Genomic DNA, 115,343 nt, shown 5'->3' on the forward strand with positions numbered 1-115,343 from the left:
AGGAGGTTTCCATGTCTTATGACTTTACGCCGTAAGCCGCCAGAAACAGCCCATGCCCCACATGGTGGGTCATGCCAAGCCAGATGGCCGCGGGTATCCAGATCAGAGGCGCGCCAATGGGAAAGACCGCAACAAACGCTGCAATACCCGCCAGAAGAACCGGGGAAGGAACGCCTGCAATCATGAGGCCAATCCCTGTCAGAACGCCCTGAATTATTGCCGTACCCAGTACCCCGTATACCGTTCCCCGAATTGTCCGACCGATGACATTGATGAGACGCGGGGTGGCACGAGGCCCAGCGATCCGGGCGATCAGCGTGGTAATGGTGAGACCCAGCGAATCGCCGTTCAGCCAGAGGAAAAATGCCACGAACAAAGCCATGACAAGCTCCACCAGACCACTGGCCAGCTTCATCAGGATGGCAAGCGTGTAGTGAGCGATCTGGCCAAAATAGGGACGCAGCATTTCCGTGGCCGCGCCAACATCATGGGTCAGATGGTGCCACCATTCGACCAGATGGGACCCTGCCAGCGGGATATGAGCCATCCAGGCTGGAGGTGGTCCGGCCGAGCCTGCCCTGAGAAGGAGCGTATCCAGAGTGCCAATCGTTTCCGGGATGTCACTGATTCCAGCAGATGTGAGAACCGACAGAGGAACGATAATGGTCACGGCACTGAGAAACATCATGCCCAATGCGGCAAGCGACGGCCGGATATGGCGTCTCAGCCATCGGTAGATGGGCCAACTGGAAAAAGTGAGGATAGCCGCCCAGAGGATGGCCGAAAGGAACGGCCAGAGGATGACGCCGCATCCATAGGCTATGCCAACAAGGACGAAGCCCAGAATGATCCGCTCTGTTGTCATGGCGCAGACTTCCGGGGGGGCAATGGCTTCAAGGCAGGGACCTGCATATTCATGGCTGAACAGTCTGCCATGCTCTGGCGTCCTGCGCATCCCTCGACCTATGGTAGAGGAATGACGAATTCACCGCTTCTTGCCGCACAGGACCTCCTTGCAGGGACAACGGCTTACGTTCCGCTGGATGCCAGCGTTCTCCTGCCCGGTCAGAACGGGAATCCGGACGCTGCGTTCCGTGAGGCCCATATTCCGGGTGCACGTCGATTCGACATTGATGTCTTTGCCGATCCGGAGAGCCGCCTTCCGCATACCGTTCCGGGTGCTGCCCGGTTTACGCGCCTGATGGGTGAGCTTGGTCTGACCGAAGACACGCCGATCGTCTTTTATGATGGAAAGGGATGTGTCGGAGCCTGTCGAGGCTGGTGGCTGGCGCGCCTGTTCGGGCACCGAAATGTCAGGATTCTGGATGGTGGTCTGGCTGGGTGGCGGGAAGCCGGTGGGGCTGTTGAGCAGGGGGACGCTGTGAGTGTTCAGCCTGCCCAATACAGAGCCCGCCCACGTTATGGACTGCTGGCAGGAAGCGGCGACATTTTGGAAGCATCCTCTCAGACGGTTGTTCTGGATGCTCGCAGTCATGGGCGTTTTACGGCGTCTGTTCCTGAGCCGAGACCGGGCGGGCGCGGCGGCCATATGGCGGGCGCTCTCAGCATGGACTGGACACGGCTTATCGACGAGCATGGTTACTTCCTGCCGCCGGAAACGCTTCGCTCCCTGTTCGCACCGGTTGCCGGGCGCCGGGTGATTACAAGCTGCGGGTCAGGACTGACAGCCGCAACACTTCTGGCTGGACTGGCAATCGCCGGGCTGCCGGATGGCGCACTTTATGATGGGTCGTGGGCAGAATGGGGAAGTGATCCGGATGCGCCGATTGTGACGGGAGAACAGGCATGAGCGATCTCGAAACACGCGTTAGCGCGGGCTGGAACCGCTTGGCATCAACTCTTGTACAGGGGGGGCGTGCAGAGGCCAGCGAGAGCGGAACGCTGGTGAACCTGCCTGTCTCGCGCGGTTCGACGGTCTTGTTTCCCACGCTTGAATCCATGAACCGGATGGATGGCCGCAGCCATGCCCACAAGGCGGTTTATGGCGCAATGGGAACACCGATTCAGCATGAACTTGAAGTGCTTCTGTCGGCGATTGAAGGTGGTACGCACACACAGGTTGTCAATTCCGGTCTGAGTGCCTGCACGACGCCGTTGCTGGCGTTTCTCGGGCAGGGCGACCATCTGCTTCTGCCCGATTCGGTCTATGGGCCAACGCGCCGCTTTGCTGACACCATGCTCAAACGTCTGGGCGTCAGCACAACGTACTATGCTCCGATGGCGACACGCGCAGAAATTGAAGCCCTGACCCGGCCTGAAACGCGCATCATTTTTGCTGAAAGCCCCGGCAGCCACACATTCGAAGTGCAGGACGTGCCAATGCTGGCGGATGTGGCCCATCAGGCAGGGGCGTTGCTATTCCTCGATAACACATGGGGAATCGGTGTTTTCCAGCCGTTCGAGCATGGGGTCGATGTGTCGATTCAGGCCCTGACGAAATATCCCGGGGGCCATTCGGACGTTATTATCGGCTCCATCACGGTCAATGATGAGGCGCATTGGAAGACCTTGCGGGATGCCTCCATCCAGCTTGGCCAGTGTGCCAGCCCGGATGACTGCTGGCTGACCCTGCGTGGTCTGCGAACCATGGGTGTGCGCCTCGCTCATCAGTCCCGTTCAGCACTTGAAATTGCTCAATGGCTAAAAACACGTCCGGAAGTGGCGCGCGTGCTGCATCCGGCTCTGGAAGACTGTCCGGGGCACGACATCTGGAAGCGTGATTTTACCGGTGCGTGCGGGCTGTTTGGCGTTGAGCTTCAGCCGAATATCAGTGTCGAGGGCGCGGAACGCATGATCGATAATCTGAGCATGTTCGGGATCGGGGCCTCCTGGGGAGGCTATGAAAGCCTTGTGCTGCCCACGACCGGACATGTTCGCCGCGTGACGGGAGAGGGTGGGCCAAAAGCGGCGACCTTCCGCCTGCATATCGGTCTGGAAAGCGTGGAGGATCTCAAGGCAGATCTGGCGCGCGGACTGGATGGTCTGGCAGGGGTGGATCAGTAATGCCAAGCAAGGAATGGATTATCTGGTGGGTCATGCTGGTGGGTTATACCGTCATGACTGCAACCCTGCTGTACGGTTTCTGGCTGTACGGAACGGCGATGTTCCATCAGATCAATTTCTGGATCACGCTGTTTATCATGGTCGCCATGATCCCGTCTTTTCGGGATCTGGGTCGACGGAAGAGTGGATCAACGCCGCCGAAACCCTAAGGCTTCGGCAACGTGATGGCGTTGAATCTGCTGCGTGCCTTCCAGATCCGCAATGGTTCGGGAAACACGCATCAGGCGTGTCAGTCCCCGATTGGAGAGGCGCATTTTCTCGGCGGCCTGTTCGGCCATGGAGCGAGCATCATTATCCATGACGAACAGGTCTGGTGAGACCTGAGCATTGCAAGCACCCTGCCGTTCGATCTGTCGTGCCCGCGCTTTTTCAACGCGGGCCCGAACCGTCGCACTGTCTTCACCACGTGGTGCCCGGCTGATTTCGACAGGCAAAAGCGGGTCAATCTGTACGCAGATATCCATGCGATCGAGCATGGGGCCTGAGATTTTGGCACTGTAATCCTCACCGCAGCGTGGCGCTTTGCGACAACTGCGTTCCGGGTCTCCCAGATAGCCGCACCGGCAGGGATTCATCGCGGCAATAAACTGGAAACGGGCCGGATAAGTCGTGTGCTGGGCCGCACGCGCAATGGAGATGGACCCCGTCTCAATAGGCTGACGCAGCGATTCCAGGCAGGAGCGGGAGAATTCGGGTAGTTCATCAAGAAACAGCACCCCGTTATGCGCCAAACTGACTTCACCGGGTCTCGCTTTCGCACCCCCACCAACCATGGCCGGGAGGCTCGCACTGTGATGCGGAGCACGATAAGGCGGCCGAACCGTCAGGCGTCCCTCTTTCAAAAGACCGGAGACACTATGAATACGGCTGGTTTCCAGCATTTCTTCCGTTGTGAGGTCCGGCAGAATACTTGGCAAACGACATGCCAGCATGGATTTTCCTGCGCCGGGCGGTCCACTCATGAGAACGGAATGTCCACCGGCGGCGGCAATCTCCAGAGCGCGTCGACCCAATGCCATACCTTTGACGTCTGCAAGGTCTGGCCCGTAATCGGGCGTGTAGCCCTGCGCCGGTGGAACAGGCGTCAGAACCTGTTCGCCTCGAAAATGGGAAACAAGCGCAAGCAATGTTTCTGGAGCCAGAATGTCATGATCGGGATTGCCCCAACGTGCTTCCGTACCCTGAAGCGAAGGACAGATCAGGCCTAGCCCCTCTGTCGCGGCACCCAGAGCGGCTGACAGAACACCGTTGATTGGATTAACACGCCCATCCAGAGACAATTCACCAACGGCGGCATAAGCAGACACGGCTTCGAACGGCAAAAGTCCCATCGCCACCAGCAGACCCAGGGCAATGGGAAGGTCAAAATGTGCGCCTTCCTTGATGAGGTCGGCGGGCACCAGATTGACCAGAATACGTTTGGGTGGAAGCGCGAGGCCCATCGCTGTCAGAGCGGCGCGAACGCGTTCGCGCGCTTCTCCAACAGATTTATCCGCCATGCCGACGACCAGAAACGCAGGCAAACCGGTAGAAACCTGAACTTCGACCGTGACCGGAACAGCTTCGATGCCTGAGAAGGCGTAGCTCTGGATACGGGCGAGAGTGGGGGTGGTCTTGGGAGGTGTGTTCTGGCCGGATGTCGTCATGGGACGAGATCGTAGCCAGAACATATTACTAGATGGTTAACGCTGGTAAATCAGGCGTGCACGGAGCGTACCATCCATAGCGCGCAGACCGTCCAGAAGCTGCTGATCCATGTCAGGGCCAGTCGATTCGGCCTCAACGACGACGTATCCGACTTCACCATCCGTTTGCAGATACTGTGCCGTCACATTGCAGTTCTCGGCTGCGAATAGCTCGTTGATCTGCCGCATGATGCCGGGACGGTTGGCATGAACGTGCATGAAACGCGTGCCACGTGGCCGCTCCGGAAGCTGTACGCTCGGAAAATTTACGGCACCAATGGTGGAGCCAACATCCGAATAGTCCACCAGCTTACGAGCGACTTCAACGCCAATCCGCTCCTGCGCTTCCATGGTGGAGCCGCCGATATGCGGGGTGAGAAGCACGTTTTCCAGACCCTGAAGCGGGGAAACAAAACGCTCGCCAGCAATCTTCGGCTCGACCGGGAAAACGTCCACACCTGCGCCCATGAGGTGGCCGTCCTTGAGAGCAGCAGCCAGCGCCTCCAGGTCCACGACATTACCGCGCGCGTTGTTGAGCAGGATGGAGTTGGGCTTCATTGCCCGGATTTCAGCTTCGCCAATCAGCAGATCCGTGTCCGGTGTTTGCGGAACATGGAGCGTCACGACATCCGACTGAGCCAGAAGATCTTTCAGCGTGGCAACAGCAACTGCATTGCCATGGGGAAGGCGTGGCATGATATCGTAGTACAGGACGCGCATACCGAAGGCTTCGGCCAGAACGGAAAGCTGCGAGCCGATTGAGCCGTAACCGACAATACCCAGCGTCTTGCCACGAACTTCCCATGCATTGATGGCGGATTTGTCCCAGCCGCCCTGATGGCACTGTTCAGAACGGGACGGAATACGGCGCATCAGCATGACCACTTCGCCCATCACCAGCTCGGCGACAGAACGTGTGTTGCTGTACGGGGCATTGAAGACGGGAATACCCGCCATCCGTGCTGCCGTCAGATCGACCTGATTTGTTCCGATACAGAAGCAGCCAATTGCCATCAGGCGGTCAGCGGACTCGATGACCTCCTGTGTGAGCTGCGTCCGGCTGCGGATCCCCACCATGTGCACGCCTTGAAGCGCTTCCTTGAGAGCATCGCCTTCAAGGGCGCCTTTCAGGCGTGTGACCTCTGCATAACCCTGCACATTGAAATGCTCGACAGCACTCTCATGGATGCCTTCAAGCAGGAGAATGCGGATCTTGTTTTTGGGGAGAGAGAATTGCGCGTCCATATTTCCATCCCGGTCCTGAACCGGAAGGCTCCGGCTCTCATTCCAACCTGTCCCGGCCCATGATCACCGGGGCGTCATGCCTAACGCATCGTTCACAAATGGGAAAGGTGGCTCACGATCTCTGGAAGCAGGGCAGGGTTGCCGCAGGCCAGAACCGTTCCATCGCTATCAAGGCTGAGGGGCTGGCCCTGCCAGTCGGTGATGCTACCGCCCGCGCCCTCGATAACGGGCACCAGAGCGCCCCAGTCCCAAGGGTTCATCGTGCATTCTGCAATCACGTCAATCTGGCCGAGTGCCAGCAGTCCATAGGCGTAGCAATCCCCTCCCCATGAGGTTCGCCGAACATGTTTTTGAAGGTTGGCAAAACGGGGTGTATGGGCAGGCGTCATGATTTCCGGCGAGGTGCAGGATAACTCGGATTCTTTCAAGCTTGGGCAAAGACGTGTTCCGATCGTGCCGGGCAAGCGGTCCGAAACGAAGCGTGTTTTCTGCCCCACAGCACCAATCCATCGTTCCCCGGTCAGTGGCTGGTCAATCAGACCCAACACCGGACGGCCTTGATGAAAAAGAGAAATCAGGGTGCCGAAGGTTGGGCGCCCCGTCAGAAATGCGCGTGTTCCGTCGATGGGGTCCAGAACCCAGAGCCAGTCGCTTTCATGCCCGCTCATGCCGCTTTCTTCGCCAAGAATGGCATGGTCCGGAAGAGCGTCTTCCAGAATAGCGCGCATGACTTTTTCGGCAGTACGATCGGCCACGGTGACAGGGCTGTCATCGGATTTCGCATCCGCCTGCAAGGAGGTGCGGAAATGAGGGATGACCGTCCTGCGGGTGGCATTGGCACAGGCTTCGGCGACGGCAAACGCCTTGTTCAGAACTGTTTCGATCATATTTTCCTTCAATTTCCGTCAGAAAGCCGTGTGTGAGATTGACGCCCGATCAGGCGGGCGGCATCAGAAGGACCATGCGCCCGATCATTATCATTCCTTCCAGACTTGCCTCGACCCGTCTTCCGCGCAAGCCCCTTGCGGATATTGGCGGTCTTCCCATGATTGTCCGTGTTGCGAAACGGGCTCTTGAAGCAAAAATCGGAACAGTGGTGGTCGCAGCCGGGGATCAGGACATTCTTGATGCGATCAGTGGGCTGGAAGGCGTGCAAGGCGTTTTGACCGACTCGTCGCTGGCCAGTGGTTCGGACCGTGTTCATGCTGCCCTTCAGCAGGTTGATCCCGCTGGCGAACATGATGTGGTTATCAACCTTCAGGGCGACTTGCCGCTTATTGAGCCTGCCAGTCTGGCAGCAGTTCTTGAGCCTCTGAAACAAGACAGCTTCGACATCGGAACGCTTGCAGCTCCTGTCCAAAGCGAATGGGAGCGAAATGCCGAACAGGTGGTAAAGATCGCCTGTGACTTCGGGGAGCGTTCTGTCGCGCGAGCGCTTTATTTTTCACGCCTGCCGATCCCATGGGGCGCTGGTCCGCACTGGCATCATGTTGGAGTCTACGCATGGCGTCGGGAGGCACTTGAGCGCTTTGTTTCCCTACAGCCTTCTGCACTTGAACGCCGGGAGAGCCTGGAGCAGCTTCGGGCGCTGGAAGCCGGGATGACCATTGGATGTGCACGTATTGAACACGCGCCTCAGGGTGTTGATACGCCTGAAGATCTGGAACGAGTGAGGAAGTTGGTCTGATGCCGGTCATTGCTTTTCAGGGGCGGCCTGGCGCCTATTCGGATCTCACATGCCGTCAGGCCCGTCCGGGCTGGACAACTCTGCCATGCGCAAGTTTTGCAGCTGCGATTGAGGCTGTTCATGATGGCCGCGCGGATGAAGCACTTCTGGCCTGTGAAAATTCCCTTGCAGGGCGCGTACCGGATATTCATTCCCTTTTGCCGGAGGCGGGCCTGCACATCGTAGGGGAGCATTTTCAGCGTGTTGAGCATTGCCTTCTGGGGGTGCCAGGCACTGAAATCTCCGATATCAGGCGTCTGCATACCCATCCGGTAGCCTTGGGGCAGGTTCGCAAGCTCATTCGTGAGTTGAACCTTGAAGCCGTGCCGGAGTTCGACACCGCCGGAGCTGCGGAACTGGTGGCAAAATGGGGGCGTAAAGAGGATGCTGCCATCGCGTCTTCTCTTGCTGGCGAACTGAATGGCCTGACGGTTCTGCGGCGGAATGTGGAAGATGCCGCCCATAATACGACGCGGTTTTACCGTGTAGCACCTGCACCGGACTTTCCTGATGTCAGCCGGAGCGATACGTTGACCACGCTCCTGATGCGAGTTGGAAACACGGCTGGTTCGCTTTACGCGGCATTGGGTGGATTTTCGCGGCATGGTATAAACATGACCCGGATTGAGAGCTACATGCTGAACGGTTCTTTCACGGCGACGCAGTTCCTGATGGATGTCGAAGGGCATCCGGAGCAGCCTGCGCTTGCAGCCGCTTTGAAAGAACTGGAGCAGGTCAGTGATAACTTGAAGATTTTGGGTGCATACCCACGCAGTCTTGCCCGTTCCGGCATATGACGTTGACGGATCGGATGAGCAGGATGGAACGCATGATGAGCAGAGGCGAGACGATGGTGGAGACGGGCATGTATCGGGGGTCGCTGACGGCTCTGGTTACTCCGATGGATACGGATGGACGTATCGATTTCGGTGTGGCGACAAAGCTTATCGAGCGCCAGATCAAAGCCGGTACCAGTGGTCTCGTTCCGGCTGGCACTACCGGAGAAAGTCCGACCCTGTCTCATGAAGAGCATGGCAGGATTATTGCGCACTGTGTCGAGACATCGAATGGGCGTGTACCTGTCATGGCAGGGGCAGGTTCAAACAGCACATCTGAAGCTGTTCAGATGGCGAAGCATGCTCATTCTGTCGGTGCAGACAGCCTGCTGGTCGTTGTGCCGTATTATAATAAGCCGACACAGGAAGGTCTCTATCGTCATTTCATGACGATAGCGGACGCGACGCCGCTGCCGATGTATCTATATTGCATTCCAGGCCGTTCAGTTGTGGATATTACCCCTGAAACGTTGGGGCGTCTGGGTCAGCATCCGAATATCGTGGGTGTGAAAGATGCCACCGCCAATATGGCGCGCCCGATTGCTGTGCGGCGTCATGTGAAGAAGCCGCTGAATCAGCTTTCCGGTGATGACAATACGGTTGTTTCGTTCCTTGCTGCTGGTGGTGATGGCTGCATCGGCGTGACGTCCAATGTCGTGCCGGATCTGTGCGCACAGATGCATGCGGCCTGGAATGAGGGGCGCGTGCAGGACGCGATCGCTCTTCAGGATCAGCTGTCTCCGTTGCATGACGCGATGTTCATGGAAAGCAACCCTGGGCCGGTCAAATACGCTATGTCCCGACTGGGTCTCTGTACTGCCACTCTGCGTCTGCCGCTGGTTGAGCCTCAGGATGCAACGCGTAAGGCGATTGATGCGGCCTTGCGTTCTCTCGATTTATTGGACTGATATTTCTAGATGGCCGGAAAAAAAGAGAAGAGCGGCATGATCTCTCATGGGATCGTCGCTCAGAACCGTAAAGGCCGGTTCGATTATACGATTCTTGAAACTACGGAAGCGGGTATCGTTCTGAAAGGTCCAGAGGTAAAAAGCCTCCGGCTGGGGCGTTCGACCATCACAGAAGCCTACGCGGCAGAGCGTGATGGAGAAATCTGGCTCTTCAATGCCTATATTCCTGAATATCAGGGCGGTGTTCTGTCTCGCTTTGAGCCTCGTGCGCCTCGTAAACTTCTGATGCACAAGAAGCAGATTGCTCATTATCTATCAGCTGTAACGCGTGCGGGCGCTTCTCTCGTGCCTCTGGATATTCATTTTAACGATCGTGGCGTCGCGAAAGTAACGATCGGATTAGGGCAGGGTCGCAAGAAAGAGGACAAGCGTCACGCGATTGCAGAGCGCGACTGGCAGCGTGACAAGGCGCGCCTGATCCGCAGCAAGGGCAGGGATTATTAAATTTTCGGCAGCGCCAGTTTTTTTGAAACGCTAGCCAAATTACTTCTCTGTCTCGCTAAACAGCATATCAGACAGAAACAAAAAAACCGCTGTGGACTAGGTCCACAGCGGTTTTTCTATTCGTTCAGCAAAGCGCTGAAGCGAGATCAGTCAGCGCTGATGACAGCAGCTTCCGGACCCTTCTGACCCTGAACAACCTTGACGTTGATCGTCTGGCCTTCATCGAGGGTCGCAAGCTGGGAACGCTCAAGAGCGGAAGCGTGAACGAAGATGTCCTTGCCGCCGGAATCAGGCGTAATGAAGCCGAAGCCCTTCGTGGAGTTGTACCACTTCACGGTGCCGCGGATGTCCTGTGCGTCGGACAGGTCAGGAGCCGGACGGCCCGGACGAGCGGACGGACCACCAAAGCGTGGCTGCTGCGGAGCTCCGAACTGAGCGCGCGGACGCGGTGCTTCAGCCGTGCTTTCGTCAACGGAAAGAACTTCCGCAACCTGGCGACCCTTCGGACCCTGACCGATGCGAACAACAACGGTTGCGCCCGGATTGACGCTGCTTACGCCAGCGTTGCCAAGAGCGTTGGCGTGCAGGAATACGTCGCCAGAGCCGTCAGCCAGTTCCACGAAGCCGAAGCCCTTCTCCGTGTTGAACCACTTAACGCGGGAGCTGATTTCTGGGCCGGATGCTGTGACGAAGCTGCTGCCTGCACCGCCACCGCGACGAGGGGCGCCAAAGCCGCCGCCACCGCCACCGAAGCCACCACGGTCACCATAGGACGGCTGGGACGAATAGTCCCCGTCAAACCCGCCGCGGCGAGGTGAGTTAAAGCTGCGGTCGGTTCTGTTGTTTCTCAACGGTCTAATCCCGAGACTGGGGCGCCACAGAGGGGGTCAATTCCCTGCCGTGACGTATTTCAAAAAAGGTGAGTTCAGCGCCAGCGCGTTCCTCTGAGAGAATCACTAGCATGGTTTTTTGCTCGGCTGCCACAACGAAAGTGAGAGAAGCGCCCAACTCGCGTGGATTTTAAGATTGTCACGAGCGCTGGAAGGCTTTGCTTCATAGCCCGGAGATGACATACAACGCATTATAAATGCCCCAGATCCTGATCGTTCGTGAGAACAGAGGTGCCTATGCAGACCCGACTGACTCTTTCCCTCGGGGCAACAGCCCTGCTTGCACTGGCCTCTTCGTCCGCCATGGCGACCCCCCTTCAGGACCCCTACGGGACCTGGACGATCCAGGGGGAAAACGATGCAGTTTCAACGCTTAAGGGAACGTCGGACCAGTATTACACATCGGGTCTGCGTATCAACTGGACGTCGGGTACGGACAATCTGCCGCTTCCGTTTGCGAATCTGAACCACTTCCTGATGGGCAATGGGCAGCAGCGGATCAGTATCGGATTGCAGCAGCTGATCATGACGCCTCGTGAAACCCAGATGGCCCAACCGCCGCAGGGTGATCGTCCGTATGCAGGTCTTCTGCTGGGAACCATTAATCTTATTAATGATACGGATCTGTCCCGTACGGTCATGGGAATCCAGTTTGGTGTCATGGGACCTGCAGGTCTGGGGCGCCAGGTTCAGAACGGCTTCCACAATTTGATCAGTGATACGCCTAACAAAGGCTGGAGCCATCAGTTGGCCAATCAGCCAATCATGCAGATTCAGGCAGGACGTATCTGGCGTCTGCCAATCGTGAACATCTATGGCGTTGGGATGGACGTTCTGCCTGCGGTTTCTGGCGCAGCCGGTGACTATCGTACTTATGCTGATGCAGCCGCGACCTTCCGTATTGGTCAGGGTTTGAACAGCGATTTTGGAAACTCGACAATTGGCCCGGGAACGGATGGAACAGATGCTTTCCGTGCTACTCGCCCGCTGGCATGGTATTTCTACGGTGGTGTCGAAGGACAGGCCGTAGGGTATGACTCCAGTCTTCAGGGCAGCACAGTCCGTGCAAATGCCCCTCATGTCGATAAGGTCTGGGATGTAGGTGAAATTCACGCCGGTGTGGCTGTGATGTGGCACGGTGTGCGACTGTCTTACAGCCAGAACTGGCAGACTGCCCAATTTAAGACCCAGAAGGCTGGATTGTTCAACTACGGATCATTGAAGCTGTCTGTAAAGTTCTGATCTGGGTTGAATTGTTTTGAAACCCCGGTTCTCCAAGGTTTTTTTATGCGGATCGGGAAAGGGGCTGGGTTTGGTCCAGAACGGGTGATCCTAACAGGTATCCCTGGACCTCCTCGCAACCGTAGGCGTCCAGGAACGCCATCTGGTACTCGGTTTCTACGCCCTTTGCGCAGGTCGTGATGTTCAGGGCGCGCGCCAAGGCCAGAACGGCAGACATAACTTCGTTGGCACGATCGTTTTCGCCCAGACCTTTTATGAAACCTCTATCCAGCTTGACCTGATCCAGCGGATAAAAACGCAGACGTTCCAGAGAAGAGTGTCCTGAACCAAAATCATCCAGAGCAAGGCGTACGCCTAACGCCCGAACGCGGGCCAGCTCACGGAATGTAATGTCTTCCGGACCAAAAAAGCGAGATTCTGACATTTCTATCTGAAGGCGGCTGGGAGCGAGGCCCGTTTCCTGCAGGATTTCTGCAACGAGTTTCGAGAGCCTTTCGCTTGCAAGCCAGACAGGAGAAATATTGACGCAGACCCGATAGGGCTTTTCCCATTGGGATGCCGCCTTGCACGCGTGCCGAAGGCTCCAGGTATCCAGGGCTTCAACCATGCCGGCTTCTTCAGCGCATCGAATGAAAAGCTCTGGCGAAACTTCACCATGTCTCGGCCTGTTCCACCGGAGCAGGGCTTCATGGGCGACTACTTTTTGGGAAGCCGTATCGACGATTGGCATCCACTTCAGAAAGAGGGCATTCTTTTCAGCAGCTTGTGCGAGATCCTGCTCAAGGCTGGAAGACAGGAGATGGAGTTCGGTCTTTTCTGTTGATGCGCGTCTTTCATGTCCGCCACCTGCTCTCTGCGCTTCAACCAATGCGGCTTTGGCGCCGGTTAGCAGATCGTCAACGGACTTTCCATTGTCCGGAAACATGCTCCAGCCGACGGAAAGAGAAAAAGGAAGTGACATTTCAGCAAGATAGATTGGGGTGTCGGATGTATGCAGGATTGACGTCATTAGGGATCTCGTCGTGACGACCGTGTGCCCCGGTGGTGTCAGAACGACAAAATTACCTCCTCCCATGCTGCCAAAAAAGCTTCTTGGAGGCAGAAGAATATCAACACGCCGGATAATCTCCTCCAGCATCTGATCCGCGATATCCCAGCCGTACCGTTCATTAATGAATGAGAGGTGATCGAGATTGAACCAGATCAGCCCGAAGTTTGCGCGCTTTGTAAGATTTTTTGTGCGATCAATATGGGACTGGATGGCTTCCAGAGTTTGGAGCCGATTAGGCATGGCGAAGGGCGAGTTCTCTACAGGACCTCTTATCAGTTCAGCCATGTCTTCAAGGGCAGTATCGTTGGACGCGTGGAATTTGGTCTCATCGTGCGCGAAGGCCAGAAGGACTGTGGCGGATGCCTGCTGCTGAGGCGCAGATTTGCCAATGACTATACCACGGAGGCTGTGACCACTTTCGGTTTTGAATTTTACGACTGAAGAAGACTGAAGCAGGTCGGAAATCGGGAGGTTCCGGATATGATCTGCAAAAGATGGACCTATATGCGAAATCTCGACAGACGACGCTGCAGTAGAAATACTATAGACGGCTGCTGCTGAAGCCCCAGTAATGGCAAGGGCAACTCTGAGAATGGGTTGATAACTGGCAGGTATGTTTCCTGTCGGGAGAGAGGCTGCATGCCGATCTGTGCCAGTTAACGTCATACTTAGTGCCCAGTATTCTTAAGTCGTTGTAACCATCTGAAGTAGAAAAAGTTCCTTCTTCAGATGTTCGAATTACACACTTATCTTTAACGATCTTCTAACCCGAGATCAAAAGTCGGTCTGGTTCATGGCGATTAAAAAGCATTAGGAGTGTACGAAGCGCTACTCCCCGCTTTCCTTCAAGGTGGGGGTTCCGGTCCAGTTCCCGTTCGGAATCCTGTTGCATGGCCGTCACCAGAAGGGACAGGCGCAGACCTTGAGCCAGGCGAAAGCCAGGCAGGCCGGACTGGCGATTTCCTGCGAGATCTCCACCGCCGCGAATCCGGTAATCTTCGTCAGCAATCATAAATCCATCGTTTGTGTCGCGTAAAAGGGTCAGGCGTTTGACGGCAGTTGGCGTGGCCATTCCATCATGGAGCAACAGGCAGAACGATTTTTTGGCCCCCCTTCCGACGCGCCCGCGCAACTGGTGAAGCTGAGCCAACCCAAATCGTTCGGCCTGTTCGATCACCATGACGGAGGCATTCGGGATGTCCACACCCACTTCGATTACAGTGGTTGCAACCAAAATACGGGTTTTTCCCAGGCGGAAAGCTTCAAGAGCGGCCTGGCGGATTGCGATATCCTGTTTGCCATGCGCTAGCCCGACGATACCGGGAAAGCGTTCGCTCAACATGGCCCAGCGCTCTTCGGCGGCAGCGGCGGATTGGGTTTCGCTGTTCTCAATCAACGGGCAGACCCAGAAAACCTGTACATTATCTGCAATCGCACGGGAGATGGCAGTGAGAATTTCCGGCATTGCTTCCATACTGTGCAGCGTTGTGCGGATTGGCTGACGTCCTGCTGGTTTTGAATCCAGACGACTGACGCTCATTTCGCCCCATTCCATCAACTGGAGTGTTCGGGGAATAGGCGTAGCCGTCATGACCAGAATGTCTGTGGCCTCGCCCTTGGCGCTGAGGTTCATCCGCTGTTCAACGCCAAACCGATGCTGCTCGTCGATGACTGCCAGCCCGAGATCCGCGAAAATGACGCCGTCCTGAAAAAGAGCGTGTGTCCCGATAACGATTTTGGCCGTTCCATCGGCGATTGCGCCCAGCGTTTCCCGGCGTGCTGCACCCTTGATGGTCCCGCTCAGATACACGCATTCGGTCGGACAAAGGCGGGAAAGCGTCTCGAAATGCTGTCGTGCCAGAATTTCCGTTGGAGCCATAAGCGCAGCCTGAGCGCCTGATTCCACGGCCTGAAGCATGGCATTCATGGCGACGAATGTCTTACCCGCTCCCACATCGCCTTGAAGAAGGCGCATCATGGGCGTGGGCGACGCCATGTCTTTCAGGATTTCCGCGATGGCACGTGATTGTGCCTCCGTGGGGGGGTAACCAAAGCGACGGCTGAGTTCGGCGCGGAGTGTGCCATCTCCCGGCATGCTTCGGCCCGACCGGCTACGGGCTTTGAGGCGTGCGAGGCCAAAACAGAGCTGGTCAGCTAGAAGTTCGTCGGCTGCAAGCCGGGTCAACGCTCTCTCACGCAGAGGTGCCCATTCCACCTCAGCAGGACTGTTTTCCGGCGCCTGTATGAGCCTGAGGGCCTGTGAAAAGGACAGCCAACGTCGTTTGTGAACAAGAGCCGGGTCTTGCCATTCGGTAAAATCGGGCAGGAGGGCAAGAGCAGCCTTCATGGCCTTGCGCACCGTGTAGGGAAACAGGCCAGCCGTCAGGGGCCAGACGGGCTCAAGTCGAGGAAAACTATCCCGCTTACTCCAGCTTGTAACGTGATCCGGCTGCGGCATGGTCAGTTCGCCCTGAAACCGGCTGGTTTTGCCGGACACAAGAAGTTCCGCACCGACAGTCGGAGCTGGCATATTCTTCTGCTGGAAGAAGACCAGATCCAGCCGTCCCGTATCGTCTTCCGTGCGGATGACGGAGGGCTGTCCGGGGCGTGCAGCTTTGCGCATCGAAACGACACGGACACGTGTTGTCAGGATTTCTCCGGGCGCGAGATTGTGTCCGGCGGCAACTGTGCGCAGAATACGACGATCAACGATCCGCTCGGGAAGAGTGAACAGCAGGTCCAGGACGCGCCGTCCGCCTGCGATCTTTTCCAGCAGACTGGCGTGTCGCGGCCCGATACCGGGCAGGGACGTCAGGGGTGCAAAGAGCGGGGCAAGAAGATCTGGAGACGGCTGTTCGGACTGCATTGCAACGGGCGCTCCCCGGCTCCTCTTGATGTGTCAGGCTATGAAACGGCAGGTATAGGGCAAGAGCAGGATGGAACAAAACGAAACCATGACCCGTGAAATCCCACTTGCATCCTTTGGTCCAACCGTCTGGGGTGTACCTGATGGAAGCGTAGCCCTCCTGCTGCGCCAGAGACTGTCTGAACATGACGGGCCGCTTTTACATGTTGCTCGGGATGATGCTGCAGTAGCCTCCCTTGCGGACATGCTGGCCTATCTGATGCCCGAAGTCGAAGTCCTGCGTCTGCCTGCGTGGGACTGCCTGCCTTATGACCGCGTCTCTCCGAACTCCGTCATTGTGGCCGAGCGCGTTGGAACACTCTGTCGTCTTCTGGAGCCGACCAAGGCGCGCCGGATTGTTCTGACGACAGTTCACAGCCTTTTGCAGCGGGTGCCGCCGCGTTCCGCCTTCAAAGGGCAGTCCATCAGCGTGGCCACCGGCGAAATGCTGGACCAGTCCATGCTAATCGAAGTTCTGGTCGCCAATGGCTACACCCGGACGGATACCGTCATGGAAGCTGGCGAATTCGCAACGCGTGGCGGGATTTTCGACCTGTTCCCGTCTGGCGCGCCGGACCCGATCCGCCTCGATCTGTTTGGCGATGAAGTCGAGAACATCCGCGCCTTTGACGTCGGGACGCAGCGTTCAACTGAGAAGCTGGCCCGGTTCGAATTGCGTCCCGTTTCTGAATTCTCGCTGGGCCCGGATAGCATCAGCCGCTTCCGGACGGGCTGGCGTGACACGTTCGGCCCGGCTGCCGCATCGGACACGATTTACGAGAATGTCTCGGACGGGCGCCGCTATCCGGGGCTGGAACACTATCTGCCGCTTTTCCACGATGGCGATGGCCATCAGATGGAAACGCTTTTGGATTATCTTCCGGAGGCAGCCGTCAGCTTTGACAGCCACGCACCGGATATTCTGAAAGCCCGGTTGGACATGATTGCGGACCATTATGAGGCCCGCCGCGTGCCGGTGCGGGAAGGGGAAATGCCCTATCGCGCGCTTCCGCCACATCGCTTGTATCTGGATCGGCACGGCTGGGACGCGATGCTTTCCCGCACACCTTCTGTGCTGCTGAATGCTTTCGCCAAGCCAGACCTCGGGGAAGGCATTGATGCGGGCAATCGTCCTGGGCCAATCTTCGCACGCGCCAAGGACGGGTCGCGCGATGGCGTGTTCGAGGCGTTCGGCAAACAGGTGGAAGGCTGGGCAAAGTCTGGTCGCCGCACTTACGTCACAGCTTGGAGTCGCGGTTCGCGGGAGCGAATTGCCCATCTGCTTCAGGAACATGGCCTGACCACGGAAAGCCACGATGACTGGCCGTCCGCTGCGGGGATATCACGCGGAACGGTTGGACTGCTGGTGCTTGGAGTGGAGCGCGGGTTTGTCTCAGACCGGCTGTGTTTCGTTTCTGAGCAGGATCTGCTGGGTGAGCGTATCTCCCGTCCGCCCCGTCGCAAGAAGCGTGGCGAGCAGTTTATTTCCCAGGTTGGAGAGATTGCGGAAGGCGATCTGGTTGTCCATCAGGACTATGGCATCGGGCGCTATGTGGGCTTGCAGACCATCCGCGAAGGTCTGGTGGCGCATGATTACCTCTCCATTTTCTATGATGGAGAGCAGCGGCTTCTTCTTCCGGTTGAGAATATTGAACTTCTAAGCCGATTCGGCTCTGAGCAGGCCAGTGTTCAGCTTGATAAATTGGGCGGTACGGCGTGGCAGGCCCGCAAGGCCAAGATGAAGTCGCGCATCCGCGTCATGGCGGGTGAACTGATTCGAACCGCTGCCGCCCGTGCGATGCGTGAAGCACCGACGCTGGCACCTGCTGAAGGTCTGTGGGACGAATTTTGTGCGCGCTTTGCATTTGTGGAGACTGAAGATCAGTCCCGCGCCATTGCGGATGTTCTGGAAGATATGAGTTCCGGACGTCCGATGGATCGTCTGATTTGTGGCGACGTCGGGTTCGGAAAGACGGAAGTGGCACTGCGGGCAGCCTTCGTGGCCGCTTTGTCTGGCATGCAGGTGGCTGTTGTCGTCCCGACGACGTTGCTGGCGCGTCAGCATTATCGGGGGTTCGTCGCCCGCTTCGAAGGGCTGCCCGTCCGTATTGCCCAGTTGTCGCGCATGGTGACCCCAAAGGAGGCGACGAAAGTTCGCGAAGAGATGGCTGATGGCCGTCTTGATATTGTCATTGGAACGCATGCGTTGCTTGCCAAGACTGTGTCCTTCAATCGCCTTGGCCTTCTAATTATCGATGAAGAACAGCATTTCGGTGTGGCTCATAAGGAAAAGCTCAAGGCTCTGCGTGAAGATGTGCACGTCCTGACGCTGTCCGCCACGCCATTGCCGCGCACGCTTCAGCTATCCCTGTCTGGCGTGCGTGAAATGAGCCTGATCGCCACGCCCCCGACGGACCGTCTGGCTGTCCGCACGTTCATTACGCCGTTTGATAGCGTGATGATCCGTGAGGCCATTCAGCGCGAGCGCTTCCGGGGCGGGCAGGTCTTCTGCGTCCTGCCGCGTCTGGCGGATCTGGATCGGATGGCGGACCGTTTGGCCGAGATCGTACCGGACGCCAAGGTCGTGCAGGCCCATGGCCGTCTAACGCCTACGGAACTCGAACGGGTCATGACCGAGTTTGCGGATGGGAAGTACGATATCCTTCTCTCCACTAATATCGTGGAAAGCGGGTTGGATATGCCCAGCGTGAACACGATTATCATCCATCGGGCGGATATGTTCGGGCTAGGGCAGCTTTACCAGCTTCGTGGGCGCGTGGGGCGTGGCAAGCAGCGTGGTTATGCCTACCTGACCTGGCCGCAGACGAACCCGCTTTCGGCGGCTTCCGAGAAGCGTCTGGAAATCATGCAGACGCTGGATTCTCTGGGAGCAGGGTTTACGCTGGCGTCTCATGATCTGGATCTGCGTGGTGCTGGCAATCTGCTGGGTGATGAGCAGTCCGGTCACATCAAGGAGGTTGGTATCGAGCTGTACCAGCAGATGCTGGAAGACGCGGTTCTGGATCTGCGCCGTGAACGGGGTCGCAAAGCGGAAGAGGATGAGAACTGGACGCCCAATATCATTCTGGGTCTGCCGGTTCTGATCCCGGAAACTTATGTTGCTGACCTGCCTGTTCGACTGGGGCTTTATCGCCGCATCGCATCCCTGAACGGGGAGGCGGAAGTCGAGGCGATGCGTGCTGAACTGGTGGATCGTTTTGGGTCATTGCCTCAGGAAGTTGGCAATCTTCTGGACGTGGTGCTTATCAAGCGTCTGTGCCGTGAAGCAGGCGTGGAGCGTCTGGAAGCCGGGCCGAAGGGCATGGTGCTTCAGTTCCGCAAGAACCGGTTCCGCAACCCCGCCGGGCTGATCGACTGGGCGACACGAAAGAAGGACTCGGGTGTAAAGATTCGCCCGGACCACAAGCTGGCCGTGATCCGGGAAATGACGAACGCCACCCGGATTGGTTTTGCAAAGAAGGTGACGACCGTTCTGTGTAAACTGGTGCGGAAGGTGGAAGACGCGGACTGAGCGCGTCTTCCGGTTCTTTTTAAGGAACGGCGATTGGAAGCGGGATACGATTGACCGTCACAACGCCACCTTGAAGGGCAATGTCCCAACTGGTGGTGTTGCCATTCTGGCGGCCCATCAGGCGGGCGATCGTCAGGGCAGTCACGACCTTGGTGGGTGCCGTCTGGTGAATTTTCTCGATCAGGTCAGCGATGTTGGTGATGCTGACATGAGTGTCGGCAGTTGATGTCGCTGCGGAAGATCCGATCTGGATGGTTCCGGTTCCATCGACCGTGCTGGTGCCGGAGATAGCGTGCAGGGCGTTGATGGTGATCTGCTGTGACGCGCCGGAAAGTCCGTGGATGGTTAGATCAGCCGAGAGTGCGGACGGGATAAGGGGTTGTTTCGAATCGTGGATGCCAGTTCCATTGACCTTCATGCGGAGATCAGGATTGGTCTCAACGGCATTGATGGTCGCGTGCTGAATCGTCATCGTATGGCCGGGGCGAGACAGCTTCACGTTACTCCAGGACGCTTCCGGTGTGCCCTCGTGGATATTATGAACCGTAATGGTCGCATCCTGCCCCTGACACGCCGGGCTCAGGCCGCCGCGGAAGGCGCTGAGGGCTGCATAGGCCGCAGTCGCGTTGAACTGTTCGAGTTTCGATTCTTCAACGGCACCTTTCGGGTCTTTCAGACTGATAGGGCCGATATCCAGTCCGATGCCGGTGCCCGTCAGGGTTGCGTGCATTCCTGAGGCGGAGAACGCATGTGATGCAGCCTGGTGGCCGCTGAGCGAATACGTGAAGCACGAGGCGGGGATATTGGGCAGTGTGTCTGCGAAAGCGGAGGATGCGAAGGCTGGAAGAGCCGTCGCGATGGCCGTCAGAAGAAGGGTGCGGAAAGACATCATGCCCTCGGTGCTGGTGGTGTCCGATCTCTTGGACAGCGTGTTGCTTTAAGATCGTTAAGAGTCTCTTAGGATTATGGAGAGACAATGGTTCCCCAATATCCTTTCTTGCGGGTGAGTGTGCATGTCTTCGTCCATTTCCGCCATGCCAGCGGTGCCGCAGTACCTCTCCATCGTCAAAGATGAGCAGACGGCCGTCACCAAATGGGAGAAGACAAGCACCGACTCCCAACAGGCTTTGACCGCCTTCAAGAGCGAAGCCTCTTCAATCACAACACCGGATCAGCTTCTGAAGAACTACAAGGCACTGAAAGTTGTTCTTGGCGCCTACAACATGTCGTCCAACATTGATCAGACGGCTGTTCTGAAGCAGCTTATGACGCAGGATCCCACGTCCTCTACCTCTCTGGCCCAAAGAAGTGGCAATGCGTCCTGGAAGGCATTTGCCACAGCGTTTTCGGACTGGTCTACGTCGCCTCTGGCGTCAGCCGATACAGTATCCACCATTACGCAGAAGTACCTGACGAACGGATACGAAAGCAGCGTTCAGGAAGAAACGCCGGGTCTGGGCGATGCACTCTATTTCACCCGGACCGTCACGTCTGACACGAAGCTTACAAATATCATGTCGGATTCAAAGCTGCTGAAGGTTGCAGAGAAAGTCGCTGGGTTTGATTCTACCCAATTCGGTGCGCTCGATTATGATCAGCAGGTGCGGTTGCTGGGCGACAAGCTGGATCTAACGCGGCTTAGCACGCCAAAAGGTGTTCAGCGCTTTGCAGAGCAGTATCTGGCGCTTCTGCAGATTAACCCGGACAAGACGACTACTCCCTCCAGTATGTTGACACTCTACGGTAGCAGTGGGTCTTCTGATGGTGTTCTGTCCCTGTTCACGGGCGGCAGCTCTTCAACGTCATCAAACCTTTATTCAGCGCTTTTCTGAGCCTGCTGCGTGACATCGCGGCGGGAGGTCTGTATCGCGGCTAGAGACATCTGGTAGCGAAAAAGGATCTCTTCATGGCGGGACTGGACCCTGAAGACTGGAGCGGCATCCGTGCGATGGGGCACCAGATGCTGGATGCCCTGTTTGATCGTATGGAACATGTCGGGGAAGGGCCAGTCTGGCAGCCTATGCCACAGGACGCTCGTGACGCTCTGAAAACCGGTTTCCCCGAACAAGGTCAGTCGCTCGAAGAGCTGCATGGTCGCTTCACGGATCTTATTGTTCCCTATGGTAATGGGAATACCCATCCGGGTTTCATGGGGTGGGTGCACGGGGCAGGCACGCCCGTAGGGATGCTGGCGGAAATGCTTGCTGGCGGCATGAACGCCAATTGCGGTGGGCGCAGTCATGCTGCCAATGAAGTCGAGCGCGAAGTTATTCGCTGGTCTCTCTCCATGGTGGGTATGCCGGAAGACGGCTCCGGTTGTCTGGTAACCGGGTCGTCCATGGCTAATTTCATCAGCATCATTACGGCTAGTCGTGTGCAGGATATCGCTCTGCGCTCTCAGGGCGTTGGGGGCCGTAAAATGGTTGGCTATGCCGCGACGACCGCGCATGGTTGCCTTCCGAGAGCGTTCGATCTGGCGGGTTTTGGCAGCAATGCCCTCAGGCGGGTCCCGGTTCTGGCAGATCACAGGATGGATCTGGTCGCATTGAAGCGCATGATCAGGGAAGATCGTGAAGCGGGCTACACCCCGTTCATGGTGGCCGGAACAGCCGGAACTGTGGATTGTGGCGCGATTGATGATCTTGCCGGGATCGAAGCGATTGCCCGTGACAACGGGCTCTGGTTTCACGTCGATGCAGCGTTTGGGGCTCTGGCCTGTCTGTCGTCCCGGTTTCAGAAGGCACTCTCCGGTATTGAGAAGGCGGATAGTCTGGCTTTCGATTTCCACAAATGGGCGCAGGTTCCCTATGACGCGGGATGCGTTCTCGTGCGTGATCGAAAAGCGCATGCGGCTGCTTTCGCTCAGTCTCTTGACTATCTGACCCGTGAACCTCGTGGCCTTGCGAGTGGTGCGCCATGGTTCTGTGATTTCGGGCCCGATCTGTCTCGCGGATTTCGTGCGCTCAAGGTCTGGATGACGCTGGGCCATTATGGTTCCCAGCGGATGGGGCAAATGGTTGAAGAGTGCTGCGACGTGGCGGCGAACTTGGCGCATCGTGTTCAGACGGCACCGGGGCTGGTTCTTCTGGCGCCAGTGACTCTGAACATCGTCTGTTTTGGGATTGAGGACCTGTCAGATCAAAGCGTGTCCGAACTGGTGCAGGACCTGCACGAAAGCGGTGTAGCAGCGCCTTCTACGACGCGGATCAATGGTCGGTTGGCGGTGAGGGCGGCGATCGTCAATCACCGCACCACGACCCTCGATACCGACCGTATGCTGGATGCTGTTATCGCGCTCGCCGCTGCCCGACGGGCGTAAAAAGCTCGCTCAACTGAGCCATCATGGTACCGCCCAGGTCTTCGGCGGAGCTGATGGTTACACTGTGTCGATAGTACCGCGTTACGTCATGGCCGATGCCAATGGCCAGAAGCTCGGTGTTGCGATCACTTTCGATCCGCTTGATGACCTCGCGCAGATGGTTCTCAAGATAGTTGTGCGGATTGGCAGAGAAGGTGCTGTCATCCACCGGCGCACCATCTGAAATGACCATCAGAATATGCCGGTGTTCAGGGCGCCGTTTCAGGCGTTTCCAGGCCCAGAGCAGCGACTCTCCGTCAATGTTTTCCTTGAGAAGCCCATCACGCAGCATCAGGCCCAGATTTTTCCGGGCCCGACGCCAAGGGGTGTCTGCGTCCTTATAGATGATGTGACGCAGATCGTTCAGGCGGCCTGGTTCAGGCGGTCGCCCGTTTTTGACCCACTGTTCCCGGCTCTGACCACCTTTCCATTGGCGGGTGGTAAAGCCCAGAACCTCGACCTTGACGCCACAGCGTTCCAGCGTGCGCGCCAGAATATCGCCGCAGATGGCCGCTGTACCAATCGGGCGCCCGCGCATGGAGCCCGAATTGTCGATCAGGAGTGTCACGACCGTATCGCGGAACTCCATTTCGGTTTCATACTTGTAGGACAGCGGCAGGGTCGGATTGGTCACGACACGGGAGAGACGTCCGGCGTCGATAATGCCTTCTTCCTGCTCAAACTCCCAGCGGCGCTGCTGCTGCGCCATGAGGCGGCGTTGCAGACGATGTGCCAGACGCGACACGAGTCCCTGAAGCTGAACAAGCTGCTGGTCAAGTTGCTGCCGGAGACGGTCCAGTTCATCCGGATCGCACAGATCAGCCGCCCCGACTTCCTCGTCAAACTTCGTCGTGTAGGCTTTGTAGGACGACGCTATGCCCGCACCCGTGCCATCGCCCGTCTGATCGGAAGGGCCGGCGGCTTCTTCCGAACCTGTTTCAGGGGAATCGAGCGCGTCGGAAGACATTTCCGTCTCACCTGTGACGCCGCTTTCGCCGCTCTCGGGTTGATACCCGTCTTCCTGATCCGGCTCTTCGCCTGCGGGCGTCTGTTCGTCTTCCTGTGGGACGGCTGCATCGTCTTCAGACTGCTGCTCGTCTTCTGAAAAATCATCAGACGGAGCCTGCTGCTCAATCTCTTCCGGCAGTTCGGTCAGTTGGCACGCACCAAGAAGATGCGTGATCGCTTTGGCGAACGCTGTTTGGTCGCCCTGTGTTTCGGCCATTTCAGCCAGAGCATTCCGCGCAGATGGCGAAAGGGAGGAGCGCCATGCGTCCAGAGCCGGGCCTGCCTGTGAGGGCGCATGTTCGCCGGACATGGCTTCGCGGGCCAGAAAGCCAAGTGCCATGGCGGCGGGCATGTCGTCCTTGGTCGCCATACGATTGCAACCGGCCTCGGCGCATTGCTGGATGACGCGTTGATCCAGATTGGCCCGGACACCTGCCATATGCCGGGAGCCGTAGACTTCACAGCGGGCCTGCTCAAGCGCGGTATAGGCTTCCTGAGCCTGTGGCTCGGGGAAGTGTGCGTCCAGTCCATCTTTGTGGTGACGCAGTTTCAGGGCCGCGGCATCGGCTGCCCCACGGACTTTCTGGATCTCGCGGTCGTGCATACTGCGCGACATGTAAGGCAGCTGAATCGAGTCTGGTGCCGGAGGGGCTGGCAGTCGGTTGCCCACGACCACGCCCTGAAAGTCCACGTTCTGGTCGGGCGTACCGCCGAGAGCGCGAAGGGTCGCGATGGTGGCGCGGCGGAAGCCCTCCTGACGGTTCTCGTCAGGAGGGGAGTTCTTGGGCGCGGACAAGGCTTTTTACTCCACCGGGGAGGCGTTGAAGCAGCGCTGATAGTACTCGGCCACAATCCCGCGCTCTGCTTCGTCACACTTGTTCAGGAAAGTGAGGCGGAAGGCGAAAGCCACGTCATTGAAGATCTGAACGTTTTCTGCCCAGGCGATGACGGAGCGGGGAGACATGACTGTAGAAATGTCTCCAGCCATGAAGCCTGCCCGTGTCAGGTTGGCGAGAGCCACCATCCGCTCGACCATCTTTGTCCGGTCCTTGTCGTCCGCGCCAATTTTCAGCTTGGATGTGACGATGGCGACTTCCTGCTCCAGCGGCAGGTAGTTCAGGGTTGTAACGATGTTCCAGCGGTCCATCTGGCCCTGATTGATCTGCTGGGTGCCGTGATACAGACCCGTCGTGTCTCCAAGTCCGACCGTGTTGGCCGTGGAGAACAAACGGAACGCCGGGTTCGGGCGGATCACGCGGTTCTGGTCGAGAAGGGTCAGGTGACCTTCGGCTTCCAGAACGCGCTGGATCACGAACATCACGTCCGGGCGGCCGGCATCGTACTCGTCAAAGATCAGCGCGCAGGGATGCTGGAGGCACCATGGCAGCAGACCTTCACGGAATTCCGTTACCTGCTTGCCGTCCCGCAGGACGATGGCGTCCTTACCGATCAGGTCAATACGCGACACATGGCTGTCGAGGTTGATGCGGACGCAGGGCCAGTTCAGGCGTGCTGCAATCTGCTCAATGTGTGATGACTTGCCGGTACCGTGAAAGCCCTGAACCATAACGCGGCGGTTATATGCGAAGCCTGCAAGAATGGCGCGGGTCGTGTCTTCGTCGAACTTGTAGGAGTCGTCGATATCGGGAACGTGCTCGGTCCGTACCGAGTAGGCCGGTACCTGAATATCCGTTTTGATGCCGAAGACCTCACGCGAAGACACCATGAGGTCAGGCGCACCGAGAACGCTGGTTGGCACTGTTGAACTTTCAGCGGTGGTGACGGTTTCCGGGGCGTCGATCGTCGCGAAATCACTCATGGGTCTGACGGACTTTCATTGAATTCAGGAATGTTCTGAAAAGATGGGCCTTTGGACCGTATTCTTCCAGAGAGAAAATCAGGAAACGAACTCTGATTCGCGACTGAAATGCGTTTTCAAAACCGAATAGGCGGCTCCGATAGCTTTGAAACGCTCTTCAGCTTTCTGATCACCGATATTCGCATCCGGATGATGACGACGTGCCAAGGCGCGATAGCGGGTTTTTACGTCATCCAGAGAGACAGGCCAGGAGAGGTCCAGTGTCGCCAGCGGTTGGCGGAGTGGCTCTGGTGGCCCACTGGCAGCGGCACGCTGTCGCGCGCTTTCCTTTGCCCGCTCAGCACGATTCCGACGGCTGGCGCCGAGAATATCCAACGGGTCGAGAATATCCTCTTCGTTGAACTCAGCCTTGTTGGCCGTGCCGGTACCGAGTTTCCATGAAGGGCGTTGCCAGGACGTATCGGCCCGCAGATGGGCCTCGATCTGGCCGGGTGTCATGCCACGGTAGAAATCCCAGCGGGAATTATATTCGCGCACATGATCAAGGCAGAACCAGAAGTAGGATCGCAGGGCATCCCGCCCGCGGGGTGCGCGATAGCCGGCACGTTCCGCGCAGCCCGGATGGTCGCAGGTCTGGTCCGGTGCCTCTGGATCGGGGTCAAAAGCCCGATGTCTGGTAGATTTACGCTGCATGGTGTCTGATATGGGCAATGTGAGCCGCCTGATGCAAGCGGACAAACCAAGTCGGATTTAATTGACCATGACACAGCCCCTTACAAGACGGGACAGAATTGCCGAAATTCTCACGCAGGAACTGGCGCCCTCCGTGCTGGAAATCCAGGACGACAGCGCCCGTCACGCTCATCATGCCGGGGCCAAAGCTCTTGGTAATCCGGGGGAAACGCATTTCAATATTGCTATCACCAGTGCGAAGTTTGATGGTCTGAACCGGATTGCCCGGCATCGTCTGGTGAACGGATTGCTCGCCGGGGAGTTTGAAACGGGACTACATGCCCTGTCTCTTGTTCTCCACGGAGAAACCACTCCATGAAGCGTGCCCTTCTGGCTCTTCTGTTTCTGTCTGGCTGCGCCACGAGCGGCTATGGCCATCTTCCTGCTGACCAACAGGCAGATGTACATCGCATTGAAACCTATATGAACGGTGTGACCGGGATGCGGGCGTCATTCAACCAGATTGGCCCGGATGAGGGGCATAGTTCTGGACGATTCGTTTACATGCCTGGGCATCTGCGCCTCGACTATGTAACTCCACACATCATGGAGCTTGTCGCGGGTGACGGTCATCTTGTGCTGGATGATATGGACAGTGGGGCCGTGACGCATCTGTCTCTGAAGCGGAATCCGCTGGGCCTGCTTCTGCATCATCCGATCCGCTTTGATCGGGATATTCAGGTTACGGATGTCAGGAGAGGGCAGGGATCGCTTCAGATTTCCGTGGCTGAGGCAAACAACCCCTCTCAGGGTCTTCTGACACTTCAGTTCTCTGACATGGACGGTAAGTTGTCCCTGATGGGTCTTCAGGGCGTGGATGCCCGTCAGAACCGTTTCAGCGTGTCATTGAACAGCGTGGAAGAGGGTGTGGCGTTCACACCCACGGTTTTCACTCCTCCTGGGGGATAGATCCGAAATGCGCTGGCCATGCTGCGGCCAGCGCCTCGTCCAGATCCTGCATGGTCAGGGCTGGATTGAAGCGGCGAAGACTCGTGACGCCAAATTCCCGGATGCCGCAGGGAACAATTCCATCGAAATCGTCCAGAGCCGGGTCAAGATTAATCGAGACACCGTGCCAGCTGACCCAGCGGCTGACGCGGATGCCAAGGGCGGCGATTTTTGCTTCCTGACCGCTCAAAGGATCAACGGTCCAGACGCCGATGCGCCCATCACGGGTGAACGCTTCCACACCGAGGCGTGCCAGCGTCTCGATGATCCAGTGTTCCAGCCCTTTCACGAACGCTCTTAGATCGCGCGGAGGGATGGTACCGTTCTGCTGGCCAAGATTTAGCATGACATAGGCTAATCGTTGACCGGGACCATGATAGGTCCACTGTCCGCCACGTCCTGCGCTGTAGGTCGGGTATCCATGAGGGTTGTAGAGATCTTCCGGGCGGGCAGATGTTCCCGCAGTAAAGATCGGAGGATGTTCTACCAACCAGACGAGAGGGTAGGCAGTGCCCTCATGGATTTGGCGGGAACGCGTTGCCATGAAATCCAGGGCTTCAGGATAAGGTGTCAGTCCGTCTGATTTTTTCCACAAAATTTCTTCACAAATATCGTTTCTGGTCATTGCTCTCGCTTCAGGCTTCGGCTATATCGCCCCTCACCGGACGGTCTTGCACTACACAAGACGGTTTGTCACGGGGCGGCCGTGGCGGAATGGTAGACGCGCAAGCTTGAGGTGCTTGTGGGGGCAACCCCGTGGAAGTTCGAGTCTTCTCGGCCGCACCATTTCCCTTTTGAGGGGAATGGAAAAATTCTCGAAAAAATCATAAAAACAGAACTCCCCCTGAATGCCAGAGTTAAGGCATCCAGAGTGGTGTTTTGCGTCTGTGCCATTTTATTGCCAGACTGCTAATCCACCGTTATGCCTTTCTATGTTTTCATCAGAACGTTGTGAGCTTCGGCTCGGCGGTCGGATGATTGTTCTGGCTGATGTGTGAGGTTTCGTGATCAAGCCCCTGAAGAAAGCAGTCCTTCCCGTTGCAGGACTTGGAACGCGGTTCCTTCCGGCGACCAAGGCGATGCCAAAGGAAATGCTTCCTGTCGTCGACAAGCCGCTGATCCAGTACGCCATCGATGAAGCGCGCGAAGCTGGCATCGAAGAATTCTGCCTCGTCACTGGACGCGGTAAAGACAGCTTGATCGATTATTTCGATATCGCTTACGAGCTTGAGGCAACGCTGAAAGAGCGTGGCAAGAAGAGCGCGCTTGAAGCCCTGCAGCCCAGCAGCGTGCAGGCTGGCTCACTTGTGGCTGTCCGTCAGCAGGAGCCGCTGGGCCTTGGTCATGCTATCTGGTGCGCCCGGTCCTTTATCGGTAACGACCCGTTTGCCATTCTTCTTCCGGATGACATCGTAAAGAGCGGCCGCAGCTGCGTTGCTCAGCTTGTGGATGCCTACAATCAGACGGGCGGTAACGTCGTTGCCGTAACGGAAGTACCGCGCGAGCATACCAATCGTTACGGTATTCTGGATGTCGGTGCGGACGACGGTCGCCTCGTGGAAGTGAAGGGGCTGGTTGAGAAGCCAAATCCTGAAGATGCTCCGTCCAATCTGTCGATCATTGGTCGTTACGTGCTGACGGCTGATGTGATGAAGCATCTTTCCAAGCTGGAGCGTGGCGCTGGTAACGAAGTGCAGCTGACGGATGCAATGGCCAAGATGATCGGGCATGTCCCGTTCCATGGTCTGCGCTATGAGGGTACGCGCTATGACTGTGGTGACAAGGCTGGCTTCCTGGAAGCACAGATTGCCTTCTCGATTGATCGCCCTGACCTGGGTGATGCGGTGAAGGCGTTCCTCAAGAAGTATGTCGACGCTGTTTGATGTCTTTCAGGCACGATTTTGATCCAACCAGTCTCCGCGAATACGATATTCGCGGAATTGTTGGAAAAACGCTTCACCCCGAAGACGCTTTTGCGATTGGTCGTACTTTTGCGAGCATGGTCATTCGGCAGGGTGGGCGTAGCGTTGTCGTTGGTTTTGACGGAAGGTTGTCTTCTCCCGCTCTTGAAGATGCCCTTGTCAAAGGCGCCGTAGAATCTGGTGCGGATGTTATCCGCATCGGCTGCGGCCCGACGCCCATGCTCTATTTTGCGTCCGTTGCCCTGAAGGCTGACGGCGCAATCATGGTTACGGGAAGTCATAATCCGCCGGATTATAACGGCTTCAAGATGATGAGTGCTGGTAAGCCGTTTTACGGAGACCAGATTCGTGAGCTGGGGCATCTGGCTGCAGCAGGAAATGTTGTTCCCGCGACTGAGGGAACGTCGCGAAGTGAAGAGATTTCCGGCGCTTATATTACCCGCCTCCTTCAGGATTATGATGGGTCACGCCCGCTCAAGGTCGTGTGGGATAATGGTAACTCGGCTGCGGGCGACGTTCTGTGTCGGCTGGTTGAAAAATTGCCAGGTGAACATACGGTCTTGTTTCCGGAAATTGACGGTCATTTCCCGAATCATCACCCCGATCCTACCGTTCCCAAAAACCTTCAGGATCTGATTCTTAAGGTTAAGGACACAGGTGCGGATCTTGGCATCGCCTTTGATGGTGACGCAGATCGGATCGGTGTGGTGGATGATCAGGGGCAAATTCTCTGGGGGGACCAGATTCTGGTACTTCTGGCCCGTCATGTTCTCCGGGAGTATCCCGGCGCAACGATCATTGCAGATGTGAAGGCCAGCAAGGTTTTCTTTGATGAGGTCGAGAAAGCAGGCGGTCAGCCGCTGATGTGGAAGACCGGCCATTCTTTGGTAAAAACCAAAATGGCTGAGACAAAGGCCCCTTTGGCTGGCGAAATGTCGGGGCATATTTTCTTTGCCGATAAATGGTATGGCTTCGATGATGCACTTTATGCGGCGGTGCGGTTTATAGGGATTGTCTCTCGACTGGGGCAGCCGCTTTCACAGGTTCGACGTGCATTGCCAGAAACAGTCAGTACGCCTGAGCTGCGTTTTGATTGCGCCGATACGCGAAAATTTGACGTGATAGCTGAGGTTGCAAAGCGCCTTCGGAGTGAAGGCGCTGACGTCTCTGAAATCGATGGTGTGCGCGTCAATACAGAGGACGGATGGTGGCTCTTGCGTGCGTCCAATACCCAGGCGGTTCTGGTGGCTCGGGCAGAAGCCCTGACCTCTGCAGGACTTGACCGTCTGAAGCAGGCTCTGGCGCTTCAGCTTGACGCTTCAGGCCTCATGGCACCGGATTTTTCTGGTGAAAACGCTGGGCACTGAGGGTCTTTTCATGGCATGGACAACGAGATGTCCATGCCATTTCAGTCTTTTCTAGAGCCCGGCCAGATCGTGCAGCATCCTGACTATCCGGAATGGGGTTGGGGTCAGGTTCAGTCTGCAATTGCGGAGCGCGTGACCGTCAATTTTCAGAACGAGGGTAAGGTTCTGATTGACGCTTCGCGGGTGACGCTAAAGCTGGTGCAGTCCTGATTGCTAAGCATACTGCCGCCGTTTTTTTCTCGCTGTTGCCGGACACTTCTTGATTTGGCGCTTCCGCCAGTCTGTTCCGGGTGTGGGGCCGATGTCCTGACAGAGGGAGCATTCTGCTCTGACTGTTTCTCCTCCGCCCGGCGCATTATTTCCCCCTGCTGTGACCGGTGCGGGACACCACTGATCAATGAAACTTATGGGGGTGCCAGAAGAATCTGCGTTTCCTGTCAATTGAAGCCTCCCGTCTGGCGTCAGGCGCGCGCGGCCTTTGTTTATGATGATTGGTCGCGGCGGATGATCCTTCCTCTGAAATATTCTGACAGAACGGAAAATGCAGCCGTTCTTTCCCAGGAAATGGGAAGGGCCGGAAAAGTCTTGCTGGAGCAGGCAACAGTATTGGTGCCTGTGCCGATGTACCGGGGGAAACTGTGGAGGCGTCGTTACAATCAGGCTGCGCTTCTCGCTCATGGATTGGCGCGTCGCAATAAGGTTCCTGCTTTGCTGGATGGGCTTGAGCGCAGGCGGGCAACCAGAGCGCTTGCTCGGCTTTCTCCAAAAGAACGTTATGCTGAAATTGCAGATACGATTGTTGTTCGGCCAGAGCGTGAAAAACGAATTGTAGGGCAGGCCGTTCTATTGGTGGACGATGTGTTGACAACAGGAGCGACGGCATCGGTCTGCGCGGATGCACTCTTGAAGGCGGGAGCATTATCGGTGGATATTCTCGTTGCAGCCCGGACCGGCAAGGGCGATGAACGGGATGTTCCGTATCCCGAGGAGTAAAAAACCATATGTCAAAAATTGAAATTTTCACGCAGCCGGGATGCCCATACTGTGTTCATGCTGTCGATCTCCTCAGATCGAAGGGTGTAGCTTTCCAGGAGATCAATGCGCCCCATGGGACGCCGGAGCGGGAGGAGGCTATTGCGCGGTCGGGACGCCGGACTGTTCCGCAGGTCTTCGTGAACGGAACGCCTCTCGGCGGGTGCGATGATATTGTGGCGCTGGATCGAGCAGGGCGGCTTGATTCCCTGCTTGGCGGTGTCTGAGTGCGGTGGGGATTGATCCTGTCGGGTCTGCTGGCGTGCCTGTCTCCTTCAATGGGGCGGGCCGCGGCTACCGCTGATGTTTCTTCGTCTGCCGGTCCTTCTGAACTGGGTCTTTGGTTGTCCGGGGGGAAGGATGGTGTCTTCTCGATCGAACGCTGTGGAAGCAACGGGAATGCCCTGTGTGGCAAGCTGGTCGGCATGGACTATGATGGGGAAATGCCGAAAGACACCTGGGGTCGAGCTGAGTGCGGCTTATGGATGTTGACAGACTTTGTACCAGTTGAAGACCACAAATGGGGTGGCCACATTCTTGATCCACGGAGCGGACGTGTTTATCAGGCCTACATCTGGCTTTCGGAGCCGAATGTCCTGAAGCTGCGGGGCTATGTTCTGGGAATGCCTCTGTTGGGGAAAACCGAGACCTGGACCCGGTATACCGGTGGCGCCTTTGGCGCGCAGTGCAAGATGCCTCCGCAGCCTCACTGAGAAACTATCATGGCAGACCGTATCCTTCTGATATGGTCTTTCAGAAATGCGCAGGTCCGATGTGGCCTTGGCATCTGCCAAACTGAAAGGACCGTGGAACCATTATGTCCCACCCCGTTTCCCGTCGCGATTTTGCGCTTGGACTTGCTGCTGGTGCCGTTGCAACCGGTGTTGCAGGAACGTCTCATGCGGCGGACGAGCCCACAGTCATTCCCGTTCCGCCACCGCCGCCGAAGCCTGTTTCCAAGACGGTCTGTTTCGTCGGCGGATACACCAAGCATGCTCCGCCTGGCGGAGCAGGAAACGGGCAGGGAATTGCTGTCTTCGAAATGGATCGTGAATCCGGCGTTCTGACGCCGATCACGACTTATACCGATATTGCCAGTCCTTCGTTCATCACGCTGTCTGCGGATAATCATTTCCTATACGCTCTCAGCGAGATTGATGATTATAACAAGGATGGGCATGGGTCTGTTACGGCATTTGCCGTGGATCAGAAGACTGGCTCCCTGCGCAAGCTGAACGTAGTCAGTTCCGGCGGGGCCGTTCCGGCGCATCTGAGTGTGCACCACTCAGGGCGTTATGTGCTGGTGGCGAATTATGTGGGAGGCTGTGTAGCCGTTCTGCCGATCCGGAGTGATGGTTCTCTGGGAGAGGCAACGGACGTCGTTCATAACACTGGTCCGCGTCAGCCAGAGCGTGCAGCCGACAATCCGCAGGGCAACTTCGCCGTTTCAGATCATTCCGGATCGCATCCGCATATGATCCGCTCTGATCCTAGTGGGCGATTTGTGATTGCGGATGATGCTGGGCTGGATCGGGTCTATGTCTGGACACTGAACCTGACGACCGGAAAGCTGATTCCGGCCAAGACGCCGTATTACGATATGGAGCCTGGTTCTGCGCCGCGTCACTTCGAGTTTAATCATTCGGGGCGCATCATGTACAATCTGTGTGAGCAAAACTCGAAGATCGTGGTCTCTAGCTTCGATCCGCTGACGGGTGTCATCACGAACATCCAGACCGTCAGCACGGTCACGCCGCATTTCCGTGGCTCAACGCTGGCTGCAGAAATTCTGATCTCGGCGAGCGGAAAGTATGTCTATGCCTCCAACCGTTTAGGCGATTCTCTGGCTGTGTTTGCGATTGCGGCGGATGGAACACTGTCCTTGCAGGATGAAGTCTGGATGCATGCCGATTATGGCCGTGCCATGATGTTTGATCCGTCTGGAACATTCCTGTTCTGCGCTAACCAGCGTTCGGATGCGGTGACGTCCTTCAAGGTGGACAAGAACACCGGACAGCTTGCGTTTACGGAGAACTTTACGCCTGTCGGTAGCCCGACGACGTTTGCGTTCATGAATACGCAGGTCTGACCTTCCATGAAAAAGGCGCTCTTCAGAGCGCCTTTTTTGTTTCAGCCCTTCGTGAACATTGCGATATAATTCACGCCAGTGTCGCGGGTCGTGCGCCAGCGCGGGGGCAGGTAGCTCATGCCGGCAATATCGGTCATGCGCAGACCGGCGTTACGGGCCATGGCTGCCAGCTCTTCCGGCTTGATGAATTTCTTCCAGTCATGTGTGCCGACGGGCAGCATCCGCAGAATGTATTCCGCGCCTAGCTTTGCCATGGCGAATGAACGCGGTGTGCGGCTCATCGTAGATACTGCAACCATGCCTCCCGGTCGGGTCAGGGTTGCAAGCATGTGCAGGAAGTCCTGCGGATCGTTGACGTGCTCGATGACTTCTAGGGCTGACACGACGTCGAATTTTACGCCTTCCTCGACCAGATCTTCCGCGCTGCCATTGCGATAAGTCAGGGGGGCGGCACTTGGTGGCAGTGGGTAGTTAGCCTGATGCGCGCGGGCTGCTTCGATCCCGTCTGGGCTTGCATCAAGACCGAGTGTCTCGAACCCTAGCTTTGCAAAGGCTTCGCTGGCGAGGCCTGCGCCGCAGCCGATATCGAGCAGGGAAAGGCGTTCTCCTTTGGACGGCTTGAGAGAAGTTGTCCGGGAAGCGACCCAGTCCGTACGCAAGGGGTTCATGGCGTGAAGAGGGGCCATCGGGCCGCGAGGGTTCCACCAGTCTTTGGCCAGTGCGCTGAAATGGGCAATTTCGGAATCGGAAACGGAAGAGCGATGTGAGGTGCTTCCGGAAACGGTTTCTGAGGCCATCAGAACTGTCCTTCTGTGTGCCCGCATGATGCCGTCGGCTGGACGCGGCGTGGCGAGACGAGTATGTGGACCGGCAGAGTCTGTTCAGAAGACCGGCCGGCAAATCTGTTTTGTGCCGTATCCGATGCCAGACCCGAGCGCGCAACGCCAGACACGTACTGGAGCCTTATCCGCGATGTCCATGTCCGATACTCCCGTTCACGACCAGGTTTCCGGTCGTGCCGATACTCTTTCCATGTCTGTGGATAGCGGGAAACGGAAAACGATCGTCATGAAATTCGGCGGAACATCCGTCGGAACAATTGAACGCATCCGGATCGTTGCGCAGCGGGTCAAAGCCGAGCATGCGCAGGGGCGTCGTGTGGCTGTTGTTGTGTCGGCCATGGCAGGTGTGACCAATCAGATGGTTGGATACTGTGCCGAACTGGACCCGCTGGCAGACCCGAAGGAATATGATGCCGTCGTAGCCTCTGGCGAGCAGGTCACGAGTGGTCTTGTGGCTATTGCGCTACAGGCTATCGGCGTTCCGTCACGCTCTTTTCAGGGCTGGCAGATCCCGCTTGTGACAGATGACGCGCACGGGAAAGCATCCATTGATGGCGTTGACGGTACTGAACTGCTGAAATGTCTTGATAATGGTGTTGTGCCGGTTATCGCTGGTTTCCAGGGTGTAGGTCCGGATAACCGGATTGCCACACTGGGGCGTGGCGGATCAGACACATCTGCGGTAGCGATTGCCGCTGCGATCCATGCGGATCAATGTGACATCTATACGGATGTTGATGGAATTTATACGACGGACCCGCGTATCGTGAAGCGTGCGCGGAAGCTGGATCGCATCACATATGAAGAGATGCTTGAGCTTGCTTCCGTAGGCGCCAAGGTTCTTCAGACCCGGAGTGTCGGGCTGGCGATGCGCGAGGGAGTTCGTGTGCGTGTGCTGTCGTCATTTTCCGAAACGGATGATGACAGTGGGTCGATTGTGGTGGATGAGGACGAGATCGTGGAGAAGGAACTGGTTGCGGGCATTGCCAGCTCGCATGATGAAGCAAAGCTCTCCGTCCGGCGTATTCCGGACCGCCCGGGCATCGCGGCGGCCATTTTCGGACCTCTGGCTGCGGCAAACATCAATGTGGACATGATCGTGCAGAGCACGGGCGTTGACCGCATGACGAACATGACCTTTACGGTCGGCAAGAGCGACGAGGCGGCAGCCCGCGCTGTTCTGGAAAAGGCTCATGCCGATATCCAGTATGGTGAGCTTGAGACATCTCACAACGTTGTGAAGATTAGTGTTGTTGGTGTTGGCATGCGCTCCAATGCCGGACTTGCGGCGACCATGTTCGGCACTCTGGCGGAGCGCGGAATCAACGTGCAGGTGATTTCCACGAGCGAAATCAAGATCTCCGTCCTGATTGATTCGGAATACAAAGAGCTTGCGATGCGTGCACTGCACACCGCGTACGGGCTGGACAAGAAAGAGGAACCCTCTACGTGAGTGCAATGACGGACGCCCGCGAAACCCTGAACCGCCTCTGGAAGCCAGGATGTGACTTCCTGGGCAGCGAAGTCGCCATTCTTGGCGGCGCGATGTCTTGGGTGAGCGAGCGCAATCTTGTCTCCGCCATTTCCAATGCTGGCGGCTTTGGTGTGATTGCGTGCGGCGCGATGACGCCGGAGCGCCTTGAGGAAGAAATCGTTGCCACGCAGGCTCTGACGAAGCGCCCGTTTGGTGTGAACCTTATCACCATGCATCCTGAACTGGATCGGCTGGTGGACGTATGTCTTGCACATAACGTCTCCCATGTTGTTCTGGCGGGTGGTGTGCCGACTAGTGCCACGATCAAGCGTGTCCGTGATGGCGGAGCGCGTGCGATTGGTTTCGCGCCTGCACTGGCTTTGGGCAAGCGTCTGGTGAAGCTGGGTATTGAAGCACTCATTATTGAAGGATCGGAAGCAGGTGGCCATGTTGGGCCGGTTTCCCTGACGGTCCTGGCGCAGGAAATCCTGCCGCACATCAAGGACGTTCCTGTCTTTGTGGCAGGTGGTCTGGGTCGTGGCGATGCCATCGTGTCCTATCTTGAGCAGGGCGCTTCCGGTGCACAGCTTGGAACGATCTTTGCGGCGTCCCAAGAAAGTATCGCACACGAGAACTTCAAGAAGGCGTTCCTGCGGGCCAATGCCCGTGATGCCGTGACATCCGTGCAGCTTGATGAGCAGTTCCCGGTCATTCCGGTACGTGGTCTTGCCAATGCGGGGAGCCGTGGCTTCCTGAAGCATCAGGCAGAAACGATCCGGAAGTTCCAGAATGGCGATGTGAGCAAAGAAGATGCTCAGCTTTCCATCGAGCATTTCTGGGCTGGTGCGCTGCGTCGCGCCGTGATGGATGGTGACGTCGATAACGGGTCTGTCATGGCTGGCCAGTCTGTCGGTATGGTCAAGGAGATCCGTCCGGTGTCCGAAATCATCGCTACGCTCGTGGAGCAGGCTGTGGAAGCCATTGCAAAGCGGGAAGACCGCGTTCACGCTCCCGCCTGATCAGGTTATTCAGCCATGTCACCTCCTTCCGATATCCGCACGATGCCGCTTCGCTCAGACCAGCCGAGTGTTGGAACGATCCTGCGTACGCGTCGGGAGGAGTTGGGGTGGCAGATTGAGGATGTGGCTCAGTGGCTGCGGATCCGTAGCCGTCTTCTGGTTGCACTGGAGGCGGATGATCTGTCGTCCCTGCCGGGTGTTGCCTATGCCGTAGGTTTCCTGCGGACATATGCTCATGCCATGCAACTGGATGCCGATGGTCTGGTTGCACGCTTCCGCCAGGAATATCGCGGTGTTGTTAACCGCAAGACGGATCTTGTTTTTCCTCAACCGGAGGGAGAGCGCGGCCTGCCAGTCGGGCTTCTGGTCGGGGCAGGGCTTGTTGTTGTCGTTGCCGCCTATGCGGGTTGGTATCGGTTTGCCTCGCATGAAAGCCCGGCTGATCGCCGGGTTCCGGCTGTTGCGGAGTTGATGCCAGGCGCTGCAACGCCCGCAACGACCTCTCCGCAGGTTGCATCGGTCATGCCGGGACGTGCGCCTACGCCGGAACCGCATGTTTCGCAGTCTGTAGCGCCCGCCATGACGCCACCTGTTGAGGCGCCGTCTGCACAGGCTTTGCCGCAGGCTGTTCCTCCGGCGTCTCAGGTCAAGCCCGCTCCTGCCGTTACGGCAGAAGCTGAGGCCGGTTCTGAAGATGCAGATCAGAACGCCGGAGACCAGTTCGGTCCTGCCACGAATGCGCCAGCAGAAACTCCCGCTCCGGCTGTGCCTGTCGGATCAGTTGTTGTGCGTCTGCTTGCTCCTGTCTGGATGCAGGTCAAGGATAAGGACGGCCATGTTCTTGTCTCGCGTGTTCTCAAAGCCGGAGAAAGCTGGCAGGGCGACGCGGCAGGTGCTCCTTTCCGAATGTCATTTGGCAATGCCGGAGGCGTGGTTCTTTCAACGGATGGTACGACCAGTGCGCCTCTCGGGCGTCAAGGTGAGGTTCGTCGGAACGTCGAGGTTACGGCAGAAGCCATCAAGTCTGGGGCATTTGGCAATGGCGTTGCCTTGCCTGCGCAACCTGCGTCTGAGCCGTCAAATCCGTCTGCTGTTCCTGAGGCGGTTGATGCATCGCAGGATAGTCCTGCACCTGTTGTGAAACCCGTGCCGCATCGGGCAAAAGCGCCTGCAAAGCCTCCCGCAGAACTTTCTGCTGACGATCTGAACGCCCGGCAACTGGATCAATCGTCTTCATCGCATTAAACAGGGGCCAAGCCCCTGACCCACAGGACCCGGTTTGTCCGGGCACGAAGAGGTAAATCATGAGCAGCTACCGCCCCTATCAGCACATCGAGCGTCGCAAGTCGCGCCAGATTCATGTCGGCAAGGTTGCGGTCGGTGGTGATGCGCCGATCTCCGTGCAGACCATGACCAACACCCTGACATCCGACGCGCAGGCGACGATCGACCAGATCCGTCTGGCCGAACTGGCAGGTGTAGATATTGTCCGCGTGTCGTGCCCGGATGAAGCTAGCACGGAAGCCCTGAAGGAGATCGTGCACGAAGTGAACGTGCCGATCGTTGCGGACATTCACTTCCACTACAAGCGCGCTATCGAAGCTGCGAAGGCCGGCGCGGCCTGTCTGCGTATCAATCCGGGTAATATCGGTAGTGCCGAGCGTGTTCGTGAAGTTGTGAACGCCGCCAAGGATTACGGCTGTTCCATCCGTATCGGCGTGAATGCCGGTTCGCTGGAAAAGCACCTTCTGGAAAAGTATGGTGAGCCTAACCCGGAAGCACTGGTTGAAAGTGCTCTGGAACACGCCAAGATCCTTCAGGACCATGATTTTCATGAGTTCAAGATCAGCGTGAAGGCGTCTGACGTGTTTATGGCGGTTGCAGCCTATCAGCAGCTTGCAGACTGCTGTGACCACCCACTGCACATCGGCATCACTGAAGCTGGTTCCAAGCGTGCCGGTACGGTGAAGTCTTCCATCGGTCTGGGCAATCTGCTCTGGGCGGGCGTGGGTGACACGATGCGTGTTTCGCTTTCGGCTCCTCCGGAAGAGGAGGTGCTGGTAGGCTGGGACATCCTCAAATCCTTGGGTCTGCGTCATCGCGGTGTGAAGATCATTTCCTGCCCGTCCTGTGCGCGTCAGGGTTTCAATGTGGTCGAGACAGTTCAGACGCTTGAAGATCGCCTCCAGCATATCAAGACACCGTTGACGCTCTCCATCATCGGATGCGTTGTGAATGGTCCGGGTGAAGCTCTCATGACCGATATCGGTGTGACCGGCGGCGGCTCTGGTCGCCACATGGTTTACTCCGCTGGTCGCCAGGATCATACGATGCCAGCCGAAGACATGATCGAGCACATTGTGGATCTGGTTGAAACCAAAGTTGCCGCTATCGAAGCGGACAAGGCTCAGACCGAAGCTGCTGCTGCCGCTGAAGCCGCCAAGCAGATGGATCCGGCGAGCCACTGATGTCAGGACTGCAACCGCCTCGCGGCACACACGACCTCATCGGCGACACCATGCGCCGTCACCACCATGTGGTGGAAACAGCGCGCTCGGTTCTGGAAACCTACGGGTTTGAGGAATGGAGCACGCCAATCTTCGAAGACACTCGGGTTTTCTCCCGTACGCTCGGTGAGACATCCGATGTCGTGTCCAAGGAGATGTACACGTTCGAGGATCGGGGCGGCGAGAGCATCACGCTGCGTCCAGAGAACACGGCCTCCATCTGCCGTGCGCTCGTGACGAATGGCCTGACCCAGTCGCTGCCTCAGAAGGCGTTCTATCAGGGGCCGATGTTCCGTTATGAACGTCCTCAGAAGGGGCGGTATCGCCAGTTCCACCAGATTGGTGCGGAACTGCTGGGTGCCGAAGGGCCGTTGCGGGATGCTGAAGTCATCACGATGGCTTACGACATCCTTAAGGCTCTTGGTCTGTCCGAACATGTTGTTCTGGAACTGAATACGCTGGGTGATATTGCGTCCCGTCAGGCATGGCGTGAGGCGCTGGTCGCTTATTTCCGCCAGCATGCTGATGCTCTTTCGGAAGAGAGCCGGGTGCGTCTTGAGGTAAATCCTCTGCGTATTCTGGATAGCAAATCCGAGCAGGATCGGGCGCTTCTGGCGGATGCCCCGGCGTTTGCAGACTATCTGAACGATGAGTCCCGCAAGTTCTGGGATGATCTGCGGTCTTACCTGACGGCCTTTGGCGTGGAGTTTGTTGAGAACCCGCGGATCGTACGTGGCCTTGATTACTACAGCCACACGGCTTTCGAGTTTGTGACAACCAAGCTGGGTGCGCAGGGTACTGTTCTGGCTGGCGGGCGTTATGAAGGTCTGGTCGAGCAGATGGGTGGCCCTGCCATTCCGGCGATTGGCTGGGCTGGCGGTATCGAACGTCTTGCGCTTCTGCTGGAAGAAACACCTTCCGTTGCGGCTGGTATTGCGATCGTTCCCATGGGCGATGAAGCGGTTCTTAAGGGGGCGGCCATTGCACGTGCTCTTCGTGAAGCCGGTTTACGTGCGGAGATCGAGACGCGTGGCAACATGAAGAAGCGTATGGAGCGCGTCGTAAAGTCTGGTGCGTCCCATGCGGTTGTTCTCGGCGATGAAGAACTTGCGCGTGGCGTTGTACAGCTTCGGGACCTTGGTGCCCGTGAGCAGGAGGAAGTGGCCATATCCGACCTCGTACAGGCTCTGAAAGGCGCCTGAGACGTGGCATTTGATGACAGGCTGGAGCGGATTGTTGCCCGCTCGGAAGAAATTCAGGCTCTGATGTCGTCTGGCGAAATGGGGGGAGAGGAGTTCACCCGTCTTTCGCGCGAATATGCGGAGCTTGAACCTGTCGTCGCGTCCATTCAGGCCTGGCAGGCTGCCGAGAGGCAGCGGGAAGGGGCCCAGGCTCTTCTTGCTGATCCCGAAATGAAGGAACTCGCTCAGGTCGAGCTTGAAGAGATAGAAGCGCGTATCCCTGAGTTGGAGCACAACCTGCGTATTGCGCTTCTGCCCAAGGATGCTGCTGATGAGCGCAGCGCCATTTTGGAAATCCGTCCGGCGGCGGGTGGTGACGAGGCCGGGCTTTTTGCCGCCCAGCTTTTCGACGCCTATCGCCGTTTCTCGGAACAGAACGGCTGGCGCTTTGAAGTCATGGAATATGCCGAGAGCGAAGTCGCTGGCCTGAAAGAAGGCATGGCGACGATTTCCGGCCGTTCCGTCTTTGCCCGTCTCAAGTATGAATCAGGCGTTCATCGTGTTCAGCGGGTACCGGCCACAGAAAGTCAGGGCCGTATCCATACATCGACGGTGACTGTTGCTGTTCTGCCAGAAGCGGAAGAAGTGGACGTGACGATCAATGACGACGATCTGCGGATCGACGTTTATCGCGCGTCTGGTGCGGGCGGACAGCACGTTAACAAGACCGAAAGTGCCGTTCGGATTACGCATATCCCGACTGGCGTTGTCGTGGCGATGCAGGAAGAAAAGAGCCAGCACAAGAACCGTGCCAAGGCCATGAAGATTCTTCGGGCACGCCTTTATGAGCGTCAACGATCCGCAGCGCATGAGTCGCGTGCCGCAGATCGTAAGTCTCAGGTCGGAACGGGTGATCGTTCAGAACGCATCCGGACCTACAATTTTCCGCAGGGACGTGTGACGGATCATCGGATCAACCTGACCCTCTACAAGATCGAGCGCATCATGGCGGGCGAGTTCGATGAGATTATTGATGCTCTGACGCGTGAGGAGCAGACAGAGCTTCTTGCGGCGGAAGGCTTTTAAAGAGTCAGGAACTTGGCGTAGCGCAGACAGCAGCGCGTCCATGTCGGTGGGTTGCAACAGAGGGGTCGTTGTAATCCACAAGGAAGAAATCAGTGAAGTTGTTACTTCCGACGGCATCCAGAGTATGGCCTTCTGGATGATGGAGTTGTCCTTCGCTGCTAACCTGATGCATTTCCTGATGACCGTTATGCATGATGGTGATTTCGCCGCAGAGCGCGTAATCAACGTCATATCGTCCAGCGGGTAGGGGAATAGTGCGTGTTTCGCGGGATTTGGACAGCCCCAGCCGGAAGGTCGCCACAAGGTTACCGTCAAGGTAAAGACGGGACACTTCGGATATTTCTTCTGAAGCGCGCTCATCTGTCACGGTGAAGGTACCGGGCAGTTCTGACTGGGCCTGAGCCGTATGCAAGGCGCATCCCAGAAGAAGGGCTGAGAATAAGAATGCACGTTTGGACTTCATGATGACAGGTATAGCAGGTTCTCGGGCAAGATGACTGCAAAAGATGTTCTTCTTCGACAGGCAACAGAGGTTCTGCAAAGGGCCGGGTTGGAAGATCCGCGCCGGGAAGCGCGGCTTTTATTGGGGTGGACGACGGGTCGTGATCCAGCGGGACTGTTTTCCCTGACAACTGTTTCGGAATCTGATGCGACTCGGTTTGAGGGGGCTGTTACGCGACGTGCGGCACGGGAGCCACTGGCATTTATTGTCGGGGAAACAGGGTTCTGGACGCTTGATTTCCATACGACACCTGACACGCTGATTCCGCGTGGGGATAGTGAAGCTCTGATTGAGGCGCTTCTGACTGTGCGGCCGGATCGTGCGGCGTCTCTCAGGATGCTTGATCTTGGAACTGGCACAGGCTGTCTGCTTCTTTCTGCGTTGTCGGAATATCCGCAGGCCTGGGGTGTGGGGGTGGATCTCTCCGCAGGAGCGGCAGCACTTGCTCGCAGGAATGCTAGCCGGAACGGATTGCAGGACCGAAGCTGTTTTTTGGCGGGAAACTGGGATTCCGCTTTGGCCGGAAAATTCGATGTGGTGATTTCCAACCCTCCTTATATTGAAACGGCAGATGTGCCCGATCTCATGCCGGAAGTTGCTCGCTATGAACCTTCTCGTGCGCTGGATGGTGGTCAGGACGGGTTAGATGCATATCGCCTGCTCTGTCAGGCGCTTCCGTCACTTCTGGTGCCGGGCGGTCACGCTATTCTGGAAATGGGTCTGGGCCAGATTGATTCTGTCTCAGAAATCGGTCGCGCTAACGGACTACGGGAGGTTGCGCGGCAGAACGATTTGGGTGGAATCGCACGGGCTCTTGTTCTTCAGTGGTCAGAAAACTCAGGAAAGACGTTGGCTTAGAGACTGAGAGTTGATATGAACAGGAAACTGCATTCTGTCGTAGAAGCCGCAATGGCGGTTTTTTCCTTATGCAGTTGCTCCTGTTGACCGTCTTTCAGTAGCCGGCAGCGGATGAGAGGCTGGCCAGTGTCCAGCCACAGCGAGATAGACAGACGTCTTTTCGGCAGCGGCGGACGCATCCTTCTGCACGGGCAGAAGTGGGGCACGCCATCAGGAAAGTGCATCACGGGTCGATGAATATGAAGCGTATAAGAGGCCGGCATCATCGTGCTGGCGGCGGGACACCACGCAGTAGCAATTCCCAGACCCCTCTGAACCGCAACCATGTGTTTGACAGCAATGGCCCGGACCTCAGAATTCGTGGAACTGCCCAGCAGCTCTTCGAAAAGTATCTCCAGCTTGGCCGGGATGCGACAGGAACGGGGGATCGCATCCTTGCGGAAGCCTACTTCCAGCATGCAGAGCATTATTTCCGTATTCTGAATGCCATGAACCAAGCTGCTCAGCAGAGCCAGCAGGAGCGCAATGAGCGTCAGATGCAGCGCCAGCGGGCTTATGAAGAGCGCCGTGAATCGCGTGGCGAACGTGGCGGTGACGAACACGGGCAGGATGAGGGCGATGATCAGCCTTCGATCGAGTCTTCCCGTTCGGAAGAAGCTCCGGCTGAAGCGGAGTAACAATTCTGAAACCGGCCCTGTGAAGGGCCGGTTTTTTTATATCCGGCCAATAAACCGTTCTGGTAGGCGCCAGAGTTCTGTTCCGTTCAGGTGCAAATCCAGTCTGTAGCGATCATGCGTTCGAGACGTGGCGCTGTTCTCGACAGCGTGTCGCCAGTTATGCAGACGCTGATCGTTCTGGTCGAAAGTGGCTTCTACTACGGGAAGAGCCGCCATGCCGCGGAGCATGTTTTCCCAGTCTTGATCGTTCACTCGCTGATGTTGCCCAACGTCGTTGGAGCACCAGGGCTGCCTTCGTGTCCGCTCCAGTCGGCGCAGACCAGAAGACAGATCTGCATAACGAAGATGGAAGAGAAAAAGCGGAGCGCCCATTTCGGGAGCAATTTCTGCACAGCAATGAAAACCAGGCGCCCATGTGATGGCGATACGGATCAGGACGGGTTTGCACATAGCGCTTGAAAATCGCACATGCTGGCGCTGGAAAGAGACGAGGCGCGTATAATCCAGCGAAGCCTCGCTCTCCGGCAGATGAATGATGTCCAGTCCTGTGGCTGTTACGACTGGCCGCGTATTCGCTTGGGCAAAATGTGTGAGGGACGGAAAGATGTCTGGGTCAGGGAGAAGGAGTTCATCAACATCGACGTAGATGACGGTATCGTACCACTCGAGCAAACTCTCGCAGAACTTCCCAATGGATCTTGTTCTGCGCTCATCATCCTGGGGAGAGCGGGGAATTCGGACCCGGTTGATCTGCCCGAGAGCGTCTGTCGATCCGTCATCTGAGCCGTGGTCGATAACGTAGCAGGACTGTTCACCAACCTGCGCGCCGTAATGTCTGCGCCAGATCAGAAGATGTTCTGGCTCATTGTAAACCATAGTGACGACGGCAAGAGGTTTCTTGATCATGTCGTCAGAATACAAAAATGCTTTCAGATCAGATACCTGAAAGATTTTTATAATTTTTTAGGAAAGAAGGATGGTAGCGGTGGACGGATTTGAACCGCCGACCAAGGGATTATGATTCCCCTGCTCTACCGCTGAGCTACACCGCCATCCCACCGGGATGCCCCGGCGTTGAGGCGGGTTTTTAAGGGGGATCTGATTGAGTGTCAATACGTTATCCAGAGGAAAATGCAGGATTTTGGTCACTGCATTTTTTACACTGGTCATATCTGTTATGGCTGGGCAGCTTTCCGCTTTTCTCCAGATCTCTTGTTAAGGAGTTTTCCGCCTAGTGACGCAGCATTTCGTCAGCACGCTGTTTGCCGTTCGATCCTACTTTACCTGGCTCCCGGCACCTGTCGTCTCCGTTCTGATGCTCGCGGTCGTGGGTATTCTCGCTTTCTATTGTGGAAACCTCGTCACGTCCTTGACGCTACGTATTCCTGGTTCCCGAAGTGCAGCGCTGATCCGGAAAATTGTTGCGGCTCTTCGTCGTCCAACACGGATCATGGTTGCGCTGCTTGCCATGCTGGGCGCACTCCCGGCTGCCACGGGATTTTCTTATGAGACGGAGCAGGATCTCAAGCTGTTTTTCCTGTTTCTGCTGGTTCTGACCTTTGGCTTTTCGGCCATTATCGTGTTCCGGATCATGACGGAGGCGTACCTCAATCGTCTGTCGTCACGAGAGCAGACTGACGACATCATGATCCGCACGCACCAGACGCAGATTCGTGTTTTAAGGCGCCTGACGGAAATTATGGTGGGTATCGTGACGGTGGCGTCCGCGCTGATGCTTTTTCCGTCCGTTAAGCAATACGGTGTTTCGCTTTTTGCCTCCGCTGGTGCCGCGTCCCTGATCGTTGGTCTGTCTGCACGTGGTCTGCTGACCAATCTGATTGCGGGCGTGCAGATTGCAGTGACCCAGCCAATTCGTATGGAAGATCTTGTCATTATCAATGGGGACTGGTGCTGGGTTGAGGAGATCAATGCGACCTATGTTGTCCTTCGGGTGTGGGACTGGCGCCGACATATCGTCCCGATTTCCTACTTTCTGGAAAACCAGTTCGAAAACTGGACGCATAATTCCGCGGCGATCATCGGCGTAGTGTTCCTCTGGCTGGATTATGAAGCGCCGATGGACAAGGTGCGGGAGATGTTGAACGAAATCATCCGCACATGCCCGCTTTGGAATGGTAAGGTTTTTGATGTGCAGGTGGCAGATTGCAATGCTCAGGTCATGTCTATCCGTATCATTGCCAGTGCTCGGAATGCGTTGCAGAGCTGGGATCTGCGCTGTGACATCCGGGAGAAGATCATTGCCCGTATTCGGGAAGAATGTCCTGAGGCATTGCCTCGTGCGCGTTTTGCGATGATGCCCCCGAGACCGGGAGAGGACGCATGGCCAAGCGAATTGCTCTCTCCCAAGATCGATCGACCTCCGCCAGGCAGTTATATGGGGCCCGGTACGCCCGGCGCGTAAAGGTAAAAGCCACTGGGACGCAGTGGCTTTTATTATTTGTCCCGCTTGTTGCGTTTAGCGTTATGGTGACGCGGATAAGGAAGTCAGTTTGTAACGTCTTTATCCGTCAGACAGGATTTACGGCGCCATCGTAGAGTTGTGGCGTCCGTAGAGAACATACGTCATGACACCCAGCACTACATATCCTGTAAGAAGGAGCAGAGGGACAGGGTTACCGCTGGCCACTGCATGGATCATGTCTGTGACGAGGGGAATGGTCATGAGCAGACAGAAAATAATGCCTAGAAGGGGCGTTATACCAACCCAGAAACCACGAATACGAAACCCGCCCAAGGGAACGCTGAAGGGTCTTTGAATGTCTGGCCGCGTGTTTCGCTGCCAGATGACTGTGAAGCAGACGATGCCGAAAGCGGCAGCTGTTCCGATGGAGACCAGATCGCTGATGATGTCGATGGGCAGGGTGGCAGTCATGAAAGCCACAACCAGGCCGAGAACGATGGTGCCAAGCCATGGGGTGCGAAACCGTGTGTGAACCTTGCCAAACAGGGCAGGGATGAGGCCATCACGGCTCATGGTCAGCAAGACGCGGGATTGGGCATACATAAGCCCCATCAGAACCGAGCAGAGACCTATTGTTGCACCGACATTGATGAAGATGGCCAGCCACGGCGTGTTCATGGCTTTCACGGCAATGGCCAGCGGGTCCGGTACGTCCAGTTCGTGATAAGGAACGATGCCAAGCAATACTGCGGCAACGATCATATACACGACGGTGCAGATCAGCAGGCTTCCAATAATCCCGACCGGGACGTCCCGGGTCGGGTTTTTGGCCTCGGCTGATGCTGTGGAGACGGCCTCAAAGCCGACATAGGCGAAAAAGATGACTGAGGCGGCCCGGAAAATACCTTTGACGCCGTAGTGGAAGCCCCCCTGATTGGCTGGGATGAAGGGATGCCAGTTTGCGGGATGAATGGCATGAATGCCAAATGCCACGAACAAAGCAAGAACACCCACTTTTAGAAAGACGATGATCGTGTTGACACGGGCGGATTCCTCAATGCCCCGAACGAGCAGACCCGTGACCAGGAAGACGGCAGTTAACCCGATCAGATCCAGCCTCCATCCTCCGCTGATGGAGGAGCCTTCCGATCCTGGAACCGGTTGAAGAGTGGCTTGGGTAAGGGCTTGGGGTAAATGGATACCAAAGACGGCCAGCAGGGACGACGCGTAACCGGACAGACCGGCTGCCACTGCAGCGCAGGAGATTCCATATTCCAGAAGCAGGAGCCATCCTACGATCCACGCCACTTTTTCGCCCATTGAAATATAGGCGTAGGAGTAGGCTGAGCCGGAGACAGGCAACGTGGAGGACAGTTCTCCATAAGAAAACGCTGTAAAGAGGCAGGCCAGAGCTGCGACAACGAACGAAATGAGAACGGATGGGCCAGCATACTCCGCAGCAGCAGTCCCCGTCATGACGTAAATGCCAGCGCCGATTGTTGATCCCACGCCCAGAAGGATGAGTTGTGTGGCTGTGAGGCTGCGCTTCAGTCCATGCGACTCATTCTCGGACATGATCTGTTCGAGACTCTTTCGACGGGCAGTTGTGGCGGCGGATGCGCTGGATTGTATCGGAAGTGGCATGATCCCTAATCTGCCGGGAAAAGCGGCGTCTGGAAAGGTTTATAGAACGATGAGAACGCCTGCCAGAAGACCGGCAACAATGCAGTAAATGCCGAAAGGCTTGAGAGCCCATTCGTCATGATTGCGGAAGAAGCGCAACATCAGGAGAGAACAGATCAGCGCGGTGATACCGGCTGCGAAGGCACCTACGACGCATTGGAACATGACGTCATGAGAGATTGTCATGTGCCGCATCTGCCACCCTTCCTTGACCGTCGCTGCCAGAACGACTGGCTGGGCCATGAGAAGGGAAAAGCGGGCAGCTGTGCCATGATCCAGCCCACGGAGAAGGCCGCCATTCATCGTGGCGCCTGAGCGTGACAGGCCCGGGAACAGGGCAAGGCACTGCCAGAACCCGATCACCAGGGCATCCTTGGGAGACAGGGAAGAGATCGGCCGGTGATCTGCCTGTCCACGTTGTTTGCGGAGCCATTCGGTAACCAGAAGCAGAAGGCCGTTCAGGACCAGAAACCCTGCGACGGCCAGAGGGGCTCCGAATATGCCTCGGAGGCGATGTTCGAAAAGGCCGCCGAAGATGACAGCCGGAATTGTCGCAATAACGAGAAGACCAAAGATCCGAATCGACTCAAGTTGGTTGTATCGACCGTGCAGACCAAGCATCCCGCGAAGAATGGCCATCCAGTCGCGCCAGAAAACACCCGCCAGGGCCACGAGGGTTCCGACATGGAGCATCGTCAGGAACGGCAGGAACATGTCTGAATGTTCGTCCACGTTCCAATGGAGGATACCGGGGAGCAGAACGGCGTGACCGAGGCTGCTGACAGGGAAGGGCTCGGTAATACCCTGAACGATGGCGAGGATGATGGCCTGGAAAAGCGTCATGGAGCCTGCACGGATGGGCGGAAAAGGAAGTCACTTGCCTGATGGGGCGAAGGGACGCAACCTTGACCGGGCTCTGGGGGCAGATTAACTCGCTTTTCTATTCGGTTTTCTGAAAGTTGAGGCGCGGCATGAAGTCAGGATACAGCGGGCGCGGCGGTGCCATTCTGGCAAGTGGCCTTGTTCTTGTCGTTGCCGGGGCGTTTCTTGTTTACGGCAAAGAGTTGCGCAAGGACCCGGTTCAGAACAGCATTGTCATGCATGCTCAGTTCAATTCGGCCAACGGTCTGAAGCCGGGTGCGGATGTTGATCTGGCGGGAGTGACCGTTGGGCGTGTTCAGTCCATCCGCCTGGATCCGCAGAGCCAGATGGCCGACGTAGCATTCTCGGTTGATGAACGTCTTCATCTGCCCGTTGATACGGCTGTTGGGATCGGTGCGCCCAGCATGACGTCTGATAACGCTCTTCAGATCGAGCCAGGCAAAGACCCGAAGACGCTGACTGCTGGCGGGGTTATCAAGGATACCCGCGATCAACTGTCTCTGGAGCAACAGGTCAGCAATTATATCTTCGGTGGTGGTAACCTCGGGAACTGATGTTCCCTCAGTCGTTCATCGGATAGGACGCGAGCAGGCGACGCTGCTTGCGCCAGGAATGTAGCATTCCGAACGCGCCAGAGGTCTTCCATCCGCGGGCCTTGTTGGCTGCACCGATCAGAAACGTCTGGCGATAGTGGGAAAACTGGGCGCGATAGGCTTCCCACAGTGTCGTACGGCGATCCCAGATGTGAATGGCTTCAGAGCCGACGCCATTGATCTCGATGATCCGCAGATCTTCCCCACGCTGAAGAGCTTCGATTGAAGGTACCTTCACATCGACCCGACCAAAATAGAAATCTGGAACGTCTTTCATGATGGCATCCAGGCGGGCGGTCAGTGCAGGTGTGGTGTCTGCGCGGCCATCTCGGAACACGGACCCTTTGCAATGGTTGCCAGCGAAAACCAATGGCAGTTGCTCACCCTCGGCCAGCACCGTTTTCTCTCGGCCTGCAAGGCGGGGCAGATACAGTTGGGGAACCTGACTCATGCGAGGATCGCGCATGATGAGTTCCTCAATGGTGGAACGTCCGTTACCCGTCAGAACCGGAGCTTCCTTGTAGGTCACGGACGTAATGCGGCCCTGTGTCTGATCCGGGTGGCGGATATAGAACAGGCCCGCTTCAACCGGGTAATCGATGAGTTCCTGCACCATGAGCGCCACGTTATCCGGGAACTGCGGAAGGACTTCTTCCATTTGCTCGCGAGTGTGGACGAGCTTCACGCCTGTTCCATTGCAACCGATATCTGGCTTGACCACGACGGGGAACGAGAGGCCGGACTGCTCCATGGCTGTCAGAGCGCGTTCCAGTGACCCAGGGCCGCTTTCAAAAACAGCGTAGGGTGCAATGGCGTCCTGTGCGACGGGACCAGCCATATCGAGGATCGAGGATTTGCTCTCACCGCAGAGTCCGCCTGTTTCAATGCGCGGATTGGCAGCCGTAGGAATACTGAGATCCCGGTATTTCAGGCCCATGGCGATCCAGTAGAGGACGATAGGCGTGTAGAAGATGGAACCTGGCCAGAACTCAAAAAGAGAAAGGGGATTTTGCTCGGTCTCTGTCTTAGACATTCAATTACTGGCTCACGGTCTGGATACGGGCAATCAGACGCCCGACAACAACGATACACAGAACAAATCCTGCCAGCCCGGCCCAGCGCCAGCCTCCCTGGTGCGCCAGAAGCCAGCCGCCGATCCGCATGGCCAGCAGGAACAACAGTGTTGTCCACACTAGCGTAGCGAGAACTGCTGTCAGGGCAAAGCGCACGAAAGGTGCGTGGAAGAAGCCACAGGCTGTGTAGAGCGGCAGGCGGGCGCCGGGCACGAAGCGTGAGATGGCCACGATGCGGATGACGTTCTTCGAGAACCAGTCCTGCGTGCGTTCCTGTTTGGGGAGGGTCAGGAAGCGACGAAGGTAAGGCCAGCGTGCTCCGGCAGCGCCGAGGCCGTACAGTCCGAGATCTCCGACAGCGACGCCGAACCAGAGCGCTCCAAGGGCCAATGCTATGCTGACATGTCCGGCGCGGGCTGCAACGCCTGACAGGACGGTCGCTACATCCTCGAGGATGAATGTCCCCACAATGATGCTGACGGCTTTCAGCCAGGCAGGCTGCGACGCCAGGGCGGGGCCAATGGCTATCATGCCGGGGGATGTTCCATGATCATGGAACGTTGATGTCGCATGTTGGCGTGCTGGCGACAATCTCACGGTTGTGGTTTCACCCTTCTGAATGTGGAAAGAAGGATGAGAGGCTGGCGGGGAGCATCACAGGTTGCTAGCGTGCGCTGCAAATGAACCACCCTCTGGGGGCTGATAGTCCAGTGCTTAAAAGACGTAACCTTCTTGCCGCCTTTTCCTCGGTCGCCGGAGCCGCGGCGATGGGAATACGTTCCGCTGAAGCACAGGATTACGGCGCGTTTCTTGAAGGGGTGAGGACGCAGGCGCTGGCTCAGGGGCTGTCTTCCGCTGTCGTAACGCGCGCGCTGTCGCTGACGAGGGAGCCGAACCCCAAGGTTCTGAAGCTTGATCGTCATCAGCCTGAGTTCACCCTGACCTGGGCGCAGTATCGTGATCGTGTTCTGCCAGAGTCGCGCTTTCAGAAAGGGCGCACTGTTTACGCTGGTGTGGGAAACATCATGGCTCCGATCAGTGCGCGGTTCGGGTGTGATGATCGTGCGGTCATGGGGATCTGGGCGCTCGAATCGGGTTTTGGCGCACACACCGGCACGTTCTCGGTTGTTGATGCGTTAGCGACACTGGCCTTTGATGGTCGCCGCTCCACGTTTTTCCGGGGAGAGCTGATGAAGGCGCTCCAGATTTTGAACGACGGGGATATCTCCCCTGAAGCTATGATGGGCAGCTATGCCGGAGCCATGGGGCAGGCCCAGTTTATGCCAAGTGCCTATCTGCGCTATGCGGCAGATGGAGACGGAGACGGAAAGCGCAATATCTGGACGTCCCAGCCAGATGTGTTTGCCTCCATTTCCAACTATATGGGCAAATGTGGTTGGCAGCCCTATGAGCCCTGGGGGCAGGAAGTCACGCTGGCAAATGTGCTGGACAAGAGCCAGATCGGACGGATCAATACGAAGTCTCTGGCGGAATGGATGTCTCTCGGTGTTCGCCGGGCAGATGGTGCGCGCTTCTCGCGGACTGACGTCAAAGGGGCGATTGTCCAGCCGGATGGTCCGGGCACGCAGGCCTTCATGGTTTACCATAATTTCAACGTGATCCGTCGTTACAATCCGTCTGATTATTACGCGCTGGGCGTAGGTCTTCTGGGAACCGGCATTGTTACTCCGTAATTGCGCGCCACTTTTGGCGTTTCTGCCTCTGTTTGGCGCCTGTCATCAGGATGACGCGCCTGTACCTGTCGCGCACCCTCATTACGAGTTGGGAAACGCGTGGCAGGGTCCGCAGGGGTGGTTTTATCCCTATGAGCAGTTTGATTACCGCGCGACCGGTCTTGCCACACGCGAAACGCCTCTGAAAGGGCACCTCGCGTCGGACGGAGAGGCCTGGTCCGCGGATGGCATGACGGGATCCCATCAGACTTTGCAGCTTCCTGCTGTTGTGACGGTTCGCAATCTGATCAACGGACGGGTTGTGCGTATCCGACTGACACGTCGTGGTCCGGAAAGCGCCGGGCGAATTATTGCGCTCTCTCCGAAAGCTGCGGATCTTCTTGGGATGACCGCCGATACACCTGTAGAGGTGACGGAAGAAGAAGCCGCCAGCCGGGCTCTGGTTGAAGGACTGACTGGCGCGCCTCATCTGGATGTTCAATCCGCCCCGGTTGGAGAGGTTCGTGCAGAGTCTCTCGATGGTGGTACGGCGAAGACCTATGGAAGCGACTCGTCGGAGGGACATCAGGCTGCATCAACGGTTGCCGCGATGCCTGTCACGTGGTCGCAGAGTAATCCGGGACCTACGGGGCTTTATGTCCTGTTAGGCAAGTTTTCCGGTCGCGGGGCTGCTGCCAGTATTACGGCGCGGTGCTCCGGCGAGGTTCAGCGCGTCCCTGATGGGGGAGGTCTGGACTGGCGTGTAAGGTCCGGACCCTATACCGATACCGCCCAGGCCGATGCGGCACTGGACCGGACCCATGCGTGCGGGGTAGAGGGCGCGCGGATCATTGTGGAATGACGGCCGTGATTAAGGCTGAAAGACTGGGGACGAACGTGCGGACTAGACGCTCTCTTTTCGGTGGTGTGGCAGGTTTTGCTGCCTGTGCTTCTTTTGGCGGGCCGCTGAGTGCACTGGCACGCCCGCATCATCATGCTGGCCACGCGAAGGCCGCAGCAGCTGCGACTTCTGCTGCTCCCGCAACACCAGTTGGAACACCTGCGAATACGCCGATCGGCCCGTTCGATACCGTGGCGCGCTGGGCCTATATCGTGGACTTCGACACGGGTGCAGTCCTGCTGGACAAGTCTGCTGACGAGCGTATGGCACCGTCGTCCCTGACGAAGATGATGACGGCCTATATCGTGTTCGGGATGCTGGCGACCGGACGACTTCGTCTGGAGCAGACTCTGCCTGTCAGCGAGAAAGCCTGGCGGACGCAGGGTTCCAAGATGTTCGTGCCGCTTGGTGAGAGTGTCGCGGTGCAGGATCTCATCCAGGGCATGGTGATCCAGTCCGGCAATGATGCCTGCGTTGTGCTGGCTGAAGGCATTGCCGGGTCTGAAGAACGCTTCGTTGCGATGATGAACGAGGAAGCGCCCAAGATCGGGCTGAACAACTCGCACTTCATGAATGTGACGGGTCTGCCAGCTGAGGGGCATTACATGTCCGCTCATGACGTAGCGACTGTCGCCATGCATCTGATTCGCGACTTTCCGCAGTACTATCATTTCTTCGGTGAAACCGAGTTCCTGTTTAACAAGATCAAGCAGGGCAACCGGAACGTTCTCGTGGATAAGGGCCTCGCTGACGGTCTGAAGACGGGTCATACCGATGCAGGTGGGTTTGGTCTGTGCGCCAGCTCCAACCGCAATGGTAATCGCGTCATTGTTGTCATCAACGGCACGGCGTCCAGCAATGAGCGTGCTCATGAAGGTGAGCGTCTGATGGCGTGGGCTTTCGCAAATTTCGAAAATGCGACTTTGTTCCGCAAGGGGCAGGTTGTCGATCATGCGCCTGTCTGGATGGGTGAGCGTAAAGCTGTTCCGCTCGTGGCTGGCGCTGACATCGTGATGACGATGCCGGTCGGCTGGCAGCAGCGCTCTCACATCGCAGTGGATTATGCGTCGCCGGTGATTGCGCCGGTTGTCGCCGGACAGTCCTGTGGGGCGATCGTAATTTCAGCGCCGGGCATGGCGGATATTCGTGTGGCGCTTCAGGCTGGAGCGTCCGTTGCGAAACTCGGACTGGTTGGACGTGCAATGGCGCGCCTTGGTCATGGCCCTGCAAATTAAGAACGGCCTGTTCATCACGCTGGAAGGTGGCGAAGGCGCGGGGAAATCCACGCAGGCGCGCCTTCTGGCGGATGCGCTTCGAGACCGGGGTTACGAGACGATCCTGACCCGTGAACCGGGCGGGACACCGGGCGCGGAAGCCATTCGTCATTTGCTTCTGTTCGGGGAAGAAGAATTTTCCTGGCGTGCGGAAGTGTTGGCGCATATGGCGGCGCGCTGTGATCATCTGGATAATCTGATTCTGCCCGCTCTTGAGCGTGGTGCGATTGTTGTCTGTGACCGCTTTCATGACTCGACGCTGGCTTATCAGGGCTACGGTGTTGGGAATGCCTCGGCAGAACGTCTGGAGTTCATCACGGGCGCCCGGCGTCTCGTGGCGCGTGAGCCGGATCTGACACTGTTGCTGGAGCTTCCACGGGAGCAGGCGCTTGAGCGTCTGGAAAGCCGGGGCGGACGGACGGATCGTTATGAAGGTCAGGCTGAGGCTTTTCATCAGCGTGTGTTGACGGGGTTCGATACGATTGCCCGTGCAGAGCCAGAACGTGTGAAGCGTATCAATGCTGGTCGCACGCCCGAAGCCGTCAGCCGTGCATTGCTTGAAGCTGTGCTGCAACGTCTGGATCAGACGGCGAGTGTTTCTGGCGCGTGACAGATCCTCGGCAAACGTTTGAACTCCGGGGTCATGAAGAGGCTGAAAATGTTTTTCGGACTGCCTTGGCCTCGGGACGTCTTCATCATGCCTGGCTGATTTCCGGCCCTGCAGGGATCGGGAAAGCGACGCTGGCGTTTCGTCTGGCGCGTCTTCTTCTGAACGGGGAAGATCCCGACTCACCTGCTGGTCGGCGTATTACAGCCGCCACACATGGTGATCTTCTGGAAATTTCCCGTGCGGTTGATGAGAAAAAAGGGCGTCTGCGCGGAGAAATTACGGCTGCGGATGTCCGGCCGGTCCAGTCTTTCCTGCATCACACGGCCACTGAAGGCGGCTGGCGTGTGGTTATCGTCGACGGGGCGGAGTTTCTGAACCGTTTCGCGGCCAACGCGCTTCTGAAAATCCTTGAAGAGCCACCGCCGCGGGCCATCCTGCTGCTGACCACAGCGTCTCCCGGTAAGCTTCTTCCGACGATCCGCAGCCGCTGTCGGGCATTGGCGCTGTCTCCCGTTTCAGATCGGGATATGAGAGCTATTTTGCCAGATGTACCCGAGGATGTGCTGGTAAGGGCACATGGTTCACCGGGACGGGCACTGTTTCTGGCGCAGGACCGGGACGGGGCCATTGCAGGTTTTGTGGCAGAAATCCTGGCTGGAAAGGCCCTGACTGCAGAGATGCTCCCTCTCATTGACCGGATCGCCCGGGAGACGGAAGGTTTCGCATTGCTCTGCGATTTGCTAGGCGAGGGGTTAGCAGAACGCGCACGCTCGGCTGCACGACGTGGCGATCTGCTTCTTGCTGATTCTTCTGCCCGTCAGTGTTCAGAACTTGATACACTGAAGCGGCAGACAGACGGTTTTAATCTGGACAAGGCTCAGGCCATCCGTCAGGCAGTGGAACGCGCTGCCGGGATGTGAATGGCTCGGGCATGACAAGACGAGTGGACATGACGCGGCGCTTCACCATTACAACTCCGATTTTCTACGTGAACGGCGCTCCGCATATCGGGCATGCCTATACGTCCATCGCGGCGGACGTTCTGGCCCGTTTCCATCGCCTGAATGGTGAAGACGTCCTGTTCGTCAGCGGGACGGATGAGCACGGCCAGAAGGTCGAGCAGACCGCGACCGCTCAGGGCATGGATACGCAGGCCTATGCCGACAAGATTTCTGCGTCTTTCCGCCAGATGCAGCAGGACATGGCTATCTCCACGGATGAGTTTATCCGCACGACGGATGAGCGCCATAAGATTGCTGCAACGGCTCTGTGGGAGAAGGTTGCGGCCAACGGCCATATCTATCTCGGTGCGTATGAAGGCTGGTACTCTACGCGGGATGAAGCGTTCATTGGCGAAGACGAGTTGGTCAAGAAGCCGAATGGCACGATGGTTGCTCCATCCGGTGCGCCGGTTGAGCGCGTCAAGGAGCCGTCTTACTTCTTCAAGCTGTCCGAGTTTCAGGACCGTTTGCTGAAGCTGTATGAAGATAACCCAGACTTCATTGGCCCACATGGTCCCCGTCGGGAAATCGAAAGCTTCGTGAAGCAGGGGCTGAAGGATCTCTCCGTCAGCCGAACCAGCTTCAAATGGGGTATTCCGGTTCCAAACGATCCGGATCACGTCATGTATGTCTGGTTCGATGCGCTCGCCAATTATCTGACGGCTGTGGGTTACCCGGACCTGAATGATCCGCGTGCGAAGTTCTGGCCGGCTGATTTGCATATTGTCGGTAAGGAAATCGCCCGGTTCCATTGCGTGTACTGGCCAGCTTTCCTGATGGCTGCGGGTATCGAACTGCCGAAAAGCGTGTTTGCCCATGGCTGGTGGACGGTCGAAGGCGAGAAGATGAGCAAGTCTCTCGGCAATGTGTTGGACCCGAAGGCACTGGCTGATGAGTTCGGTCTGGATGCGCTGCGGTTCTTCCTGATGCGGGAAGTGCCGTTTGGTGGCGATTCAAATTTCAGCCGCCGCTCCATGATTACGCGCACGAATGTCGAACTGGCGAATGATCTTGGCAATCTGTGCCAGCGGACGCTGAGTTTGGTTGCACGCAATCTTGGTGGCGTCGTACCGGAGCGTGGTCCGCTGACAGAAGATGATCAGACCATTCTGGCGTCTGTTCAGTTACTCCCGACGCTTATGAGCGAACAGATTGAGCGCAAGGCGATCACGGATGCGCTTGAAGAAGTCTGGAAGATCATTCGTGCAGCCAACTCGTACATCGACCGTCAGGCTCCCTGGGCGCTGAAGAAGACCGATCCGGAGCGGATGGCGCATGTGCTGCGTGTGCTGCTGGATGTGATCCGCGGTATTGCGACAATGCTTCAGCCTTACATGCCCAACACCATGGACAAGATGTTGACGCAGCTTGGTGTGGAAGAGGGCGAGCGCACATTTGCGGCTCTTGAAACGCCGCTGCCGGGTGGCCGCACACTGCCGAAGCCGGAAGGGCTGTTCCCGCGCTTTGTCGTCGAGGACGCAGAATGACGGGACTGATTGACAGTCACTGCCATCTGGACCGTCTTGACGATGTGCCTGCCGCGCTGGACATCGCGCGGCAGTCTGGTCTGGACGGGATGATTACGATCGGAACGCGGTTTTCTCAGGCTGACACACAGATTGGCCTGACGCGGTTTGACACGCCAGATCTGCGCGTCTGGTGCGCGATTGGGACGCATCCTGATCATGTGGGTGAGGAGCGTTTGCCCTCCGTTGAAGAACTGGTGCGCAAGGCGGAACCGTCCTGCGTGGTGGCGATTGGCGAGTCCGGGCTCGACTATTTTCATAGTGGAGATGAGGCGAAGCCGACGCAGCATGAATCCTTCAGAACGCATATTGCTGCGGCTCGGGAAACAGGATTGCCGGTCGTTATTCATACGCGCCAGGCGGACGACGACACGATTGCGATCCTGCGGGATGAGAGCGGGAAGGGCGCCTTTCCGTTTCTGATCCACTGCTTTGCATCCGGACCAAAGCTGGCGGAAGCGGCTCTGGAACTTGGGGGTTACATCAGTTTTTCGGGGCTTCTGACATTCCCGAAATGTGAGGAAATCCGCGAAGTTGCGCGGATTGTGCCGGAAGACCGTTTGCTGGTGGAGACGGATAGCCCGTTTCTGGCGCCTGCACCCAAGCGCGGACGGCCTAATACGCCCGGATATGTGGCGCATACGGCAGCCCGCTTGGCGCAGGAGCGGGAAGTTTCGCCTGAACGGATCGCAGAGATTACGACGGCCAACGTGCATCGGCTGTTTATAAGGACGCGCCCGTGAAAGTCACGATCCTCGGATGTGGTGGTTCGGCGGGCGTTCCGATGCTCGGGGGGCGTGATGGCTCACAGACGGGGATCTGGGGGCACTGTAACCCGGACAATCCAAAAAACCGGCGGACGCGCTCGTCGATCGTGATCGAAGGTGAGGGCGGTTTTCGGCTTCTGGTTGATTCTGGCCCGGATTTTAGGTCTCAGATGCTGAATTGTGGCCTGAGCCACATTGATGCAGTGCTCTATACCCACCCCCATAGCGATCATATTGCCGGGCTGGATGATCTGCGCGCCATCAATCGCGTCATTGACAGACCACTTCCGCTATTGGCTTCGCAAAGCACTCTGGAAGAACTTAGACAGCGTTTTGCCTACGCTTTTGCCCCTTGGAAAGGGCCAGATTTTTATCGTCCGGTCTTTGATGAGCAGGTCGTTGCGGTGGGTCAGTCTGTTACTTTTCCGGGTCTTGAAGGGCGAGTTTTCGAGCAGCAGCATGGACGGATCACGTCTCTGGGGCTGCGATTTGGGAAGTTTGCGTATTCGACAGATGTTGAAACGCTGTCTGATGAGGCGTTGGAGCTTCTGGATGGTGTCGGAACGTGGGTTGTTGATTGTTTCCAGTATGAACCGCATCCCGCTCATGCGTGGCTGGAGCGTGTGCTGGAATGGCGCACGAAAATCAGGGCAGGGCGCACAATTCTGACCCATATGGGCACAGATATGGATTACGACATCTTGTGCAAAACGCTGCCGCCAGATGTGCGGCCAGCTTATGACGGAATGGTGCTGGAGTTTTGAAAACCGGGCAGGGGGCTGCCCGGTTTTTTTAGGATCAGAACGTGATCATCGCACCGGCAGACATGGTGTGATCGCTTTCGCGGTTCGGGCCGTGAGCAGCTGATTCCGTATGGGCATATTCACCCACGAGGAACATCCAGTCTGTCAGTGTGTAATACAGCGCGCCGACTTCGGACTCATTACGTCGCACCAGTGATGGATTGTCTTCGCCAGCCGCCTGATAAAGATTACTGACACCATAGCTTCCGACCAGCTTCAGGCGCGGCAGGATCTTATAGGATGCCTGAACATAGTAACCTTCAGAGTTCCGCTTGCGTCCGGTCTGTGAAATGCCGTCAAACAGAAGGCCGGTCGTGCCGAGACCGTTGCCGTAATAGTAGTACGCTACGCCTTCAAATGGTCCGCGGGACAGTTTCACGCCAACGTCGCCCGCGGCAACGGTTGCGCCTTTGCGACTGTCGGTTCCAAGGGTTGAACTGGTCAGGTTCTGGACGTGCTGTGTCAGGAAACTGGCCCAGAAGCGTGTGGTGAACCCGGCAATGGTGGTGTCGTAAGTGACTTTACCCTGAACCATTGGAGAACTGTGCTGTGTGGTTGTCGCGGATAGACCACCACCGGCGAAATTGAACTGATCCAGCGGTGTCATGATACCGAGAGAGCCCTGAAGACCATGCCATTTCGGGGAAATATATGTGATCTGCGGGAGCCAGTCAGTGTAGACATAGCCAACGCCGATACGGCCGAGTGAGGTATTGGCCGGATTGGCATTACTGCCGGTGCTGCCGACGCTGAGGAGCGTTGCATCATTCAGGATGGCATCGGAGGCAAACAGTGCAATGTCACGGCCGATCTTGATGGTTCCAAGTTTGTCGGTTCCGGCGGTCATATAGACCTGACGGAAATCGACGCCTGCCGTACCAAGACCAACCGGGCTACCACCAGAATTGGCGTTGAATGTACCAACATCCGCATTGTTCAGACCCGGGTACATTCCGAAAACTGCGCCGAGTTTGATCCCGTCCTGAACGGTGTTCAGCTTCAGGATCAGGCCGCCTGGCAGCAGGCCGTTACGAACGGATGAAGAGTCAAAACCGCTGGACCCTGTGGAGATGCCGCCTGCAACGGGGCGGCCACCGCCCGGGCTGTTATAGGTGTAGAAGCCGTTGATGAAGCCGGACAGATTAATTTCGATCTGACCAGCCTGAACGGTCACGCCTTTGCCTGCGACGTAGGGTTTGACCCTGACGATGCTGTCCGGGTCGTAATGTGCGAGCATGGAGCGTGCGTCACGTGCGCTGGCGGCAGCGTCCTGAGCCGCACGCTGCGCTGCCTGGGAGGCTGCAATGGTTGTGACATCCGGCGGCTCAAGAGAACCATCGTACTGATTGGGGTTGTATCGACGATAACGGTCGTGTCTTGCAGGGGGGCTGGATGTATCGTCCTGATTGGTCGAAGCGCTGGAAGAACGGCCATGCCTTAGGTGGTGTGCCAGAAGACTATTATATTCGCCGCGCGTCAGGCTGCCTTTGGCGCGAAGAATGTCCAGAAGTTCGGTGTAGTCATCCGCCTGTGCCGTTGCAGGGAGAACTGTAAGCGAGCCCAGAGAGAAAGCGCAGCCCAGAAAGGCAATCTGACGCAGAGAAAGGCGAGCCATGCAATGACCGTTCCATCGAGTGAGCCGGTCACGAAAATGCGTTCGGAGACCGGGAGAAATTGAACTTCGTTTCACGTTAGCGCCAAAACGGCCATTCTTTGCAACAAGTCATCGTGTATCACGAGTATGTGAGGAAGCGACGTCTTTTTGATATATAAGTTGGCATAATATATCTTATACGACATTCGTGTGAGCTGATATTGAACCTCTTCCGATGCTTGTAAAACTGAATTCCTGAGGCTTCCCAACCAACGTTTGTGGGACTTTCGCGTGGTTGTACGGCTATCGCATTGGTTGTCCTGGGATTTGGCACTTTGCCATATATGCCCATTTGGGGGAGTTTTCCGGGGATTTTTCCAAGAAAATATATCTTTGGGATCAGGTGATTTCTTTCATGGCAAAAAGCCACAAAGAATTATGTGATGAGGTCTATGGCTTTTTGCCATAGATTGCGATTGGGACATTTTGCCATAGATTTTCATATTGGCATTTTGCCAATGCCCTTCTCTTCCTCTTTACCCTACGTCGCACTGACCGCTACGAAAGGTTTTCCTCTTTCGCTTCCGAGGTCTGCTTTGACTGAAGTGCTCCCTAATGATCCCGTTATCGATGCCTTGACCGTCCCTGATCGTAAGGAGATCTTCGGTCATCCGCGGGGTCTTTGGGTTCTTGTCCTGACGGAAGGATGGGTCGCCTTTTCCCTTTACGGATTACAGTCCATTCTCGTTCTGTATCTGGCTGATCATCTTCTTCAGCCCGGACATATTGAAAATGTCTGGGGCATGGGAACTGTGAAAGCCGTTTTGGACATTCTTTATGCTCCTGTTGGGATTCAGGCGACAGCTGGTGCCATAACAGGACTATTCCTAGCTCTGATTTATGCGACGCCCCTATTGGGCGGCTTTGTGGCAGACCGGTTCCTGGGGAAAACCCGGACCATTCTCCTGGGAGCCATTCTAATGACGGTCGGGCATGTCCTGATGTCGTTCGACTGGAGCTTCGTGCTGGCTGTTGTTTTTCTTCTGTTGGGTATTGGAGCTGCCGGAGGGCTGCGGGCGCAGGTTGGTGCGCTTTATGCACTTGATGACCGTCGGCGGTCGGACGCTTATCAGATCTACTCTCTCGGTGTGCAGGCTGCCGTTATTGTGTCACCTGCCCTCTGTGGAATGTTGGCAATGAAAGCATGGCACTGGGGGTTTCTAACTGCCGGTCTGGGGATGCTGACTGGGTTGATTGTCTATCTCTTCGGGCGTCGCTGGCTGCCAGAAGATACGGTTTTCAAGGCTTCATCCCCTCGCCCGCGCCTGACATCCCGCGAGAAAAAAACGAGCGTCCTTCTGCTGGCGTTGCTGCCGGTGCTGGCTTTAGGTGCGCTGCCAAATGATGAGATCTTTGAGGGATATCTGTTGTGGGGGCGTGAGCATTATCAGCTGACGTTCTTCGGACATCTGTTCCCTGTCAGCAGTCTCGTCTCGTTCGATGGTTTCATCAGCACTTTGATGACAATTTCCGTACTGTGGTTCTGGCGAATGTATGCCCGACACAGGCCAGACCCGGCAGAAATCACCAAAGTGGCCATAGGCACTTTTATTGCCTCGTCAGGCCCGGCTGTTCTGGCGCTTGCATCATGGCTTTATCCTGAGCCTCATCAGATCAGCCTATTCTGGGGACTGGCTTTTCATATTATCAACGATATTGGCTTTAGTATGAGCTATGCCATTGGAATGGCAATGTATTCCCGTGCTGCGCCGGTGAGCTTGAATACGATTTTCGTAGCCTGTTTCTCGCTTCATCTCTTCATGGCCAATCTGACCATCGGTAAGCTTTCAACCCTGATCGGGCATATTGGAGATGTTCCCTTCTGGCTCCTCCACAGTGGAGCCAGCTTGGTTGCGGGGGTGATTTTGTTGACATGCTCAATTGTGTTCCGGAGCCTTTTGGCCCCGGAACATGTGCCTTCAGGGCGAGACAATCCGTCTCATATCCTGTGACGGAGCCAGTCTGACGCCTTCTGCCGTTTGCAGGACGTAAGGGTCCAGCAGTCCGTCTGCCCGCTTATTGCTGCGAGCGATGATAAGACGCTGAATGATCGGGTAGTCGTGGATCAGACGCTCAAAGACGGGCTTGGGAATGGCCAGCAAGTGGCTGAACTGAAGGGCGCGCACTGTACCGGGCATACGCTCGCTCCGAATGACGCTGGCCGCACCAATAAGGTCCCCGCTCCCGAACAGGATTTCCCTTTCAGGTAGGTGAACTTCCGCCAGTCCTGCCACCTGAGCGTAAACGGTTCGGACTTTCTGTCCGCGCTTGAACAGCACTTCCCCTGGAGACACGAAACGCATCGCTACCTTGCGGGAGAGTGTGTGTAAAACACTATCGGGCACGCCATTGAACGCCGGAAAAGCCCTCAAACGTTGTTCGATGCCGCTTTTCAGGTTGAACCGCAAAGGCGCTTCGAGGCGCGCGCTCCGACGTTCGATATCGCGATGGAGTTCCCTATGAAGTTCTTCGGAAATCAGGTTGTCCGCCTGGAGTGCGTCGTACTCCTCGTCTTCGAGACGAAGGGCGATCTGGCGCAGAATCCGGCTCTCCAGGGCTTCTGAGTACCCGGAATAATGGAGACGCAATGTTTCCAGTGCATCGTCGAGCAGCTTGCGCTGACGACCAAGAACTTCAGACACGATTTCCGTAATGCGTGGACCCAGTGTTGGTTCCATGCGCTGACGGACGAAGCGTTGCAGCGACAGGGAGACCAGATGTGCGATGATGAGCATTTCGAAGCGCTCCATCATTGCATACATCAGTGGCTCATCGAAATGGAAGCGACTGTGCAGATCCTGAGCAATCCGGAAGCGTAAAGGTGGCTGGAGGCGGCGCTTCAGGGCTTTGACGTATCCATACCGTCCTTCAAGACGGGCGCCATCAGACATGGCCTCGGCAGTGCGGAGAAGCGTCTCCATCACACGACGTGACAGGCCCTGGATGCGGAAGAGATCCAGAAGCAGAGAGCGCTCCTGATTGGCGATCGTGATAAGCGCGATATTCACGCGGGCCCGGTCACTCAGGGCAGATTCAAAATTATTGGCCGCCCTCTCCTTTTCTGCGCGCTTTTCAATGCGGCTGATGACGCCAATGCGTGTTTGCTCACTGAATCCCAGTTCGTCGGACATGACGCGGGTACGTTCTGCAACTTCGCCCAGACCAATGCCCAGAATTTGCTGACGAATAGCTTGATCAATTGGTGAAAGCTGATCGAGCTTCAGGAACAACACAAGAGAACGCAGCGTCGTGCCATTGACCAGCAGCGTGATCAGAACGAAGCCCGTTGCGATGATACCGATGAAGTGGGCAACCGGGCTGGAGACGCTCTGGTTCTCCGTCACGGCCAGCGCCAACGCCAGCGTGATGGCGCCGCGTAGACCGCCCCAGACCATGGTAGCCTTGAACGGTGTTGGCACTGGTGGGGAAAGCTTTGTGAAAGCAAGGATGGGAAGTAGGCCGAACACAACGGCACCGCGAGCCAGTAGCCCGGCCACACTGGCGATCAGGATCAGTACACAGTCCCAGCGGGTCATGCCGATCAGCAGGCGTGGTACCAGCATGGACGCCAGCAGGAACACGAGTGAACCGGCCCAGAAGACCAGTTGCTGCCAGAGGTCGTTGAGAAACCGCCAGACCTGCGGACGGAATGTCGAGGGTCCGTAAGCAGAGACTGTCAGGCCAGCAGCAGCTGTTGCCACCACGCCGGAGAAGCCGAGCATTTCGTCACACAGGATATAGACCGTGTAGGGCAAAGCGAGTGTTAGTGTGATTTCTGCGGCAGGTGCGCCACCCAGACCTGCGATCAGGAGCAGCGTCAGCCGACCCAGACAGACACCCACGACGATTGCGCCACCGAAGGCAGATGCGAAATCAACAACGGCCTCACCCAGATGGATGTGTCGGTGTGAGGTGACCGAGGCCAGCAGGATGGCGAAGATTGCGATGGCGGCTGCATCGTTCAGGAGTGCCTCGCCTTCAACAAGGCGCGTCAGTCGCGACGCAGCGCCGATTTCCCGGAAGATGCCGGCCACTGCGGATGGGTCGGTCGTGGCGACGATGGAGCCTAGAAGAAGACAGACAACAAGGCTTTGACCAGCAAAAGGGTAGAGCGCAAAGCCGATCGTCGCGGTTGAAACCACAACCGCGACAACGGCCAGTAGAAGAACAGTGGCCGTTTCATGCGCCAGACGTCTTACGTCAATGGCCATGGCGCCCTGAAAGACCAGGATGGGCAGGAAGATCAGCAGGAAGGCTTCGCTGTTGATCGGAAAATAGATCAGGGCTTCAGCCGCTCCATCCAGCAGGTCTGTGGCGGATGAGCGCACAATGAGCGATGCCGCCCCGCCCAGAACAATACCAGCGAGGGCAAGCAGGACCGTTTCGGAAATCTCAAGCCGTTTGGCCAGAGGCTGAATGATGCTGACGAGCGTGAGCAGGAACGCAATTGCGAGAAGAACGGCTGCAAGCCCTGTCACCATCATTGTATTCCGTACCCTTTTAGTTCGAATACCATCCTAGAGAGCGTTTCCGCTGTAAGATAGCGTTGTCTTCAAATTATGTGTCAGCGGCTGCAAGCCACTGTTTCACCTGACTTTCCGGGTCGTCTACGCGAATAAAATCACTGACGGCCGCCACGCTGTCCGCTCCGGCCTTCAGGCAGGATGGCAGACGTTCGAGCGTTATGCCGCCGATGGCGACCAGAGGAACGTCACCGCACAGTTCCCGCCATTCCGTCAGACGTTCAATGCCCTGAGGACCAAACGCCATTTTCTTCAGTTTCGTTTCCCAGATTGGACCAAGCGCAACATAATCCGGCTTGCAGGCCAGAGCGCGTTGCAACTCTTCATGACTATGGGTCGAGATACCAAGGCGGATGCCTGTCTGTCGGATGGCATCAAGATCAGCGGTATCAAGGTCTTCCTGTCCCAGGTGCAGCCATTCATAGCCAAGTTCGATTGCCAGCTCCCAGTAATCGTTCAGCACGAGGGCGACATTATGGCGTACGGCGAGTTCCTGCGCGGTTTCGATTTGCGCGCGCAGCTCTTCGGGTGGAAGATCCTTGAGGCGAAGCTGAATGAAGCGTGCACCCGCCCCCCCAAGACGCTCAACCCAACGGGGATGGTCAACAACCGGATATATCTTTGAAGGCAGACGGGACATCAGAGCATTTCTCCACCAAGAGTGCGGGCCAGACCCAGTGTCGGGGTCGAGGGCACCGCCATATCACGTTCTTCCATAGGGTCTGCCGCATACCCTGCCAGACCGGCCTCACATGCCAGACGAAAAGCTTTTGCCATCTCTGCCGGATTACCAGCTTTGGCGACGGCTGTGTTGATCAGGACGGCATCGAACCCCAGTTCGAAGGCGGCGGTCGCATGGGATGGCTTACCGATCCCGGCATCCACGACCATGGGCACATCCGGAAAATGTCCACGCAGAGCCCGCAGACCGAAAAGATTGTTCAGGCCCCTGCCCGAGCCAATTGGTGCGCCCCAAGGCATGAGAACTTCCGCACCAGCTCGTAGAAGGCGCTCCGCAACGACCAGATCTTCCGTCGTGTAGGGGAATACCTGAAACCCGTCTTCCGTTAGAATACGGGTTGCTTCCACAAGTCCGAACACATCTGGCTGGAGTAGGTCGCCCTGCCCGATGACTTCGAGTTTGATCCAGTTGGTTCCAAAGACATCGCGGGCCATTTGCGCCGTTGTGACCGCTTCCCGGACACCGTGGCAGCCAGCCGTATTGGGCAGGACGGGGACATCCAGACTTTGGATCAGCGACCAGAATGCCTGCCCGGCCTGAGCACCCGCAGATTCACGGCGAAGGGATACGGTCACGACGCCAGCCTGAGCGGCTTTAACCGCATCGGCAAGAATGGCCGGACTGTCATATTGCGCTGTCCCCAGCATCAGGCGTGAGGACAGTTCGGTGCCGTAAAATTTCATGCATCAGCCTCCCTGCATCGGGGCCAGAATTTCGAGGACGGCCCCCTCGTCCACAGCTTTGACGCTGCGCTGCGTTGCTGGAACGAAAAAACCGTTCAGGGCCGTAGCGACGCGGGCTTTCCCGTAGCCGAGTTCATCAAGAATGGCTCCAAGAGTTCGGGCGTGAACCTCTCTGGGCTCGTCATTAACGGTGATCTGCATGATGTCTCTCCCATCCAGGGGGGTACGAGGAAGAAAGGGTTCAGGCCCGATCTGTTCCGAAAATGATCTCACAGACTTCCCTTGCACGCGCGGGAGATAACAGGAACCCGTGACGGTACATGCCATTAAGGGAAATTTCGTTGCCTTCTCTTCGAACGCGCGGGACATTGTCCGGGTAAGCGGGTCTCAGTCCGGCATTGGCTTCCAGAAGTTCAGCCTCGGCGAAGGCTGGATGGAGCGTGTAGGCCGCGTTCAGAAGGTCCGTGATGGCGCGGACGGTGATGGCGCGGGTATCATCGCTTTCCACCATCGTGGCCCCTACCATAAAGACCGAATTGTCACGTGGCACGATATAAACCGGAATACGCGGATGCAGCATCCGGATCGGACGGTAAAGTGTGATCTCGGGACAGCGCAGAAGCACCATCTCTCCACGCATTCCTCGCAGATCTTTCTGCATCTCCCGTGCGGCGACACCTGTGCAGTCGACGATCCAGTCAAAAGAGGCCGTATCAATCGCAGCGTTGGAGACGATTATTCCACCATGGTGAGCCAGCTTGTCTCCAAGGGCTACCAGCGCTTTGCGCGGATCAACATGTCCTTCTTCCGCGAAAAACAACGCTCTGTCGAAGCGATCTTCCAGATCGGGTTCAAGGGCTCTGATGCGCTCAACGCCTATTGTCTCGAAGTGACTCGTTCTGCGCCCGAAGCGCGTAAGTTCAGGGGTGTCACGTGGTGGAGCTACTACGAGACTTCCGGCCTGCACTACATCCGGGACGTGGGATTTCCACCAGTCTAGTGATGACAGGCTGTCTTGGGTGACCTCATCGGGAGCTGACTCTGCCTCGCACCATGGGGCAAGCATCCCGCCCGCAAACCAGGAGGCTCCCGCCCCTATGCGACCACCAGCATCATACACAGTGACCTGGGCGCCGCACTCGGCAAGAGCAACGGCGGTGACCATGCCGGCCACCCCGGCTCCACGGACCAGAATGTGAGGTTCTGTCATGTTTGCCCCCTGAGAAAAACCGCGATGGGTGTAACACACCTCTTACGGACGGTCAGGAGGCTCGCGCAGGAAGGTGATCGGCGTTGTAAAGGAAAATGGTGTATCGGCCCTCTGTGACACGGGCTGCGGGAGCGCCGAAAGTTTTGATGGCACCGGCCTCGTTGAAGGTTTCCTCGGGATGGGGAATGACGACGAAGAACGCTTTGCCATCCAAAGAGTGCCAGTCCATGTGTTTGCGAATATGCACGAATGGGGCAATCGTTCCGTTGCCCTGTATCATCGCCGGATACACATGAATTTTCCCAAGGGATGCCACTTCGAGATTGCCTGAACTCCACCAGGTGCCAATTCCATCAGGAGGGAAGTCTTTTTCCAGCCGGCTGAGAAGGTGGTTATCTTCCGTGCTGAGGATCCCTGTCGAGTATGGTGGGAGAGTTCGGTAATCTGTGATGAGCGTTACCGCCAGCACGGCTATCGAAATAGTGATGGCCATACGTCGTGTGGGCCAGACAAGTGCGGTAATGCAGGCCAGATCAAGCCAGAGAGGAAAAAGGTAGCGCGCTACAGCCACCGGGCTTCCATCAAGCGCAATACGATTGCTGACGGCCAGTGCGATAAAGTCCAGCAGTGCGGATACAACCAGGAAGGAGCAGAAGGGTGTATTCCGGCCACCACTCGCCCAGGCTGTTCTGGCCACCTGATAGGCTCCGGCCAGGGCCATAACGACAAGCGCCAGACGCAGACATTCCGGAAGTACTGTACTAACGACCTGACCGGAAGGATCGGCATCATAGACGAGCAGAATGGAGCGGAATGTTGTAAGCAGATTGCTGCTCAACTGCTCCCAGGGTGCAAAGCGCGTCTCCAGCGGTTCGGTTTCAAAACCTCCGGTTGCAGCATTGAGGTGCAGGAGGGTTTTCGCGAGCATGACGGCCACAAGCGTGGCACCTGCCATAAGGAAACGATGTTTCTTTGGGAGTTCTCTTGCCAGAGCGGCATATAAAAGCAGCGACCCCGCTCCCGTGATGGCCAGTAACGGATCCCCAATGACGCCGAGGCAGAGAAGAAGTGCCATAATGAATAGTGACCGCCAGGAGCCGGACGACAGGAACCGGTCAGCCCAGTGTAAAGCCCACACTCCATAGATCAGCACGCCCATGTGGATAGCCGAGAGCGTGATGAAATAGGCTGTTGGTGCGCGCAGGAGCGGAAATGCCAGCACTGGCAGAAGAAGTGCAGCGGCTCCCAAGCGGGACTGACGATCCGGGAGCCGCAGAAAAACTACAGCAAAGGCGGAGACTACGACGCCAGTCCAGAGAATGGCGGGTTGTACCATCAGCAAAAACGGGCTTCTCGCAGGATGGCCAAGAGCATACCAGAACGCGGCCAAGGTTGCGCTCAGGGGAATATCTGACGTCCAGAAATCGGGAGGCGTCAGAACCCAGCCTTTGAGGCGCCAGTTTCCGCGAAGAACATCCAGGCCTGCGAGAAAATACGAAGCTTGATCAGATGTTTTTGGCCAGAGGGATGAAACCCGAATGGCCAGTAGAAGATACAGTAAGGATAAAGTTGAAAAAAACAGGGTGGAAGAAAGCTTTTTGCAACCAGTAAAATTATTTAATTTCATGGTTTTGTATGGATTTCTTATGTCTTGCTATGAAGTTGTGCGGCGAGAATTTCCACGGGGTGCGCAGGACGCTTTCCTGCCAGCCTCTTTCCTTGGCAACGGCAGGAGAAACCTGTCGCCAGAACATCGCCTTTCGCTGCCCAGTTCTGCTCGAAAATGGTCGCCGAAAGATCTGCATGCTCTCGTTCGTGGCCGAACAGACCAGCCATACCGCAACAGCCGGCTTTGCCAGCCTGAGCCTGTACACCAAGATGTTGCAGAACTGTGGCCCAGTCCTGTGCACTGCCGGGGCGGACGGCCTGTTCCGTACAATGTGAAATAACCGTCAGGGGCGTCATATCTCCTGCAGGAGGCTTTTCGGCCACTATGCCTTTGTCGATCTGGCGTTTTAGGAAGCCTTCCAGAGAGAGCACTGCTGGAACGGACTCCATGCCTGCAACGTCTTTATATTCCTGCTCAAACATCAATCCCGTTGCGGCATCAAGGGCAATAACGGGCACATTATGGCGATTGATGTTACGGAGTTGCCGCAGGGTTTCGCGTGCCGTGGAGGCAAATCCCTTGCGAAAGCCCCGGACATGCCGTGCCTTGCCGTTATCCCATACAGGCGTGATCCGCACGTTCATGCCAAGGGACGACAAAAGCTGGTACGCACTTTCGATGACGTCACCATCGAAGCTGCCGGTAAAGGAATCCTGAATCAGCACGACAGAGCGATCATTCTTTGCGGCTTGTCGAAGCCAGCTCTGTGTCAGAAGTGCTGTGCGTGGGAGAGTGGCCGGTTTCAGTACTGGCAAATCGACCAGCCCAATTTTTTTGAGCAGACCGGCTGAAATTGGATTTTGCATCAGGACGTTGGCGATTTGTGGCATCCGTCGCCCAATCCCAAGAAGTGGTTCCAGCCAGTACACCAGATAATCTCGCATCGGGCGTTGCCGTGTCTGGAAATACAGATCCAGAAACTTCGAGCGCATGGAGGGAATATCCACGCGGATCGGGCACTGGGTCGCACAAGCCTTGCAGGACAGACAGGTGTCAAGCGAGGCTTTAAGTTCTGCCGTCAGTTCTGGCAAAGCATTCTTGTCGGAAGCATCATCTGGCAGCGCGTTCAGACGTGCCCAACTCCGCAGAAGCGTTGCGCGGCCTTTAGGCGACTGGGTTCTGTCCTTCGTTGCCTTGTAAGACGGACACATCGCCATATCTGGCTCACGATTGTAACAGGCGCCATTCCCGTTACAGCTAACGGCAAGGCCAAAATTTTCTCTGAAATCATCAGAGATCTGCTCGTCGAATTCACCTTTGAATGGGACGCCGTCTATGCGGTCCACGGGATGGAGTTTTCCGACCGGAGCAAGCTTTCCACGATTGAAAATATCTTCAGGATCAAAGACTTCCTTAATCCGGCACAACTCTTTGAAAAGCGTTTCCCCGAAGAACAAAGGAGAGAACTCTCCACGATAACCTCGCCCGTGTTCCCCCCATAGCAATCCGCCATGTTTCTTGGTGAGGTTTGCGACAGCGTCTGAAATTGGCCGGATCAGGGCCCGATCTTTTTCGGAAAGCATATCCAGAAAGGGTCGAACGTGTAGACATCCAACATCAGCATGTCCGAACATGCCATAGGACAGAGCATACCGGTCGAGGATCGCACGGAATTCAGCGACATAATCTGCGAGGGCTTCGGGCGGGACGGCTGTGTCCTCGACAAAAGCCACGCCCTGTTTGTGGCCATCAGGTCGCCCTAGAAGCCCAACGGATTTTTCTCGCAGGGTCCAGAGTTGGTTGATGATCTCCTGATCTGAAATTGGTTTGTGATCAATGACTTCGAAAGGGGAGCTCTCAAGAAGAGTCACGGCTTCCTGCATCTGCTGATGCAGATGAGTAGCATCGTCCCCTACGAATTCGACGAAGCTCATCCCTCGAACCGGGACTTCGGAACGAGCGCCCAGAACACTTTCAAGAGACTGCCAGACGATATCCTGCGCTGCTTTTTCCAGGACCCGGTCATCCAGCACTTCGATAGCCGAAGGGTTGGCTGGAAGGAGGGTTTGCACGTCTCGTAGTGTATGATCGAAACTGGCATAGCGGACGACCAGAAGTTGTCTGAACTTCGGAAGGCGTCGCACGCGCAGCACCATGCGCTTTGTTAGAGCGAGTGTCCCTTCCGAGCCTGCGAGCAGGCGAGCGAGACTGAACCGTCCGTCTTCGAGCAGAATATTCTGCAGGTTATAGCCTGTGAGCCCACGGTTCATATCCGGGAAAACGCGACGGATTTCGTCAGCCTGATCCGTGATGACGCGATGAACTTCACGATAGATGCGTCCGGGCAGATCCTCTCGTGCTTCAGCTTGTTTTAGGTCGGTTTGTGAAAGCTTCCCGACATGCAGGTCAGACCCATCGGACAATACGACGTCCATTGTCTCGATGTAATCGGACGTGCGGCCGTAGAGGCGCGACCCCTTGCCTGACGCGTCAGTGGCGACCATGCCTCCGATCGTAGCGCGGGTTGCGGTTGAGACTGTCGGGGGGAAAAAATAGCCGTGCGGCTTCAGGAATGCATTCAGTCTGGCGAGGACGACGCCAGGTTCGACTGCGACCAAGCCGGTTTCGGCATCGAAGTCCAGAATATGGTCAAGATAGCGGGCTACATCAACGATGACCCCGGACGTCAGGGATTGGCCATTGGTGCCTGTTCCGCCACCGCGTATCGCAAGTGTCAGATGTCCTCCGGCAGCCGCACGAACCGCCCGGTTCAGATCTTCGAGAGTTTTGGGATAAAGGACCAGAACAGGAAGCTGCTGATAGATGCTGTTGTCAGTGGCTGCCACTAGCCGTGCCGAAACTTGTGGGGTGATGTCCCCTTCAAATCCTTCAGTTCTTAGCCGGCTCAGAAAAGTATCACGGGCGGCAATCTCAGATGCGGCCAGAGTGAGACCGGAATGTACGGTTCCACCTGATAAAGCTGCATCGCCACCCATGATTTTTTCTCCCATTCACGTCATGTGTTGAGGGGCTATCCTCCGCGAAATGAAGCGTCTTGGAAAGCCCCGCCAACCGGAAGAAAATGTCCTTATTCCACCGTGACGGATTTAGCCAGATTGCGAGGCTGGTCCACATCCGTGCCCTTCAGCAGTGCGACCTCGTAAGCGAGGATCTGGACGGGGATTGCGTAGAGAATGGGAGCAACAAAAGCATCTACATCCGGCAGTACAACAATATGTTCTGCAATGCCTTCAAGGCGTTTTGCACCCGCCGCATCTGTAAAGGCCAGAATGCGCCCACCACGCGCCTTGGCTTCCTGCAGGTTGGACAGGGTTTTGTCGAACAGGATTGTGGAGGGTGCGATCGCCACGACAGGAACGGTCCGGTCAATCAGGCTGATCGGACCATGCTTCAGTTCACCCGCGGCATAAGCTTCTGCATGGATGTAGCTGATTTCCTTGAGTTTTAAGGCGCCTTCATAAGCGATTGGCGTGCAGATGCCGCGCCCCAGATACAGGACATCTCTGGCTTCTGCGATAACACGCGCCATGGCCTGAATGGCCTCAACCCGCGTGAAGACTTCAGCTGCACGGGACGGAAGATCGAGGAGGTTTGCTGTTAGGCTTTCTTCGCGAGCCTTATCGATCGTGCCCCGTGCGCGTGCGAAGTCGATGGAAAGAGCTGCAAGAACAGACAATTGTGCTGTAAAAGCTTTGGTAGAAGCTACCGAAATTTCCGGACCAGCAACCATCCCCAGAACCAGATCGCTCTCACGTCCCATCGTTGAATGTTCGACGTTAAGAACAGACACGATACTTTGCCCGGCCTTTTTGAGGCTACGCAGAACGCCGAGCGTATCTGCCGTTTCACCGGACTGGGAAATGAGGAGTGCAACCCCTTTGTCAGGCTGTGGCGCGTCCCGATAGCGCATTTCGGAAGCAACATCGATTTCGACGGGTACACGGGCCAGAGACTCAAGCCAGTACCGGCCGACCATGCCAGCATAGAAAGCGGAACCGCATGCTGTGATGGTGATGCGAGGAACCTGAGCCGGGTCGAACGGCATGGCCGGTAATGCGATGGTCTTGGAGGCAGGGTCGGTAATGCGCTGAAGCGTCTGGCCGATGGCGACCGGATGCTCGTGCAGTTCCTTTTCCATATAGTGGCGATAGCCATCTTTGCCGACCTGTCCGGCCATAAACGCAATGTTCTGGATCGGGCGGCTGACTTCCTGACCTTCGCCATTGAAGATGATGACGTTGCCAGGCGTCAGTTCGCACCAGTCGCCATCGTCCAGATAGGTGATGCGGCTTGCCAAGGGAGCGAGAGCCAGACTGTCGGAGCCAAGGAACATCTCGCCTTCGCCGTAGCCGACGGCCAAAGGAGCACCATGACGGGCGCCAATCAGGAGGCCGTCATGGCCCTGAAAAATGATGGCAATCGCATACGCGCCTTCAAGGCGCTTGATGGCAGCAAAAGCTGCGTCCCGCGGCGTCTTGCCCTGATCCAGATAAAAATCAACCAGATGGGCGACGGTCTCTGAATCCGTATCAGACAGGAAAATTCGGCCCTGTGCTTCGAGCTCGGCCTTTAGTGTGGCAAAGTTCTCGATAATTCCGTTATGGACGATTGCGACCCGGCCAGCAGCGTGCGGATGAGCGTTGGTTTCTGTCGGTGCGCCGTGAGTGGCCCACCGCGTGTGGCCGATGCCTGTTGTGCCGCTGAGGGGTTCAGCCTTCAGAACAGCTTCGAGATTATCGAGCTTGCCGGCTGCGCGACGGCGATCAATGGTACCGTCGGCGGACAGGGTCGCGATACCGGCAGAATCATAACCGCGGTATTCAAGCCGACGCAGCGCTTCGAAAACGATCGGGGTGGCTGGACGATGGCCTACAACGCCACAAATTCCACACATCAGCCCTGCTCCTTTTTGGCTTTAAGGGTCTGTTTGATTTCAAGGCCGCGACCTGGTTTGACAATCTGACGGGCGCGTCCGAACGCCAGACCTTCTGCCGGAACATCTTCCGTAATGGTGCTTCCCGCAGCGATCAGCGCGTCGTCTCCAATCGTGACGGGGGCCACGAGAATGGAGTCCGACCCGATGAAGTTGCGTTCACCGATGATGGTGCGGTGCTTGAAGTACCCATCGTAATTGCAGGTCACTGTCCCTGCCCCAACATTGGTTTCCGCGCCGACGGACGCATCCCCGAGATAGGTCAGGTGATTGGCTTTTGCGCCGCGACCGAGATCCACATTCTTGAGTTCGACAAAATTTCCGACATGCGTGTCTGCGGCGCAGACCGTACCGGGACGCAGACGGGCATAGGGGCCAATCATGGCGCCCTCACCGACTGTACATCCTTCAAGATGTGAGAATGCCCGGATCAACGCGCCGCTGCGGACTGTCACGCCCGGTCCGAAAAAGACGTTTGGTTCAACCACGACATCCGCTTCCAGAACCGTGTCTGTACTGAAGAAGGTGGTCTCAGGAGAGACAAGCGTTACACCCGCGTCCATGGCAGCAGCCCGGAGCCGTGCTTGAAGTGTGGCTTCTGCCTGTGCCAGTTCACTTCGGGAGTTAACGCCTGCGAGTTCGCTTTCAGGAGCCTCGACACACTGAACACGCCCCTGTGTGGCGGCCATGGCGACAACATCCGTCAGGTAATATTCACTTTGTGCGTTGGTGTTGTCGACGGCTGCAAGCCATGTCCGAAAATCATCGGCACCCGCGCACATGACGCCCGCATTGCACAGCGTAATCTGTCGCTCGTCCTCGGTTGCATCTTTGAATTCGACGATCCGGCTGACATGCCCCTGTTCTTCGACAATCCTGCCGTAACGACCGGGATTGAACGGGCGCATACCAAGAAGCGCAAGACTTACCCCGGTCTGGCGAGCTGCCGTGAGCTTGCGCATTGTGTCTGCGGTGATCAGGGGATTGTCGGCATATAGGACGGCAATGTCACCGTCACCGAACAGGTCTTTTGCCATGTTGGTGGCGTGCGCCGTTCCTAGGCGGTCGGTCTGCACGACCGTTCGGTAGGGCAAAACCACTTTTTCAAGCTCGGGCATATCAGGCCCAACCACCACAACCACATCGTCAAAGACTTTGCGGGCAGTCTCGATCAGATGTGTGATCATGGGACGGTTTCCAAGACGGTGCAAAGCCTTGGGAAGGCGGGACTTCATGCGCGTGCCGAGGCCCGCTGCAAGGATGATGGCTGTGGTGTGGCGTGCGGTATTGGTCATGTTCCGTCCCGGGTATCCAAACCGCGCCAGTTCGTCAAACGATGGTTGAGCGCTACACCATCACTTCGGATTGCCGTTTATTGCGAAATGGTTGCGGCTGATTTTGAAGGTGGAAGCGGGTTCTGCATAACAACAGTAACATGTCCCAGCTTTGGATGATTGAACTCGATCCGGACGGGGACTAGCCCGATACCTTCAACATTCCTGAACCAGGCAGCTCCAGGCTGAGGGGTGGCCAGTTTCGCCCGATTTGGAGAGTCTTTGATAAACCCTGCGACCTGCTGACCGATAAAATCACAGCGGAGCGACGGATCTCCAGCATAAGCCTGTTTATGCGTTCTCGGGATGTCCGCCTGTGTCGGACCGTGAACCGTCATTTTTGTCAGACGTAGCCCGTCAAAAATGACGGCAGAACCGTCACAATGTCCGGTCTGCGTCAACGTCTCCAGCAGGCGCGCCATACCACTCAGTGTATCAATCGTATGAGGCAAGTCGCTGTCTGGTATGGGGTCCCGGTCTGTTTCAACGGGTTCCAGAATATCAACATGTGGGGTGTTGCCGTTATAGGTGAGCAAAACCCGACGATGCTGTCCGCGCGACATGCCCCCGCTATCATACCGAATGGGTTTGACGTTGCCGCCTTCGATGAAATCGCCTTCTACGCGAGAGCGGATATCCATCTTGACGAACCAGCTGATCATACCGGCTGGTCTGATATGTGTGGTTCCGCCGTAGCCCCAGTGCTCGATCTGATAGGACACATCTGTATCAAGCACATGCAGTCCGCGCAGATAGACCGCGTAAGACGTGTTGACCTGACCGGCTGCCGCATGAGCAGTGGAAACGCCAGCCAGAAGCAGGAAGCCTGCTCTAGCCAGCGCTCGGAGTGTCTTAAACGTCAAGATTGGCCACTTTCAGGGCGTTTCCGACGATGAAGTCACGGCGCGGCTCCACCACGTCTCCCATCAGGGTCGAGAACACCTGCCCCGCCTCTTCGACGTCACCAATCTTCACCTGAAGCAGGGTTCGGGTCGATGGGTCGAGCGTTGTGTGCCAGAGCTGCTCATCGTTCATCTCGCCCAGGCCTTTGAAGCGGTTAATCGTCAGGCCGCGGCGGCCCTGTGCGAAAATTCGGTCCATGACATTGGACGGACCAAACAGCTTCTGCTCGTTCTGATCGAGCCGCAGGATGGCCGGAGTGGCGAAATCTCGTGCCAGACGTTCCCCTTCCGAGGCCAGCCAGCGGGCTTCTGCGGATTTGAGAACGCTCTGTTCAAGGCGATAGATTTCGCTGACGCCACGAACCGAACGCGCACACTCAATCCCGGTGCTGGAAAGAGAGACTTTCCAGCCACGCTCGTTCTCAGCGGATGCTTCGTCAAGGCGGCGCTGGAAGTCGGGGATGCGATCGCCAATTGTTGTCGGGTCAAGTTCCAGAACGCGTGCGATTGCGGCCTGTTCGAGTACCCAGACCGGGATCTTGGTGGCAATATTTTTCAGGTTCTGGGCTGCTGCGATGAGGAAGCGGACTTCCTCCTGAAGGGCATCGCCTGTCAGTTCCAGATTGTCTCCAAAGCGCAGGGAGGCATTTGCCAGCGCTTTATCCAGAAGATACTGCTCAAGAGCGGCATCATCCTTCAGATAACGCTCTTCCTGGCCACGCTTTGCGCGATAGAGCGGCGGCTGAGCGATATAGAGATAACCCTGTTCGATCAGTTCCGGCATCTGGCGGAAGAAGAACGTCAGCAGCAGCGTACGGATATGGGAGCCGTCCACGTCAGCATCAGTCATGATGACGATCTTGTGGTAGCGCAGCTTCTCGGCTGAGAAACCGCCCTGATCCACTTCGCCACGTCCGATGCCGGTGCCTAACGCCGTAATGAGTGTGCCAATTTCGGCCGAGCCCAGCATACGGTCGAAGCGGGCACGTTCGACGTTCAGAATTTTACCGCGCAGAGGTAGGATCGCTTGGAACCGACGATCACGCCCCTGCTTTGCCGTACCACCTGCGGAGTCACCCTCAACGATGAAGATTTCAGCCTTGGAGGCATCGCGTTCCTGGCAGTCTGCCAGTTTTCCCGGCAGCGAGGAGACGTCCAGCACACCCTTGCGGCGCGTCAACTCACGGGCACGGCGCGCAGCCTCACGGGCGCTGGCTGCATCAATGATTTTGGCGACGATCGCCTTGGCTTCCTTGGGATGCGTTTCAAACCAGTGGGCAATCGCATCCGCTGCTGTTGCATGCACAACCGGCTGAACTTCAGAGGAAACCAGCTTGTCTTTGGTCTGGGACGAGAACTTGGGATCCGGCACCTTGACGGAAAGAACTGCCGTCATGCCTTCACGCATGTCTTCGCCCGTCAGGGAGCCTGATTCACGCTTGGCAACGCTCTCGGCATACTTGCCGACCACACGCGTCAGGGCCTGACGAAAGCCTGCAAGATGTGTGCCACCATCCCGCTGGGGGATGTTGTTCGTAAAGCACAGCATTGTCTCGTGGTAGCTGTCGTTCCACGTCAGGGCGAACTCGACGCGAATGCCACTTTCGACATGGTCGATCTCACCCGTGATCGGCGGTGTAACGATCGAGGTCTTGGAGGAATCAAGCCACTCGGCGAATGCGCTTAGGCCGCCTTCATAGAAGAAGCGGACTTCCTTGCTTTCGGCATGGCGTTCATCACGAAGAATGATTTCCATTCCGGAGTTCAGGAAGGCCAGTTCGCGGACGCGACGTTCCAGAATGGAGAACTCGAATTCCACCTTGGTAAAGGTCTGTTTGCTCGGCTTGAATGTGACGAGCGTTCCGCGGGGTTCGTCAGATGGGCCGACAATGCTCAGGGCTTCGTCACGCTCACCATGCTGAAAGCGGATCTTGTGCTCGAGCCCGTTACGCCAGATCCGAACTTCCATCCATTCTGACAAGGCATTCACGACAGCCGCACCAACACCATGCAGGCCGCCGGAAACTTTGTAGGAGTTCTGGTTGAACTTGCCGCCTGCGTGAAGCTTGGTCAGCACCACTTCGGCTGCACTGATCCCCTCTTCAGGGTGCATGTCGGTCGGGATACCACGGCCATCATCGCGAACGGAGACGGATCCATCTCCGTTCAATGTCAGGATACAGCGGGTAGCGTGACCGGCTTGGGCTTCGTCAACGGCGTTATCGATGATTTCGAACACCATGTGATGAAGGCCGGAACCGTCATCCGTGTCACCGATATACATGCCAGGGCGTTTACGGACAGCGTCCAGTCCCTTCAGTACCGAGATAGAGGAGGCGCCGTAATCTTCACCGTCTGCGCCTGGAATCTCCGGCTGGTTCTGGGTCTCTGACATGCGCGAGGCGGTCTCCGTGGAACTCTGAAAAATTATTGTCTTAATTATAGCGCGTCGAAGCCTGTGAGGCCAGAGCGCGCACGCTACGCAGGTTGGATATGACTATCCTGAATATTGAAAAATCCGGCTTTTCCGGTGAGGGCCGAAAAGGGTTCGGCATCTGTCCCGGTTAATAAGACGGGCGTATTGAGATTTAGCAGGCTGACAAGAAGAGCATCTCTCCGGGGTTCGTCCAGATGAAGGAGCGGTTCATCCAGAAGGATGACAGGCGCATCCCCCCTGCTCTGTTCGATCAGCGCAGCATGACTCAGGACAACACCAATCAGCATGGCTTTTTGCTGACCGCTGCTTGAAAGCTCAGCTGAGCGGCCGGTTTTTGCGTCAGAGAGAAGAAAATCTGCTTTATGGGCACCGACGGACGTGCTGCCGCGCGTGCGATCTTCGGTCCGACTGTCGCGCAGTTTTGCCCTTAGCCAGTCTTCCACCTGTAATGCGGAAGCGCTCATGAGTTTCCGGGTAATGTCGCAATTCAAACTGAGAACGCTCTGCGGGAAGTCGCCACCGGAAAAAGGGTGAGCGTTCATGCTTTCCACAAGGGAAAGTCGGGCAGCGGAGGCGGCAACAGCATGTCGAGCGATGGAGTCTTCAAGAGACGCCAGCCAAAGGGCTTCGTCGGGCCGATCCGTCAGAAGGCGGTTTCGGCTTGAAACCGAGCGTTCATGGGCTGCCATCTGGCGTGCATGGTCCGGGGTCAGGGCCATAACCAGACGGTCCAGAAAGCGTCTTCTGCCGCTGGCGCCTTCCAGAAAAAGGCGATCCATTTGTGGTGTCAGCCAGACGCATGAAAATACTTGCGCGATCTCTGCCTGAGATCGGACGTTTGCACCATCCAGCCTGAAAGAGCGTCTGCTGTTTTCGGAAAGATCGGCGCCCGTCCCAAGCAGGGTCTGGTCAAGGCCATGGCTCAACGTGGCTGCTACGCCCCACTGAGAGGCATCTGTTCGGCACAGGGATTGAAGGGGCGCATTTCGAAGGCCGCGCCCTGGTGCCAGAAGCGACACAGCTTCCAGCAGGTTGGTTTTTCCTGATCCGTTTTCGCCGGTCAGGATTGAAATGTTTGTCTCGGGCTTCCAAACGGAATGCCGGTAGTTCCGGAAATCCTTCAGGGCCAGGCGGGTCAGTCTCAATGCGGGCCGATCAGACCCGCATCGGCATCAGAACATACAGGGCAGACGGAGACGCCGTATCGCGCACCAGTGTTGGGGCGGAACTGTCTGCAAAAGCAAACTCCACTTCAACGTCAATCTGGTCTGTGATGTCCGTCAGGTAACGGGCCTGGAAGCCGATTTCGATCGGTGGCGCATCATAGGTGACGGTGCTGTCGTCCAGTTCCTCGTGTGCCACGCCCTGGTCTGGGCTGATGGCGGAAAGCGTCAGCATATTGTGCGTGACGGACAGTTTGACGGGGCGCGAGCGCTCCTGACTGATGGCTGCCACACGACCGACGGCCGCCGCGAAATCTTTCTTCGTCGTGCGAAGGATGCGATCATTGCCCTTTGGAATAACGCGCTCGTATTCAGGGAATGTGCCGTCGATAAGTTTGGATGTCAGAAGGACGGGGCCAGCCTGAAACTGGATGCGGGTGTCGGACAGGGACACTTCAATGTCCGCAGCACCTTCATCCAGCAGCTTGCGAAGTTCGGCGACTGTCTTGCGCGGAATGATGACGCCCGGCATGCCGCGCGCACCTTCAGGCAACTCTGTTTCGACGCGAGCCAGACGATGACCGTCTGTAGCGACAGCGCGCAACATGGGGAACGTTCCGCCTTCTGCGACATGCAGATAGATACCGTTCAGATAATAACGCGTCTCCTCATTGGAAATCGCAAACTTGGTACGGTCGATCAGCCCGCGGAGTGTTGCGGCTGGAATACGGAAACGGTGCGGAAGATCTCCTGCCACCATGGCTGGGAAATCATCAACCGGCAGGACGTTCAGGCTGGTGGCGTAGCGGCCGGCGCGCAGGGCAAGCGGTGCGTCGATTTCCGGGTGGTCAAATTCGATTTCCACGCCATCTGGCAGCTTGCGAACGATCTCGAACAGCACAGCAGCAGGCACGGTAGTAGAGCCGAGGCGCTCACCTGTGGCTACGACGTCTTCGACGACGGCAATTTCCATATCCGTGGCCGTCAGGCGAAGAATATCCCCTTCATAGGACAGCAGGACGTTCGCAAGGATGGGAATGGTGTTCCGCTTTTCTGCAACGCCATGAATATGCGCCAGGGCCCGTTGCAGCAGGGTGCGGTCAACCTTGAATTTCATCGTTTTTTTCCCTGGTCGGCAATCTTTAAGTTTTGCCGTTTCTTAGCAGACACCCGCTTCCGGCGAAAGGCACCGATAGCGGGTTGTCGTCCTTGCTCAGCCTTCAAGCATCCGGCGCATCAGCTCGACGTCTTCTGCGAAAGACGTATCCTGCTCCATCAGTTCTGCAACGCGGTTTACGGCGTGCATAACGGTCGTGTGATCACGGTTACCGAATTTGCGCCCGATTTCCGGAAGGGATCGGCTGGTCAGCTGCTTGGCAAGGAACATGGCGACCTGGCGCGGACGGGCCACAGCCCGGGCACGGCGTGCAGAAGACATGTCCGTCAGGCGGATATTCCAGTGTTCCGCAACCTTGCGCTGAATTTCCTCGATCGTCACGCGACGGTCATGAGCCTTGAGCATGTCCTTCAGGACATCCTGCGTCGTATCGAGTGTAACTGGCCGGCCAACCAGATCGGCGTGGGCGATCAGGCGATTCAGGGCACCCTCAAGCTCGCGCACGTTTGTCGTGATTTTGTGGGCCAGATATTCCAGCACCTTGGATGGAACGTGCGTGCCGGACGCCTTGGCCTTCGCTTCCAGAATGGAGATGCGGAGTTCAAAGGTTGTGGCGTGAATGTCCGCCACCATGCCGCAGCCCAGACGTGTTCTCAGGCGATCTTCAAGGCCAGACAGATCGGATGGGCTCTTGTCTGCGCTGACAATGATCTGACGTCCGGCGTCAACGAGGGCATTGAACGTATGGAAGAATTCTTCCTGTGTGTTGTCCTTGCCGATCAGGAACTGAAGATCGTCGATCATCAGGACGTCAACGGAGCGCAACTGCTCCTTGAATTCCATGGTGGACTGGGAGCGGATGGCCGCGATGAAGCGATACATGAACTTTTCGGCCGACATATAGGCAACCGAGACGTTGCCTGTCTTCGTCAGTTCCGAGCCGATAGCATGCATAAGATGTGTTTTGCCCAGCCCTACACCACCATACAGGAAAAGTGGGTTGAAGCCGGGGCTGGACGGCTTTTCAGCCACACGGCGGGCGCAGGCATAGGCAAATTCGTTCGGCTTGCCCACGACAAAGCTGTCGAAGGAAAATCGCGGATCCAGAGGGACAGCAAGGTCGCTGCGTACTTCGTGGCTGACCGCGACCTGAGCTGTGACTTCTTCGACGGCGCTGTCGCTTGCGATATCGGCGGACGGGGGAACTTCGGGCAGGCCACGTTTGACCTGGAGTTCAATACCCTGCACATCCGCACGCTCGGTGCGCCACAGCGTTTGAAGACGTTCTTCGTACTGGCTGCGAACCCAGTCCCGAAGGAAACGGGTCGGTAGGTACAGAATAAGTTCGCCGTCTTCGATCGGTCCCAGAACGATCTGGCGCAGCCATGTACGATATTCGACTTCGCCGACTTCGCCCTTCAGCTTTTCACGAACTTTGTGCCAGGAAGCTTCCAGAAGATCCGCCGAGCCGGGGGCGGAGGCGCTGGCGTCCAGATACTGAGCGTTTTCCACCTATGATACCCCCTTTCATTTCTGCCCCAGATACGATGGGGCGTCTGTTATGGTTCCCTGCACGCAGGGTGGATATGCTTCCAACGGAGAACGTCCACACAGGATTGGGTGGCGCTTCAAATAAAGCGAACGCTTACCGGAGAAAACAGAGCCTCTGGCACTGAGCTTGATCTGGCAGGATAGGCTTCTGCCCAAACCGAAGCAAGCTGGAACACGAAAGGTTCAGAGGTGCCGAGGTGAGGTGTTGCAGTATGGTCAAAAAAGAACGCGCTCCCTGAGGGGAGCGCGTTCTTCAGTTCATACCCTGCAAAGGGGCTCAGGCGGTTGCCAGAGCCTTGATGCGGGCAGACAGACGGGACAGCTTGCGGCTGATCGTGTTCTTTGCGACGACGCCCTTGCCGGCAGCGCGCTGCATTTCAGGCTGTGCGACCTTGTATGCTTCGGCAGCAGCCGTCTTGTCGCCAGACTGGATAGCCTGTTCGACCTTCTTGATGAAGGTACGCATACGGGACACGCGGGCCACGTTGCGCTCGCGGCGGCGTTCGTTCTGACGGATGCGCTTACGGGCAGAAGCTGTATTTGCCATGGATCTTTCGGTTCAGTTAGCGGTCTTGTCGCGGAAAATGATTGGCGCCCTCTACCCGTCATGAACGGGGACGTCAAGCGTTTTGCACATTTTATACACACGGGGCGTCTGCGCAGAGTCTTCCTCATTTCTGGCAGTTTGCGCAGTAGAATGTGGATCTACCTGCCTGCGTAATGCGTGAAACAGGATAACCTGTCCCGCACTCTAAGCATGCCTCTCCTTCCCGTCCGTAAACAAGGTGCAGGTCCTGAAAGCCGCCCTTTGTGCCATCGGCCTGAACATAGTCTCTTAAAGACGACCCTCCAGATGCGATGGCCTCTGTAAGAATGGTTCGTATGGAATCGGCAAGGCTGCTCGCTTCTTCCTGACTAAGAGACATGGCCGCGCGGGTGGGGTGGATATGGCTGCGGAACAGTGCTTCGCACACATAGATATTGCCGAGGCCTACGATCAGCCGCTGATCAAGGAGAGCCGTTTTAATGGGCGTACGCTTGCCCTGCATGAGGCTGTGCAGATACGGGCCTGTCATGCTTTCCGAGAGCGGCTCAATGCCGAGACCGCTTAGAAGGCGGTGCGCATTTTCCTGACCGGTTGAAACAAGATCCACCATTCCAAATCGCCGCGGATCCACGAGGCCCGCGCGGGCGCCGTTCTCCGTTTCCAGAACCAGATGCTCATGTTTGGACGGAGTCGTGTTCATGCCGGATTGGCCGAGGAGCAATCGGCCGGACATTCCGAGATGCAGCATCATACTCGTGCCGCTCCCGACGCGCATGAGAATATACTTTGCGCGGCGATGAAAGGAGAGCACGTCCTGTCCTTCCAGCCTTTCCCGGAGATCCAAGGGAAATGGCCATCTGAGGTCAGGGCGGTTGACGGTAACGTGACGGATCCGCTGCCCTTCGAAGGCGGTGCGGAACCCACGCATGACGGTTTCGACTTCTGGAAGCTCTGGCATGACTGGACACAAAGATATATCGATTGCCCCATGACCGATAGCGCTGAACACAACGTCCCGCCCTTCCCGTCTTCCGAGCAGACCGGAGACACCACGGATTTTGGTTACCGCAATGTCCCGCGGAACCAGAAGAAGACCATGGTCAGGGAGGTGTTTGAGAGCGTCGCTGGCAAATATGACATCATGAACGATGTCATGTCGCTAGGCATTCACCGGATCTGGAAGCGGATTTTTGTGGGGATGCTTGGCGCGCGCCCGAACATGAAGCTGCTGGATCTGGCTGGCGGAACGGGTGACATTACGTTTGGCTGGCTGCGCTCCGGTGGTGGTCCGGCCATCCTGTCAGACATCAACTCCGCCATGCTGTCCGTCGGCCGTGACCGCGCCATCAAGGCGGGGCTGATTGGCCAGATCGAAGTCTGCGTCGTCGATGCGGAAACGATTCCCCTGCCTGACTGCTCCGTTGATCGTGTGACCATTGCTTTTGGTCTGCGGAACTGCACAGACAAGGATGCTGTTCTGCGCGAAGCGCGTCGTGTGCTGAAGCCGGGGGGGCGTTTCTTCTGTCTTGAGTTTTCCCGCGTTGAGATTGCTGCGCTGTCACCTGTTTATGATACGTGGTCTTTCAAGGTTCTGCCGAAGATGGGGCAACTGATCGCCAAGGATGCGGACAGTTATCAGTATCTTGCGGAAAGCATCCGCATGTTCCCGGATCAGGAGACGCTTGCTCAGATGATGCGTGATGCTGGTCTGGAGCGCGTGCAGTATCGCAATCTCTCTGGTGGAATCGCGGCCATTCATTCCGGCTGGCGTCTGTAATTCATGTGTCGTGTTCTGCTGATTGTTGGTGGAGGCATTGCAGCTTATCGGGCGCTCGAACTCGTGCGCCTTCTGAAAGCTGAGGACATTGCCGTCACCCCGGTCATGACAGACGCGGCCAAGGCGTTCATTACACCTCTCAGTCTGGAGGCCCTGTCTGGGGAGCGCGTGCATGACGCGCTTTTTGCCCCCACGCAGGAAAGCGAAATCGGCCATATTGCGCTTGCGAGAAGCGCGGATCTCGTCGTGGTCTGTCCGGCTACGGCCAATCTCATGGCCCGCATGGCGCACGGTCTTGCAGATGATCTGGCAACGACGCTGCTTCTGGCGACGACGACCCCCATCCTGCTTGCTCCTGCGATGAATGTGCGCATGTGGGAGCATCCGGCAACGCAGGCTAATCTCACACTTCTTCGGCAACGTGGCGTGCAGGTGGTTGGGCCGGATGAGGGCAGTATGGCCTGCGGTGAGTTCGGGCCGGGACGCCTGAGCCAGCCTGATGTCCTGCGGGATGCGATTGTAGTTGCTCTGACGCCGGATCGGTCTTTGGTTGGCCGCCATGCCCTAGTGACGGCTGGGCCCACTGTCGAACCTCTCGATCCTGTTCGGTTCATATCCAATCATTCGTCCGGCAAGCAGGGGTATGCCATTGCAGAAGCTCTCGCGAATCTTGGGGCGACAGTTACACTTGTCACAGGCCCAGTCTCGATTCCTGCTCCGGATGGTGTGGCCTGCGTAAAGGTCCAGACTGCCGAGGAAATGCTGGCGGCTTGTGAGGTGGCGCTTCCCGCAGACATCGCGGTGTGTACGGCTGCTGTCAGTGACTGGCGCGCCAGCGTTCCGTCGGGAAGCAAGATCAAGAAGACGGGCGATGGCCCGCCAACTCTCACTCTTGTTGAGAACCCGGATATTCTCGCAACGCTGTGCCATCATGCCAGACGTCCTCAGCTGGTTGTCGGCTTTGCGGCAGAAACAGATAACGTTCTGGAAAATGCGCTCGCCAAGCGTCAGCGTAAGGGCTGTGACTGGTTGGTGGCCAATGATGTTCGGCGTGGGGTTTTCGGGGCAGATCGGAATCTTGTCAGCCTGATTGACGGTAATGGCATAGAAGAATGGCCGGAGATGGATAAATCCGCAGTGGCAGGAAAGCTGGCAGAGCGGATTTCTAAAACCTTCGAGTCTTCAACCGCCTGAAAATCCGGGATAAGAGAAGCGTCATGACGACCGATCTGATTGATGTCCGCATTACGCGTCTTCCTCATGCGGAAGGGCTTTCTCTTCCATCCTATGCCACATCTGGAGCCGCTGGCTTCGACTTTGTTGCGGCTATTTCAGTCCCAGTGACGATTGAACCAGGCGGTCGTGCGCTTGTCCCGACGGGTCTGTGTATCGCCCTGCCCTCAGCTTATGAGCTTCAGATACGCCCGCGGTCTGGTCTGGCTCTGAAGCATGGCATTACGCTGCCGAATTCTCCTGGGACAATCGATGAAGACTACCGTGGCGAGATTGGCATCATTGTCATGAATGCCGGGACGGAACCTTTCACGATCGAGCGTGGCACACGGATTGCTCAGGGGGTGCTGGCTCCTGTGTTCAGACTACGGTGGCAGGAAGTTCCGTCTCTGGATGAAACGGAACGTGGCGCAGGTGGTTTTGGCAGTACCGGCCACTAAGACCTCCTGAGATATGCAGAAAACACTTGAGCCTCCGGAAGAACCTTCCTTACTCTCGGTTTCTCTGAAACCGGGAGGACAACAGTCATCATGACGGGCAGCCCTCTGGCCATGCCCATCCGTGTCATGCATCGCTGGCGACAGCGCATGAGCGGCATTGAACTTTCGATCCTGTTTGCCGGGACTGCCCTCTGTCTTTTTCTTGTGAAGAAGGCAGTCTGGGTGCCTGCTTCTGTACTCTTGCCAGAGAGGCCCGCGGCTTCAGTCTGGCAAGAGTTTTTATTCACGCTTTTGCATGCGTTTCTGGCGCTGGTCACGGTCGTTGCCGTCTCTCTGGCTCTGGCCGGTTTGTCCCGCCAGTTTCCCCGCTTTCGTCGATTGCTGGTGCCTGCGCTGTCCGTAGCGCGATCCATTCCCGGACTGGGGTTGGTGGGACTTCTGGCGTTGGCCCTACCACCTGTCGCCGTTATCGTGAGTGTGGCGGCTTTCAACATGATCTGGCGTGTCCTGACTGCCATTCTGGATGCTGAAGAAACGCTTCCGCCTGAATTGAACGAAGTTGCAACAGGTCTTCACATGACGGGATGGCAGCATTTCTGGCGTTTGCAGATGCCGGTTGCCATTCCTCTTGTAACGTTTCGTGCGTCTCAGGCCATGCCGGGTTTATGGTTCCGCCTCTTGTGTGTGGAAGGCCTTGCGACGCTCCTGATGCGTCATGATGTCGGCGGTTTGGGAGCGCAGGCTTTGATTGGCCTCGAAACGCATCACGCTTCTTGGTTTCTGGCGGCCGGTAGCCTGGCCGTCCTGCTCATCCTGATCGTCGATCAGTGCCTGACACGCCCGATGATGGGGTGGGCACAGCGCTACAGGCTGGATGGTCCGCAACCCCAGAAAAATCGTGGAAGATCTTGGGTTCTTCAGTTCTGGCGTGAGTCTGCGATCCTGAATGGATGCAGTGTCGGGCTGCACAGGCTGATTGGAGGGATTGGAAACTGGCGTGTGGGTCGAGTGCGCCGGCATGTGCCTGCGCTGTCCTCTGTCTCTGTTCCTGTGCCGGACTGGCTTGTGCCTCTGGCATCCCTTGTCCTTCTGGGTTTGGCAGTCGCGAAAAGCCACCTGACAGACCGCCTGCCCTATGATCTGCTCGAGAGTCTTCTTACGCTTTCGCATGTCTGTGGCGCACTGGTGCTGTGCGGGTTGCTCTGGCTGCCCCTGGCCCTGTTCTTTTTTGATGCAAGCGAGCGCGTCTTCCGATTTGCAAGACTATTTGTACTTGCGGGTGCACTGTTCCCGGCTGTTCTGCTGTATCCTCTTTTCCGTAAGCTCGAGATTATCCCTGCAGCAGTCCTGCTGTTCGTGGGCGCGCACTGGTTGACGGGTGGGACGGTTCTGGATGCCATGCAGGCTATTCCGGGACCTTTCCGTCAGGTGGCGCGAGGTCTGCGCCTCAAAGGCGTTCTGCTCTGGAAGCGGCTGATCCTTCCCGCCGTGGCTCCTGACCTGTGTGGCGGACTTCTGCTGGCGGCCGTCCCCATCTGGGACGCTGTCATGATTGCGGAAGCATTTGTGCCGTCAGACACTGGTCTGGGGGCAACGCTGCTGGCTGATATGCTTCAGGGGCAGATTGCGGCTCAGGTTGGTGTTCTCATGCTTCTCACACTTTTGTCCATGCTGCTGGACCGTCTCGTTCTTCAGCCCCTTGCGGTTCATGCCGCTCAGAAATACGCGATCCAATGACCCGAACCCTGCTCAGTCTCCAGAATTGTCGTCAGACCTATCTGAAAGACAGCAATGCTGATCTCGTCGTTTTCGATCAGGTGAGCTTTGATGTCCGTGCCGGAGAAATTCTTGGCCTCCTTGGGCGTTCTGGTTCAGGCAAATCATCTCTTCTGCGTGTGATGTCCGGATTGATGCCGCCTGTGGAAGGAAAGGTTTTCTGGCAGGGAAAGCCAGTTAACGGGCCGCTCGATGGTGTTGCTACGGTTTTTCAGTCCGGAGCGCTCTTTCCCTGGTTGACCCTGCGGCAGAATGTTCTTCTCGGGCTTGAGGCGCGTCGTCTGTCGCGGGCGGATCGTGAGAGTCAGGCCAGTGCGGCGATTGCGGTCATGGGGCTGGAGGGATACGAAAACGCTTATCCCAAGGAACTGTCGGAGGCGTTGAGTCAGCGTGCGTCTCTTGCACGAGCGCTCGCATTACAGCCGTCTCTGCTTCTGCTTGATGAGCCTTTCTCGGCTCTCGATGTTCTGAGTGCTGAAAACCTTCGCACGGACCTGATTGAACTCTGGGCAGAAAAGAGGCTGTCTTCCCTTCATGCCATGCTGCTGGCGACCCATGGTATTGAAGAAGCGGTGCTGATGTGTGACCGGATTCTGATTTTTTCTTCCAGTCCCGGGCGCGTGACCCACGAAATCAATGTCCCCTTCCCGCACCCCAGAAACCGTGAGGATGCGGATTTTCGTCGGTTTGTGGATCAGATCTATACTTTGATGACACGCCGAGCCCCGATCGTTTCTGAGGCCGAGACAACAGTCGGTCTGTCTCCTGCGGCTTTGCCACCGCTCTCCATTGTGTTGCCTGATCTTCCGGTCGAAGTTCTTGTCGGGCTGATGGAGGTGCTGAATGGCGCGCCTCTGTCCGGCCGTGCGGACCTTCCCGAACTGGCGCAGCGTCTTCAGATGACACTTGACGATCTGCTGTCGCTCGGTGAATCGCTGCAGCTTCTGGAACTGGCGGAGCTTGAGGACGGCGACATTCTTCTGACGGATGAAGGACGTCTGTTCGTCGAAGGGGACGCAGATGCGCGGCGCGACATTATGCGTACCGCTCTATTGCACTATCTGCCGTTGCTCCGTGCCATCCGCAGTACGCTTGATGAGCGGTCCAACCATGTTGTGGATGCCAATCGTTTTCGAAAGGCGCTGGAAGAAAGCATGTCTCCCGACTATGCCCAACAGACGCTGACAACAGCGATCGGCTGGGCACGGTATGCGGAACTCTTCGATTACGATGAAGAGTCAGACCGCTTTCATCTGGAAACCGAAGAGTAAGGCCTCAGGCTGGGTTTTTCAGTCGATCGCGGTATAGCTTGCGGGCCTTGGCGACCTTGGGAGCGACAACCGCTGCGCAGTAAGCGGTCTCCGGGTTGCGAGCAAAATAATCGAGGTGCTTTTCCTCTGCGCGCCAGAAATGGGCGGGACCTTCGATGGTTGTGACAATCGGTGCGGGCCAGATCTGCTCCGTAGTGATTTCGTCTTTTACGGCTTTGGCAACGCGCTGTTGCTCTGCGTCTCCGAAAATGACAGACCGGTACTGTGTGCCGATGTCATTACCTTGGCGGTTAAGCTGCGTCGGGTCATGGGTCGTGAAAAAGACGCGCAGAATATCGTGCAGGGAAATTTCCTGAGGGTCGAAAACGACCTTCACGACTTCTGCGTGACCGGTATTCCCTGTGCAGACGGCTTCGTAGGACGGAGTGTCCACATGGCCCCCTGCGTATCCCGGATCAGCCGAAATGATGCCGCGTAGACCGGTAAAAACGGCTTCTACGCACCAGAAGCAGCCTGAGCCAAGAAGAATGGAAGAGTGTGTACTCATGAGCGGGGTCTCCTGAGGGAGGTGAGCCTCCCCATATAGGGAGGCGCTTTCCTTATTTCACGACAGGCAGCCAGACGGCGCTGGCTGTGTTCCCACCACGGTGAATGGTCTGGGTGGCGGTGTGGTAATCCGATGGCTTGGCATCGAAGATATTCTGCACATAGGTCTGCGGGTTTCGATCATAGAGCGGGAACCAGCTCGACTGGATCTGGACCATGATGCGATGACCCTTCTGGAACACGTGGTTCACGGCGGGCAGCGTGAATTTGTATTCCTGAACCTGCCCTGCCGGAATGGCAGATGGGTGGGCGAAGTCATTGCGGTAACGGCCACGGAAGATATCCATGGAAATCGGGAGTTCGTATCCGCCCATCTCTGGCCGGTCCGGTGTAACGCCGGGCTGAACGTCGATGATCTTTACGATCCAGTCTGCATCTGTGCCTGTTGTGGATGCAAAGATATCTGCGGTTGGGACGCCGGAGACGCGTACAGGCGCATCAAGAACGGGTGTCTCGTACGTCAGAACATCGGGACGGCTTTCTGCAAAACGCTGATCTGTCACAAGCCAGGGTTTCCAGCGCGGATCGCCGGCAATGTAAGGTCGCGGCATGAACGGAACCGGATGAGACGGGTCGGAGATATAAGCATCCGTTCCTGGAAGCGTCCGTTTGAAAGACAGACCATGATCGGGCTGAAGGTACAGGCGCTCGCCTCGCAGCAGGCAGGTCGTATCACACTCCCCGAGCCAGTTGCGGAAATGATCCCATTGATTCTCGCCTGTATTGTAAATGATCGCTTCATCAAAATGTGGATCAGCGGCATCTTTCAGATAGTGATCAAAGAACGGGCGCATGACATTGGAGCGATACCACAGTGCGGTGTCACCGTTGAAGTGTAGCGGGCCAAGCATAGAACCATCATAGTTGACGCCACTATGCCGCCATGGCCCCATTACGAGAACGTTGGGGACTTGTGTGTGATGAGCTCTGAGGGCCATCCAGGAATGGATCGCGCCCCACATGTCTTCCTGATCCCACAGTCCCTGCTCCCAGATTGTCGGGACTTTCAGAGGCTTGCGGACGATAATCTGATCCAGAGCCTGTTCCTGCCAGAACGCATCATAGGCTGGGTGCGCTTTCAGGCGATTCCACCAGGGATATTGATCAAGACCCGCTTTGGTTGCGAAGGCTCCAGTTGAACCGGCACGCAGGAAGTTGGTGTAATCGTCAGCATCCTGCCGAGGAATGGATCGTCCTCCACCGGTTTCGCTCATCTGCTCGGTAAAGTAGTCGAGACCCGGCTGGCGGAAGGCACCGTAATGGAACCAGTCGTCACCCATCCAGCCATCCACCATCGGGCTTTCTGGGGCGGCAACTTTAAGGGCTGGATGCGGGTCCAAGAGTGCCATCACGACGGTCCAGCCTTCATAAGAAGAGCCGGTCATGCCAACGCGACCATTGCTTTCGTGAAGATTTTTCACGAGCCAGTCGATCGTGTCCCACGCATCGGTGGTGTCGTCTGTCTTGGTCGGGTTGAGCGGGCCCATCGGAGGGCGCGTCATGATGTAGTCGCCTTCAGATCCGTATTTTCCACGGATATCCTGAAAGACGCGGATATAGCCTTCCTCAACAAAAACACCATCGCCCTGAGGGCAGATCTCACGCATGGTTGGCGCGTTGGGAATGCGGTTCAGGCGTTCACTGGCATGATACGGTGTCCGCGTGAGCAGGATCGGTGCGTTTTTTGCTCCCTTGGGGATGACAATCACGGTATGGAGCTTCACGCCATCCCGCATGGGAATCATGACGTCACGCTTGATGTAATCCTGCTGATCAGTTGGCAGGGCGGCATGAGCTGGAATGTCATTTCCGGTCTGGATCATGTCTGGCGTCACGGCCGGTCCAGCAGATGCTGGAGCCGCCAGTGCGACGGGACTACAGACAAGGGAAAGAGCCGTTCCAAGGCTGAGAAGATAACGTTTCACAAAAGGCTCCTGATCTTTGAATGGATTTTGGCCTCGTGTGTTCCCATCTAGCAAGAGCGGGAAAGAATGCTTTTCATATCTTTCCTGTGCTGGTCTTTTTTTGTTTGATTCGCTATGGAGCATGGCTCCTTCTGATATGAAAGTTCTATTCTGATGCCTGCCTATCGTTCCCGTACCACAACCCATGGCCGCAACATGGCTGGCGCGCGTGCCCTCTGGCGCGCAACGGGAATGACAGATGGGGATTTCGGAAAGCCTATTATCGCGATTGCGAACTCCTTTACCCAGTTCGTGCCGGGCCATGTCCATCTGAAAGACATGGGGTCTCTTGTGGCGTCCGCTATTGAAGAAGCTGGGGGCGTCGCCAAGGAATTCAATACGATCGCCGTTGATGACGGCATCGCGATGGGCCATGGCGGCATGCTCTATTCCCTGCCCTCGCGTGAGCTGATTGCTGACTCCGTCGAGTATATGGTCAACGCGCACTGCGCCGATGCCATCGTATGCATCAGCAACTGTGACAAGATCACGCCTGGCATGCTGATGGCGGCTCTGCGCCTGAACATTCCTGTCGTGTTCGTTTCCGGTGGCCCGATGGAAGCCGGAAAGCTCAACGGTCCGGGCATCGAGCGCAAACTGGACCTCGTGGATTCCATGGTTGCAGCTGCCAACCCGAATGTGTCGGATAGTGAATCCGAACAGATCGAGCGCTCTGCCTGCCCAACTTGTGGATCATGCTCCGGCATGTTTACGGCCAATTCCATGAACTGCCTCGTGGAAGCCCTGGGTCTTGCTTTGCCGGGTAATGGTTCCCTGCTGGCCACGCATGCGGATCGTCGTGATCTGTTCCTGCGCGCTGGCCGTCTTTCTGTGGAATTGGCACGTCGCTGGTATGAGCAGGACGATGCTTCCGTTCTGCCGCGCAGCATCGCGACGCGAAGTGCGTTTGAAAATGCCATGACGCTTGATATTGCCATGGGCGGCTCCACGAACACTGTTCTACACCTGTTGGCCGCAGCGCGTGAAGGCGAAGTCGATTTCCATATGGCGGATATCGATCGTCTGTCCCGCAAGGTTCCGCATCTGTGCAAGGTGGCACCAGCTAAGGCTGACGTGCACATGGAAGATGTGCATCGCGCTGGCGGTATCCCGGCAATTTTGGGTGAACTGGATCGAGCTGGACTGATTAAAACATCAGTTCCGACTGTTCATGCGCTCACCATGGCCGATGCCCTGCAGAAATGGGACATCGTAAACGGGGATGAAGAAGCCCGTCACATGTTCAGCGCCGCTCCGGGCGGTGTGCGTACTGTTCATGCCTTCTCGCAGGCGAGCCGCTATCACGAGCTGGATCTGGACCGAGATGCGGGTGTTCTGCGCAACAGGCCAAATGCCTTTTCACAGGATGGTGGACTGGCTGTTCTGTACGGCAACCTTGCCGAGGATGGTGCCATTGTGAAGACGGCCAGCGTCGCAAAGGATATTCTAACGTTTACGGGTGTTGCCCGTGTTTTTGAAAGTCAGGATGATGCTGTTGCCGCTATTCTGGGTAACAAAATCGTCGCCGGAGATGTTGTGGTCATTCGTTATGAAGGTCCGCGCGGTGGCCCGGGGATGCAGGAGATGCTGTATCCGACCAGCTATCTGAAATCCAAAGGCCTGGCCGAAGTTTGTGCCCTCATCACGGATGGTCGCTTTTCCGGTGGCAGCTCTGGGCTGTCCATCGGGCATGTTTCTCCAGAAGCTGCGGAAGGCGGTTTGATTGGATTGGTGGAAGATGGCGATCGTATCGTGATCGATATCCCGAACCGGGGTATGCATCTGGATGTTTCGGATGCAGAGCTTTCTAGCCGTCGTGAAGCCATGCACAACCGTGGTGAACTGGCCTGGAAGCCGAACCGGACGCGCTACGTCTCCCGTGCTCTGCAAGCGTATGCCGCCATGACGACCAGTGCGGCCAATGGCGCTGTTCGTGATCTGTCCCAGATCATTGTGAAGACACGCGGCTGATCGCCCGTTCAACGGCCTCTCTCAATTCGGGAGAGGCCAGCATTTTCTGTCCGTCATGACCCGTATTGGGAACAATATCGATATTCCAGTTGAAGGGAACGTTTAGTCGGTAAGCCTGTTCCCGGGCCTGTGCAAAAGCCCATTGCCCCCGCTCCAGACGATTGCGCCCCTGCCCCATGGCCTGCGCGATGCGTCCTGCCCCGAGAGTGGTTTCCACATCATCTGACCCCAGAAGAATGGTCAGGTGCTCAGACAGGTAATGTTTAAGAGAGGTCTGCTGAATAGTCTCAGGCCAGCCATTAAAGCCATAGGGCACGGGGCTGTCCGTTTCAGGCTCGACGTAGGTGGCGGGGTTCATGATGATGACTTCTGCCTCATCAGCAGGAGCATAAGCTGCGACACGGTCCAGAAACTGGGCACCTGCAGAGTGACCGATCAGAATGATGGGAAGCTGAGGAAGGCCGGTCTCCTGCCACGCCCATTGCTCCATCGGCTTAATCAGAGACGCAGCAGGTAGCTCGTTGTTGCGGATCGGAAACCCGCCACGCTGGTATTGCCAGGTCGGAAATTCTTTTTCAGGGAGATTCGGAGCAAAAATAACCCCGCAGACTGCGCGGGAAAGAGGAATGCTATCATTCCGGTAAGCCCAGCTGTCACGATCTTTCGCAGCCATGACGAGCAGGATGGCGCGCAACTGACAGTATGGCGGCCGGAAGGCCACCATACTCACGCTTTGACCAAACAGAACAGCTTTCTGGAGGCTGGGTCCAACCGGCAGTTCCGCTGCTCTGACGTTAGGCACCTGAGCTGTGCCTAACGTCAGAGAAAGGTATGCAGCAAGGTGCCAGGTTTTAGCCAAGCCGTGCCAGAGCGGCTTTGAGGCGTTCAAGATCGTGCTCGAAAATTTCGAGGCGCTGACGGTTTTCGTCAACCACTTCAGGCTTGGCACGTGCAACAAAATCGGCGTTGTCCAGTTTGCGGCGGACCTTAACAATTTCACCTTCGTTCTTGCTGATCTCTTTTGCAAGACGCGCACGCTCCGCATCGAGATCAATAAGGCCTTCCAGCGGAATAAAAATTGTTGCTTCGTCCAGAACGATCTGGGCTGCATTGCGAGGAATGTCACCCACCAGAACGTCCACTTCTGAAACGCGTGCCATGCGACCGATTGCTTCTTCCCAGGTTTTGGCACGGGCCAGATTTTTCGGTGAGACATCACGGAAAATCAAAGGAGCCTTCTGGGACGGCGGAATATTCATTTCCGAACGAACGGTTCGAATTTCACCGATGAGACGGACAACCCAGTCGAGTTCCGTCCGCGCCTCATCTGCTTCCTGAACCACCATAGCTTCCGGCCAGCGGATGGCTGTGAAGTCCCCGATATAGCCGAGCTGCTCCCAAAGCGTTGCCGTGACAAATGGTATCACGGGCTGCATCAGACGAAGAATCAGACCAAGAACATGGGCGCTGACTGCTCGGAGCTCTGTTGTTTCGTCGTTTTCAGCGGCAAAGACCGGCTTTGAAAATTCAACGAACCAGTCACAGAAGCAACTCCAGACGAAGCGGTAGCAGGCGTTCGCATATTCATCGAAGCGATAGGCTGACAAAGCCTGCTGTGCTTCGGCAATTGCTGCATTGGCTTCCGTCAGAAGCCAGCGGCCAAGGCTGCCTTGAACCTTGGCGGGATCAAAGTCTGCTACCGGCACGGCACCGTTCATCTCAAGGAAACGCGCGGCATTCCAGAGTTTGGTGACAAACGCACGATGTTCCTCGACGCGTTTTCTGCCCAACTTGATGTCTCGGCCTGGGCCGGTTCCTGCACAGATTGCCAGACGGGTCGCATCAGCGCCAAACTCAGAAATCAGGTCCAGAGGATCAAGGCCATTGCCTTTGGACTTGGACATTTTCTGGCCTTTTTCGTCCCTGACGAGGCCATGAATCAGAACCGTTCGGAATGGCACGTCGTCCATGAAATGCAGGCCCATCATCATCATTCTGGCAACCCAGAAGAAAATGATATCAAAACCCGTCACCAGGACGCTTGTCGGATAGTAGCGGGCAAGTTCCGGCGTTTTATCGGGCCAGCCAAGGGTCGTGAACGGCCAAAGACCAGAACTGAACCACGTATCCAGAACGTCTTCGTCCTGTGTCAGGACAACATCAGCGCCTGCTTGTGCCTGTGCTTCAGCCTCGTTTTCTGCAACGAAAACACTGCCATCTGGTGCGTACCAGGCCGGAATGCGATGGCCCCACCAAAGCTGGCGACTGATACACCATGGCTGAAGATCCCGCATCCAAGCGAAGAACGTATTCTGCCACTGACGAGGCTCAAAAACGATTTTACCACTTTCGACGGCGTCTACGGCCGGGCCAGACAGCTTCTGGGCATCGCAGTACCACTGGAGTGTAAGGCGCGGCTCGACGATAGCGCCACCGCGCTCGGCATATGGGACCTGAAGCTTATGAGGCTCGATTTTTTCAAGCCATTCCAGGCGCTCAAGTTCCGAGACGATGCGCTTGCGTCCCTCTTCCCGGCTTAATCCAGCCAGAGAATTTACAAACTCTACGGATGCGAGACCGTCAATGTCCTGCAATTCATTGCGTATTTCTTCAAGCCAGATGCAGGCAGTTTCATCGAGCATGGTCGGTGCGGGCAGATCATGGCGCTTCCCGACTTCGAAGTCATTGAAATCATGGGCTGGCGTGATTTTGACCGCGCCTGTCCCTTTTTCCGGATCGGAATACAGGTCCGCAACAACAGGAATGCGGCGGCCTGTTAAGGGGAGCGTGACAAATTTCCCGATCATATCCATATAACGCTCATCCTCAGGATGAACGGCAACGGCGACGTCTGCCAGCATCGTTTCTGGACGCGTGGTCGCCACAGTAATGGCGCGACCATCCTCAAGCGGATAGCGAATGTACCACATCGACCCGTTGGTCTCGCGGTTTTCAACTTCCAGATCCGAAATTGCTGAACGGAAGTTGGGGTCCCAGTTTACTAGGCGGCGATCACGGTAGATGATGCCTTCCTGATGAAGCTGCACAAAGACCTTGCGAACTGCCTTCGACAGGCCTTCATCCATCGTGAATCGCTCACGCTCCCAGTCGGCAGAGGCTCCGAGTTTCCGAAGCTGCTGAACGATTTCACCGCCAGACTGCTGCTTCCAGTCCCAGACACGCCCCAGAAAACCTTCACGCCCTAAAGCTGTCCGGCTGATGCCTTCCTTATCCAAGGCGCGCTCGACAACCATCTGGGTGGCGATACCCGCATGGTCGGTTCCTGGCTGCCAGAGGACATTAAACCCTTCCTGTCGCTTCCAGCGGATCAGGATGTCCTGAAGGGTGAAGGTCAGGGCATGACCGAGATGAAGAGTTCCCGTGACATTCGGGGGTGGAAACATGATCGAAAAAGGTGTGCCTGATGCGTTTGGGTCGGCACGGAAAGCCCCGCTTTTCTCCCAGTTTTCGTAAAGGGAGGTTTCGTGTTCGGCGGGAACAAAACTTTTTTCGAGCATGATAATCCAGAGAGGTCAGCGAAGGCTGTCAAAGTGAAAGAAAGATGCGAGCTTTTCAGCTGTTGGGGCGAAGGCGCGCGATCTCGGCACGGACGAGGATTTCTACCAGAGACGGGAGATGGGCGTCCATCCAGGTCCGGACCATCGCCCTAACTTCGGTTCTTACCATATCCTCAATCGTCATGCCGCTGCCATTGCTGATGACGGTATCCGAAGGAATGGCCTTGTTTCCGGATACACTGAAGGCTGTCTGAAGATCTTTCAGAGAATGCTCAGCCGCGGCGATGGTCTGTGCTCCCATGAGATCATCTGCCGAGGTATTCTCAGCTTCCTTCTGCTCGGGCGATGAGGACGTGAGCGGAGCTGAAACCATCATGGAGGGATCGAGGGTAAGCTCATCTTGAGGTGTGGGCGATGTCATAAGCTGACCCTTCTTATCCTTATTCATTGTATCGTCATGCAGGATCTGACGGATCGAGCGGAGAACGGTTTCAATTGTTTCGTCATCCCGACCCGTTTGTGGGGGCGATTGCGCTGAGGAGGTCATGGGCTGCAGAATTATCCGTGGCTGACAGGAAAGTTTTTAACGCCCGGGCTGGTTGATGGCGTAATCGCTTGTTCCCCACAGCTTGTTCCTGACGGCGTTGTAATAAGCTTTTTCATCATAGAGGGGGACGCCAAGCTTCAGATCTGAGGCAGTCAGCCGGCCAATGGATGCCGCTACAGAGTAGGACGACAACACCAGACTGGAGAGATGCTGCACCAGAGCCTGCTGTGCGGAGAGAAGGGTCTGTTGCTGTTGCAAGACGGCAAGGGTTGTACTGGTACCGACAAGGGCCTGTCGTTCCACACCGTCCAGTGCAATCACGTTTGCTGAAATGGCAACCCGGTCGCTGGCGATGGACTGCTTGTAGGCTACCATCTGCTGCCAGCTTGCCGCAGCTTTTTGGAGAGCCTGTCGGCGTTGCACATCGACTTCCCTGTGCGCAGCCTGCGTTTGCTGGCGCGCTCCCCGAATGGCGGCATATTCAGATCCACCTTGATACAGGGGAATCTGGAAGGCAATGACACCGTATTTATTGTCTGTCAGGGACCGGCTGTACCCTTGGTTGACGGAGTGTTGATAGTTCAGTTCCGCTGAGACCTTCGGCATGATGGCCGAGATCTGAACAGAAACGTTGTCTTTTTGCTGCGCTTCCGCAAAGAGGGCATTGACGACACTGGGGTTGTTCTGAACCGCAAGTGCAACCGCTTCTTTCTCGCTTTTTACCGGCAGATTGAGCGGCTGGGGCGGTTCAAGATTAGGGGCTGCTGCAATTCCGACGATCTGCAGATATGTGGCTTGAGCACTCTGAAGAGTACCTTCTGCCTGCTGCCGTTGTGCAGTCGCACTTGCCAGAGCGGCTTGCGCCTGCGCGACATCCGTGCGGGTGATCTCGCCAACATGAAAACGCTCTTCCGTAGCCTGAAGCTGTTGCTGAAGAACGTGCTCATTGTTGATGGCCAATTGAAGGAGTTGTTCGTCTTCAATGACGCCCACATAAGCACTCACGACATTGGTGAACACTTCCTGTTCTGTTGCGATCAGTTTAGCGCGTTCCGCCATGACCTGATTGGTCGCTGCATGAATGCTGGCGAGGGTTTTTCCGCCCTGATACAGAGGCTGCGCAATGTTGACGCCACCGCTGTAACCGGGAGTTTGATAGCGGTTGTTGCTGCCTAGGGAGCCACCCGTAGCAGCGTAATTTGTCTGACCATTATAGTAGCTCAGATTCATGGTCGTCTGGATTGTGGGGTGCCATCCAGCCATGGCTGTTGGAACTTGCTCGTCCGTTGCGCGAAGGCGCGCACGTTCTTCTCTGAGGGTAGGATTGGTCAGATAGGCGGTGGAAAGGGCTTCCTGCAACGTATGGGGGACAAAATTTGGCGAGCCGCTCCCGTCATATTTCTGAGCAAGAGCGGTGCCGCTCAGGAGGAAGGTCAGAAGACCTAGTCCGAGAGGACCAGTGATTGTCTTTGCGCCGTTGCGTCCTGAAGTCATGAGATATCCTGCCGTCTGAACACTGTATCGCAGCGTTTCGTGAATCAGATCTTAATAGCCTGTTCATTCCAAGAAGAAAAATCATCTTCCTGATTGAAATATCTCTCTTGACCAAAAGCTTCTGAAAGACGATACAGCGCCTGTCTCCCCGAGGTCCGGTGGCAGAATGGTGATGTAGCGGACTGCAAATCCGCGAATGTGGGTTCGATTCCCGCCCGGACCTCCAGGAGACCTTTTCTATCCCCTTGAAAATCTGGATGTTTTGCTCACCCCGTTAGGAGTGAGCTTCTGCATAGGCTGCTGCTGCCCCGAATAGGCCGGGCTGCGGATGTGTGATGATCTTGACGGGCATTTCGCTCATCATGGCCTCAAATCGGCCCTTGGCGACGAAACGCTCCGCAAATCCGGACTCTCCAAGAATGCCGGCGAGACGTAACCCCAGACCGCCCGCAATCACTACGCCCTGTGCACCGTGCGCGAGAGCCAGATCACCAGAAATGGCACCAAGGCTAAGGCAGAATCGTTCGAGAGCGGCAGCGGCAATCGTGTCTGAGCCTTCCATTGCATTTTGCCAGAGGGTCTTGTTGTCCCGCAGGGTAATGGGTAGGCCCTGCTGCTCGGCAATCACTTCATAAAGATTTGTCAGACCTGGCCCGGACACAATGCGTTCGGCCGAGACGCGGCGGAAGCGTTGACGCAGAGCCTTCAGAATTCGGTCTTCTACATCGTCGAGCGGCGGGTAGTCCAAATGGCCACCTTCTGTCTCCATGACAAAATACTTTGAGCCGCGTCGAAGAAGACACGCAGCGCCAAGTCCTGTACCGGGACCAACGATTGTAATGGCGCCTTGGGGGGGGAGATCGATATTCGGTCCGCAGAGATGCTGCATGAAGGAAGAATCAACCTGCGCGACTGCGTGAGCGACAGCACCGAAATCGTTCACAAGAACAAAATTGTCCAGATGCAGCCGCTGAGCGAGTTGGGACGGATGGATGATCCATGGATTGTTGGTCATCTTCAGGATTTCGCCTGTGACCGGACAGGCGACGGCAATTCCTGCTTCTTTAGGCATTGGTCGGTCAAGAGAACGACCAAAAGCCTCCCATGCAAGCGCGAGACTGGCGTGTTCGGCGCATTTCAGGGTGACGGCTTCTCCCAGCTCAATGACCTTCCCGTCCTCGATGCTTGCAATCGCGAAACGGGCATGGGTGCCCCCGATGTCGACTGCAACGATTTCCCTCATGACAACTTTCCTCTGGCCTGTCTGGCGGGTTCAATGTGGAAGCAGTCGCTTACCGGCTGCATGACGTCAAGTTAACGAGATACTGCTTTTCCTAATTTGACGCACTCTGTCGCACTTCTGCAGAGCGCAGCAGGCGATGAGCGATGGGACGCGGCACCAGCATTTCCAGTAGTCGAGCAAGTGCAAATGGCCATGGGAACAGGAGATGGGCCCTGCCCTGGCCGATCGCACGGGCGATCATGCGGGCGGCTTTTCGGGAGGAAACGAGGAAAGGTCGCGCGCCTTCCAGGCGCTGGCTCATCGGTGTGTCCACATAGCCGGGAGAGACTAGCGTGATATGGACGTTATGCGGGGTCATAGCTGCGTGAAGGGCGGTGCTGAACCGGGCCAGGCCTGCTTTGGAGCCGCTATAGGCCGTAGCAATGGGCAGATCATGAAATGCCGCTACAGAGCCTATCAGGGCAATGTTCCCTCCTCCCCGTGTGATCATTCTCCGGGCCATTTCGGTCGCCAGTGTGACGGGCGTCGTGAAGTTGACCAGAGAGATTGTCTTTACCTGCTCGGGAAGTTCCGTGAGTTCACCTTCCGGCCGGATGTCGCCCAGGCCCGCAGCGAGAATGAGAATATCGACTGGAGTGGTATCATCGGCCTTGCGAAGGGCTTCAAGGGCTGCCTCAGGGTCGCAGAGGTCCAGCGCCAGAGTTTCTGTTGTTGCCCCGTGTTTGGCCGCCTGTGCTGCGACACGATCTAGACGCGTCTGATTACGTCCCCATAGAACAAGATGTGTACCAGCCCGCGCATAATGAAGTGCAAGGGCTTCTCCGATGCCGCTTGAGGCCCCGGTGATCAGGATGCGGGATTGAAGACCGGGCCGGTTGGGCGGTGTCGATGTCATGGAAGAAAGATCCATATATTGAAAGTCATGGTCGGATTGGTGGTGGAAAGGTATAGCCTTCCCGTGCCAGAAGATGCGACCCCGTGTCTGAACAGCACGCTACCCTTTATTCCGGAACCTGTTTTCCAACCAGAGGTGCAAGGCCCGACCCTATGACATCGCCCGCTCCGCAAGATGATCTAGTAGTCCGTCCAGTTACGACGCGGGCACATCTGAAGCTCTTCATCACCCTGCCCCGTCGTATTTACGCGGGAATGGCGGGATTTGTTCCTTCTCTGGATCTGGAACAGAACGATCTCCTTAACCCCCGTAAAGCGGCGATTTTTCGTCACTCCAGCATCCGTTACTTTCTGGCATGGCGTGGTAACGTCCCGGTAGGACGAATTGCTGCAATTGTAGATCATCGTGCAATCGAGTTCTGGGGCGAGAAAATTGGGTCCTTCGGGGCGCTGGATGCTGTACCGGAAGCGTCTGTTGTGGCTGCTTTGCTGGATGCCGCACGGCACTGGCTGCGGTTGCAGGGTATGGAGCGCGTTCGTGGTCCTGTGACACTGAGCGGAAATGGTGAGTCCGGTCTTATGATCGAGGGGCAGGATCAGCCCCTGATGATTGCGATGCCGTGGCACCCCAAGCTGCTTGGTCAGCTCGTGGAAGCCGCAGGTTATGAGCGCACGGAAGACCTGCTGAGTTACAAACTGGATCTGACGGACGATAGCGAGTTGATTTTCCGGGTCCCTGGTGACCTTACGATTGGCGAAGGACGTCTTGGGTCAATTTCCCTGACTCGCCTCTCCAAGAAGCAGATTGCGGCTCAGGGAGAGGTTCTGCGGACCCTTTACAATGATGCCTGGAGCGGGAAGTACAACTTTGTGCCTCTTCAGGACTATGAAATGAAGGCTATGATCGATCAACTCAAGCCGCTGCTACGGCCTGAGCATTATGTACAGATCGATCAGGATGGAGAGCCTGTTGCCATGGCTCTGGTCGTTCCAAATCTCTACGATATTGCTGGCGATTTGGGCGGTGATCCTTCACCGTTGGGCTGGGTGAAGCTTGGTGTTCGCCTTGGGCTACATCGGTTCCACTCTGCGCGCGTGATCCTGTTGGGGGTAACCCGCAAGCTGCACGGGACCATGCTCGGGTCTCTGCTGCCATCTCTGGCGATTTCAGAGCTGCTCCGTCGTGGTCAGTCTCTTCCCTACAAATGGGTCGAGCTTGGGTGGATTCAGGAATCCGATACGCGGATGAAGAATCTTGCAGAAGCCGTCGTGCCGCATCCTTACAAGCGGTATCGCCTTTATGAGCGTGCGATCGAAGGCTGAAGCGCCACAGGCGCTGGTAGCATTCAGAAGTGCTGCCAGCCGCCTTTCAGAAACTGGATGACCTGCCCGTTTCGATCCAAAGAACGCACACCCTTCCCTGAATGCACAGAGCCTATTCTTGTTATGGGTGTGTGGGCTTTCTGACAGATTTCAATCAGGGCGTTTTCCTGCTCAGGTGCACAGGCTAGGAGCAGTTCGTAATCATCCCCCCCTGTCAGCCGTTGCTCCAACCACTCCGGTCCCAACGACTTTGCTTCTGATGACGCTGGCACGGCCTCAGCCAGAACATCAATGGCCACTGCAGATTCCTCAGCAATATGTTGGCAGTCTTGGATAAGCCCGTCTGAAATATCCATTGCGGCGTGCACGATTCCGTTTAGGATCAATCCTGTTCTTGGTTGCGGTAACCGATAGCGATCAGCCAGAAATCCTGACGGGTCAGAAATTTCCCCCTGAAGTGCCAACAAGCCGAGAGCGGCGTCTCCTATCGTGCCTGTGACCCATAAGCTGTCGCCCGGTATGGCGCCATTTCGCCGCAGCGCAGTTCCCTTGTGCAAACGTCCAAACACCGTAGCCGAGAGGACCAGAGGTCCGGATGTGGAGGTTGTGTCACCTCCGAGAAGTGTCACGCTGTATCGGGCCTGATCCTCTGATAGCCCGGCTACAAAGGCGCCGAACCAACTATCGTTGTAACGTGAGTTTCGGGGAATGGTGACGTTCAGGGTGTAGGCGTAGGGCGTTGCTCCCATGGCTGCGATATCTGACAGATTGCAGCGCAGGAGCTTTCGTCCGAGCGTTTCCGGCGGATCATCCGACAGGAAATGGACGTTCTCGACCATTGTGTCGGTTGAAATGGCCAGTTCCTGCCCTGGAGGGCAGGAAATCAGGGCGCAGTCGTCTCGAAGGTCAAGGCTTTCCGGGCCTGCGAGGGGCCGGAAGTGTCGGGCGATGAAACTGAATTCGCCCGACATGGATCAGGCGTTGCCTTCACCGCGACGACTCAGGGTATCCAGAATACCATTTACCATCTTGGGTTCGTCACCGAAGAAGAAGCCATGGGCGACGTCCAGATACTCGTTGATGACGATGCGGTCTGGAGTGTCTGTTTCGGTAATCTCAAAAACAGCGGCGCGCAGGAGGCCGCGAAGAACGGGATCAAGGCGGGAAATTGGCCACTGCTCTGGAAGAAGATCGCTCAGTGTGTGGTCAACCTTGTCCTGCTTCAGCGTGACGCCACGGACGATTTCCTGCATCAGAGTCAGGTCGGCGTCGGGGATGTGGCCGTCTTCGAACGAGGCTGTCGGGCTGACACGGCGGTGGCGGAGGAACTGGTTGAGAACGGTTTCCGCATTGTCGCCAGACTGTTCGCACTGGAACAGGGCCTGAACAGCGGCAACGCGGGCGATTGTCCGGCTGCGGCGCGTCGGGTGGCTCGTGGGCGCGTCGGATGCGGTCATGGTGTCTCCTGGGAGTCTTTGGTCGGCAGGGACGCGTGTGCGTCCCCGGGAATGGGGTTCATGTCGGCGAGGATCTTCGAGAAAGCCTCGACTTCACGGAAGTCGCGATAGACGCTGGCGAAGCGGACATAAGCCACACCGTCCACCTCACGCAATGCATCCATGGCAAGTTCGCCGATACGATGTGAAGAAATATCCTGTTCCCCGGAGGCTTCAAGCTGGCGGACCAGTCCGTTGACCAGCCGTTCCTGACGTTCCTCCTCAACCGGGCGCTTGCGCAGTGCCACGCGAATGGAACGTGCGAGCTTGTCCCGATCAAACGGGGCGCGGCGACCATCGGCCTTGATGACAGTCAGTTCCCGGAGCTGAACGCGCTCAACGGTCGTGAAGCGCTGGGTGCAGGCGGAACAGACGCGACGACGGCGAATGGCCGTTCCGTCTTCGCTGGACCGGCTGTCCTTCACCTGAGTGTCTTCATGTCCGCAGAAAGGGCAACGCATGGACGGTCCTGATTGTTCGGGCCTTGTGGTGGCCGGGGAATTGGAGGCAGTTTACCGGATCATACGTTCCGACCCAAACGGGCCTGTCTGTTCTTAGGAGACTGTCGTTGAAACGGGTATCTGCCGCTTTTGCTGTCCTGTTGTCGTTTTCTGCGGTTCCGGGCTTTGCCCAGGATGCCGGGGCGCTTCCTGCTGCCCAGCATAACCGCCAGAAAATCGTTGTTCTGGATGGAACGCTCTCGCCCTCGTCACACAATACGTCATCCGCCAGCGGCTATTTCACGATTCGCAATGACGATGGTGCGGATCATCTGCTGAAAGGGGTGTCCTCTCCGGTCTGCTCCAGCATCACTGCACACCACACCAATCAGGAACAGACTCAGGGAACGAATGATCTGTTTTCCCATCTGTCCCTTCCCCATAATTCGGAAATGATTTTCCCACCTTCAGGGTATCACCTGCTGTGCGGCGGCATCACAAAGCCTTTGCAGCAGGGAGAGAAAATTCCGTTTACCTTCCAGTTCCTCGATGGGGACAGCATTACGATCGGGTTTACGGTTAAGCCCGTATAATCACCTCCGGGAAATCTCAGGCCATGATTTTGGCCGAGATTTCCTTGATGACTGCCAGAACCGATTCGCCATATCGGTCGAGCTTGGATGTTCCGACGCCTTTGATGCTGGCAAGCTCCTGATGGCTCACCGGATGCTCCCGGGCGATGTCCCGTAGAACAGAGTCGTGGAAGATGACGTAAGGCGGGATTTCCTGCTCCCGGGCTTCTGAAAGTCTCCACTGACGCAGTGCATCGAACACGGTTTTTTCTTCAGCCGACAGACTCTCGTTTTCCTGATTGCTGGACGGTGTGCGGGCGATCAGGCTCTGGCGCGTATCCTGACGCAGCCGAATTCTCTCGTCTCCGCGCAGGATCGGGCGTGCGATGTCTGTTTGAAGGGCCAGACTACCATGTTCGCCATGGGTGCGGATGGCACCCCGGGCAATCAACTGTCTGACAACCGCTCGCCACCAGTTTTCCGTCTGATCCTTCCCGATCCCGAAGACGGATAAATGCTGATAGGCGTGGCGTTCGATGGTTTCGTTCGTCTTGCCTCGAAGTACGTTGGTCAGCTGAACGGCTCCAAGACGCTGACCGGTACGGTAAATCGCGGACAGGACTTTCTGGGCCGCCTCTGTCCCATCGAAGGTGGAGACAGGCGTGATGCAGTTGTCGCAATGTCCACAGGGCTCTGACAGATTTTCACCAAAACAGGCCAGGAGAGCCTGTGTTCGGCATCCTGTGGTTTCGGTAAGAGCAATCATGCTTTCCAGCCGGGATTGCATGACACGTTTCTCGTTGTCGGGAGCGTTGGACTGTTCCAGCCAGTGGCGAGCCCGCGCCATATCCTCACCGCCATACAGCAGAAGCGTATCGGACTTTTCTCCGTCACGCCCTGCCCGCCCAATCTGCTGGTAATAGGCTTCCGGCGAAGACGGCATATCCAGATGGATCACGCAGCGGACGTCTGGTCGGTCAATCCCCATGCCAAACGCAATTGTGGCGACGATCACCATGTCTTCACCAGAGCGGAAGCGCATGAGGGTTGCACGCTTCTCTATGGGAGACAGGCCCGCATGATACGGAAGAGCCGTCAGCCCCTTGTCTCGCAGCATGGTAGCGGTGCGCTCGGTCTTATTCCTGCTGCCACAGTAGACGATAGCTGCTCCGGTGCGATGGCTTTCCAGCGCTTCAAGCAGCTGCTTGCTCTCGCCACCTTTGGGGCGTGCTTCCACAAACAGGTTAGGCCGGTGGAAACTGGCCATCAGAACCCGTGCGTCGGGCATTCCCAGAACATTGAGAATATCATCCCGTGTTCTGGGGTCGGCCGTGGCCGTCAGAGCAATGCGGGGAACATTGGGGAAAAGTTCCGGCAAGGACGCAAGAGCGCGATATTCGGGACGAAATTCATGTCCCCAAGCAGAGACGCAGTGTGCTTCGTCAATTGCGATCAGAGAAATCTGACGCTTTGACAGGAAATTGCCGGTTCCGGGCTGAAGAAGCCTTTCGGGCGAAATGTAGAGGATATCGATCTTGTTGTTCCGCAGATCGTCGCGCAGAATTTCCCGCTCTTCCGTCTCCAGTTCCGAATGGAGAGCGGCTGCACGAATACCAAGCTGGCGAAGACCTGCGACCTGATCGTCCATCAAGGCGATCAGGGGGGAAACAACGATGCCCATGCCATCTCGGCACAGGGCTGGAACCTGATAGCAGAGACTTTTTCCGCCACCGGTCGGCATGAGAACGAGAACGTCCTCACCGCGCATAACGGTTTCTACGGCTTCTCCCTGAAGGCCGCGGAAACCGGAAAACCCGAACACATCCGACAGGACCTGTTCGGGATTACGGCCCGGACTGGGCGTAGGGTTCAGAGATCCCTCCGTCACTCCGAGCGCCGGATCACTGGCCCGGATTGATGGTGATGGAGACGCGACGTAGCGCAACGTGTGAGGCGTCAATCGTTGTTTCCGGCTCTGGACGGATTTCAATTTTCGCGCCGTTTACACCGTCATTGGCGAGCTGGGTTGCGACGGCCTGTGCACGGCTGTCAGCCAGTTCCTTCAGAACTGCCGGGTCGCCATTCATGCCGGCGGAACCTGCCACACGGATGGTCTTTGCGTTTTCGTTGCGTGCAGCCGTTGCAGCCTTCGTGACAACAGCTTGGGCAACAGGGCTCAGGGTCACAGAGTCACGGTCAAAGAACACGACATAGCTGTCGCGGGAGGGCTGATCCGCACAGCCAGCCAGGGCGGCGGTCAGGACGATAGCCGGAGCCGCAAGACGGATGGAAGAAAAAATACGAACCATGGCGTAACGTCCTGAAAGAAAGGATTGAGGCCTCTAGGTGCCTTGTCGGCAAAGGCTGGTCAACCTGCGCTTGAAACAACGTGTCCGTTCTCGAGACGCCAGATTCGGTCCAGCTTCTCAACGCCTGTCAGGCGATGGGCGATCAGTAGCACGCTTCGACCCTCTCCAACATTGTTGAGGGTTTCCAGAAAGGCTTTTTCTGTGTCCGCGTCCAGGCCGGTGGCTGGTTCGTCCAGAATGAGCACGGGAGCGTCCGAAAGCAGGACGCGGGCCAGTGCAATACGTCGCCCCTGCCCGCCAGAAAGCTTGGAACCACTTTCGCCAATCCATGTGTCCAGACCATCCGGAAGGCTCCGAACCGTATCTGCGATTTTCGCCTGTTCCAGAGCGGCCCACAGCGCATCTTCGGAGAGGTCCGTGCGACCGAGAAGCAGATTATCGCGGATGGTGTCATCAAAAAGATGGCTGGACTGGGAGAGCCATGCGACCTGAGAACGCAGGGTTTCGTTCTGAAGTGTTGCTATATCTGTTCCGCCCAGAAGGATCTTGCCTTTTTCGGGGGCGACGACCTTGAGGAGCAATGCGGCAAGGCTCGACTTTCCGGCGCCTGAAGGGCCAATCAGAGCAGCGCGTTCCCCTTCACGAAGGGTGAGTGTCAGATCCTGGAAAACGGGTGCCCGGTCGGGCGTCCAGCGGAAGGTCACATTCTCTACGCGGATGTCATGACGGGCCGGCAGGGCTGCTGTTCCTTCAGGAACCTGAGAGCCACGCTCGGCCACTTCCATGATACGTTCTGCCGCGTGTGAGACCTGTCCGTACAGGAGGCCTGCGCGGGACAGGCCTGTGACGCCATCCAGAGCTGTAATGGCGACAAAAAGGGCTGCAATCCCGACAACTGGTGCGGATTGCTGAAAGATCAGGCCAGCGACGGCGCACAGGATAACCGCGATTCCAGCTTTTGCGATCAGACCTGCCAGCCCGTTTGTCAGTGCCATACGAAGCGCCTGGCGCTGCTGCGCGGCAAATAGAGCATCCTGACGCTGTATTACGGTGTTTGCCAGGACGTCTTCGGCGCCAAAAGCTCTTGCTTCCCGTAAGCCGGAGGCGAGATCGAGGGCTGCTACCCGGAGGTCCGCATCTGCATGAAGAATGTCGGGGCCGAATTTTCTGGACAGGCGTGCGGCGATCCAAGGCAGGACGAATGCCAGAATGGCAAAAAATCCTCCTGTGATCAGGCCAGGTAATAGGCCCGCTTTCAGCCAGACAACAGTTGCGACCGGAAGCGTCAGAACGGCTGCTGCTAATGGAATGAGAATGCGAAGATAAAGATTGTCCAGCGTCTGCACATCAGACACCAGCCGCGACAGGAGATCACCTGACCTCTGGAAGCCGAGACCTGCTGCTGCCCCTCCGGCCAATCGGCGGTAAAACCACACACGCAGATCAGACAGTGCGCGGAACATAGCGTCGTGTGTGTAGAGCCGTTCAAAATAACGGAGAACGATCTGGGAGGAGCCAGCGATCTGCAGCAGCATTGATCCAGCGGCGACACCGACAGCCGCTGCGGCGACGCGGCTTCCTGCCTGTCCCATTAGAAGCAGGCCGGAGCACACAGCCAGTTCTGCGATAATGCCACCGGTTATCAGGCGGCCATAATTTGGCTTCCAGATCTGGATGACGCGGGAAAGAGCTGTTCCATTTTGGGGATGCTCGGACTGAAAAGAGGCGCTCATGCGGCTTCCTCCGTGTAGGAGATGGCGTGCCCTTTGTTCAGAACGAGGTGTCGTCCATGGAATTGTCGAGCCTGTGCGGAGTGCGTACAGAGAACAACTGTTCGTCCCTGCGCCAATGTGTGAAGGCTTTCCAGAATTTCAGCTTCTGTTATCGGGTCAAGGTGCGACGTAGGTTCGTCCAGAAGCAGGATCGGTGCGTTTTTGAGGAATGCCCGCGCGATGGCAATGCGCTGCGCCTGCCCCCCGGAGAGACCGAAGCCTCCCTCACCGATACGTGTTTCAAGTCCTTCCGGAAGCATGGAGAGATAAAGGTCCACCGCTGCAGCAGAAATCGCTGCATTTAGTTCCTGATCAGAGGCTTCAGGTTTGGCAAAGAGAATATTTTCCCTGATCGTGCCAGCAAATAGAACAGGTTTCTGTCCAATCCAGCTGATCTGTGCAGAGATTTGACGGGGCGTCATGTTGGCCATGTTCTGGCTGCCGAGGAAGATCGACCCTTCGGATGGGGCAACAAAGCCAAGAAGCAGCTCAAGGAGCGTTGATTTTCCTGATCCGGATGGGCCTTCCAGGATCAGTGTTTCACCAGCGGGAAGGTCAAAGCTGACGTCGTGAATGACGGGACCGCGTTCTTCGGTCCATGCGAAAGAAAGGTTTTCTGTCATAATCGCCAGGCCGGCTGGTGCGTCTGTGGCAGAACAATCCACAACATGGCTTTCTTCCGGCATGGGAGCGAGTGCATGCATGGCTTCTGCTGCGGCTGACGCATGGGCTCTGTCCTGATAAGCCGCAGAAAGAGCACGGAAAGACGCGAACGCTTCTGGCACCAACAGGATTGCATAAAGAGCGCGGGTCAGGGTCAGTTCCGGCGTCGAACTGCTGAGACTATGGCTCTGTGTGATGACAATCAGTACGAGAGCGACAACCATAGCCACATCTGTCGTTGCAGATGCGAGGAAAGCGATGCGGAGTACTTTCATTGTCCGTAGACGCAGATCATCGGCACTGTTGGCCAATGCCTGTGTCTCACGCTCCGTACCCCCCGACAGAACAATGGTTGCAATTCCTTTGACGCGGTCCAGAAATCGCGTCTGAAGGCGGGTCATGGCCAAAAACTGCTTGCGGGACGCGACGGCTGTAGCGATGCCGAAGATAGCCTGGAAAACAGGCAGAGTGGCGCAACAGATCGCAAGAAGAATGCCAGCTTGATGATTTTGCCAAAAGACAGCCGCAACCACGATCCATTGAGAAACCAGCCACAGGGCTGAAGCAGGCAGCCAGCGTGCAAAATACCCGTCCAAAGCTTCTACGCGATCGACCAGGGTTGAGGCGATGACGGAGCTATGTTGACGGCGGAGAAGGGCGGGTCCTTCCCCGAGGATACGCGCAAGAATTTCCGAGCGTAACCGACGACGCGCAGCAAGGCTTGAGCGTGAGGCCATGACCTCCTGAATAACACCCAGTCCTATTCGAAGCAGACTGGCCAGTAGAAACATTCCGATCGCTGGTGCTGCACCGGCGGAGTGGGATGTCAGGATGGAAGCAAGTGTCCGGGCTAGAGCCCATGCCTGCAGAAGACCCAGCAGGGTCGAGAGCAGTCCGAGGATCACTACGATGGAAGTGCTGGAACGGCTGGCTCGTCCCTGCGCCTTGATCCACGCTTTTGCGATTGTTTTATCGGCCTTCATGATCCCTGCATATAGGTCGCAAAATTGCTGTAAGACAGCCTTCGACGCATTTCTTGCAGCTTATTTAGATTTTTATGCCCATTTTCAGGAGTCGGAACTCCGGTACGCCTTACGAGATGGGCGAATCGTTTCTGTTGATTGCCTGCTGCGCGATGGCGACCGCGGTCGGCACGGGATCAGCGGGAACAAACTTTAGATTATACCAAGTGCCACCATCATTGTTGATCAACAGGTCTGCGTTGATTTGTCGCGCAAAGCCACGGATCAACTGAATGCCTATGCCTTCGCGCCGCGTGCGGGACTCGGAGGCGCGGGCGGCGTCCAGGCCAATCCCGTTATCTCCAAGTTCAAGTTCAACGAGCCCTTCTTTTTCCGGAGGAGGATTGGGGACGCGACGAAGCGAAATGCTGATAGCGCCTGATCGGTTTCCAGGAAATGCATACCGAAGAGCATTGCTGACGACTTCTGTGACAATCAGTGCCACCGGGACTGCCTGATCCGGTGAGATCAGAACATGCTCAATGTCCAGCTTCAGCCGAATACGAGTCTGCGTATTCATGTTGTGAGCAGAGAACAGGATGGAACATAATTCTTCGAGGAAGCTCTGAACGTCGAGCGCCGATAAGCCATTCTCTGAATAAAGATAGCGATGAAGGGTGGCGAGCGCTCTGACCCTGTCCCGCACAAGTCTGAATTCCTCGCGGGCTTCATGGGAACGGATACGACTTGCCTGTAGATTCAGCAGGGACGCAATGACCTGAAGATTGTTTTTAACGCGATGGTGGATTTCCCGAATCAGCATATCCTGATGATGGGCGGATTTTTCCAGTTCCTGCTCATGACGCGTCAGGCGACGTGTTGCGCGGAGAAACGCACGTTCAAGATGGCGTATTTCCAGCGGGATCGAGCGGTTGATCCGGGGGTCAAACGGGGCCCCCCTCCTCCATTCTGCGACGGCAAGAGCAAGGCGTTCCAGAGGCTCTACAAGAAAGGTCCGGGCGGCAAGGGCAACGGCGATCAATTCCAGTGCTAGCAGTCCTGCAATTAACCCCACCCGAATAAGGAAGATATTAAGAGCTCTGCTTTCTTCATGTGTGCGCTCGGTGGCGACAAGGAGGCTGACGGGGCCATATGCATTCTGAAGAACATAAGTCGTGCCTTTGATCGTAAAGGCATCGTGCAAGGCATGTCTTGTAAAGTCTGCTTTAAGGCGCCCGTGAACTGCTGCAGGAAGTTCAGGGATGTCGGGATGATCAGGGAAAAGCGAAAAGATCGCTTGATCCCCCATCAATAGAAGATGACGGGCATTGTCATTGACGCCCAGAAGAAGTCGGCCATCTCCCATTGGTAGGTGGCTTCTTTGCCATCCAAGCGTTCGTACCGCTACGATATAACCGGTAATGGCGCCCTGATTTATCAGTGGGACAACGAAGCGGATGAGTGGGCCGCGTTTGTGGGCCGCGTTTGCCCTTCAGAACGTCTACGCCAATATTGGGCCGATGAGCGCCGTCATAAAGAATAGGAAGCAGTTCGCTCGAAGTGCAGATTGCCGGGTCTTGAGATGACGGTGGTGGTAGAACCACGACAGGGCGACCGTCTGCATCCGTAAGAACCAGTGAACAATAGTGATGCTGGGAGATGGTTTGTACGAGAGCAAATTCCCTGAGAGCATTGTCAGGGGAGATGTTTCCCTCTGCGAGCATATCCAGAGCGGTATGGGTCTGGTCCATATCGCTGGATAGTTCAGAGAGGGCGGTTTGGGCGTCTTTCTCGGTGCGAGAAAGCGCATTCCCTACATTTTCCTGATAATTATGCCAGGCAAGCAGTCCCGCAATGGTGGCCAGTGGCAGAGTCGTTGCGACAATGAGCGCCATGACACGGGCACTGACAGTGTCTAGCATTCTCACACTGCGAAAAATCATTCTGCGGTAAGGAATGATCAGGCCCCTTGAGACCGCCGACCCGATACCGCCGACCCGATATCTCAGGTCGGGCTAGAGATTTTTTCACTTGTTGCGGTCTTCTTCGATAAGCTTGAGGAGCTCGTCAGGAATGGGTTCGTTCGCAACATCGTCAAAGAGCTGATGAAGTCCGCGGCTCAGCCAGATACCAAAAGGAGAATCGTTCTCTTCAACTTTTGGTTTTCCGGATGAGGATTGGGACTTGTCTCCTCCGGTCATTTTATAGTCCTGAGCCTCTCTGTGACAAAGGAGAACAGTCGCTTCTGTCCCTGCGGGCTGCCTTCCATCGGTCGACCTTATCAGAAGCCGATGAATGAGGCAGCGACGGAATGTTTACAAAATACAGCAGACCTGCCGCAATTGCCTTAATTCCGAAATGGACGATTTTTTAACGTCCGTGCAAGGCTAAAAGTTCATATCAGCTCAGGAAAGAAACAGATCATCCGCAGATTTGCCGTCGCGATGCCGGGCATCAATCGCTTCACGCAGCGCTTTTACCTTGACGCGGAGCTTGTCGTTGCTGGGCATTTCTCCCGTCATCCATGCTTCAAGCTGACGACGTGCGCGGAAAACGCGACTTTTTGCTGTACCAACGGCGCAGTCCGTAGCTTCTGCCAGAGCTTCATAGCTCATACCCTGAATAACAACCATAACGAGCGCTTCCCTCTGATCAGCCGGAAGGCGCGACAGAGCGAGAGAAAGGTCTTTCAATGCAAGGCTGTCTTCGTGTGTGGCCGGGCTTGCAAAGTTGGATGCTGGCACATCGTCGATATCTGTCGTCTCACGGCGTTTGCGCAGATCGGAGATGAAGCGATTGCGAAGGATACGATGCATCCAGGCAGAAAAATTGGTGCCGGGTATAAAGCTGTTCTGGGCGGCAAGAGCATTGCACACAGCATCCTGAACCAGATCTTCTGCTGCTGCGCGGTTGCGGGTCAGGGAAAGGGCCTGAACGCGAAGCTTCGGAAGAATGGCAATAACCTGGTCATGGAACGTCATGGGAAATACTCCTGATTTCGTCCTGTTTCATGGGATCAATGAACGGAACTTCAGGATCGTTGCATTCAGATGGAAAATTTTTCTATTTTTCTTGGAAATTGTTTTTTAACAATGAGTTACGCTTAATTTTCGAGTGAACTGTCTGTTGCTGTTAGAGCCGCTAGCTGGCTTCTGGCGCGGGACACCCTTGCTTTCATGGTGCCAGCAGGAACATTGCAGATGCAGGCCGCATCTTCATATGAAAGCTCCTGCGCACCGACCAAAATGATGGCTTCCCGCAGAAGGTCTGGCAGTTTCCAAAGAATTTCCCCGAGATCTGTGATGGCATCTCTTGCGCTTTGCATTGAAGGAGCTTCGGAAGAAACGGGCATATCGAGTTCGAAATCCTGCATGATTTCCTGTTCGCGGGAAAAACGCCTTCGTTGCTC

General features: G+C 56.6%; 103 protein-coding genes, 3 tRNA genes and 1 pseudogene (1 of these 107 running past the window's edge). 50 read left to right on the plus strand and 57 right to left on the minus strand.

Annotated features, from left to right (window positions below; genetic code table 11):
* Window positions 1-16: 16 nt before the first annotated feature.
* Window positions 17-955 carry an AI-2E family transporter gene (locus AC3B6F_RS01290; protein WP_489823135.1) on the minus strand — a complete coding sequence of 313 codons (939 nt, stop codon included), beginning with the start codon at window positions 953-955 and terminating at the stop codon, window positions 17-19.
* Here AC3B6F_RS01290 and AC3B6F_RS01295 point away from each other — a divergent pair.
* From AC3B6F_RS01295 to AC3B6F_RS01305, 3 genes are read left to right on the plus strand one after another with little or no spacing between them, the layout of a single operon-like run.
* The gene (locus tag AC3B6F_RS01295) at window positions 917-1,810 is read left to right on the plus strand and encodes a sulfurtransferase (RefSeq protein WP_489823136.1); all 894 of its coding nucleotides are present in this window, start codon (window positions 917-919) and stop codon (window positions 1,808-1,810) included. The two genes, AC3B6F_RS01290 and AC3B6F_RS01295, sit on opposite strands and share 39 nt — an antisense overlap.
* Complete coding sequence (gene metC / locus AC3B6F_RS01300) at window positions 1,807-3,024, plus strand: cystathionine beta-lyase (protein ID WP_489823137.1); 1,218 nt, start codon at window positions 1,807-1,809, stop codon at window positions 3,022-3,024. The genes AC3B6F_RS01295 and metC overlap by 4 nt, the downstream gene beginning before the upstream one ends.
* Window positions 3,024-3,233 carry a hypothetical protein gene (locus tag AC3B6F_RS01305; RefSeq protein ID WP_415514554.1) on the plus strand — a complete coding sequence of 70 codons (210 nt, stop codon included), beginning with the start codon at window positions 3,024-3,026 and terminating at the stop codon, window positions 3,231-3,233. The genes metC and AC3B6F_RS01305 overlap by 1 nt, the downstream gene beginning before the upstream one ends.
* Here AC3B6F_RS01305 and AC3B6F_RS01310 read toward each other — a convergent pair.
* The 3 genes from AC3B6F_RS01310 to AC3B6F_RS01320 all read right to left on the minus strand — a co-directional run bounded on the left by AC3B6F_RS01310 (window position 3,213) and on the right by AC3B6F_RS01320 (window position 6,901).
* Window positions 3,213-4,730 (minus strand): YifB family Mg chelatase-like AAA ATPase, encoded by a 1,518-nt coding sequence (locus AC3B6F_RS01310; protein WP_489823139.1) that lies wholly within the window; start codon window positions 4,728-4,730, stop codon window positions 3,213-3,215. The two genes, AC3B6F_RS01305 and AC3B6F_RS01310, sit on opposite strands and share 21 nt — an antisense overlap.
* 36 nt (window positions 4,731-4,766) lie before the next feature.
* Window positions 4,767-6,014 carry a phosphoglycerate dehydrogenase gene (gene serA / locus AC3B6F_RS01315; protein WP_426066215.1) on the minus strand — a complete coding sequence of 416 codons (1,248 nt, stop codon included), beginning with the start codon at window positions 6,012-6,014 and terminating at the stop codon, window positions 4,767-4,769.
* Between the two features lie 92 nt (window positions 6,015-6,106).
* Complete coding sequence (locus AC3B6F_RS01320) at window positions 6,107-6,901, minus strand: inositol monophosphatase family protein (RefSeq protein WP_426066214.1); 795 nt, start codon at window positions 6,899-6,901, stop codon at window positions 6,107-6,109.
* 74 nt (window positions 6,902-6,975) lie between these two features.
* On the opposite strand from AC3B6F_RS01320, the gene AC3B6F_RS01325 reads away from it, so the two are divergent.
* Genes AC3B6F_RS01325 through smpB form a run of 4 tightly spaced genes read left to right on the plus strand, consistent with a single transcriptional unit; the run spans window position 6,976 to window position 9,988 of the window.
* Window positions 6,976-7,701: a 3-deoxy-manno-octulosonate cytidylyltransferase gene (locus AC3B6F_RS01325; RefSeq protein WP_023942671.1), complete on the plus strand. Its 726-nt coding sequence runs from the start codon at window positions 6,976-6,978 to the stop codon at window positions 7,699-7,701.
* Window positions 7,701-8,537 carry a prephenate dehydratase gene (locus AC3B6F_RS01330; protein WP_023942669.1) on the plus strand — a complete coding sequence of 279 codons (837 nt, stop codon included), beginning with the start codon at window positions 7,701-7,703 and terminating at the stop codon, window positions 8,535-8,537. Before AC3B6F_RS01325 ends, AC3B6F_RS01330 begins: the two co-directional genes overlap by 1 nt.
* 23 nt (window positions 8,538-8,560) lie before the next feature.
* Window positions 8,561-9,484 (plus strand): 4-hydroxy-tetrahydrodipicolinate synthase, encoded by a 924-nt coding sequence (gene dapA / locus AC3B6F_RS01335; RefSeq protein WP_489823205.1) that lies wholly within the window; start codon window positions 8,561-8,563, stop codon window positions 9,482-9,484.
* Between the two features lie 9 nt (window positions 9,485-9,493).
* The gene (gene smpB, locus AC3B6F_RS01340; RefSeq protein WP_010501467.1) at window positions 9,494-9,988 is read left to right on the plus strand and encodes an SsrA-binding protein SmpB; all 495 of its coding nucleotides are present in this window, start codon (window positions 9,494-9,496) and stop codon (window positions 9,986-9,988) included.
* 146 nt (window positions 9,989-10,134) lie between these two features.
* Here the strand turns inward: smpB and AC3B6F_RS01345 are convergent, their stop codons facing one another.
* A complete protein-coding gene (locus AC3B6F_RS01345; protein WP_023942665.1) occupies window positions 10,135-10,839 on the minus strand; it encodes a cold-shock protein in 705 nt (234 codons plus the stop codon).
* 276 nt (window positions 10,840-11,115) lie between these two features.
* On the opposite strand from AC3B6F_RS01345, the gene AC3B6F_RS01350 reads away from it, so the two are divergent.
* Window positions 11,116-12,120 (plus strand): lipid A deacylase LpxR family protein, encoded by a 1,005-nt coding sequence (locus AC3B6F_RS01350; protein ID WP_023942663.1) that lies wholly within the window; start codon window positions 11,116-11,118, stop codon window positions 12,118-12,120.
* A gap of 43 nt (window positions 12,121-12,163) precedes the next feature.
* Here the strand turns inward: AC3B6F_RS01350 and AC3B6F_RS01355 are convergent, their stop codons facing one another.
* Together AC3B6F_RS01355 and recG are read right to left on the minus strand one after the other, a co-directional pair.
* Entirely contained in the window at window positions 12,164-13,837 is a 1,674-nt protein-coding gene (locus tag AC3B6F_RS01355) for a putative bifunctional diguanylate cyclase/phosphodiesterase (RefSeq protein WP_023942661.1), read from the minus strand.
* 97 nt (window positions 13,838-13,934) lie between these two features.
* The gene (gene recG / locus AC3B6F_RS01360) at window positions 13,935-16,037 is read right to left on the minus strand and encodes an ATP-dependent DNA helicase RecG (RefSeq protein WP_489823143.1); all 2,103 of its coding nucleotides are present in this window, start codon (window positions 16,035-16,037) and stop codon (window positions 13,935-13,937) included.
* A 70-nt stretch (window positions 16,038-16,107) separates the two neighbouring features.
* On the opposite strand from recG, the gene mfd reads away from it, so the two are divergent.
* The gene (mfd, locus tag AC3B6F_RS01365; RefSeq protein ID WP_489823144.1) at window positions 16,108-19,608 is read left to right on the plus strand and encodes a transcription-repair coupling factor; all 3,501 of its coding nucleotides are present in this window, start codon (window positions 16,108-16,110) and stop codon (window positions 19,606-19,608) included.
* A 19-nt stretch (window positions 19,609-19,627) separates the two neighbouring features.
* Here the strand turns inward: mfd and AC3B6F_RS01370 are convergent, their stop codons facing one another.
* Window positions 19,628-20,500 carry a DUF2125 domain-containing protein gene (locus AC3B6F_RS01370; RefSeq protein ID WP_489823145.1) on the minus strand — a complete coding sequence of 291 codons (873 nt, stop codon included), beginning with the start codon at window positions 20,498-20,500 and terminating at the stop codon, window positions 19,628-19,630.
* A 121-nt stretch (window positions 20,501-20,621) separates the two neighbouring features.
* On the opposite strand from AC3B6F_RS01370, the gene AC3B6F_RS01375 reads away from it, so the two are divergent.
* Complete coding sequence (locus AC3B6F_RS01375; protein ID WP_489823146.1) at window positions 20,622-21,440, plus strand: DUF1217 domain-containing protein; 819 nt, start codon at window positions 20,622-20,624, stop codon at window positions 21,438-21,440.
* Between the two features lie 74 nt (window positions 21,441-21,514).
* On the plus strand, window positions 21,515-22,927 hold the full coding sequence (locus AC3B6F_RS01380) for a pyridoxal phosphate-dependent decarboxylase family protein (protein ID WP_489823147.1): 1,413 nt from the start codon (window positions 21,515-21,517) through the stop codon (window positions 22,925-22,927).
* Here the strand turns inward: AC3B6F_RS01380 and AC3B6F_RS01385 are convergent.
* The 3 genes from AC3B6F_RS01385 to AC3B6F_RS01395 all read right to left on the minus strand — a co-directional run bounded on the left by AC3B6F_RS01385 (window position 22,896) and on the right by AC3B6F_RS01395 (window position 26,486).
* Entirely contained in the window at window positions 22,896-24,770 is a 1,875-nt protein-coding gene (locus AC3B6F_RS01385; protein ID WP_489823148.1) for a cobaltochelatase CobT-related protein, read from the minus strand. The genes AC3B6F_RS01380 and AC3B6F_RS01385 overlap by 32 nt on opposite strands.
* Window positions 24,771-24,776: 6 nt before the next feature.
* Window positions 24,777-25,793 (minus strand): cobaltochelatase subunit CobS, encoded by a 1,017-nt coding sequence (gene cobS, locus AC3B6F_RS01390; RefSeq protein ID WP_489823149.1) that lies wholly within the window; start codon window positions 25,791-25,793, stop codon window positions 24,777-24,779.
* Between the two features lie 78 nt (window positions 25,794-25,871).
* Window positions 25,872-26,486, minus strand: coding sequence for a J domain-containing protein (locus AC3B6F_RS01395; RefSeq protein WP_489823150.1), 615 nt, complete (start codon window positions 26,484-26,486; stop codon window positions 25,872-25,874).
* Between the two features lie 67 nt (window positions 26,487-26,553).
* On the opposite strand from AC3B6F_RS01395, the gene AC3B6F_RS01400 reads away from it, so the two are divergent.
* Window positions 26,554-26,844, plus strand: a complete 291-nt coding sequence (locus AC3B6F_RS01400; protein ID WP_211568670.1) for a BolA family protein — start codon at window positions 26,554-26,556, stop codon at window positions 26,842-26,844.
* Window positions 26,841-27,434, plus strand: a complete 594-nt coding sequence (locus AC3B6F_RS01405; protein WP_211568671.1) for a LolA family protein — start codon at window positions 26,841-26,843, stop codon at window positions 27,432-27,434. Before AC3B6F_RS01400 ends, AC3B6F_RS01405 begins: the two co-directional genes overlap by 4 nt.
* Here the strand turns inward: AC3B6F_RS01405 and lipB are convergent.
* Window positions 27,415-28,098: a lipoyl(octanoyl) transferase LipB gene (gene lipB / locus AC3B6F_RS01410; RefSeq protein ID WP_489823151.1), complete on the minus strand. Its 684-nt coding sequence runs from the start codon at window positions 28,096-28,098 to the stop codon at window positions 27,415-27,417. The two genes, AC3B6F_RS01405 and lipB, sit on opposite strands and share 20 nt — an antisense overlap.
* A gap of 75 nt (window positions 28,099-28,173) precedes the next feature.
* On the opposite strand from lipB, the gene AC3B6F_RS01415 reads away from it, so the two are divergent.
* From AC3B6F_RS01415 to AC3B6F_RS01455, 9 genes and pseudogenes are all read left to right on the plus strand, one after another.
* A tRNA-Leu gene (locus tag AC3B6F_RS01415) sits at window positions 28,174-28,259 on the plus strand.
* A gap of 218 nt (window positions 28,260-28,477) precedes the next feature.
* Window positions 28,478-29,356, plus strand: coding sequence for a UTP--glucose-1-phosphate uridylyltransferase GalU (gene galU / locus AC3B6F_RS01420; RefSeq protein WP_010501497.1), 879 nt, complete (start codon window positions 28,478-28,480; stop codon window positions 29,354-29,356).
* The gene (gene pgmG / locus AC3B6F_RS01425) at window positions 29,356-30,762 is read left to right on the plus strand and encodes a phosphoglucomutase/phosphomannomutase PgmG (RefSeq protein ID WP_489823152.1); all 1,407 of its coding nucleotides are present in this window, start codon (window positions 29,356-29,358) and stop codon (window positions 30,760-30,762) included. The genes galU and pgmG overlap by 1 nt, the downstream gene beginning before the upstream one ends.
* A 27-nt stretch (window positions 30,763-30,789) precedes the next feature.
* A complete protein-coding gene (locus AC3B6F_RS01430) occupies window positions 30,790-30,972 on the plus strand; it encodes a DUF3553 domain-containing protein (protein WP_051400821.1) in 183 nt (60 codons plus the stop codon).
* Between the two features lie 54 nt (window positions 30,973-31,026).
* Window positions 31,027-31,191, plus strand: a pseudogene (locus tag AC3B6F_RS01435) (double zinc ribbon domain-containing protein); the annotation flags it as partial.
* A gap of 75 nt (window positions 31,192-31,266) precedes the next feature.
* A complete protein-coding gene (locus AC3B6F_RS01440) occupies window positions 31,267-31,755 on the plus strand; it encodes a ComF family protein (RefSeq protein WP_489823206.1) in 489 nt (162 codons plus the stop codon).
* An 8-nt stretch (window positions 31,756-31,763) separates the two neighbouring features.
* Window positions 31,764-32,021, plus strand: a complete 258-nt coding sequence (grxC, locus tag AC3B6F_RS01445; RefSeq protein WP_010501504.1) for a glutaredoxin 3 — start codon at window positions 31,764-31,766, stop codon at window positions 32,019-32,021.
* Window positions 32,022-32,507, plus strand: coding sequence for a DUF2147 domain-containing protein (locus AC3B6F_RS01450; protein WP_489823153.1), 486 nt, complete (start codon window positions 32,022-32,024; stop codon window positions 32,505-32,507).
* 104 nt (window positions 32,508-32,611) lie between these two features.
* Entirely contained in the window at window positions 32,612-33,883 is a 1,272-nt protein-coding gene (locus AC3B6F_RS01455) for a lactonase family protein (protein WP_061933147.1), read from the plus strand.
* Window positions 33,884-33,924: 41 nt separating this feature from the next.
* On the opposite strand, the gene ubiG is transcribed toward AC3B6F_RS01455, so the two are convergent.
* Entirely contained in the window at window positions 33,925-34,680 is a 756-nt protein-coding gene (gene ubiG, locus AC3B6F_RS01460) for a bifunctional 2-polyprenyl-6-hydroxyphenol methylase/3-demethylubiquinol 3-O-methyltransferase UbiG (RefSeq protein ID WP_489823154.1), read from the minus strand.
* A 175-nt stretch (window positions 34,681-34,855) separates the two neighbouring features.
* On the opposite strand from ubiG, the gene AC3B6F_RS01465 reads away from it, so the two are divergent.
* From AC3B6F_RS01465 to prfA, 6 genes are read left to right on the plus strand one after another with little or no spacing between them, the layout of a single operon-like run.
* Complete coding sequence (locus AC3B6F_RS01465) at window positions 34,856-36,178, plus strand: aspartate kinase (protein ID WP_034880370.1); 1,323 nt, start codon at window positions 34,856-34,858, stop codon at window positions 36,176-36,178.
* A 5-nt stretch (window positions 36,179-36,183) separates the two neighbouring features.
* Window positions 36,184-37,218, plus strand: a complete 1,035-nt coding sequence (locus AC3B6F_RS01470) for an NAD(P)H-dependent flavin oxidoreductase (protein WP_026017415.1) — start codon at window positions 36,184-36,186, stop codon at window positions 37,216-37,218.
* A 15-nt stretch (window positions 37,219-37,233) separates the two neighbouring features.
* On the plus strand, window positions 37,234-38,463 hold the full coding sequence (locus AC3B6F_RS01475) for a helix-turn-helix domain-containing protein (RefSeq protein WP_489823155.1): 1,230 nt from the start codon (window positions 37,234-37,236) through the stop codon (window positions 38,461-38,463).
* 59 nt (window positions 38,464-38,522) lie between these two features.
* Window positions 38,523-39,686: a flavodoxin-dependent (E)-4-hydroxy-3-methylbut-2-enyl-diphosphate synthase gene (gene ispG, locus AC3B6F_RS01480; RefSeq protein WP_023942620.1), complete on the plus strand. Its 1,164-nt coding sequence runs from the start codon at window positions 38,523-38,525 to the stop codon at window positions 39,684-39,686.
* Entirely contained in the window at window positions 39,686-40,927 is a 1,242-nt protein-coding gene (gene hisS / locus AC3B6F_RS01485) for a histidine--tRNA ligase (RefSeq protein WP_489823156.1), read from the plus strand. Before ispG ends, hisS begins: the two co-directional genes overlap by 1 nt.
* Before the next feature lie 3 nt (window positions 40,928-40,930).
* On the plus strand, window positions 40,931-41,992 hold the full coding sequence (gene prfA, locus AC3B6F_RS01490; RefSeq protein ID WP_062018694.1) for a peptide chain release factor 1: 1,062 nt from the start codon (window positions 40,931-40,933) through the stop codon (window positions 41,990-41,992).
* Window positions 41,993-41,996: 4 nt separating this feature from the next.
* Here the strand turns inward: prfA and AC3B6F_RS01495 are convergent, their stop codons facing one another.
* Window positions 41,997-42,455: a hypothetical protein gene (locus tag AC3B6F_RS01495; RefSeq protein WP_489823157.1), complete on the minus strand. Its 459-nt coding sequence runs from the start codon at window positions 42,453-42,455 to the stop codon at window positions 41,997-41,999.
* A gap of 30 nt (window positions 42,456-42,485) precedes the next feature.
* On the opposite strand from AC3B6F_RS01495, the gene prmC reads away from it, so the two are divergent.
* Together prmC and AC3B6F_RS01505 are read left to right on the plus strand one after the other, a co-directional pair.
* Window positions 42,486-43,352: a peptide chain release factor N(5)-glutamine methyltransferase gene (gene prmC / locus AC3B6F_RS01500; protein WP_489823158.1), complete on the plus strand. Its 867-nt coding sequence runs from the start codon at window positions 42,486-42,488 to the stop codon at window positions 43,350-43,352.
* 233 nt (window positions 43,353-43,585) lie between these two features.
* Entirely contained in the window at window positions 43,586-44,029 is a 444-nt protein-coding gene (locus tag AC3B6F_RS01505) for a DUF4167 domain-containing protein (RefSeq protein ID WP_010501523.1), read from the plus strand.
* A 36-nt stretch (window positions 44,030-44,065) separates the two neighbouring features.
* On the opposite strand, the gene AC3B6F_RS01510 is transcribed toward AC3B6F_RS01505, so the two are convergent.
* Window positions 44,066-44,935 (minus strand): glycosyltransferase family 2 protein, encoded by an 870-nt coding sequence (locus AC3B6F_RS01510; protein ID WP_489823159.1) that lies wholly within the window; start codon window positions 44,933-44,935, stop codon window positions 44,066-44,068.
* 71 nt (window positions 44,936-45,006) lie between these two features.
* A tRNA-Met gene (locus AC3B6F_RS01515) sits at window positions 45,007-45,081 on the minus strand.
* A gap of 182 nt (window positions 45,082-45,263) precedes the next feature.
* Between AC3B6F_RS01515 and AC3B6F_RS01520 the strand changes: the two genes are divergently transcribed.
* On the plus strand, window positions 45,264-46,451 hold the full coding sequence (locus AC3B6F_RS01520; RefSeq protein WP_010501527.1) for a mechanosensitive ion channel family protein: 1,188 nt from the start codon (window positions 45,264-45,266) through the stop codon (window positions 46,449-46,451).
* 117 nt (window positions 46,452-46,568) lie between these two features.
* Here AC3B6F_RS01520 and AC3B6F_RS01525 read toward each other — a convergent pair whose 3' ends face one another.
* Window positions 46,569-48,095, minus strand: coding sequence for an APC family permease (locus AC3B6F_RS01525; protein ID WP_489823160.1), 1,527 nt, complete (start codon window positions 48,093-48,095; stop codon window positions 46,569-46,571).
* Window positions 48,096-48,134: 39 nt separating this feature from the next.
* On the minus strand, window positions 48,135-48,977 hold the full coding sequence (locus AC3B6F_RS01530) for an undecaprenyl-diphosphate phosphatase (protein ID WP_062025388.1): 843 nt from the start codon (window positions 48,975-48,977) through the stop codon (window positions 48,135-48,137).
* A 128-nt stretch (window positions 48,978-49,105) separates the two neighbouring features.
* Here AC3B6F_RS01530 and AC3B6F_RS01535 point away from each other — a divergent pair, with 128 nt between their 5' ends.
* Window positions 49,106-49,570, plus strand: coding sequence for an MlaD family protein (locus tag AC3B6F_RS01535; protein ID WP_023942593.1), 465 nt, complete (start codon window positions 49,106-49,108; stop codon window positions 49,568-49,570).
* Between the two features lie 7 nt (window positions 49,571-49,577).
* Here the strand turns inward: AC3B6F_RS01535 and AC3B6F_RS01540 are convergent, their stop codons facing one another.
* Together AC3B6F_RS01540 and AC3B6F_RS01545 are read right to left on the minus strand one after the other, a co-directional pair.
* Window positions 49,578-50,642 (minus strand): D-alanine--D-alanine ligase, encoded by a 1,065-nt coding sequence (locus AC3B6F_RS01540; RefSeq protein WP_426066189.1) that lies wholly within the window; start codon window positions 50,640-50,642, stop codon window positions 49,578-49,580.
* Window positions 50,643-50,646: 4 nt separating this feature from the next.
* Entirely contained in the window at window positions 50,647-51,213 is a 567-nt protein-coding gene (locus AC3B6F_RS01545) for a DedA family protein (protein ID WP_034880365.1), read from the minus strand.
* A 236-nt stretch (window positions 51,214-51,449) separates the two neighbouring features.
* Between AC3B6F_RS01545 and AC3B6F_RS01550 the strand changes: the two genes are divergently transcribed.
* From AC3B6F_RS01550 to AC3B6F_RS01585, 8 genes are read left to right on the plus strand one after another with little or no spacing between them, the layout of a single operon-like run.
* Window positions 51,450-52,376: a lytic murein transglycosylase gene (locus AC3B6F_RS01550; RefSeq protein ID WP_489823161.1), complete on the plus strand. Its 927-nt coding sequence runs from the start codon at window positions 51,450-51,452 to the stop codon at window positions 52,374-52,376.
* Complete coding sequence (locus AC3B6F_RS01555; protein ID WP_489823162.1) at window positions 52,363-53,217, plus strand: septal ring lytic transglycosylase RlpA family protein; 855 nt, start codon at window positions 52,363-52,365, stop codon at window positions 53,215-53,217. The genes AC3B6F_RS01550 and AC3B6F_RS01555 overlap by 14 nt, the downstream gene beginning before the upstream one ends.
* A complete protein-coding gene (locus AC3B6F_RS01560; RefSeq protein ID WP_489823163.1) occupies window positions 53,214-54,491 on the plus strand; it encodes a serine hydrolase in 1,278 nt (425 codons plus the stop codon). The genes AC3B6F_RS01555 and AC3B6F_RS01560 overlap by 4 nt, the downstream gene beginning before the upstream one ends.
* Window positions 54,475-55,140 carry a dTMP kinase gene (gene tmk / locus AC3B6F_RS01565; protein WP_489823164.1) on the plus strand — a complete coding sequence of 222 codons (666 nt, stop codon included), beginning with the start codon at window positions 54,475-54,477 and terminating at the stop codon, window positions 55,138-55,140. Before AC3B6F_RS01560 ends, tmk begins: the two co-directional genes overlap by 17 nt.
* Window positions 55,137-56,060: a DNA polymerase III subunit delta' gene (locus tag AC3B6F_RS01570; RefSeq protein ID WP_489823165.1), complete on the plus strand. Its 924-nt coding sequence runs from the start codon at window positions 55,137-55,139 to the stop codon at window positions 56,058-56,060. Before tmk ends, AC3B6F_RS01570 begins: the two co-directional genes overlap by 4 nt.
* Window positions 56,061-56,089: 29 nt before the next feature.
* A complete protein-coding gene (gene metG, locus AC3B6F_RS01575; RefSeq protein WP_489823166.1) occupies window positions 56,090-57,628 on the plus strand; it encodes a methionine--tRNA ligase in 1,539 nt (512 codons plus the stop codon).
* Complete coding sequence (locus tag AC3B6F_RS01580; protein WP_489823167.1) at window positions 57,625-58,410, plus strand: TatD family hydrolase; 786 nt, start codon at window positions 57,625-57,627, stop codon at window positions 58,408-58,410. Before metG ends, AC3B6F_RS01580 begins: the two co-directional genes overlap by 4 nt.
* On the plus strand, window positions 58,407-59,198 hold the full coding sequence (locus tag AC3B6F_RS01585) for an MBL fold metallo-hydrolase (protein ID WP_489823168.1): 792 nt from the start codon (window positions 58,407-58,409) through the stop codon (window positions 59,196-59,198). The genes AC3B6F_RS01580 and AC3B6F_RS01585 overlap by 4 nt, the downstream gene beginning before the upstream one ends.
* A gap of 34 nt (window positions 59,199-59,232) precedes the next feature.
* Here AC3B6F_RS01585 and AC3B6F_RS01590 read toward each other — a convergent pair whose 3' ends face one another.
* Complete coding sequence (locus AC3B6F_RS01590; protein ID WP_489823169.1) at window positions 59,233-60,852, minus strand: porin family protein; 1,620 nt, start codon at window positions 60,850-60,852, stop codon at window positions 59,233-59,235.
* A 497-nt stretch (window positions 60,853-61,349) separates the two neighbouring features.
* On the opposite strand from AC3B6F_RS01590, the gene AC3B6F_RS01595 reads away from it, so the two are divergent.
* Entirely contained in the window at window positions 61,350-62,843 is a 1,494-nt protein-coding gene (locus AC3B6F_RS01595) for a peptide MFS transporter (RefSeq protein ID WP_489823170.1), read from the plus strand.
* On the opposite strand, the gene AC3B6F_RS01600 is transcribed toward AC3B6F_RS01595, so the two are convergent.
* From AC3B6F_RS01600 to mutM, 16 genes are all read right to left on the minus strand, one after another.
* The gene (locus AC3B6F_RS01600) at window positions 62,811-65,375 is read right to left on the minus strand and encodes a cation:proton antiporter (RefSeq protein ID WP_489823171.1); all 2,565 of its coding nucleotides are present in this window, start codon (window positions 65,373-65,375) and stop codon (window positions 62,811-62,813) included. The two genes, AC3B6F_RS01595 and AC3B6F_RS01600, sit on opposite strands and share 33 nt — an antisense overlap.
* 73 nt (window positions 65,376-65,448) lie before the next feature.
* Complete coding sequence (locus AC3B6F_RS01605; RefSeq protein ID WP_010501559.1) at window positions 65,449-66,054, minus strand: thiamine phosphate synthase; 606 nt, start codon at window positions 66,052-66,054, stop codon at window positions 65,449-65,451.
* Window positions 66,054-66,839, minus strand: coding sequence for a thiazole synthase (locus tag AC3B6F_RS01610; protein ID WP_062505687.1), 786 nt, complete (start codon window positions 66,837-66,839; stop codon window positions 66,054-66,056). Before AC3B6F_RS01610 ends, AC3B6F_RS01605 begins: the two co-directional genes overlap by 1 nt.
* A gap of 3 nt (window positions 66,840-66,842) precedes the next feature.
* Window positions 66,843-67,040 (minus strand): sulfur carrier protein ThiS, encoded by a 198-nt coding sequence (gene thiS, locus AC3B6F_RS01615; protein ID WP_010501562.1) that lies wholly within the window; start codon window positions 67,038-67,040, stop codon window positions 66,843-66,845.
* 40 nt (window positions 67,041-67,080) lie between these two features.
* On the minus strand, window positions 67,081-68,049 hold the full coding sequence (gene thiO, locus AC3B6F_RS01620; protein ID WP_489823172.1) for a glycine oxidase ThiO: 969 nt from the start codon (window positions 68,047-68,049) through the stop codon (window positions 67,081-67,083).
* Window positions 68,050-68,101: 52 nt separating this feature from the next.
* Window positions 68,102-69,676, minus strand: a complete 1,575-nt coding sequence (locus AC3B6F_RS01625) for a hypothetical protein (RefSeq protein ID WP_489823173.1) — start codon at window positions 69,674-69,676, stop codon at window positions 68,102-68,104.
* 17 nt (window positions 69,677-69,693) lie between these two features.
* Window positions 69,694-72,654, minus strand: coding sequence for an FAD-binding and (Fe-S)-binding domain-containing protein (locus tag AC3B6F_RS01630; RefSeq protein WP_489823174.1), 2,961 nt, complete (start codon window positions 72,652-72,654; stop codon window positions 69,694-69,696).
* Between the two features lie 92 nt (window positions 72,655-72,746).
* Complete coding sequence (gene glmS, locus AC3B6F_RS01635; RefSeq protein WP_023942559.1) at window positions 72,747-74,573, minus strand: glutamine--fructose-6-phosphate transaminase (isomerizing); 1,827 nt, start codon at window positions 74,571-74,573, stop codon at window positions 72,747-72,749.
* On the minus strand, window positions 74,573-75,907 hold the full coding sequence (glmU, locus tag AC3B6F_RS01640) for a bifunctional UDP-N-acetylglucosamine diphosphorylase/glucosamine-1-phosphate N-acetyltransferase GlmU (protein ID WP_489823175.1): 1,335 nt from the start codon (window positions 75,905-75,907) through the stop codon (window positions 74,573-74,575). Before glmU ends, glmS begins: the two co-directional genes overlap by 1 nt.
* A gap of 77 nt (window positions 75,908-75,984) precedes the next feature.
* Complete coding sequence (locus AC3B6F_RS01645; protein WP_489823176.1) at window positions 75,985-76,809, minus strand: DUF3108 domain-containing protein; 825 nt, start codon at window positions 76,807-76,809, stop codon at window positions 75,985-75,987.
* Entirely contained in the window at window positions 76,799-79,243 is a 2,445-nt protein-coding gene (gene gyrB, locus AC3B6F_RS01650) for a DNA topoisomerase (ATP-hydrolyzing) subunit B (protein ID WP_489823177.1), read from the minus strand. The genes AC3B6F_RS01645 and gyrB overlap by 11 nt, the downstream gene beginning before the upstream one ends.
* 83 nt (window positions 79,244-79,326) lie before the next feature.
* Window positions 79,327-80,430, minus strand: coding sequence for a DNA replication/repair protein RecF (recF, locus tag AC3B6F_RS01655; protein WP_489823178.1), 1,104 nt, complete (start codon window positions 80,428-80,430; stop codon window positions 79,327-79,329).
* Window positions 80,431-80,440: 10 nt separating this feature from the next.
* Window positions 80,441-81,565: a DNA polymerase III subunit beta gene (gene dnaN, locus AC3B6F_RS01660; protein WP_489823179.1), complete on the minus strand. Its 1,125-nt coding sequence runs from the start codon at window positions 81,563-81,565 to the stop codon at window positions 80,441-80,443.
* Between the two features lie 96 nt (window positions 81,566-81,661).
* Window positions 81,662-83,077 (minus strand): chromosomal replication initiator protein DnaA, encoded by a 1,416-nt coding sequence (dnaA, locus tag AC3B6F_RS01665; RefSeq protein ID WP_062025346.1) that lies wholly within the window; start codon window positions 83,075-83,077, stop codon window positions 81,662-81,664.
* 316 nt (window positions 83,078-83,393) lie between these two features.
* Entirely contained in the window at window positions 83,394-83,663 is a 270-nt protein-coding gene (gene rpsT / locus AC3B6F_RS01670) for a 30S ribosomal protein S20 (protein WP_010501582.1), read from the minus strand.
* A 124-nt stretch (window positions 83,664-83,787) separates the two neighbouring features.
* On the minus strand, window positions 83,788-84,621 hold the full coding sequence (mutM, locus tag AC3B6F_RS01675) for a bifunctional DNA-formamidopyrimidine glycosylase/DNA-(apurinic or apyrimidinic site) lyase (protein WP_489823180.1): 834 nt from the start codon (window positions 84,619-84,621) through the stop codon (window positions 83,788-83,790).
* A 30-nt stretch (window positions 84,622-84,651) separates the two neighbouring features.
* On the opposite strand from mutM, the gene AC3B6F_RS01680 reads away from it, so the two are divergent.
* The 5 genes from AC3B6F_RS01680 to AC3B6F_RS01700 all read left to right on the plus strand — a co-directional run bounded on the left by AC3B6F_RS01680 (window position 84,652) and on the right by AC3B6F_RS01700 (window position 90,160).
* Complete coding sequence (locus tag AC3B6F_RS01680) at window positions 84,652-85,440, plus strand: class I SAM-dependent methyltransferase (protein ID WP_489823181.1); 789 nt, start codon at window positions 84,652-84,654, stop codon at window positions 85,438-85,440.
* A gap of 3 nt (window positions 85,441-85,443) precedes the next feature.
* On the plus strand, window positions 85,444-86,634 hold the full coding sequence (gene coaBC / locus AC3B6F_RS01685; protein ID WP_489823182.1) for a bifunctional phosphopantothenoylcysteine decarboxylase/phosphopantothenate--cysteine ligase CoaBC: 1,191 nt from the start codon (window positions 85,444-85,446) through the stop codon (window positions 86,632-86,634).
* A 23-nt stretch (window positions 86,635-86,657) separates the two neighbouring features.
* A complete protein-coding gene (dut, locus tag AC3B6F_RS01690) occupies window positions 86,658-87,113 on the plus strand; it encodes a dUTP diphosphatase (RefSeq protein WP_489823183.1) in 456 nt (151 codons plus the stop codon).
* Between the two features lie 90 nt (window positions 87,114-87,203).
* Window positions 87,204-88,850: an ABC transporter permease subunit gene (locus tag AC3B6F_RS01695; protein WP_489823184.1), complete on the plus strand. Its 1,647-nt coding sequence runs from the start codon at window positions 87,204-87,206 to the stop codon at window positions 88,848-88,850.
* Window positions 88,847-90,160, plus strand: a complete 1,314-nt coding sequence (locus tag AC3B6F_RS01700; protein ID WP_010501588.1) for an ABC transporter ATP-binding protein — start codon at window positions 88,847-88,849, stop codon at window positions 90,158-90,160. The genes AC3B6F_RS01695 and AC3B6F_RS01700 overlap by 4 nt, the downstream gene beginning before the upstream one ends.
* 4 nt (window positions 90,161-90,164) lie before the next feature.
* On the opposite strand, the gene msrA is transcribed toward AC3B6F_RS01700, so the two are convergent.
* Window positions 90,165-90,707, minus strand: coding sequence for a peptide-methionine (S)-S-oxide reductase MsrA (msrA, locus tag AC3B6F_RS01705; protein ID WP_489823185.1), 543 nt, complete (start codon window positions 90,705-90,707; stop codon window positions 90,165-90,167).
* 52 nt (window positions 90,708-90,759) lie between these two features.
* Window positions 90,760-92,691: a CocE/NonD family hydrolase gene (locus AC3B6F_RS01710; protein WP_489823186.1), complete on the minus strand. Its 1,932-nt coding sequence runs from the start codon at window positions 92,689-92,691 to the stop codon at window positions 90,760-90,762.
* A gap of 153 nt (window positions 92,692-92,844) precedes the next feature.
* On the opposite strand from AC3B6F_RS01710, the gene ilvD reads away from it, so the two are divergent.
* Window positions 92,845-94,701: a dihydroxy-acid dehydratase gene (ilvD, locus tag AC3B6F_RS01715; RefSeq protein ID WP_489823187.1), complete on the plus strand. Its 1,857-nt coding sequence runs from the start codon at window positions 92,845-92,847 to the stop codon at window positions 94,699-94,701.
* Here ilvD and AC3B6F_RS01720 read toward each other — a convergent pair.
* The 4 genes from AC3B6F_RS01720 to AC3B6F_RS01735 are packed head-to-tail and all read right to left on the minus strand — an operon-like array spanning window position 94,679 to window position 100,260.
* The gene (locus AC3B6F_RS01720; RefSeq protein ID WP_489823188.1) at window positions 94,679-95,503 is read right to left on the minus strand and encodes a hypothetical protein; all 825 of its coding nucleotides are present in this window, start codon (window positions 95,501-95,503) and stop codon (window positions 94,679-94,681) included. The two genes, ilvD and AC3B6F_RS01720, sit on opposite strands and share 23 nt — an antisense overlap.
* Window positions 95,504-95,552: 49 nt before the next feature.
* The gene (locus AC3B6F_RS01725; RefSeq protein WP_489823189.1) at window positions 95,553-98,219 is read right to left on the minus strand and encodes a valine--tRNA ligase; all 2,667 of its coding nucleotides are present in this window, start codon (window positions 98,217-98,219) and stop codon (window positions 95,553-95,555) included.
* A gap of 55 nt (window positions 98,220-98,274) precedes the next feature.
* Entirely contained in the window at window positions 98,275-98,766 is a 492-nt protein-coding gene (locus tag AC3B6F_RS01730; RefSeq protein ID WP_023942528.1) for a DUF2497 domain-containing protein, read from the minus strand.
* A 36-nt stretch (window positions 98,767-98,802) separates the two neighbouring features.
* Window positions 98,803-100,260 (minus strand): TolC family outer membrane protein, encoded by a 1,458-nt coding sequence (locus tag AC3B6F_RS01735; RefSeq protein WP_489823190.1) that lies wholly within the window; start codon window positions 100,258-100,260, stop codon window positions 98,803-98,805.
* Between the two features lie 152 nt (window positions 100,261-100,412).
* Here AC3B6F_RS01735 and AC3B6F_RS01740 point away from each other — a divergent pair.
* Window positions 100,413-100,486 (plus strand) — tRNA-Cys (locus tag AC3B6F_RS01740).
* Window positions 100,487-100,534: 48 nt separating this feature from the next.
* On the opposite strand, the gene glk is transcribed toward AC3B6F_RS01740, so the two are convergent.
* Both glk and AC3B6F_RS01750 read right to left on the minus strand, forming a co-directional pair.
* Window positions 100,535-101,503: a glucokinase gene (glk, locus tag AC3B6F_RS01745; RefSeq protein ID WP_061933065.1), complete on the minus strand. Its 969-nt coding sequence runs from the start codon at window positions 101,501-101,503 to the stop codon at window positions 100,535-100,537.
* 91 nt (window positions 101,504-101,594) lie between these two features.
* Window positions 101,595-102,398 carry an SDR family NAD(P)-dependent oxidoreductase gene (locus AC3B6F_RS01750; protein ID WP_023942522.1) on the minus strand — a complete coding sequence of 268 codons (804 nt, stop codon included), beginning with the start codon at window positions 102,396-102,398 and terminating at the stop codon, window positions 101,595-101,597.
* A gap of 152 nt (window positions 102,399-102,550) precedes the next feature.
* On the opposite strand from AC3B6F_RS01750, the gene AC3B6F_RS01755 reads away from it, so the two are divergent.
* Window positions 102,551-103,720, plus strand: a complete 1,170-nt coding sequence (locus AC3B6F_RS01755) for a hypothetical protein (RefSeq protein ID WP_489823191.1) — start codon at window positions 102,551-102,553, stop codon at window positions 103,718-103,720.
* Between the two features lie 23 nt (window positions 103,721-103,743).
* Here the strand turns inward: AC3B6F_RS01755 and thiL are convergent, their stop codons facing one another.
* The 3 genes from thiL to nrdR are packed head-to-tail and all read right to left on the minus strand — an operon-like array spanning window position 103,744 to window position 105,677.
* Window positions 103,744-104,691, minus strand: coding sequence for a thiamine-phosphate kinase (thiL, locus tag AC3B6F_RS01760; protein WP_489823192.1), 948 nt, complete (start codon window positions 104,689-104,691; stop codon window positions 103,744-103,746).
* Window positions 104,692-104,694: 3 nt separating this feature from the next.
* On the minus strand, window positions 104,695-105,177 hold the full coding sequence (nusB, locus tag AC3B6F_RS01765) for a transcription antitermination factor NusB (RefSeq protein ID WP_010501611.1): 483 nt from the start codon (window positions 105,175-105,177) through the stop codon (window positions 104,695-104,697).
* On the minus strand, window positions 105,174-105,677 hold the full coding sequence (gene nrdR / locus AC3B6F_RS01770) for a transcriptional regulator NrdR (RefSeq protein WP_010501613.1): 504 nt from the start codon (window positions 105,675-105,677) through the stop codon (window positions 105,174-105,176). Before nrdR ends, nusB begins: the two co-directional genes overlap by 4 nt.
* A gap of 107 nt (window positions 105,678-105,784) precedes the next feature.
* Here nrdR and AC3B6F_RS01775 point away from each other — a divergent pair, with 107 nt between their 5' ends.
* Entirely contained in the window at window positions 105,785-106,249 is a 465-nt protein-coding gene (locus AC3B6F_RS01775; RefSeq protein ID WP_489823193.1) for a copper chaperone PCu(A)C, read from the plus strand.
* Window positions 106,250-106,265: 16 nt separating this feature from the next.
* Here AC3B6F_RS01775 and recQ read toward each other — a convergent pair whose 3' ends face one another.
* From recQ to AC3B6F_RS01820, 9 genes are all read right to left on the minus strand, one after another.
* Window positions 106,266-108,116 (minus strand): DNA helicase RecQ, encoded by a 1,851-nt coding sequence (gene recQ / locus AC3B6F_RS01780; RefSeq protein WP_489823207.1) that lies wholly within the window; start codon window positions 108,114-108,116, stop codon window positions 106,266-106,268.
* Between the two features lie 13 nt (window positions 108,117-108,129).
* Entirely contained in the window at window positions 108,130-108,537 is a 408-nt protein-coding gene (locus AC3B6F_RS01785; RefSeq protein ID WP_489823194.1) for an OmpA family protein, read from the minus strand.
* Between the two features lie 59 nt (window positions 108,538-108,596).
* Window positions 108,597-110,270 carry a thiol reductant ABC exporter subunit CydC gene (gene cydC, locus AC3B6F_RS01790; protein WP_489823195.1) on the minus strand — a complete coding sequence of 558 codons (1,674 nt, stop codon included), beginning with the start codon at window positions 110,268-110,270 and terminating at the stop codon, window positions 108,597-108,599.
* Complete coding sequence (gene cydD, locus AC3B6F_RS01795) at window positions 110,267-111,955, minus strand: thiol reductant ABC exporter subunit CydD (protein WP_489823196.1); 1,689 nt, start codon at window positions 111,953-111,955, stop codon at window positions 110,267-110,269. Before cydD ends, cydC begins: the two co-directional genes overlap by 4 nt.
* A 109-nt stretch (window positions 111,956-112,064) precedes the next feature.
* A complete protein-coding gene (locus AC3B6F_RS01800; RefSeq protein ID WP_489823197.1) occupies window positions 112,065-113,300 on the minus strand; it encodes a sensor histidine kinase in 1,236 nt (411 codons plus the stop codon).
* Window positions 113,266-113,856: a hypothetical protein gene (locus AC3B6F_RS01805; protein ID WP_489823198.1), complete on the minus strand. Its 591-nt coding sequence runs from the start codon at window positions 113,854-113,856 to the stop codon at window positions 113,266-113,268. Before AC3B6F_RS01805 ends, AC3B6F_RS01800 begins: the two co-directional genes overlap by 35 nt.
* A 105-nt stretch (window positions 113,857-113,961) precedes the next feature.
* Entirely contained in the window at window positions 113,962-114,135 is a 174-nt protein-coding gene (locus AC3B6F_RS01810) for a NepR family anti-sigma factor (RefSeq protein WP_023942497.1), read from the minus strand.
* Window positions 114,136-114,339: 204 nt separating this feature from the next.
* A complete protein-coding gene (locus tag AC3B6F_RS01815; RefSeq protein WP_023942495.1) occupies window positions 114,340-114,915 on the minus strand; it encodes a sigma-70 family RNA polymerase sigma factor in 576 nt (191 codons plus the stop codon).
* Between the two features lie 122 nt (window positions 114,916-115,037).
* A protein-coding gene (locus AC3B6F_RS01820; protein WP_489823199.1) for a sigma-70 family RNA polymerase sigma factor crosses the window boundary here: on the minus strand, window positions 115,038-115,343 show its 3' portion. The gene runs 270 nt beyond the window's last position; 306 of the gene's 576 nt are visible here — the last part of the coding sequence; its start codon lies beyond the right edge, outside the window — the gene reads right to left on this strand; it ends in the stop codon at window positions 115,038-115,040.

The sequence above is a fragment of the Gluconobacter sp. ESL1110 genome (genome assembly GCF_058107395.1).

Coding starts and splice junctions, on each gene's coding strand:
- AC3B6F_RS01295 (WP_489823136.1), top strand. CDS start 917: ATGGCTGAACAGTCTGCCATGCTCTGGCGTCCTGCGCATCCCTCGACC.
- AC3B6F_RS01290 (WP_489823135.1), bottom strand. CDS start 955: ATGCGCAGGACGCCAGAGCATGGCAGACTGTTCAGCCATGAATATGCA.
- metC (WP_489823137.1), top strand. CDS start 1,807: ATGAGCGATCTCGAAACACGCGTTAGCGCGGGCTGGAACCGCTTGGCA.
- AC3B6F_RS01305 (WP_415514554.1), top strand. CDS start 3,024: ATGCCAAGCAAGGAATGGATTATCTGGTGGGTCATGCTGGTGGGTTAT.
- AC3B6F_RS01310 (WP_489823139.1), bottom strand. CDS start 4,730: ATGACGACATCCGGCCAGAACACACCTCCCAAGACCACCCCCACTCTC.
- serA (WP_426066215.1), bottom strand. CDS start 6,014: ATGGACGCGCAATTCTCTCTCCCCAAAAACAAGATCCGCATTCTCCTG.
- AC3B6F_RS01320 (WP_426066214.1), bottom strand. CDS start 6,901: ATGATCGAAACAGTTCTGAACAAGGCGTTTGCCGTCGCCGAAGCCTGT.
- AC3B6F_RS01325 (WP_023942671.1), top strand. CDS start 6,976: ATGCGCCCGATCATTATCATTCCTTCCAGACTTGCCTCGACCCGTCTT.
- AC3B6F_RS01330 (WP_023942669.1), top strand. CDS start 7,701: ATGCCGGTCATTGCTTTTCAGGGGCGGCCTGGCGCCTATTCGGATCTC.
- dapA (WP_489823205.1), top strand. CDS start 8,561: ATGGAACGCATGATGAGCAGAGGCGAGACGATGGTGGAGACGGGCATG.
- smpB (WP_010501467.1), top strand. CDS start 9,494: ATGGCCGGAAAAAAAGAGAAGAGCGGCATGATCTCTCATGGGATCGTC.
- AC3B6F_RS01350 (WP_023942663.1), top strand. CDS start 11,116: ATGCAGACCCGACTGACTCTTTCCCTCGGGGCAACAGCCCTGCTTGCA.
- AC3B6F_RS01355 (WP_023942661.1), bottom strand. CDS start 13,837: ATGACGTTAACTGGCACAGATCGGCATGCAGCCTCTCTCCCGACAGGA.
- recG (WP_489823143.1), bottom strand. CDS start 16,037: ATGCAGTCCGAACAGCCGTCTCCAGATCTTCTTGCCCCGCTCTTTGCA.
- mfd (WP_489823144.1), top strand. CDS start 16,108: ATGGAACAAAACGAAACCATGACCCGTGAAATCCCACTTGCATCCTTT.
- AC3B6F_RS01370 (WP_489823145.1), bottom strand. CDS start 20,500: ATGATGTCTTTCCGCACCCTTCTTCTGACGGCCATCGCGACGGCTCTT.
- AC3B6F_RS01375 (WP_489823146.1), top strand. CDS start 20,622: ATGTCTTCGTCCATTTCCGCCATGCCAGCGGTGCCGCAGTACCTCTCC.
- AC3B6F_RS01380 (WP_489823147.1), top strand. CDS start 21,515: ATGGCGGGACTGGACCCTGAAGACTGGAGCGGCATCCGTGCGATGGGG.
- cobS (WP_489823149.1), bottom strand. CDS start 25,793: ATGAGTGATTTCGCGACGATCGACGCCCCGGAAACCGTCACCACCGCT.
- AC3B6F_RS01395 (WP_489823150.1), bottom strand. CDS start 26,486: ATGCAGCGTAAATCTACCAGACATCGGGCTTTTGACCCCGATCCAGAG.
- AC3B6F_RS01400 (WP_211568670.1), top strand. CDS start 26,554: ATGACACAGCCCCTTACAAGACGGGACAGAATTGCCGAAATTCTCACG.
- AC3B6F_RS01405 (WP_211568671.1), top strand. CDS start 26,841: ATGAAGCGTGCCCTTCTGGCTCTTCTGTTTCTGTCTGGCTGCGCCACG.
- lipB (WP_489823151.1), bottom strand. CDS start 28,098: ATGACCAGAAACGATATTTGTGAAGAAATTTTGTGGAAAAAATCAGAC.
- pgmG (WP_489823152.1), top strand. CDS start 29,356: ATGTCTTTCAGGCACGATTTTGATCCAACCAGTCTCCGCGAATACGAT.
- AC3B6F_RS01430 (WP_051400821.1), top strand. CDS start 30,790: ATGTCCATGCCATTTCAGTCTTTTCTAGAGCCCGGCCAGATCGTGCAG.
- AC3B6F_RS01440 (WP_489823206.1), top strand. CDS start 31,267: ATGATCCTTCCTCTGAAATATTCTGACAGAACGGAAAATGCAGCCGTT.
- grxC (WP_010501504.1), top strand. CDS start 31,764: ATGTCAAAAATTGAAATTTTCACGCAGCCGGGATGCCCATACTGTGTT.
- AC3B6F_RS01455 (WP_061933147.1), top strand. CDS start 32,612: ATGTCCCACCCCGTTTCCCGTCGCGATTTTGCGCTTGGACTTGCTGCT.
- ubiG (WP_489823154.1), bottom strand. CDS start 34,680: ATGGCCTCAGAAACCGTTTCCGGAAGCACCTCACATCGCTCTTCCGTT.
- AC3B6F_RS01465 (WP_034880370.1), top strand. CDS start 34,856: ATGTCCATGTCCGATACTCCCGTTCACGACCAGGTTTCCGGTCGTGCC.
- AC3B6F_RS01470 (WP_026017415.1), top strand. CDS start 36,184: ATGACGGACGCCCGCGAAACCCTGAACCGCCTCTGGAAGCCAGGATGT.
- AC3B6F_RS01475 (WP_489823155.1), top strand. CDS start 37,234: ATGTCACCTCCTTCCGATATCCGCACGATGCCGCTTCGCTCAGACCAG.
- ispG (WP_023942620.1), top strand. CDS start 38,523: ATGAGCAGCTACCGCCCCTATCAGCACATCGAGCGTCGCAAGTCGCGC.
- hisS (WP_489823156.1), top strand. CDS start 39,686: ATGTCAGGACTGCAACCGCCTCGCGGCACACACGACCTCATCGGCGAC.
- AC3B6F_RS01495 (WP_489823157.1), bottom strand. CDS start 42,455: ATGAAGTCCAAACGTGCATTCTTATTCTCAGCCCTTCTTCTGGGATGC.
- prmC (WP_489823158.1), top strand. CDS start 42,486: ATGACTGCAAAAGATGTTCTTCTTCGACAGGCAACAGAGGTTCTGCAA.
- AC3B6F_RS01505 (WP_010501523.1), top strand. CDS start 43,586: ATGAATATGAAGCGTATAAGAGGCCGGCATCATCGTGCTGGCGGCGGG.
- AC3B6F_RS01510 (WP_489823159.1), bottom strand. CDS start 44,935: ATGATCAAGAAACCTCTTGCCGTCGTCACTATGGTTTACAATGAGCCA.
- AC3B6F_RS01525 (WP_489823160.1), bottom strand. CDS start 48,095: ATGCCACTTCCGATACAATCCAGCGCATCCGCCGCCACAACTGCCCGT.
- AC3B6F_RS01530 (WP_062025388.1), bottom strand. CDS start 48,977: ATGACGCTTTTCCAGGCCATCATCCTCGCCATCGTTCAGGGTATTACC.
- AC3B6F_RS01535 (WP_023942593.1), top strand. CDS start 49,106: ATGAAGTCAGGATACAGCGGGCGCGGCGGTGCCATTCTGGCAAGTGGC.
- AC3B6F_RS01540 (WP_426066189.1), bottom strand. CDS start 50,642: ATGTCTAAGACAGAGACCGAGCAAAATCCCCTTTCTCTTTTTGAGTTC.
- AC3B6F_RS01545 (WP_034880365.1), bottom strand. CDS start 51,213: ATGATAGCCATTGGCCCCGCCCTGGCGTCGCAGCCTGCCTGGCTGAAA.
- AC3B6F_RS01550 (WP_489823161.1), top strand. CDS start 51,450: ATGGGAATACGTTCCGCTGAAGCACAGGATTACGGCGCGTTTCTTGAA.
- AC3B6F_RS01560 (WP_489823163.1), top strand. CDS start 53,214: ATGACGGCCGTGATTAAGGCTGAAAGACTGGGGACGAACGTGCGGACT.
- tmk (WP_489823164.1), top strand. CDS start 54,475: ATGGCCCTGCAAATTAAGAACGGCCTGTTCATCACGCTGGAAGGTGGC.
- metG (WP_489823166.1), top strand. CDS start 56,090: ATGACGCGGCGCTTCACCATTACAACTCCGATTTTCTACGTGAACGGC.
- AC3B6F_RS01580 (WP_489823167.1), top strand. CDS start 57,625: ATGACGGGACTGATTGACAGTCACTGCCATCTGGACCGTCTTGACGAT.
- AC3B6F_RS01590 (WP_489823169.1), bottom strand. CDS start 60,852: ATGGCTCGCCTTTCTCTGCGTCAGATTGCCTTTCTGGGCTGCGCTTTC.
- AC3B6F_RS01595 (WP_489823170.1), top strand. CDS start 61,350: ATGCCCTTCTCTTCCTCTTTACCCTACGTCGCACTGACCGCTACGAAA.
- AC3B6F_RS01600 (WP_489823171.1), bottom strand. CDS start 65,375: ATGATGGTGACAGGGCTTGCAGCCGTTCTTCTCGCAATTGCGTTCCTG.
- AC3B6F_RS01605 (WP_010501559.1), bottom strand. CDS start 66,054: ATGTCCCGTCTGCCTTCAAAGATATATCCGGTTGTTGACCATCCCCGT.
- AC3B6F_RS01610 (WP_062505687.1), bottom strand. CDS start 66,839: ATGAAATTTTACGGCACCGAACTGTCCTCACGCCTGATGCTGGGGACA.
- thiS (WP_010501562.1), bottom strand. CDS start 67,040: ATGCAGATCACCGTTAATGACGAGCCCAGAGAGGTTCACGCCCGAACT.
- thiO (WP_489823172.1), bottom strand. CDS start 68,049: ATGACAGAACCTCACATTCTGGTCCGTGGAGCCGGGGTGGCCGGCATG.
- AC3B6F_RS01625 (WP_489823173.1), bottom strand. CDS start 69,676: ATGAAATTAAATAATTTTACTGGTTGCAAAAAGCTTTCTTCCACCCTG.
- AC3B6F_RS01630 (WP_489823174.1), bottom strand. CDS start 72,654: ATGGGTGGCGATGCAGCTTTATCAGGTGGAACCGTACATTCCGGTCTC.
- glmS (WP_023942559.1), bottom strand. CDS start 74,573: ATGTGTGGAATTTGTGGCGTTGTAGGCCATCGTCCAGCCACCCCGATC.
- glmU (WP_489823175.1), bottom strand. CDS start 75,907: ATGACCAATACCGCACGCCACACCACAGCCATCATCCTTGCAGCGGGC.
- gyrB (WP_489823177.1), bottom strand. CDS start 79,243: ATGTCAGAGACCCAGAACCAGCCGGAGATTCCAGGCGCAGACGGTGAA.
- dnaN (WP_489823179.1), bottom strand. CDS start 81,565: ATGAAATTCAAGGTTGACCGCACCCTGCTGCAACGGGCCCTGGCGCAT.
- rpsT (WP_010501582.1), bottom strand. CDS start 83,663: ATGGCAAATACAGCTTCTGCCCGTAAGCGCATCCGTCAGAACGAACGC.
- mutM (WP_489823180.1), bottom strand. CDS start 84,621: ATGCCAGAGCTTCCAGAAGTCGAAACCGTCATGCGTGGGTTCCGCACC.
- AC3B6F_RS01680 (WP_489823181.1), top strand. CDS start 84,652: ATGACCGATAGCGCTGAACACAACGTCCCGCCCTTCCCGTCTTCCGAG.
- coaBC (WP_489823182.1), top strand. CDS start 85,444: ATGTGTCGTGTTCTGCTGATTGTTGGTGGAGGCATTGCAGCTTATCGG.
- dut (WP_489823183.1), top strand. CDS start 86,658: ATGACGACCGATCTGATTGATGTCCGCATTACGCGTCTTCCTCATGCG.
- AC3B6F_RS01695 (WP_489823184.1), top strand. CDS start 87,204: ATGACGGGCAGCCCTCTGGCCATGCCCATCCGTGTCATGCATCGCTGG.
- AC3B6F_RS01700 (WP_010501588.1), top strand. CDS start 88,847: ATGACCCGAACCCTGCTCAGTCTCCAGAATTGTCGTCAGACCTATCTG.
- msrA (WP_489823185.1), bottom strand. CDS start 90,707: ATGAGTACACACTCTTCCATTCTTCTTGGCTCAGGCTGCTTCTGGTGC.
- ilvD (WP_489823187.1), top strand. CDS start 92,845: ATGCCTGCCTATCGTTCCCGTACCACAACCCATGGCCGCAACATGGCT.
- AC3B6F_RS01725 (WP_489823189.1), bottom strand. CDS start 98,219: ATGCTCGAAAAAAGTTTTGTTCCCGCCGAACACGAAACCTCCCTTTAC.
- AC3B6F_RS01730 (WP_023942528.1), bottom strand. CDS start 98,766: ATGACCTCCTCAGCGCAATCGCCCCCACAAACGGGTCGGGATGACGAA.
- AC3B6F_RS01735 (WP_489823190.1), bottom strand. CDS start 100,260: ATGACTTCAGGACGCAACGGCGCAAAGACAATCACTGGTCCTCTCGGA.
- glk (WP_061933065.1), bottom strand. CDS start 101,503: ATGAGGGAAATCGTTGCAGTCGACATCGGGGGCACCCATGCCCGTTTC.
- AC3B6F_RS01750 (WP_023942522.1), bottom strand. CDS start 102,398: ATGACATCGACACCGCCCAACCGGCCCGGTCTTCAATCCCGCATCCTG.
- AC3B6F_RS01755 (WP_489823191.1), top strand. CDS start 102,551: ATGACATCGCCCGCTCCGCAAGATGATCTAGTAGTCCGTCCAGTTACG.
- thiL (WP_489823192.1), bottom strand. CDS start 104,691: ATGTCGGGCGAATTCAGTTTCATCGCCCGACACTTCCGGCCCCTCGCA.
- nusB (WP_010501611.1), bottom strand. CDS start 105,177: ATGACCGCATCCGACGCGCCCACGAGCCACCCGACGCGCCGCAGCCGG.
- nrdR (WP_010501613.1), bottom strand. CDS start 105,677: ATGCGTTGCCCTTTCTGCGGACATGAAGACACTCAGGTGAAGGACAGC.
- AC3B6F_RS01785 (WP_489823194.1), bottom strand. CDS start 108,537: ATGGTTCGTATTTTTTCTTCCATCCGTCTTGCGGCTCCGGCTATCGTC.
- cydC (WP_489823195.1), bottom strand. CDS start 110,270: ATGAGCGCCTCTTTTCAGTCCGAGCATCCCCAAAATGGAACAGCTCTT.
- cydD (WP_489823196.1), bottom strand. CDS start 111,955: ATGAAGGCCGATAAAACAATCGCAAAAGCGTGGATCAAGGCGCAGGGA.
- AC3B6F_RS01800 (WP_489823197.1), bottom strand. CDS start 113,300: ATGGGAGATGGCCGACTTCTTCTGGGCGTCAATGACAATGCCCGTCAT.
- AC3B6F_RS01805 (WP_489823198.1), bottom strand. CDS start 113,856: ATGCTAGACACTGTCAGTGCCCGTGTCATGGCGCTCATTGTCGCAACG.
- AC3B6F_RS01810 (WP_023942497.1), bottom strand. CDS start 114,135: ATGACCGGAGGAGACAAGTCCCAATCCTCATCCGGAAAACCAAAAGTT.
- AC3B6F_RS01815 (WP_023942495.1), bottom strand. CDS start 114,915: ATGACGTTCCATGACCAGGTTATTGCCATTCTTCCGAAGCTTCGCGTT.